The 110,769-nt window shown below is 70.4% G+C and carries 117 protein-coding genes, 4 tRNA genes, 1 pseudogene and 1 riboswitch (2 of these 123 only partly in view); of the genes and pseudogenes, 57 read left to right on the top strand and 65 right to left on the bottom strand.

Translation table 11 applies throughout. The features are described from left to right. On the top strand, positions 1-591 hold the 3' portion of the coding sequence (locus ACIBF8_RS15370; RefSeq protein WP_396783479.1) for a hemolysin III family protein. 87 nt of this gene lie to the left of the window's left edge; 591 of the gene's 678 nt are visible here — the last part of the coding sequence; its start codon lies beyond the left edge, outside the window; the stop codon is at positions 589-591. Positions 592-709: 118 nt separating this feature from the next. Here ACIBF8_RS15370 and ACIBF8_RS15365 read toward each other — a convergent pair whose 3' ends face one another. Then, entirely contained in the window at positions 710-997 is a 288-nt protein-coding gene (locus ACIBF8_RS15365; RefSeq protein ID WP_396783478.1) for a DUF6458 family protein, read from the bottom strand. A 112-nt stretch (positions 998-1,109) separates the two neighbouring features. Here ACIBF8_RS15365 and ACIBF8_RS15360 point away from each other — a divergent pair, with 112 nt between their 5' ends. Beyond that, the gene (locus ACIBF8_RS15360; RefSeq protein ID WP_396783476.1) at positions 1,110-1,649 is read left to right on the top strand and encodes a SixA phosphatase family protein; all 540 of its coding nucleotides are present in this window, start codon (positions 1,110-1,112) and stop codon (positions 1,647-1,649) included. Between the two features lie 56 nt (positions 1,650-1,705). On the opposite strand, the gene ACIBF8_RS15355 is transcribed toward ACIBF8_RS15360, so the two are convergent. From ACIBF8_RS15355 to ACIBF8_RS15340, 4 genes are all read right to left on the bottom strand, one after another. Further along, on the bottom strand, positions 1,706-1,975 hold the full coding sequence (locus tag ACIBF8_RS15355; protein WP_030332052.1) for a DUF6458 family protein: 270 nt from the start codon (positions 1,973-1,975) through the stop codon (positions 1,706-1,708). 190 nt (positions 1,976-2,165) lie between these two features. After that, positions 2,166-4,022, bottom strand: a complete 1,857-nt coding sequence (locus tag ACIBF8_RS15350; RefSeq protein WP_396783474.1) for an acyl-CoA dehydrogenase — start codon at positions 4,020-4,022, stop codon at positions 2,166-2,168. 128 nt (positions 4,023-4,150) lie between these two features. Beyond that, positions 4,151-5,275 carry a PP2C family protein-serine/threonine phosphatase gene (locus ACIBF8_RS15345; protein WP_396783766.1) on the bottom strand — a complete coding sequence of 375 codons (1,125 nt, stop codon included), beginning with the start codon at positions 5,273-5,275 and terminating at the stop codon, positions 4,151-4,153. Between the two features lie 104 nt (positions 5,276-5,379). Further along, positions 5,380-6,012, bottom strand: a complete 633-nt coding sequence (locus tag ACIBF8_RS15340; RefSeq protein ID WP_396783473.1) for a septal ring lytic transglycosylase RlpA family protein — start codon at positions 6,010-6,012, stop codon at positions 5,380-5,382. Positions 6,013-6,199: 187 nt separating this feature from the next. Between ACIBF8_RS15340 and ACIBF8_RS15335 the strand changes: the two genes are divergently transcribed. Beyond that, the gene (locus ACIBF8_RS15335; protein WP_396783471.1) at positions 6,200-6,751 is read left to right on the top strand and encodes a phosphoribosyltransferase family protein; all 552 of its coding nucleotides are present in this window, start codon (positions 6,200-6,202) and stop codon (positions 6,749-6,751) included. 147 nt (positions 6,752-6,898) lie between these two features. Continuing rightward, a complete protein-coding gene (locus ACIBF8_RS15330) occupies positions 6,899-7,330 on the top strand; it encodes an ASCH domain-containing protein (protein WP_396783470.1) in 432 nt (143 codons plus the stop codon). Between the two features lie 94 nt (positions 7,331-7,424). Here the strand turns inward: ACIBF8_RS15330 and ACIBF8_RS15325 are convergent, their stop codons facing one another. Continuing rightward, positions 7,425-8,306, bottom strand: a complete 882-nt coding sequence (locus tag ACIBF8_RS15325; protein WP_396783468.1) for an LLM class flavin-dependent oxidoreductase — start codon at positions 8,304-8,306, stop codon at positions 7,425-7,427. Here ACIBF8_RS15325 and ACIBF8_RS15320 point away from each other — a divergent pair. The 4 genes from ACIBF8_RS15320 (at position 8,305) to ACIBF8_RS15305 (ending at position 10,410) form a co-directional block, all read left to right on the top strand. After that, positions 8,305-8,466: a hypothetical protein gene (locus ACIBF8_RS15320; RefSeq protein ID WP_396783466.1), complete on the top strand. Its 162-nt coding sequence runs from the start codon at positions 8,305-8,307 to the stop codon at positions 8,464-8,466. The genes ACIBF8_RS15325 and ACIBF8_RS15320 overlap by 2 nt on opposite strands. A 56-nt stretch (positions 8,467-8,522) precedes the next feature. Further along, positions 8,523-8,951 (top strand): hypothetical protein, encoded by a 429-nt coding sequence (locus ACIBF8_RS15315; RefSeq protein ID WP_396783465.1) that lies wholly within the window; start codon positions 8,523-8,525, stop codon positions 8,949-8,951. A gap of 76 nt (positions 8,952-9,027) precedes the next feature. Then, a complete protein-coding gene (locus ACIBF8_RS15310) occupies positions 9,028-9,732 on the top strand; it encodes a dihydrofolate reductase family protein (protein WP_396783464.1) in 705 nt (234 codons plus the stop codon). Positions 9,733-9,765: 33 nt separating this feature from the next. Further along, positions 9,766-10,410 (top strand): dihydrofolate reductase family protein, encoded by a 645-nt coding sequence (locus ACIBF8_RS15305; RefSeq protein WP_396783463.1) that lies wholly within the window; start codon positions 9,766-9,768, stop codon positions 10,408-10,410. 29 nt (positions 10,411-10,439) lie between these two features. Here the strand turns inward: ACIBF8_RS15305 and ACIBF8_RS15300 are convergent, their stop codons facing one another. After that, positions 10,440-10,805: a VOC family protein gene (locus ACIBF8_RS15300; protein WP_396783461.1), complete on the bottom strand. Its 366-nt coding sequence runs from the start codon at positions 10,803-10,805 to the stop codon at positions 10,440-10,442. A gap of 163 nt (positions 10,806-10,968) precedes the next feature. Here ACIBF8_RS15300 and ACIBF8_RS15295 point away from each other — a divergent pair, with 163 nt between their 5' ends. From ACIBF8_RS15295 to ACIBF8_RS15275, 5 genes and pseudogenes are all read left to right on the top strand, one after another. Beyond that, a complete protein-coding gene (locus tag ACIBF8_RS15295) occupies positions 10,969-11,724 on the top strand; it encodes a hypothetical protein (RefSeq protein WP_396783459.1) in 756 nt (251 codons plus the stop codon). Beyond that, positions 11,721-12,074, top strand: coding sequence for a transcriptional regulator (locus tag ACIBF8_RS15290; RefSeq protein ID WP_396783457.1), 354 nt, complete (start codon positions 11,721-11,723; stop codon positions 12,072-12,074). Before ACIBF8_RS15295 ends, ACIBF8_RS15290 begins: the two co-directional genes overlap by 4 nt. A 36-nt stretch (positions 12,075-12,110) precedes the next feature. After that, on the top strand, positions 12,111-12,269 hold the full coding sequence (locus ACIBF8_RS15285) for a nitroreductase/quinone reductase family protein (protein ID WP_396783765.1): 159 nt from the start codon (positions 12,111-12,113) through the stop codon (positions 12,267-12,269). A gap of 36 nt (positions 12,270-12,305) precedes the next feature. Further along, entirely contained in the window at positions 12,306-13,355 is a 1,050-nt protein-coding gene (locus tag ACIBF8_RS15280; protein WP_396783455.1) for an LD-carboxypeptidase, read from the top strand. Positions 13,356-13,391: 36 nt separating this feature from the next. Then, positions 13,392-13,613: pseudogene (locus ACIBF8_RS15275) on the top strand (DUF6924 domain-containing protein); the annotation flags it as partial. Positions 13,614-13,714: 101 nt separating this feature from the next. Here the strand turns inward: ACIBF8_RS15275 and ACIBF8_RS15270 are convergent. After that, positions 13,715-13,788 (bottom strand) — tRNA-Gly (locus ACIBF8_RS15270). 262 nt (positions 13,789-14,050) lie between these two features. Then, positions 14,051-14,608: a pyridoxamine 5'-phosphate oxidase family protein gene (locus ACIBF8_RS15265; RefSeq protein WP_396783454.1), complete on the bottom strand. Its 558-nt coding sequence runs from the start codon at positions 14,606-14,608 to the stop codon at positions 14,051-14,053. Positions 14,609-14,707: 99 nt separating this feature from the next. Here ACIBF8_RS15265 and dcd point away from each other — a divergent pair, with 99 nt between their 5' ends. Continuing rightward, complete coding sequence (gene dcd / locus ACIBF8_RS15260) at positions 14,708-15,286, top strand: dCTP deaminase (RefSeq protein ID WP_396783452.1); 579 nt, start codon at positions 14,708-14,710, stop codon at positions 15,284-15,286. A gap of 66 nt (positions 15,287-15,352) precedes the next feature. On the opposite strand, the gene ACIBF8_RS15255 is transcribed toward dcd, so the two are convergent. Further along, positions 15,353-16,393: an NlpC/P60 family protein gene (locus ACIBF8_RS15255; protein WP_396783450.1), complete on the bottom strand. Its 1,041-nt coding sequence runs from the start codon at positions 16,391-16,393 to the stop codon at positions 15,353-15,355. A gap of 13 nt (positions 16,394-16,406) precedes the next feature. After that, positions 16,407-16,543, bottom strand: a riboswitch (cyclic di-AMP (ydaO/yuaA leader). A 235-nt stretch (positions 16,544-16,778) separates the two neighbouring features. Here ACIBF8_RS15255 and ACIBF8_RS15250 point away from each other — a divergent pair. Further along, on the top strand, positions 16,779-18,761 hold the full coding sequence (locus tag ACIBF8_RS15250) for an N-acetylmuramoyl-L-alanine amidase (RefSeq protein WP_396783448.1): 1,983 nt from the start codon (positions 16,779-16,781) through the stop codon (positions 18,759-18,761). A 58-nt stretch (positions 18,762-18,819) separates the two neighbouring features. Here the strand turns inward: ACIBF8_RS15250 and ACIBF8_RS15245 are convergent, their stop codons facing one another. From ACIBF8_RS15245 to ACIBF8_RS15225, 5 genes are all read right to left on the bottom strand, one after another. Continuing rightward, a complete protein-coding gene (locus tag ACIBF8_RS15245) occupies positions 18,820-19,833 on the bottom strand; it encodes an NlpC/P60 family protein (RefSeq protein ID WP_396783446.1) in 1,014 nt (337 codons plus the stop codon). Positions 19,834-20,000: 167 nt separating this feature from the next. Further along, positions 20,001-20,972, bottom strand: coding sequence for a hemolysin family protein (locus ACIBF8_RS15240; RefSeq protein ID WP_396783444.1), 972 nt, complete (start codon positions 20,970-20,972; stop codon positions 20,001-20,003). Next, positions 20,965-22,290 (bottom strand): hemolysin family protein, encoded by a 1,326-nt coding sequence (locus ACIBF8_RS15235; protein WP_396783442.1) that lies wholly within the window; start codon positions 22,288-22,290, stop codon positions 20,965-20,967. Before ACIBF8_RS15235 ends, ACIBF8_RS15240 begins: the two co-directional genes overlap by 8 nt. Before the next feature lie 105 nt (positions 22,291-22,395). After that, the gene (locus ACIBF8_RS15230) at positions 22,396-24,594 is read right to left on the bottom strand and encodes a (Fe-S)-binding protein (RefSeq protein ID WP_396783763.1); all 2,199 of its coding nucleotides are present in this window, start codon (positions 24,592-24,594) and stop codon (positions 22,396-22,398) included. Positions 24,595-24,798: 204 nt separating this feature from the next. Beyond that, on the bottom strand, positions 24,799-25,062 hold the full coding sequence (locus tag ACIBF8_RS15225) for a cell division protein CrgA (protein ID WP_396783440.1): 264 nt from the start codon (positions 25,060-25,062) through the stop codon (positions 24,799-24,801). A gap of 221 nt (positions 25,063-25,283) precedes the next feature. On the opposite strand from ACIBF8_RS15225, the gene ACIBF8_RS15220 reads away from it, so the two are divergent. From ACIBF8_RS15220 to ACIBF8_RS15205, 4 genes are read left to right on the top strand one after another with little or no spacing between them, the layout of a single operon-like run. Further along, positions 25,284-26,084, top strand: coding sequence for a DUF881 domain-containing protein (locus tag ACIBF8_RS15220; RefSeq protein WP_396783438.1), 801 nt, complete (start codon positions 25,284-25,286; stop codon positions 26,082-26,084). Then, complete coding sequence (locus ACIBF8_RS15215; protein WP_396783436.1) at positions 26,081-27,778, top strand: class E sortase; 1,698 nt, start codon at positions 26,081-26,083, stop codon at positions 27,776-27,778. The genes ACIBF8_RS15220 and ACIBF8_RS15215 overlap by 4 nt, the downstream gene beginning before the upstream one ends. A gap of 4 nt (positions 27,779-27,782) precedes the next feature. Then, the gene (locus ACIBF8_RS15210; RefSeq protein ID WP_363608600.1) at positions 27,783-28,061 is read left to right on the top strand and encodes a hypothetical protein; all 279 of its coding nucleotides are present in this window, start codon (positions 27,783-27,785) and stop codon (positions 28,059-28,061) included. A 2-nt stretch (positions 28,062-28,063) separates the two neighbouring features. Continuing rightward, positions 28,064-28,714 carry an aminodeoxychorismate/anthranilate synthase component II gene (locus ACIBF8_RS15205; RefSeq protein WP_396783434.1) on the top strand — a complete coding sequence of 217 codons (651 nt, stop codon included), beginning with the start codon at positions 28,064-28,066 and terminating at the stop codon, positions 28,712-28,714. A 46-nt stretch (positions 28,715-28,760) separates the two neighbouring features. Here the strand turns inward: ACIBF8_RS15205 and ACIBF8_RS15200 are convergent, their stop codons facing one another. Genes ACIBF8_RS15200 through ACIBF8_RS15165 form a run of 8 tightly spaced genes read right to left on the bottom strand, consistent with a single transcriptional unit; the run spans position 28,761 to position 38,476 of the window. Continuing rightward, on the bottom strand, positions 28,761-29,456 hold the full coding sequence (locus tag ACIBF8_RS15200; protein WP_396783432.1) for a vancomycin high temperature exclusion protein: 696 nt from the start codon (positions 29,454-29,456) through the stop codon (positions 28,761-28,763). 19 nt (positions 29,457-29,475) lie between these two features. After that, positions 29,476-31,290: a Stk1 family PASTA domain-containing Ser/Thr kinase gene (pknB, locus tag ACIBF8_RS15195; RefSeq protein ID WP_396783431.1), complete on the bottom strand. Its 1,815-nt coding sequence runs from the start codon at positions 31,288-31,290 to the stop codon at positions 29,476-29,478. Continuing rightward, a complete protein-coding gene (locus tag ACIBF8_RS15190; protein WP_396783429.1) occupies positions 31,287-32,696 on the bottom strand; it encodes a protein kinase in 1,410 nt (469 codons plus the stop codon). The genes pknB and ACIBF8_RS15190 overlap by 4 nt, the downstream gene beginning before the upstream one ends. 1 nt (position 32,697) lies before the next feature. Beyond that, positions 32,698-34,203, bottom strand: a complete 1,506-nt coding sequence (locus ACIBF8_RS15185) for a peptidoglycan D,D-transpeptidase FtsI family protein (RefSeq protein WP_396783428.1) — start codon at positions 34,201-34,203, stop codon at positions 32,698-32,700. Then, positions 34,200-35,693 carry an FtsW/RodA/SpoVE family cell cycle protein gene (locus tag ACIBF8_RS15180; protein WP_396783426.1) on the bottom strand — a complete coding sequence of 498 codons (1,494 nt, stop codon included), beginning with the start codon at positions 35,691-35,693 and terminating at the stop codon, positions 34,200-34,202. Before ACIBF8_RS15180 ends, ACIBF8_RS15185 begins: the two co-directional genes overlap by 4 nt. Positions 35,694-35,723: 30 nt before the next feature. After that, entirely contained in the window at positions 35,724-37,199 is a 1,476-nt protein-coding gene (locus tag ACIBF8_RS15175; protein ID WP_396783424.1) for a protein phosphatase 2C domain-containing protein, read from the bottom strand. Beyond that, positions 37,196-37,681: an FHA domain-containing protein gene (locus ACIBF8_RS15170; RefSeq protein ID WP_088986981.1), complete on the bottom strand. Its 486-nt coding sequence runs from the start codon at positions 37,679-37,681 to the stop codon at positions 37,196-37,198. The genes ACIBF8_RS15175 and ACIBF8_RS15170 overlap by 4 nt, the downstream gene beginning before the upstream one ends. 6 nt (positions 37,682-37,687) lie before the next feature. After that, positions 37,688-38,476, bottom strand: coding sequence for a DUF3662 and FHA domain-containing protein (locus tag ACIBF8_RS15165; protein WP_269681726.1), 789 nt, complete (start codon positions 38,474-38,476; stop codon positions 37,688-37,690). A 207-nt stretch (positions 38,477-38,683) separates the two neighbouring features. Between ACIBF8_RS15165 and ACIBF8_RS15160 the strand changes: the two genes are divergently transcribed. The 3 genes from ACIBF8_RS15160 to ACIBF8_RS15150 all read left to right on the top strand — a co-directional run bounded on the left by ACIBF8_RS15160 (position 38,684) and on the right by ACIBF8_RS15150 (position 40,752). Further along, positions 38,684-38,769, top strand: a tRNA-Leu gene (locus ACIBF8_RS15160). A 64-nt stretch (positions 38,770-38,833) separates the two neighbouring features. After that, a complete protein-coding gene (locus ACIBF8_RS15155; RefSeq protein WP_396783421.1) occupies positions 38,834-39,949 on the top strand; it encodes an NAD-dependent epimerase/dehydratase family protein in 1,116 nt (371 codons plus the stop codon). A 2-nt stretch (positions 39,950-39,951) separates the two neighbouring features. Further along, entirely contained in the window at positions 39,952-40,752 is an 801-nt protein-coding gene (locus ACIBF8_RS15150) for a WecB/TagA/CpsF family glycosyltransferase (protein WP_396783762.1), read from the top strand. Between the two features lie 69 nt (positions 40,753-40,821). On the opposite strand, the gene ACIBF8_RS15145 is transcribed toward ACIBF8_RS15150, so the two are convergent. Beyond that, complete coding sequence (locus tag ACIBF8_RS15145; RefSeq protein ID WP_396783420.1) at positions 40,822-42,690, bottom strand: S8 family peptidase; 1,869 nt, start codon at positions 42,688-42,690, stop codon at positions 40,822-40,824. Between the two features lie 216 nt (positions 42,691-42,906). Between ACIBF8_RS15145 and ACIBF8_RS15140 the strand changes: the two genes are divergently transcribed. Next, positions 42,907-43,509, top strand: coding sequence for a hypothetical protein (locus ACIBF8_RS15140; protein WP_396783418.1), 603 nt, complete (start codon positions 42,907-42,909; stop codon positions 43,507-43,509). Here ACIBF8_RS15140 and ACIBF8_RS15135 read toward each other — a convergent pair. The 3 genes from ACIBF8_RS15135 to ACIBF8_RS15125 all read right to left on the bottom strand — a co-directional run bounded on the left by ACIBF8_RS15135 (position 43,474) and on the right by ACIBF8_RS15125 (position 45,158). Next, positions 43,474-43,875, bottom strand: a complete 402-nt coding sequence (locus tag ACIBF8_RS15135; RefSeq protein ID WP_396783416.1) for a hypothetical protein — start codon at positions 43,873-43,875, stop codon at positions 43,474-43,476. The two genes, ACIBF8_RS15140 and ACIBF8_RS15135, sit on opposite strands and share 36 nt — an antisense overlap. A gap of 210 nt (positions 43,876-44,085) precedes the next feature. Continuing rightward, complete coding sequence (locus ACIBF8_RS15130) at positions 44,086-44,307, bottom strand: DUF397 domain-containing protein (protein WP_088986986.1); 222 nt, start codon at positions 44,305-44,307, stop codon at positions 44,086-44,088. Then, complete coding sequence (locus ACIBF8_RS15125) at positions 44,277-45,158, bottom strand: helix-turn-helix transcriptional regulator (RefSeq protein WP_030487606.1); 882 nt, start codon at positions 45,156-45,158, stop codon at positions 44,277-44,279. The genes ACIBF8_RS15130 and ACIBF8_RS15125 overlap by 31 nt, the downstream gene beginning before the upstream one ends. A 626-nt stretch (positions 45,159-45,784) precedes the next feature. Between ACIBF8_RS15125 and ACIBF8_RS15120 the strand changes: the two genes are divergently transcribed. Further along, positions 45,785-46,069: a hypothetical protein gene (locus ACIBF8_RS15120; RefSeq protein ID WP_124775688.1), complete on the top strand. Its 285-nt coding sequence runs from the start codon at positions 45,785-45,787 to the stop codon at positions 46,067-46,069. Between the two features lie 98 nt (positions 46,070-46,167). Next, positions 46,168-46,629: a hypothetical protein gene (locus tag ACIBF8_RS15115; protein WP_396783414.1), complete on the top strand. Its 462-nt coding sequence runs from the start codon at positions 46,168-46,170 to the stop codon at positions 46,627-46,629. 7 nt (positions 46,630-46,636) lie between these two features. Here the strand turns inward: ACIBF8_RS15115 and ACIBF8_RS15110 are convergent, their stop codons facing one another. Both ACIBF8_RS15110 and ACIBF8_RS15105 read right to left on the bottom strand, forming a co-directional pair. Continuing rightward, positions 46,637-47,320 carry a PASTA domain-containing protein gene (locus tag ACIBF8_RS15110; protein ID WP_396783412.1) on the bottom strand — a complete coding sequence of 228 codons (684 nt, stop codon included), beginning with the start codon at positions 47,318-47,320 and terminating at the stop codon, positions 46,637-46,639. 157 nt (positions 47,321-47,477) lie between these two features. Next, complete coding sequence (locus tag ACIBF8_RS15105; RefSeq protein WP_396783410.1) at positions 47,478-48,164, bottom strand: PASTA domain-containing protein; 687 nt, start codon at positions 48,162-48,164, stop codon at positions 47,478-47,480. A 109-nt stretch (positions 48,165-48,273) separates the two neighbouring features. Here ACIBF8_RS15105 and ACIBF8_RS15100 point away from each other — a divergent pair, with 109 nt between their 5' ends. Beyond that, positions 48,274-49,674 (top strand): hypothetical protein, encoded by a 1,401-nt coding sequence (locus ACIBF8_RS15100; protein ID WP_396783408.1) that lies wholly within the window; start codon positions 48,274-48,276, stop codon positions 49,672-49,674. 134 nt (positions 49,675-49,808) lie between these two features. On the opposite strand, the gene ACIBF8_RS15095 is transcribed toward ACIBF8_RS15100, so the two are convergent. Continuing rightward, positions 49,809-51,287, bottom strand: a complete 1,479-nt coding sequence (locus ACIBF8_RS15095; RefSeq protein WP_396783406.1) for a glutamate--cysteine ligase — start codon at positions 51,285-51,287, stop codon at positions 49,809-49,811. Between the two features lie 312 nt (positions 51,288-51,599). Further along, entirely contained in the window at positions 51,600-52,181 is a 582-nt protein-coding gene (locus tag ACIBF8_RS15090; RefSeq protein WP_396783404.1) for a YceI family protein, read from the bottom strand. A 100-nt stretch (positions 52,182-52,281) separates the two neighbouring features. Between ACIBF8_RS15090 and ACIBF8_RS15085 the strand changes: the two genes are divergently transcribed. After that, positions 52,282-52,800: a MarR family winged helix-turn-helix transcriptional regulator gene (locus ACIBF8_RS15085; RefSeq protein ID WP_396783402.1), complete on the top strand. Its 519-nt coding sequence runs from the start codon at positions 52,282-52,284 to the stop codon at positions 52,798-52,800. Positions 52,801-53,039: 239 nt separating this feature from the next. Here ACIBF8_RS15085 and ACIBF8_RS15080 read toward each other — a convergent pair whose 3' ends face one another. The 6 genes from ACIBF8_RS15080 to ACIBF8_RS15055 all read right to left on the bottom strand — a co-directional run bounded on the left by ACIBF8_RS15080 (position 53,040) and on the right by ACIBF8_RS15055 (position 61,769). Beyond that, entirely contained in the window at positions 53,040-55,670 is a 2,631-nt protein-coding gene (locus tag ACIBF8_RS15080) for an ATP-binding protein (RefSeq protein WP_396783400.1), read from the bottom strand. A 133-nt stretch (positions 55,671-55,803) separates the two neighbouring features. Beyond that, the gene (locus ACIBF8_RS15075) at positions 55,804-56,952 is read right to left on the bottom strand and encodes an acyl-CoA dehydrogenase family protein (protein WP_396783399.1); all 1,149 of its coding nucleotides are present in this window, start codon (positions 56,950-56,952) and stop codon (positions 55,804-55,806) included. Positions 56,953-57,032: 80 nt separating this feature from the next. Then, complete coding sequence (locus ACIBF8_RS15070; RefSeq protein WP_396783397.1) at positions 57,033-58,565, bottom strand: acyl-CoA carboxylase subunit beta; 1,533 nt, start codon at positions 58,563-58,565, stop codon at positions 57,033-57,035. 105 nt (positions 58,566-58,670) lie between these two features. Continuing rightward, on the bottom strand, positions 58,671-59,591 hold the full coding sequence (locus ACIBF8_RS15065) for a hydroxymethylglutaryl-CoA lyase (protein WP_396783396.1): 921 nt from the start codon (positions 59,589-59,591) through the stop codon (positions 58,671-58,673). A gap of 139 nt (positions 59,592-59,730) precedes the next feature. Next, positions 59,731-61,098 carry an acetyl/propionyl/methylcrotonyl-CoA carboxylase subunit alpha gene (locus ACIBF8_RS15060; RefSeq protein ID WP_396783395.1) on the bottom strand — a complete coding sequence of 456 codons (1,368 nt, stop codon included), beginning with the start codon at positions 61,096-61,098 and terminating at the stop codon, positions 59,731-59,733. A 71-nt stretch (positions 61,099-61,169) separates the two neighbouring features. Next, the gene (locus ACIBF8_RS15055) at positions 61,170-61,769 is read right to left on the bottom strand and encodes a TetR/AcrR family transcriptional regulator (RefSeq protein ID WP_030331931.1); all 600 of its coding nucleotides are present in this window, start codon (positions 61,767-61,769) and stop codon (positions 61,170-61,172) included. 106 nt (positions 61,770-61,875) lie between these two features. Here ACIBF8_RS15055 and ACIBF8_RS15050 point away from each other — a divergent pair, with 106 nt between their 5' ends. Beyond that, the gene (locus ACIBF8_RS15050) at positions 61,876-63,099 is read left to right on the top strand and encodes an MFS transporter (protein ID WP_396783393.1); all 1,224 of its coding nucleotides are present in this window, start codon (positions 61,876-61,878) and stop codon (positions 63,097-63,099) included. On the opposite strand, the gene ACIBF8_RS15045 is transcribed toward ACIBF8_RS15050, so the two are convergent. Then, complete coding sequence (locus ACIBF8_RS15045; RefSeq protein ID WP_396783391.1) at positions 63,096-64,253, bottom strand: FAD-dependent oxidoreductase; 1,158 nt, start codon at positions 64,251-64,253, stop codon at positions 63,096-63,098. The genes ACIBF8_RS15050 and ACIBF8_RS15045 overlap by 4 nt on opposite strands. A 106-nt stretch (positions 64,254-64,359) precedes the next feature. Between ACIBF8_RS15045 and ACIBF8_RS15040 the strand changes: the two genes are divergently transcribed. The 3 genes from ACIBF8_RS15040 (at position 64,360) to ACIBF8_RS15030 (ending at position 66,750) form a co-directional block, all read left to right on the top strand. After that, positions 64,360-64,941, top strand: a complete 582-nt coding sequence (locus ACIBF8_RS15040) for a TetR family transcriptional regulator (protein ID WP_396783389.1) — start codon at positions 64,360-64,362, stop codon at positions 64,939-64,941. Between the two features lie 70 nt (positions 64,942-65,011). After that, positions 65,012-65,560 (top strand): SigE family RNA polymerase sigma factor, encoded by a 549-nt coding sequence (locus ACIBF8_RS15035; RefSeq protein WP_396783387.1) that lies wholly within the window; start codon positions 65,012-65,014, stop codon positions 65,558-65,560. Next, positions 65,557-66,750, top strand: coding sequence for a hypothetical protein (locus ACIBF8_RS15030; RefSeq protein ID WP_396783386.1), 1,194 nt, complete (start codon positions 65,557-65,559; stop codon positions 66,748-66,750). The genes ACIBF8_RS15035 and ACIBF8_RS15030 overlap by 4 nt, the downstream gene beginning before the upstream one ends. A 134-nt stretch (positions 66,751-66,884) precedes the next feature. Here ACIBF8_RS15030 and ACIBF8_RS15025 read toward each other — a convergent pair whose 3' ends face one another. The 4 genes from ACIBF8_RS15025 to ACIBF8_RS15010 form a co-directional block, all read right to left on the bottom strand. After that, positions 66,885-67,787, bottom strand: a complete 903-nt coding sequence (locus ACIBF8_RS15025) for a sulfurtransferase (protein ID WP_396783385.1) — start codon at positions 67,785-67,787, stop codon at positions 66,885-66,887. Positions 67,788-67,883: 96 nt separating this feature from the next. Continuing rightward, positions 67,884-68,030: a hypothetical protein gene (locus tag ACIBF8_RS15020; protein WP_396783384.1), complete on the bottom strand. Its 147-nt coding sequence runs from the start codon at positions 68,028-68,030 to the stop codon at positions 67,884-67,886. Between the two features lie 52 nt (positions 68,031-68,082). Next, positions 68,083-68,529 (bottom strand): hypothetical protein, encoded by a 447-nt coding sequence (locus tag ACIBF8_RS15015; RefSeq protein WP_396783382.1) that lies wholly within the window; start codon positions 68,527-68,529, stop codon positions 68,083-68,085. A 2-nt stretch (positions 68,530-68,531) separates the two neighbouring features. Further along, positions 68,532-69,299: an SGNH/GDSL hydrolase family protein gene (locus ACIBF8_RS15010; RefSeq protein WP_396783380.1), complete on the bottom strand. Its 768-nt coding sequence runs from the start codon at positions 69,297-69,299 to the stop codon at positions 68,532-68,534. A 158-nt stretch (positions 69,300-69,457) separates the two neighbouring features. Here ACIBF8_RS15010 and ACIBF8_RS15005 point away from each other — a divergent pair, with 158 nt between their 5' ends. The 4 genes from ACIBF8_RS15005 to ACIBF8_RS14990 are packed head-to-tail and all read left to right on the top strand — an operon-like array spanning position 69,458 to position 72,831. Further along, positions 69,458-71,227 carry a proline--tRNA ligase gene (locus ACIBF8_RS15005; RefSeq protein ID WP_396783379.1) on the top strand — a complete coding sequence of 590 codons (1,770 nt, stop codon included), beginning with the start codon at positions 69,458-69,460 and terminating at the stop codon, positions 71,225-71,227. A 57-nt stretch (positions 71,228-71,284) separates the two neighbouring features. Then, positions 71,285-71,710, top strand: a complete 426-nt coding sequence (locus tag ACIBF8_RS15000; RefSeq protein ID WP_396783377.1) for a CBS domain-containing protein — start codon at positions 71,285-71,287, stop codon at positions 71,708-71,710. 36 nt (positions 71,711-71,746) lie between these two features. After that, positions 71,747-72,175, top strand: a complete 429-nt coding sequence (locus tag ACIBF8_RS14995) for a SufE family protein (protein ID WP_396783376.1) — start codon at positions 71,747-71,749, stop codon at positions 72,173-72,175. A gap of 20 nt (positions 72,176-72,195) precedes the next feature. Further along, positions 72,196-72,831, top strand: coding sequence for a DsbA family protein (locus tag ACIBF8_RS14990; protein ID WP_396783375.1), 636 nt, complete (start codon positions 72,196-72,198; stop codon positions 72,829-72,831). 70 nt (positions 72,832-72,901) lie between these two features. On the opposite strand, the gene ACIBF8_RS14985 is transcribed toward ACIBF8_RS14990, so the two are convergent. The 6 genes from ACIBF8_RS14985 to ACIBF8_RS14960 all read right to left on the bottom strand — a co-directional run bounded on the left by ACIBF8_RS14985 (position 72,902) and on the right by ACIBF8_RS14960 (position 76,450). Next, positions 72,902-73,450 carry a YbaK/EbsC family protein gene (locus tag ACIBF8_RS14985; protein WP_396783761.1) on the bottom strand — a complete coding sequence of 183 codons (549 nt, stop codon included), beginning with the start codon at positions 73,448-73,450 and terminating at the stop codon, positions 72,902-72,904. Between the two features lie 95 nt (positions 73,451-73,545). Then, on the bottom strand, positions 73,546-73,740 hold the full coding sequence (locus ACIBF8_RS14980) for a hypothetical protein (protein ID WP_030331904.1): 195 nt from the start codon (positions 73,738-73,740) through the stop codon (positions 73,546-73,548). 37 nt (positions 73,741-73,777) lie between these two features. Then, positions 73,778-74,008 carry a hypothetical protein gene (locus ACIBF8_RS14975; protein WP_396783374.1) on the bottom strand — a complete coding sequence of 77 codons (231 nt, stop codon included), beginning with the start codon at positions 74,006-74,008 and terminating at the stop codon, positions 73,778-73,780. 28 nt (positions 74,009-74,036) lie between these two features. Continuing rightward, a complete protein-coding gene (locus ACIBF8_RS14970) occupies positions 74,037-74,690 on the bottom strand; it encodes a GAP family protein (protein ID WP_396783372.1) in 654 nt (217 codons plus the stop codon). Between the two features lie 51 nt (positions 74,691-74,741). Next, entirely contained in the window at positions 74,742-76,130 is a 1,389-nt protein-coding gene (locus ACIBF8_RS14965; RefSeq protein ID WP_396783371.1) for an MFS transporter, read from the bottom strand. A 59-nt stretch (positions 76,131-76,189) separates the two neighbouring features. Beyond that, the gene (locus ACIBF8_RS14960; protein ID WP_396783370.1) at positions 76,190-76,450 is read right to left on the bottom strand and encodes a hypothetical protein; all 261 of its coding nucleotides are present in this window, start codon (positions 76,448-76,450) and stop codon (positions 76,190-76,192) included. A 219-nt stretch (positions 76,451-76,669) separates the two neighbouring features. Here ACIBF8_RS14960 and ACIBF8_RS14955 point away from each other — a divergent pair, with 219 nt between their 5' ends. Further along, positions 76,670-81,151: an HAD-IC family P-type ATPase gene (locus ACIBF8_RS14955; protein WP_396783368.1), complete on the top strand. Its 4,482-nt coding sequence runs from the start codon at positions 76,670-76,672 to the stop codon at positions 81,149-81,151. Positions 81,152-81,220: 69 nt separating this feature from the next. On the opposite strand, the gene ACIBF8_RS14950 is transcribed toward ACIBF8_RS14955, so the two are convergent. Next, a complete protein-coding gene (locus tag ACIBF8_RS14950) occupies positions 81,221-81,523 on the bottom strand; it encodes a hypothetical protein (RefSeq protein WP_396783367.1) in 303 nt (100 codons plus the stop codon). A gap of 136 nt (positions 81,524-81,659) precedes the next feature. On the opposite strand from ACIBF8_RS14950, the gene ACIBF8_RS14945 reads away from it, so the two are divergent. Further along, positions 81,660-82,460: an MBL fold metallo-hydrolase gene (locus ACIBF8_RS14945; protein ID WP_396783366.1), complete on the top strand. Its 801-nt coding sequence runs from the start codon at positions 81,660-81,662 to the stop codon at positions 82,458-82,460. A gap of 61 nt (positions 82,461-82,521) precedes the next feature. Here ACIBF8_RS14945 and ACIBF8_RS14940 read toward each other — a convergent pair whose 3' ends face one another. Beyond that, positions 82,522-82,941: a CBS domain-containing protein gene (locus ACIBF8_RS14940; RefSeq protein WP_396783365.1), complete on the bottom strand. Its 420-nt coding sequence runs from the start codon at positions 82,939-82,941 to the stop codon at positions 82,522-82,524. Between the two features lie 123 nt (positions 82,942-83,064). Then, on the bottom strand, positions 83,065-83,391 hold the full coding sequence (locus ACIBF8_RS14935; RefSeq protein WP_396783363.1) for a hypothetical protein: 327 nt from the start codon (positions 83,389-83,391) through the stop codon (positions 83,065-83,067). A gap of 199 nt (positions 83,392-83,590) precedes the next feature. On the opposite strand from ACIBF8_RS14935, the gene ACIBF8_RS14930 reads away from it, so the two are divergent. Beyond that, positions 83,591-84,049 carry a hypothetical protein gene (locus ACIBF8_RS14930; RefSeq protein ID WP_396783361.1) on the top strand — a complete coding sequence of 153 codons (459 nt, stop codon included), beginning with the start codon at positions 83,591-83,593 and terminating at the stop codon, positions 84,047-84,049. Positions 84,050-84,124: 75 nt separating this feature from the next. After that, entirely contained in the window at positions 84,125-84,496 is a 372-nt protein-coding gene (locus ACIBF8_RS14925; protein ID WP_396783360.1) for a tyrosine-type recombinase/integrase, read from the top strand. 405 nt (positions 84,497-84,901) lie between these two features. Here the strand turns inward: ACIBF8_RS14925 and ACIBF8_RS14920 are convergent, their stop codons facing one another. After that, entirely contained in the window at positions 84,902-85,423 is a 522-nt protein-coding gene (locus tag ACIBF8_RS14920) for a hypothetical protein (RefSeq protein WP_396783358.1), read from the bottom strand. A gap of 1,466 nt (positions 85,424-86,889) precedes the next feature. On the opposite strand from ACIBF8_RS14920, the gene ACIBF8_RS14915 reads away from it, so the two are divergent. Together ACIBF8_RS14915 and ACIBF8_RS14910 are read left to right on the top strand one after the other, a co-directional pair. Then, positions 86,890-87,150: a hypothetical protein gene (locus ACIBF8_RS14915; protein WP_396783357.1), complete on the top strand. Its 261-nt coding sequence runs from the start codon at positions 86,890-86,892 to the stop codon at positions 87,148-87,150. A 95-nt stretch (positions 87,151-87,245) separates the two neighbouring features. Then, positions 87,246-87,803 (top strand): HD domain-containing protein, encoded by a 558-nt coding sequence (locus tag ACIBF8_RS14910; RefSeq protein ID WP_396783356.1) that lies wholly within the window; start codon positions 87,246-87,248, stop codon positions 87,801-87,803. Here the strand turns inward: ACIBF8_RS14910 and ACIBF8_RS14905 are convergent. Next, a complete protein-coding gene (locus ACIBF8_RS14905) occupies positions 87,791-88,261 on the bottom strand; it encodes an NUDIX hydrolase (protein WP_396783354.1) in 471 nt (156 codons plus the stop codon). The genes ACIBF8_RS14910 and ACIBF8_RS14905 overlap by 13 nt on opposite strands. Positions 88,262-88,265: 4 nt before the next feature. Beyond that, the gene (locus tag ACIBF8_RS14900) at positions 88,266-89,024 is read right to left on the bottom strand and encodes an XRE family transcriptional regulator (protein ID WP_396783352.1); all 759 of its coding nucleotides are present in this window, start codon (positions 89,022-89,024) and stop codon (positions 88,266-88,268) included. Between the two features lie 158 nt (positions 89,025-89,182). On the opposite strand from ACIBF8_RS14900, the gene ACIBF8_RS14895 reads away from it, so the two are divergent. The 15 genes from ACIBF8_RS14895 (at position 89,183) to ACIBF8_RS14825 (ending at position 98,374) form a co-directional block, all read left to right on the top strand. Then, positions 89,183-89,500, top strand: a complete 318-nt coding sequence (locus ACIBF8_RS14895; RefSeq protein ID WP_396783351.1) for a hypothetical protein — start codon at positions 89,183-89,185, stop codon at positions 89,498-89,500. Positions 89,501-89,738: 238 nt separating this feature from the next. Continuing rightward, entirely contained in the window at positions 89,739-89,951 is a 213-nt protein-coding gene (locus tag ACIBF8_RS14890) for a hypothetical protein (RefSeq protein WP_112726528.1), read from the top strand. A 97-nt stretch (positions 89,952-90,048) separates the two neighbouring features. Further along, positions 90,049-90,987, top strand: coding sequence for a hypothetical protein (locus ACIBF8_RS14885; protein ID WP_396783350.1), 939 nt, complete (start codon positions 90,049-90,051; stop codon positions 90,985-90,987). A gap of 84 nt (positions 90,988-91,071) precedes the next feature. Beyond that, a complete protein-coding gene (locus ACIBF8_RS14880; RefSeq protein WP_396783349.1) occupies positions 91,072-91,944 on the top strand; it encodes an FtsK/SpoIIIE domain-containing protein in 873 nt (290 codons plus the stop codon). Next, entirely contained in the window at positions 91,941-92,150 is a 210-nt protein-coding gene (locus ACIBF8_RS14875) for a hypothetical protein (RefSeq protein WP_396783348.1), read from the top strand. The genes ACIBF8_RS14880 and ACIBF8_RS14875 overlap by 4 nt, the downstream gene beginning before the upstream one ends. Before the next feature lie 86 nt (positions 92,151-92,236). After that, positions 92,237-92,635: a hypothetical protein gene (locus tag ACIBF8_RS14870; RefSeq protein ID WP_396783347.1), complete on the top strand. Its 399-nt coding sequence runs from the start codon at positions 92,237-92,239 to the stop codon at positions 92,633-92,635. Further along, entirely contained in the window at positions 92,632-92,931 is a 300-nt protein-coding gene (locus ACIBF8_RS14865; RefSeq protein ID WP_396783346.1) for a hypothetical protein, read from the top strand. The genes ACIBF8_RS14870 and ACIBF8_RS14865 overlap by 4 nt, the downstream gene beginning before the upstream one ends. Next, entirely contained in the window at positions 92,928-93,338 is a 411-nt protein-coding gene (locus ACIBF8_RS14860; protein ID WP_396783344.1) for an RRQRL motif-containing zinc-binding protein, read from the top strand. Before ACIBF8_RS14865 ends, ACIBF8_RS14860 begins: the two co-directional genes overlap by 4 nt. Beyond that, positions 93,335-93,751, top strand: a complete 417-nt coding sequence (locus ACIBF8_RS14855; protein WP_396783342.1) for a hypothetical protein — start codon at positions 93,335-93,337, stop codon at positions 93,749-93,751. Before ACIBF8_RS14860 ends, ACIBF8_RS14855 begins: the two co-directional genes overlap by 4 nt. Continuing rightward, on the top strand, positions 93,751-94,047 hold the full coding sequence (locus ACIBF8_RS14850) for a hypothetical protein (RefSeq protein ID WP_396783340.1): 297 nt from the start codon (positions 93,751-93,753) through the stop codon (positions 94,045-94,047). Before ACIBF8_RS14855 ends, ACIBF8_RS14850 begins: the two co-directional genes overlap by 1 nt. Then, positions 94,034-94,888 (top strand): DUF2637 domain-containing protein, encoded by an 855-nt coding sequence (locus ACIBF8_RS14845; RefSeq protein ID WP_396783338.1) that lies wholly within the window; start codon positions 94,034-94,036, stop codon positions 94,886-94,888. The genes ACIBF8_RS14850 and ACIBF8_RS14845 overlap by 14 nt, the downstream gene beginning before the upstream one ends. Next, a complete protein-coding gene (locus ACIBF8_RS14840) occupies positions 94,885-95,148 on the top strand; it encodes a hypothetical protein (protein ID WP_396783337.1) in 264 nt (87 codons plus the stop codon). The genes ACIBF8_RS14845 and ACIBF8_RS14840 overlap by 4 nt, the downstream gene beginning before the upstream one ends. Beyond that, a complete protein-coding gene (locus ACIBF8_RS14835) occupies positions 95,148-96,944 on the top strand; it encodes a replication initiator (protein ID WP_396783336.1) in 1,797 nt (598 codons plus the stop codon). Before ACIBF8_RS14840 ends, ACIBF8_RS14835 begins: the two co-directional genes overlap by 1 nt. Before the next feature lie 58 nt (positions 96,945-97,002). Beyond that, entirely contained in the window at positions 97,003-97,164 is a 162-nt protein-coding gene (locus ACIBF8_RS14830) for a helix-turn-helix domain-containing protein (RefSeq protein WP_396783760.1), read from the top strand. A gap of 1 nt (position 97,165) precedes the next feature. After that, entirely contained in the window at positions 97,166-98,374 is a 1,209-nt protein-coding gene (locus ACIBF8_RS14825; protein ID WP_396783335.1) for a tyrosine-type recombinase/integrase, read from the top strand. Positions 98,375-98,465: 91 nt separating this feature from the next. On the opposite strand, the gene ACIBF8_RS14820 is transcribed toward ACIBF8_RS14825, so the two are convergent. From ACIBF8_RS14820 to gyrB, 6 genes are all read right to left on the bottom strand, one after another. Next, a tRNA-Ala gene (locus ACIBF8_RS14820) sits at positions 98,466-98,541 on the bottom strand. Between the two features lie 43 nt (positions 98,542-98,584). Continuing rightward, positions 98,585-98,713 carry a DLW-39 family protein gene (locus tag ACIBF8_RS14815; protein WP_209444550.1) on the bottom strand — a complete coding sequence of 43 codons (129 nt, stop codon included), beginning with the start codon at positions 98,711-98,713 and terminating at the stop codon, positions 98,585-98,587. A 43-nt stretch (positions 98,714-98,756) separates the two neighbouring features. After that, a tRNA-Ile gene (locus ACIBF8_RS14810) sits at positions 98,757-98,830 on the bottom strand. Between the two features lie 150 nt (positions 98,831-98,980). Then, positions 98,981-99,889, bottom strand: coding sequence for a DUF3566 domain-containing protein (locus ACIBF8_RS14805; RefSeq protein ID WP_396783334.1), 909 nt, complete (start codon positions 99,887-99,889; stop codon positions 98,981-98,983). A 4-nt stretch (positions 99,890-99,893) separates the two neighbouring features. Then, positions 99,894-102,416 (bottom strand): DNA gyrase subunit A, encoded by a 2,523-nt coding sequence (gene gyrA / locus ACIBF8_RS14800; protein ID WP_396783333.1) that lies wholly within the window; start codon positions 102,414-102,416, stop codon positions 99,894-99,896. A 130-nt stretch (positions 102,417-102,546) separates the two neighbouring features. Beyond that, positions 102,547-104,493 (bottom strand): DNA topoisomerase (ATP-hydrolyzing) subunit B, encoded by a 1,947-nt coding sequence (gene gyrB, locus ACIBF8_RS14795; protein ID WP_396783332.1) that lies wholly within the window; start codon positions 104,491-104,493, stop codon positions 102,547-102,549. 520 nt (positions 104,494-105,013) lie between these two features. On the opposite strand from gyrB, the gene ACIBF8_RS14790 reads away from it, so the two are divergent. Beyond that, the gene (locus ACIBF8_RS14790) at positions 105,014-105,568 is read left to right on the top strand and encodes a hypothetical protein (protein ID WP_269681771.1); all 555 of its coding nucleotides are present in this window, start codon (positions 105,014-105,016) and stop codon (positions 105,566-105,568) included. Positions 105,569-105,634: 66 nt separating this feature from the next. Here ACIBF8_RS14790 and ACIBF8_RS14785 read toward each other — a convergent pair whose 3' ends face one another. The 5 genes from ACIBF8_RS14785 to dnaA form a co-directional block, all read right to left on the bottom strand. Continuing rightward, complete coding sequence (locus tag ACIBF8_RS14785; RefSeq protein WP_396783331.1) at positions 105,635-106,246, bottom strand: DUF721 domain-containing protein; 612 nt, start codon at positions 106,244-106,246, stop codon at positions 105,635-105,637. Then, positions 106,236-107,369, bottom strand: a complete 1,134-nt coding sequence (recF, locus tag ACIBF8_RS14780; protein ID WP_396783329.1) for a DNA replication/repair protein RecF — start codon at positions 107,367-107,369, stop codon at positions 106,236-106,238. The genes ACIBF8_RS14785 and recF overlap by 11 nt, the downstream gene beginning before the upstream one ends. 16 nt (positions 107,370-107,385) lie before the next feature. Continuing rightward, positions 107,386-108,258, bottom strand: coding sequence for a phosphogluconate dehydrogenase (NAD(+)-dependent, decarboxylating) (gene gnd / locus ACIBF8_RS14775; protein WP_396783328.1), 873 nt, complete (start codon positions 108,256-108,258; stop codon positions 107,386-107,388). 40 nt (positions 108,259-108,298) lie between these two features. Next, positions 108,299-109,432: a DNA polymerase III subunit beta gene (gene dnaN, locus ACIBF8_RS14770; protein ID WP_396783327.1), complete on the bottom strand. Its 1,134-nt coding sequence runs from the start codon at positions 109,430-109,432 to the stop codon at positions 108,299-108,301. 775 nt (positions 109,433-110,207) lie between these two features. Then, on the bottom strand, positions 110,208-110,769 hold the 3' portion of the coding sequence (gene dnaA, locus ACIBF8_RS14765) for a chromosomal replication initiator protein DnaA (protein WP_396783325.1). Its footprint extends 1,385 nt past the window's final position; the window shows 562 of its 1,947 coding nt (coding positions 1,386-1,947); the start codon falls outside the window, past its right edge — the gene reads right to left on this strand; its stop codon occupies positions 110,208-110,210.

Raw genomic sequence — 110,769 nt, 5'->3', positions numbered from 1 at the left:
GTCGCCCTGGTCTGCGGCATCGTGCTCTGCTCGATCGCCGCGACCCGACCGGGGTGGGCGCCCCTGGTCAGCTGTCTCATCTACAGCCTGACGGTCTGCGGGCTCTTCGGCACGAGCGCCCTGTACCACCGTCGAGTGTGGTCAGAGCGCGGCTACCAGGTGATGCGCCGGATGGACCATTCGATGATCTTCGTGTTCATCGCCGGCACGTACACACCGCTCTGCGCGATGCTGCTCGCGCCCCGGCCGGCCACCGTGATGCTGGCCGTGGTCTGGGGCGGCGCGCTGGCCGGCGTGGCGGTCAAGGTGGTCTGGCCGCACGCCCCGCGCTGGGTGTCCGCGCCGCTCTACCTGGCGCTGGGCTGGGTGGCGGTGGCCATGCTGCCGGAGATCCTGCACGGCGGCGGCGTCGCGGCGCTGGTGCTGCTGATCACCGGTGGCGCGATCTACAGCATCGGAGCGGTCTTCTACGCGTTGCGCCGGCCCAATCCGTGGCCGACCGTCTTCGGCCACCACGAGTTCTTCCATGCCTGCACGCTGGTCGCGGCGCTCTGCCACCACATCGCGATCTACTTCGCGCTGTTCGCCTGATCCTTCGTGGACGGGTGCACCGGCCGCGAGCCGATGCAGGCGGGCCGGGGGCCCAGAGGGCCGATACGCGAGCCGGGGCCCCGCCACGCTGCGGGACCCCGGAGTGTGCGAGCGAGGATCAGACCGGCCGGCCCGGCCGACGCACCTCGCGGTACTCCCGCATGACCTGGTCGTCCTGGACCGGCACGACCCGGTCGGCCACCACGCGCTCCTCGCGTACCGGGGCGGCGACCACCGCACGGCGGCGGCTGCTCCAGAAGTAGAGGGTGGCGAGCAGGCCGGCGACGCCGGCGAGCATCAGCACCCAGCCGACCACGGCCAGGTCCAGCCAGCCCAGGTCGGCCTCCACTGCGAACGCGAAGATCGCACCTAGCGCGATCAAGAAGATGCTGCCACCAATGCCCATGTCTCGCTCCTCGGCTCTAACCTGGCGTACGTCGCGCCGCGGCCGTCGGTAGGGGTGCGGCATCCATCGACTTACCCAGGCACGGAGATCCCCAATCGGGCAAGCTGGGGGCATGACGGACGCCCACCTCGAGACCCGGACACTGGTGTTGCTGCGGCATGCGAAGGCGGAACAGGGCAGCGACGCGGCGGACGACGCCGAGCGTCCGCTCAGCGCACGCGGGAACGCCGACGCGGCCGCGGCGGGCGCCTGGTTGGCGCACCACGGGTTGCTGCCCGACGTGGTGATCTGCTCGACGGCCCGCCGCACTCGGCAGACCTGGCATCAGGTGGCGATGGGGATGACCGGTTCGCCGCCGGAGGGCGGCCCGACCGGGCCTCGCCCAACCGTCCGTTATGAGCCGGGCGCGTACGACGCGCACCCCGAGGAGTTGCTGTCGTTGGTCCGCACGGTGGACTCGACAGCCCGCGTGGCGCTGCTTATTGCCCACAATCCGGGCATATCACTGCTCTCCGCACTCCTTGATCCGGGCGGGTTCACCGATGAGGGATTGCGCACCGCCGAGCTGGCGGTGCACCAGTCTCCGCTCGGCTGGGCCGAGCTGAGTCGGGCGGAAGCGCCGCTCACGACCCGGCACACCGCACGAGACTGAGCCACCCATCGACGATCGACGGGTGGCTCAGGGGTACGCGCCCAGGTCGCGCAGGATCAGGACGGCGGCGCGGTTGGTGGCGGAGGATCTGGCGGCGGCGGCATCATCGCCGTCGGATGAGACAGCCGGTTCTCCTCCACGATGAGGGTCCGCGCCCGCTTGCGCCGGTCCTGCCAGAACCAGAGCGTGGTCAGCAGTACGGCGAGCCCGGCCAGGATGAACACCCAGCCGACCGCCCGTACGTCGATCCACCAGACGTTGGCTCTCAGCGCGAAGGTCAGAATCGCGCCGATCGCGATGAGAAAAATGCCGCTTCCTACACCCATGTGCGCTGCACTCCCCCGTGCGGTGGCTCTGGGCGTTCCCTTTCGAGGTCACACGACGGTTACCCGCCACGCCACCGGCATACCCGGCCGGGCTCGGCCAATACGTGCCGCCACCGGTGCGAGACGCCGACGGCCGACGAGGCAGACACGCCCCGCCGGCCGTCGGCGCTGGGTGGTGCGACCCAGGGGCCTAGAAGGCCTCCTCCGGGAGGTCCATGATGTCGAGGTCGGCGCCCTCGATGATCCGTCGGTCGGCACCGATGCGGGGCAGCACCTCACGGGCGAAGAAACGGGCAGCGGCCACCTTGCCGGTGTAGAACGCCTTGTCGCTGGCGGAGACCTCACCGGCCAGCGCCTTCAGCGCCACGTCGGCCTGCCGCTGGAGCAACCAGCCGACCACCAGGTCGCCGACCGCCAGCAGGAACCGCCGGCTGCTCAGCCCGACCTTGTAGAGCGCCCGGGTGTCGCCGCCCTGCGCCTCGCCCAGCCACCCGGTCAGCACGCCGAGGATGTTCTGGATCTCGGCCAGCGCCTTGCCGAGCGCCTGCCGCTCCTCCTTGAGCTGACCGTTGCCCGCCTCGGAGGAGATGAACTCCTGGATCTCGCCGGAGACCGCCAGCAGCGCCTTGCCGTTGTCCCGAACGATCTTGCGGAAGATCAGGTCCAGGCTCTGGATGGCGGTGGTGCCCTCGTACAGGGTGTCGATCTTGGCGTCCCGGACGTACTGCTCCAGCGGGTAGTCCTGGAGGAACCCGGAGCCGCCGAAGGTCTGCAGGGCCTCGTGCCCGAGCAGCTCGTACGCCCGCTCCGAACCGACGCCCTTGACCAGCGGCAGCAGCAGGTCGTTGACCCGCTTGGCCAGCTTGGTGGCCTTCTCGTCACCGGCGGCCTCGGCGAGCGCGACCTTGTCCTGCCAGGTGGCGGTGTAGAGGACCAGGGCGCGAAGACCCTCGGCGTACGACTTCTGCAGCAGCAGCGAGCGGCGCACGTCCGGGTGGTGGGTGATGGTGACCCGGGGGGCGGTCTTGTCCGCCTGCTGGATCAGGTCGGCGCCCTGCACCCGGTTCTTCGCGTACTCCAGGGCGTTGAGGTAGCCGGTGGACAGGGTGGCGATGGCCTTGGTGCCGACCATCATCCGGGCGTACTCAATGATCATGAACATCTGCCGGATGCCGTCGTGCCGGTCGCCCAGCAGCCAGCCCTTGGCCGGTACGCCGTGCTCGCCGAAGGTCACCTCGCAGGTGTTGGAGACCTTCAGGCCCATCTTGTGCTCGACGTTGGTGGCGTAGACGCCGTTGCGCTCGCCCAGCTCACCAGTGGTCTCGTCGAAGTGGAACTTCGGCACCACGAAGAGCGAGAGGCCCTTGGTGCCGGGGCCACCGACACCCTCCACGCCGACCGGACGGGCCAGCACGTAGTGCACGATGTTGTCGCTCAGGTCGTGCTCACCGGAGGTGATGAAGCGCTTCACGCCCTCGATGTGCCAGCTGCCGTCGGGCTGCTGGATCGCCCGGGTACGGCCCGCGCCCACGTCCGAGCCGGCATCCGGCTCGGTGAGCACCATGGTGGAGCCCCACTGCTTGTCGATGAAGAGCTTGGCCCACCGCTTCTGCCGCTCGTTGCCCTCGACGTGCAGCACGTGCGCGAAGGACGGGCCGGAGGCGTACATCCAGACCGGGGCGTTCGAGCCGAGCACCAGCTCGGCGAGCGCCCACCAGAGGGCGCGCGGGGCATTGGTGCCACCCAGCGCCGGCGGCAGGTCCAGGCGCCAGAACTCGGAGTCCATGAATGCCTGGTAGGACTTCTTGAACGACTCCGGCAGCGGCGCGGTGTGCGTGGCCGGGTCGAAGACCGGCGGGTTGCGGTCACTGTCCGTGTAGCTGGCGGCCAGATCCTCGCGGGCGAGGCGGTCGACCTCAGCGAGGAAGCTGCGGGCGGTGTCGGTGTCGAGATCCGAGTACGGCTCCTGGCCGAACGCCCGGTCCGCCCCGAAGACCTCGAACAGGTTGAACTCGAGATCCCGGAGGTTGCTCTTGTAGTGGGTCATGCTCGCTGGCCCCGCTTCCGGACAGGTGTTACCGATCAGTAACCCCGACTGTATTACTCGCGGGTAGGCAGCGACAAGCGGATCACCCAAGTGACGGCGATTACACACTCCGGCCGCACCGGGTCGGATCAGCTCTCGGCGGCGCCGACCTCCCAGCTCGGGACGGCCACCGCCGCGCCGGTACGAGCGCCGACGTACTCCATGAGGACCAACGCGATGTCGTCGTCGAGCCGACCATGGACCCACTCGACCAGGGCGGTCTCCAGCGAGGCCAGCCCGTCGGCGACCGTGCCGTGGCCGAGCAGTCGCCAGGCCCGGTCGGCGGTGGGGAAGAATTCGCCGTCCCGCCGCGCCTCGCCGAGGCCGTCGGTGAACAACAGCAGCCGGTCCCCGGGCTCCAGGCGTTCCACCCGGGGACGGACCACCGGCATGAACCCGAGCGGAGGGGCCGGCGCCGGCGGCTCCAGCGGGATCACCGCACCCCGGCGCAACAGCAGCGGTGAGGGATGGCCGCAGTTGACGATCGTGAGGGTGCCGCCACGCTCCTCGACCAGGGCGGCGGTGACGAAGTCCTCATCGCCGACGTTGCGGGCCACCGCACGATCCAGGTCGGCGACGACGGCCCGCAGGTCGGCCCGCTCGTACGCCACGTGCCGGTAGGAGCCGAGGACGATGCTGGCCAGCCGGACCGCGTCCAGGCCCTTGCCGCGCACATCGCCGATGATCATGCGTACGCCGTAGGGCGTGTCGATCGCCTCGTACAGGTCTCCGCCGATCTCGGCGGTGGCGGTGGACGAGATGTAGCGCCCGGCGACCGAGAGCGTGCCGACCTGCGGCCCGAGCGGACGCAGCACCGCCTGCTGGGCCACCGAGGCGAGCTTGGTCAGCTCCACGATCCGCTCGGCCTGCCGCTGCCGGACCCATGCCACGGCCACGGCCAACCCGGTGGCGACCGCGACCGCGACAACGTTGACCGAGGTGACCAACGACATCTTCGGCGCGACCACCGCAAAGCCGACGCCGATCAGGGTCGCCGCGACGCCCACGCCCAGGACCACCAGCCAGGACGCCAGGGCTGCGGCGAGCACCGGCGCGGCCGCCAGGAGCGCGACGTAGTGCGCCTTACGGCCGTCCGCCGCCTCCACCGCCGACACGATCGCGAGCAGAACGAGGGCCGCGCCGAGGCCGGCGCGGGATCCGGGGCTCAGCGGGCGACGGCCCGACTGGAGGAGTCGCGTAGGTACGAGGGACAGTTTGCCTGATCGACGTGAACCGGTGAATGAACCTGACCCGTCGTCCGAGAAGGTTCTGTCCGGGCGGCCCACTCGGTCGGCCGAATCGGCGTCGCCCGTCCCGATCAGCCGAGGACCTCGTAGCGGACGGTGAGCGCACCCACGTCGACCGAGGCGATGGTGGCGAAGGCGGCCCGGGAGAGGTCCAGGCAGCGACCCTCGATGAACGGGCCACGGTCGTTGATCCGCACCGTCACCGACTTGCCGTTGGCCGGGTTGGTCACCCGGACCTTGGTGTTGAACGGCAGCGTCTTGTGCGCGGCGGTCAGCGCGTCGGGGTTGAACGACTCACCGTTGGCGGTGAGCTGCCCGTCGGAGTAGAACGAGGCGCCGCACGAGCCGCTGTCCAGCACCTTGGCCGCGGCCGTGGTCTTCTTGACGGTCGGCTTCGGCTTCGGCGACGCGGTGCGGGCCTTGGCCCGGGAGGCGGCCTGCTGGGACCGGGTCGCCGACGGGCTGGCGGTCGCGCTCGGCGAGGCGCCGGCACTCGGCGAGACGGCCGGGGAGCTGGGGGTGAGGCTGCTCGCGGCGGTGGTCGGGGCGAGGTCGAGGGCCAGCTGCCCCGACTGGTCGGAGCTGGAGGTCAGTTGCACGGCACCGAACGTGCCCCCGACCGCGAGGGCGACGCCGACCGCCGCGGTGGCCACGATGCCCGCCGGGGAGGAGAAGATGCGGGTACGGGAGTGCTTGCCTGCCACCGGCCCGGTCCTTTCGTCGTCTGAACAAACCGGGTCGGACCGTAACGAGAGAAGTACTTCCGAAGTCAACGTGATCATGGCGGTATGCCCGTATTTGCACAGGTACGTGTAGCCGATCATCCGACCCGGGGTGGGCCGGCCGGCCCGGGTGCCGCCGCGCCGACCGCACGTGCCGCAGGATGAGCGGATGCCCGCTGAGCTGACCGATCGCCTGGCCACCCTGTTCCGCTGGATCGACCCCGGGCCGGGCACCAGTCACCTGGTCAGCGACATCTCCGGTTGGTGGCGGGACCCGGCGGTGTTGGCCGAACTGGGACCGGCCCTGGTGGCGCCGTACCGGGCCGCCCGGCCGACGGTGGTGCTGGCCCCCGCCGTCACCGGCCTGCTGCTCGGGCCGTTGGCCGCCACCGCCCTCGGAGTCGGCTTCGTGGCGGCCCACAAAGCCGGCGACGGGCGACTACCGGCCGGGCCGCTCACCTGGGCGCAGAGCCCGCCGGACTACCGGGGCCGACGGGTCGACCTCGCCGTACGGGACCGGCACCTCGGCCCCGACGACCGGGTGCTGGTGGTGGACGACTGGGTGCGCACCGGCGCGCAGCTCCGCGCCCTCTACGACATCTGCGCCGCACGTGGCGCCGACGTGCTGGGCACCGCCGTGGTGGCCGTGGACTGCCCGCCCGACGTCGCGGCCGACCTACGGATCACCGGCCTGATCGACGCCGCGGATCTGCCCGCTTGACCCGAAGCGAGGTGCGCCCGGTGCGGAGCCCGGCCGAGGCGCAGCGCGCGCTCCGCACGCTGGTGTACGCCCCGGCCGACGGCATCGCGAGCGGGGCGACGCGTATTGCGACAGCGTCCCGGGCCGTGCTGGCCTAGCCTCGGCAGGATGTGGCCTCGGATCGGTGAACTGCGCGCCCTCGCCCTCGGCACCCCCGGCGAGTTGCGGGCAACCCTCAACACCCTGGTGCTGGCCGGTGTGAAGACCGCGACGGCCGGCCGGCTCGCCGAGTACGCGGAAGAGGGCGAGGAGTTGGAGCACGTCGGCGAACGACTGGCGCTGGTCGACGACGACAACGCACTGGCCGGCGTCGTGGAGATCACCGGAGTCGAGGTGGTCCGCTTCGGCGACGTGCCCTGGGACTTCGCCCACGCCGAGGGCGAGGGTGACCGCTCGATCGAGGAGTGGCGGGCCGGGCACTCGGCCTACTGGGCGCGGCTCGGCACGCCGGTCGACGGCGACACCCCGATCGTCTGCCTCCGCTTCCGGCTGGTCTCCGGCGGCGAGGGCGGGGTGGCCAGCGGCGACCTGGGCCCCTGACCCGGCGGCACCCAGCCGGGCCGGACACGGGTGGACGCGGCGGCCTCAGCCGCGGGCGGGCGCGGCGGCTCGGCCGCGGGCGGGCGCGGCGGCCTCAGCCGCGTAGCTGGGGCAGCAATCGCGTCGCCACGTCCACCAGGATGGCCTCGTCACCGGCGTACCAACTGCTGGCCCGCGGCCAGTGCGTCACCACGTCGGTGAAGCCCAACTCGGCGGCCCGGCCCACCTGATCGGCGAAGAACTGTGCGCTGCTGAGCGAGAAGACCGGCGCCGCGTCCAGCGAGAGGTAACGGTCCAGGCTGGCCGGATCGCGGCCCGCCTCGTCCAGGGTCCGGTCCATCCGCGCCGACAGCGCCGACACGCTGGCCCACCAACCCGCCAGGTCGTTGTCGTCACCGGTGCCGGTGGTCACCCACCCCTGCCCGAAACGCGCCACCAGCCGCATCGACCGTGGTCCGTTGGCAGCCACCACGAACGGCACCCGAGGCTGCTGCACGCAGCCGGGGTTGTTGCGGGCGTCCACCGCCGCGAACCAGTCGCCGCGCCAGGTGGTGCCGTCCTCCCGCAGGATCAGGTCCAACAGCTCGGTGAACTCGGCGAACCGGTCGACCCGCTGCCGCGGTGGCAGCGTTTCACCACCCAACACCGCCGAGTCGAAGCCGATGCCGCCCGCGCCCAGGCCGAGCAGCAACCGCCCGGCGGAGACGTCGTCCACCGTGGTTATCTGCCGGGCGAACGCGGCCGGGTGCCGGAAGTTCGGCGACGCTACCAGCGTGCCCAGCCGAATCCGCGAGGTCACCGTGGCGGCGGCGGTCAACGTGGCCATCGAGTCGAACCACGGGCCGTCGACCAGGTCACGCCAACCCAGGTGGTCGTACGTCCAGGCGTGGTCGAAGCCCCACTCGTCGACCTGCCGCCAGCGACGCTGCGCCTCCGCCCACCGCTGGTCCGGCAGGATCACGATGCCAATCCGCATGATCGCCACCCTAGCCGCGGCGAACCAGTGGGCGACCGAGCACGGTCTCTCCTACCTGTCGGCGGGCATCCACCACCGCAACGCCGACGCGGTGCGCTTCTACCGCCGCCACGGCTACGCGCCATCCGGCACCTCGTGGGCGAGGCGTCCGACCGGTTAGGGCCAGCGTCCGGAAGTCCTAGATCCACCGCCGCTGCCAGCCCGTACCCTCCGGGGATGCCCACCGAAGCGGTTGCTGCCCGCGAAGCCCGGGATCGCCGGACGCGCCGGATCCGCATGGTCCGCACGGTGGTGTTGCTGGTCGGGGTGGTTGTTCCGTCCCTCGTCCTGCGCGAGCTGATCGAGTCCCGGTTCGGCCGCGGGCCGATGGCCGACCTGAGCGCGGTCGCGGTGCCGATGGCGGCGACCGCGTGGCTCGCGCCGTACGCCTCCTACCGGCGGCGCGACGCCCTGCTCTGGCTGGTCGGACCGGGCATCTACGTCTTCGCCGTGATCGCCTGGCGGGTGGCCCTCGCGCCCTACCGGGACTGGAGACCGCGCCCGGAGGAAACGCCCCGGATGCGGTGGTCATGCGACCCGGACCACGCGGGAACCTGGTACCTGACCAAGCCAAAAGGTGACGCACGTCACCCTCCCGTCCAGTAGGGAGACGGCGTTCGGCTCCGACCCCTCCGGGAGCGACACCAAGTCGGGGTGCCGCCCGAGGAGAGGACCGGGCGCGATGACGAAGGTGACCGCACAGCTGTCGGTGTCGATGGACGGCTTCTACGCCGGCCCACGCTTCGACGGGGACGGCAACTGGATGGACTCGGCGGAGAGCGCCGGATTCTTCCGGATCACCCGTTGGGCGACCGAGGCGGCGGCCTGGCGCGAACGGCAGGGCTTCGCCGGCGGGGAGCAGGACACCAACTCCGAGGTGATCGCCGAATCGTTCGGCGCGGCGGGCGCGTACGTGATGGGGCGCCGGATGGCCGACGGAGGTGAGGTGCCCTGGGGCGAGGAACCGCCGTTCCGCGCACCGGTCTTCGTCGTCACCCACCGCCCCCGTCAGCGGCTGCTGCGGGGAGGCGGCACCAGCTTCACCTACGTCACCGATGGCGTGGCCAGCGCCGTCGAGCAGGCGCGTGCCGCGGCCGGTGACAAGGACGTCGCCGTGGCCGGGGGCGGCAGCCTGGTGCGGCAGGTGTTCAAGGCCGGCCTGCTCGACGAGTTGGAGCTGCACGTCGTACCGGTCGTGCTCGGCACCGGCCTGCGGCTGTTCGACGCGGACCTCGACCTGGGCGACCGGGAGGCGGTCGAGCTGACGCCGACCCGCGTCCTCGCCACCCCACAGGTCACCCACATCCGGTACGCGGTGCGCGGCCGCGCCCCACTCGTGCTCGACGACCGGGGCAGCGGGGGCGGCCCGACGGTGACCGCGAACTGAATTAACGGCCCATCGACGTAAAGAGGAGACACCATGCCGCAACTGTTTCGGGTGCAGTGCTTTAACGTTTCACGCGACGGGTTCGGCACCGGAGAGGGGCAGAGCCTGGAACGGCCCTTCGGCCACGCCGACCCCACCCCGATGTTCTCCTGGCGTGCCGCCACCGCCAGCTTCGTGTATCGCACCGAGCCGGGTGGCACGCGCGGCCTGGACGACTACCTGACCCGCGACGCCGAGTGCAACATCGGCGCGGAGATCATGGGTCGCAACAAGTTCGGCCCCCAGCGTGGCCCCTGGGAGAACCACGACTGGCAGGGCTGGTGGGGGGACAATCCGCCGTTCCACACGCCGGTCTTCGTGCTCACCCACCACGAGCGCCCGTCGTTCACCCTGGCCGACACCACGTTCCACTTCCTCAACGCCAGCCCGGCCGAGGCGCTGGCCCGAGCGAAGGAGGCAGCCGCCGGTCGGGACGTACGCCTCGGTGGTGGGGTGGCGACCATCCGCGAGTTCCTCGAGGCCGACCTGGTGGACACGATGCACATCGCCGTCGCACCCGTCGACCTGCATCGAGGCGAGCGTCTGTGGGACAGCCACACCGAACTGCTCGACCGCTTCCACCTCGAGTCGGTGCCCAGCCCCAGCGGAGTCACCCATCTCCTGTTCTGGAGAAGATGACCCGGCGTCCTCCTCCCCGGCGCGGATGTCTACAGCCGAGCCAGCACCAGCAACCGGTTGCCGTCGGGGTCGGTGACCCGCGCCGAGCGCTCACCCCACGGCTGGTCGACCGGCTCCTCGGTGACCGTCGCTCCGCCCGTGCGCAACGCACCCACGGCGGCGTCGCAGTCGTCGGCGTAGACGCACAACTCCCAGCGGTGCGAGTCGGCCAGGTCGCCAGCCTCCGGGTTGGCGGCCAGGCCGAGCTCGCTGGTGCCCAAGCGGAGGGCGACGAACTCCGGGGCACCCTCGTCCGGAAACCGATAGGTCAGCTCGAAGCCGACCACGTCCCGGTAGAACGCGATCAGTCGTGGCAGGTCAGGTGTCATCACGATCGGAAAGGCCTCGGTGAACACGGATCACCTCCAATCCGGACATTAGCTGGTGTCGGAGCTCAACAGGAGCTACCACTGTCGATCCCGCGCGGCGTCGCCGCCCCACCGAACCTCTTGCGCAGATTGATTTGCAATGCAAACCTATTGGTAGTGCAGCAGCAATCGAGACGGCCTGGAGGGCATCGTGTCGGAATCACCGAGCGCCGCGCCGAACAGCGGAAACACACCCGGAGAGCTGCTGGCGTCGGTGACCGCCCTCCAGCGGCGTACCAGAGCCACCCGAAACGCCTACTGGTTGCCGCTCCTGCTGTTCGGTCTCCTGATGGCGGTGGCCGCGCCCCTGTACGTCGAGTCGGTCGAACCGCCCGCCCTGCGCGCCACGCCGGACAACCCCGCACTGACCGGCCTCGGTGGGGACTTCCTCGAACGCTCGGCGACCCTCGGCTGGTACTGGCTGGCGGCACTCATCGGCGGCTACCTGCTCAGCCTCTGGTGGTATCGGTGGCATGGTGTGCGGGTGGGCGTCCAGACTCCGGCTCGGCCGTACGTCGTCGCCGGCATCGTGGGCACCCTTGCCGGGCTCGTGCTGCCGATCGTGCTGCGGTATCTGTTGCTCAACACGGCGACAGTGATCTCGACCGGGACCAGTTGGGTGACCACCCCGCTGTTGGGCGTATCCAATCGCGGCATGTTCCCGCATCTGGTCATCGCGGTGGGACTACTGGTGCTGGCTCGACTGGAACGCAGCCGTGGCCTGACGATCGTGGCCGTGGCCTACGCCGCAGCGGTCGTCCTCGTCAACGTCTACTTCCAGACCGCGCACTTCGAGCCGGGGGACCTGAACCGCTACAGCTTCCTGCTGGCGGCGCTGCTGCCCGCACCGGTCCTGCTCGTCGGCGGCGGCATCGCGCTCGTCAACACGATCAAGAGGTCGGCGTGAGCAGTAATGCGGAAGCCAGCAGCACCGGCAACGGCGGGCACCCGACGAACGGCCTCAGCGAAACCGTCCACCAACGCAACCGGCTCGGCATCCTCACCATCGCGGCCGAGGCCGAACGGGTGGAGGTCGCCTACCTGCGCGAAGCGCTCGAACTCACCGCCGGAAACCTCTCCCGACACCTTGCCGTGCTGGAGGAGGCCGACCTGATCCAGATCGAGCGGGGCTACCACGGCCGCAGGCCCAAGACCTGGATCAGGATCACCGAGCAGGGGCAGGCCGCACTGGCTGCCGAGATCAGCGCGCTTCGGGAACTCCTCCGACGCCACCAGGAGTTCCGGTCCTCGACCTGACGGTCAGCGTGCGATCCGGGCAGCACCTGCGCCGGCCTGGCCTCAACCATTCCCGGGGCGGGTGACCCCGCCACCGCCGAGGAGCGCCCACACCTGTGGCGCGTGATGGTTTCGGCCAGGTCGGGGTACGCGGCCTACCAACAACGGACCACGCGGGAGATACCCGTGATTCTCCTGGAACCTGACTCGAAATGAGATGCGTACGGCGGGGCAGCCCGATTGGATCTCGGCATGGAGCATGAACTTGTTCGTCCTCGGAAGGCCCGCCCCGGGGACAAGATCGCGGTCCTCTCGCCGTCCTTCGCCGCGGCCGGCGCCTTTCCCGGGATTCACGAACAGGCCATGCGACGGCTCGCCGACCTGACCGGCCTTGTTCCGGTCGAATACCCCACCACCCGCGAGGTGGGTGCGACCGCGGCAGCGCGTGCGGCCGACATCAACGCCGCCTTCGCGGATCCCCGGGTGCGCGGCATTCTCGCCGTCGTCGGAGGCGAGGACCAGATCACGGTCATCCCGCACCTGGACGCCGACCTCGCCCGAGCCGACCCGAAGCCGTTCCTCGGCACCAGTGACAACACCAACCTGCACCACTGGCTCTGGGGCCTCGGCATCGCCAGCTTCTACGGCGGCTCGTCCCAGGTGCACCTCGGCCCCGGGCCCGCCGTCGATGACATCCACGCCCGGTCGCTGCGAGCGGCGTTGCTCACCGGGGAACGACTGGAGATTACCGATCCGGGCGAGTCCGAGGACATCGGGATCGACTGGGCCGACCCGCAGGCGCTGACGTCCTTCGGGGATCGCGAACCGACGGAGCCGTGGAGCTGGTACGGGCCGCGTCGCGCCGTTACCGGCCGCAGTTGGGGTGGCTGCCTGGAGGTCATCCAGTGGATCCTGACGGCGGGACGCTTCCCGTTCCCTCCAGAGGTTCTGCGCGGCGGGGTGCTGATCATCGAGACGTCGGAGGAGCTCCTTCCCGCGCGCGAGGTCGGATGGATCGTTCGGTCACTGGGTGAACGCGGGTTCCTCAGCGCCGTCGACGCGGTTCTGGTCGCCCGTCCGCCGGTCTCCGACTTCACCCGTCGACCCGATGCGGCGGATCGGGCCCGGCTACGGGAGCAGCAACGCGACACGGTCGTCGACATGGTGGCCCGCTACAACCCCGAGGCAGTCGTCTGCGTCGGCGTCCCGTTCGGCCACACCAGACCGCAGTGGATCCTTCCCCACGGCGGCCCGGTCACCGTCGATGGCGTGCACCGTCGAATCTTCGCCGACTACCAGTAGGGGGCTGAGGCAAACGCTCCCAGAAGCGATGCGAACTGGCTCCCCTACCTGTTCGTCGCCGACGCGACCACGATGACCGACGTTGAACGCCCGCTACTCGCCGTCGACCTGAACCGCCAGCCCGGTCGCACCTTCCGGGTGCCGCCCCGCTGGTACGCGGACATCTCGAACAACCTCACCATCGCCAACATGGATTTCGCGGAGTTCGCCGATGCCGCCGACGAGTCCGGAACGTACCGCGGGCTCGAGGGCGATTGACGACCGTCGCGAGGCACCACTGATGGCACGCCACCTGATGGTTGCCCTCGGAACACCGAAGGCCCTGACCGGGACTCACGTCCTGGCCAGGGCCTTTCGTTTGGAGCGGGTGACGGGAATCGAACCCGCACTGTCAGCTTGGGAAGCTGATGTTCTGCCATTGAACTACACCCGCAAGCGGCACCACTGTACCCGAGCCGTCGAGCCCGTGCACCCAGGTACCCCCGCCGGCAGCGGCTGTTGCGTACCGCCCCGCCCGGGTTGATCCACTCGACTTCCTGGACGTCGGGGCATCCGGAGCGTCGGGATACCGCGGTTTTACCGAAACCGAGTTGATCATGCGCGGTGGGCGGGGCGCGGGGCCGGGCGCGGCCGGGCGTACACCCGGTGCCGGCTCCGTCAGGACGGAGCCGGCACCGATGACCTTCGGGCCGTGGTCAGGCGGCCGTGCACTGGACGTCGCGGCTGCGGCGGGTCGGGCGGGTCTGCGGTACGGCGAGTGGCGTGGCCGCCGCCGTCGGGGCGTGCGGGTCGAGCCAGACCCGAACGGCCGGCCGGCCCGGCGCGAGGCCCGGAATGCCTGCGGTGTGCTGCTCGCGGCGGGTGAGCATCGCCACGTCGATGGTGAACTCGAACAGCCGCCAGTCGACCTGCGGCTCGGCACGGGCGGTCTGCGCCAGTTGCGCCACCCGCACCGGGTCGGTCACCGGACGGGCGCGCCCCGCCACGTACGCCTCGTCGTCGCTCTCCTCCGGCGGGAACGAGTGCAGGGCGTAACGGCCGTCACGTTCGAGGTCGCGGCGCTTGGGAGAGTCGATGATGAAGCAGAACAGCCCCTCATCGGTGATGACCGGAGAGACCGGATGGACGCGGGGCCCGCCGTCGGCACGGACCGTGGCCAGGTAGCCGAAGCCCGGCCCGTACTGCTGGAGGAGAACGCGGATCCCGTCGGCGAGTCGGGGCTCGTCGGCGGCGAATTCGGACCAGGAAGCCATGCGGGCATTCTATCGAACAAATGTACGAGCAGCGACCTCGACGCGCTGGTCACCGGCACCGAATCCAGTCACTTTCGGCCACGCGGCTATGGTGGTCCGATGCTGCTCTCCGACCGCGACCTGGTCTCCGAGATCAAGGCCGGCACGCTGGGCCTGGAGCCGTTCGAGCCCACCCTGGTCCAACCGTCCAGCATCGACGTCCGACTCGACCGGCTGTTCCGGGTCTTCAACAACCACCTCTACACCCACATCGATCCCGCCAGGCAGCAGGACGACCTGACCTCGGCGGTCGAGGTGCCCGACGGCGAGCCGTTCGTGCTGCACCCGGGCGAGTTCGTGCTCGCCTCGACGCTGGAGGTCATCTCGCTGGGTGACCAGCTCGCCGGCCGACTGGAGGGCAAGAGCTCCCTGGGCCGGCTCGGGCTGCTCACGCACTCCACCGCCGGATTCATCGACCCGGGTTTCTCCGGTCACGTGACGCTGGAGCTCTCGAACGTGGCGAACCTGCCGATCACCCTGTGGCCGGGGATGAAGATCGGGCAGCTCTGCATCTTCCGGCTGTCCTCGCCGGCCGAGCACCCGTACGGCTCGGCGGTCTACGGCTCGCGCTACCAGGGGCAGCGGGGGCCGACTCCGAGCCGCGCCTGGCAGCACTGGCGCACCTGGCCCACCCGATAAGGCGCGACGCGGAGAACGACGAGGGCCCGCCGCGACGGATCGCGACGGGCCCTTTCGTCACCCAGGTCAGCCGGGGCGGCCGTAGCTGTGGATCGGGCCGTCGTCGACTTTCTTCATCTTGACCGGTTGACCGGCCTGCGAGGCGTGCACCACCCAGCCACCGCCGACGTACATGCCGACGTGGTGGATGTCGCTGTAGTAGAAGACCAGGTCGCCGGGGCGCAGGTCACCCCTACTGACGTTCTTGGTGACCCGGCTTTGCGCGGCGGCGTTGTGCGGCAGCGACACGCCGGCCTTCGCCCAGGCGGCCAGCATCAGCCCGGAGCAGTCGTACGAGTTCGGGCCCTCGGCACCCCAGACGTAGGGCTTGCCGATCTGCGCGCAGGCGAACTTGACCGCGGTGCCCGCCGCGCCGCCGGGGTAGCTACCCGGGCAGGGCGCCGGGCGCAGCGGGCCGCCGCCGCCGTTGCCGTACACCTTGAGGCGCAGCTTCTGCAGGCGGTCGATCTCTTCGTTGATCTGCTTCTTCTTCGCCGCCAACTGAGCCTCGGTGCGGGCCAGCTGGGCCACCATCTCGTCCAGTGGCGCCTTCTGCGCGGCCAACTGGTCGCGCAGGTCGGCCACCTGGCGTACGTCCTTCTGCTGGTTGTGCGCAAACCGGTCGAGCATTTCGAGCTGGCCGACCACCTCGCTGGGCGACCGGCTGCCCAGCACCGCGTTGACGGTCGAGACGTTCTCACCCTTGTAGGCGCGGACGGCGAGGGCGCTGACCTTGTCCATCGCGGCGTCGACCTGGCGCTCCAGCGGAGTGATCCGGGCGGCCAGCGCGTCGGCTTGCTTGCGCTTCGCGGCGAGGTCGGTGCGGGTGGCGTTGTGCCGTTCGATGATCGGTTCGAGCTTGTTCCAGTCGGCGTCGATCTGGCGCTCGATCTCGGCGACGGACGGGTCGGCGTGGGCCGCCGTGGCGCTGCCGGTCAGGACGACGGCGACGCCGGCCAGCGCGGCGAGAACGGTGGTGAAGCGGGACCAGCGTGGGCGCGGCACGATCGACGCCGGGCCGGCTGATGCCGACCGCTCGGACGACGGCCGCGGGGCATGGAGTGCCACCGGGGTTCCGTACTCCTTCTTCCTGACCGCCTACCGGGTTAGCTGACGGGTTCGGGCGGGAAGTCGGCGCCCTACCGCAAGTGACTGCGGATTCACCCCGAGGGACCTGGGTCCCCGGTTCGCTCGGAAACGACTCGGCGGTGTCGGTCCGTTACCGCCCGGGCTGGGCGGAGCTGCTGTCGGGCCGACGAATGACCAGAGTAGAGACGCTTGTTACCGATCCGCAACCCGTGCGGCCGTGACACTCCGTACCGATCGGATGAGGTCACCGACCGTGTGTGAAGAATACTTTCTAGATACTTCGATAGATAGAAAGGTATTGACGTGGGTTCCCGGGCGGCGCGATGGTGACCTGACCTCTGCCCGCGAGAATCTAGGGGGTTCGATGCACCCTCCCACCCTGTCGACCGGCTGGCGTGCCCTGCTCGCCGCCACCGTGGTCGCCGCCACGACCACGGTGCCACTCTCCGTCGGCCCGGCCGCCGCCGCGCCCACCACCGACCGCCAACAGCAATACGCCGCCGCGGCCACCGAGTACGGGATACCGCCCGTCGTGCTGCTCGGCGTCTCCTATCTGGAGTCCCGCTGGGACAGCAACGCCGGCACACCCAGCACCAGCGGCGGCTACGGCCCGATGCACCTGACCGACGCCCGGCACGTGGCCGCCCTACCTGGGCGCGGCCACCACGACGCCGGCGCCGAGGACCCCCGTGGCGACGATTCGCGCCCCGCCCGGGTGCCCGCGCCCCGGCCGGTCGAGACCCCCGCGCCGTCCACCGCCGCGTTGCAGACCGTAGACGCCGCCGCCGCGCTGACCGGCGCGGCACCCGAGGCACTGCGCGCCGACGTGGGCGTCAACATCCGGGGTGGTGCCGCGCTGCTGAGCGCGTACCAGCGGGAATTGGGGGCGCCGCTCGGCGCCGACACCGACCCGGCGGCCTGGTACGGCGCGGTGGCCCGCTACTCCGGCGCGGACAGCGCCGACGCCGCCGCGGCCTTCGCCGACGAGGTCTTCACCACCATCGGTGCGGGCGCGTCCCGGGTGACCGACGACGGCCAGCGGATCACCCTGCCGGCCCGTGCGGTACGGCCCGAGCGTTCCTGGCTGGACCGGCTGGGCCTGCGCCGGCTGGCCCGCCCGGACGGGGTGGAGTGCCCCCGCACCATCTCCTGCGAATGGATCCCGGCGCCCTACGAGGCGTTCGGCGACGGGGACTACGGCAACCACGACCTCTCCGACCGGCCCGCCCGGCAGAAGATCGAGTACATCGTCATCCACGACACCGAGGCGAGCTGGGCGACCACCCTGCAACTCGTCCAGGATCCGACCTACGTGAGCTGGCACTACTCGCTGCGCTCGGTCGACGGGCACATCGCCCAGCACGTGCGGACCAAGGACGTCGGCTGGCACGCCGGCAACTGGTACGTCAACGCCAAGTCGATCGGTCTGGAACACGAGGGCTTCGCGGCGCAGGGCACCTGGTACACCGAGGCGATGTACCGGACCTCGGCGAAGCTGGTCCGGCACCTGGCGCTGCGGCTGGGCATCCCGCTGGACCGCCAGCACATCATCGGCCACGACAACGTGCCCGGCACCGTCGCCTCGACCGTGCCAGGAATGCACTGGGATCCGGGCCCGTACTGGGACTGGACGCACTACTTCGACCTGCTGCACGCACCCCGGCTGGACACCGGCACCCCGGCCACCGGGCTGGTCCGGATCGACCCGGACTACACCACCAACCAGCCGGCGTTCACCGGCTGCGTCACCGCGGGCCTGCCGTGCGCGCCGCGTGGCTCCTCGGCGGTGGTGCTGCGCAGCGCACCGTCCGCAGACGCGCCGCTGGTCAACGACGTCGCGCTCCGCCCGGACGGCACCCCGAACACGATGGCCGTGTCGGACCACGGGGCCCGGGCGTCTGCCGGGCAGACGTACGCGCTCGCCGGGCGGCAGGGCGACTGGACGGCGATCTGGTACCTCGGGCAGCGGGCCTGGTTCTACAACCCGGCGTCCGCGCCGACCGCCAGTTGGACCGTCGGCGTCGTGGCCACGCCGAAGCCCGGACGGGCCACCATCCCGGTGTACGGACGGGCGTACCCGGAGCAGTCGGCGTACCCGGCCGGGGTGCCCTACCAGACGATCTCGCCGCTGCAGTACACGCTGGCCGCCGGTCAGCGATACGCCGTCGGCGCGGTGCTGGCCGGCGAGTACTACCGGGCCAGCACGTTCGACGGCTCCTCACCCGGTGACTGGACGGTGATTCGCGGCGAGAACCGCTACGCGCAGATCCAGTTCGGTCACCGGATCATGTACGTCGATCTCGCCGACGTGCAGCTGCTGCCGTCCCCGGTGGGCGCGCCCCGCTGACAAACCACGACGGCCCCCGGTCGGGTTGACCGGGGGCCGTCGTATGGCGCTAGGCGGATCAGCCGGGTCTACGGAACCCGGCGACCGGCATGGTGTTGATGCTGGACACCTGCACCGGCTTGCCGGCACGTGGCGCGTGCACCATCTGGTTGTTACCCAGATACAGCCCGACATGACTCAGGCCGGAGAAGAAGAAGACCAGGTCACCGGGACGGGCGTCAGCCCGCGAGACGGCCTTGCCCTCGTTCCACTGATCACCCGTGTGGTGGGTGAGGTAGATCCCGGCCGACTTGTAGGCGTACTGGGTCAACCCCGAGCAGTCGAACGAGTTCGGGCCGGTGGCACCCCAGACGTACGGATCGCCGACCTGCTGGCAGGCGGTCTTGATCGCCTTCTGGGCGGCCACGGCGAGCACACCGTTAATGGTCGGGCAGCCGACGGTCTTGACCGTGGTCTTCGGCATCGACGCCTCGAGCTGCTTGATCTCGGCGTCGATCTGCTTCTTCTTGGCCGCCAGCTCGTTCTGCTGCTTGGTCTGGGTGACGATCAGCGCGTCCAGTTTCTGCTTCTCGCCGTCGTACTTGGCCCGCACGGCCAGCACGCCCTCGACCTCCTTGCGCTCCTGGGCGGCAAGCCGGTCGAGGATGGTGAGCTGCTCGGTGAGCGTGTCCGGCTTGGCGCTGACCAGCAGCGCGCCGATGTCGTGCGACGGGCCCGAGATGTAGTAGCGGGAGGCGAGGTCGCCGACCCGGTTGAGCGCCAGCTCACTCTGCAACGCCAGCGGCTCGATCTTCTTCTGCAGGTCCGCCGACTTCTGCCGGTTGACCTTCAGCTGCGCCCGGACCTTGTTGTACTGCTCGATGGTGGGCTCCAACTGCTCCCACTTCTTGTCGATCTGCGCCTCGATCTCGTCGACCGTGGGCTCGGCATGTGCCGGCGCGGCCAACAGACCGGCACCGACCGCCGCGGCGGCGACCAGGACCAGCAACCGGTGGGCGGCGCGGCGCAGGCTACTCGGCCGAGCAGAAGCATTCAGGTCGTGACGATGAGGGGGCATGGTTGCCACCGGCACCGACTCCTTTGCAACCGACCGCCGGGCGCCTCGCGTGAGGGAAGGGCCGAGGCAGACGACCCACAGCGGTCGGTGCCCCACATTAGGGAAGCTCGGGGCGGTAATCAAGGCGGGCGCGGTAACCATCACTGTCGTGCGACCGCTTGCACACCAAGGGTATTGACCCATCAACCAACGATTGCGGTCAATACATCATCGAGTGTGACCACACCGAGGGGCCGCCGGCCGTCGCTGACCAGCACCATGTGCCGCCGCTCGCGGCGCATGGCCAGCAGCAGGTCGGCCAGCGTACGCTCCGGCGGCACCACCGCCAGCGGCCGGTAGACGTCGGCCGGCACCGGGGACCGCCGGCCCTGTCCCGCGTACCCGAGCACGTCCTTGACGTGCACAAAGCCGAGCACCCGACGGGTCGACCGCTGCACCACCGGGAACCGGGATCGGCCGGTCCGGGTCGCCAGCACCTCCAGTGACGCCGGTGACACGTCCTCGGCCACCGTCACCACCGTCGACCACGGTTGCAGCGCGTCCGCCGCGGTCCGCGCGTGCTGCTCCGCGTCGAGCAGTCCCTCGGTGCGCGCCTGGGAGACCAACCCGGCCAACTCCTCGGCCGTGAACACCGTCTTCACCGCCTCGGACGCCTCGATTCGCCAGAACGCGAGCACTCGCCGGGCCGCCCATTTCATCGCGAGCAGCAGCGGTTTGGTGGCCACACAGAACGCCAGCATCGCCGGACCGAGCCAGAGCGCGGAGACCTCCGGACCGGCCAGCGTGATGTTCTTCGGCACCATCTCGCCGACGACCGTGTGCAGGAAGACCACCACGCCCAGGGCCAGCACGAACGCCACCGGGTGCACCGCCCGCTCGGGCAGACCGGCCGCGTGGAACGGCGGCTCCAGCAGGTGGGCCAGCGCGGGCTCGGCGATCGCGCCCAGACCCAACGAGCAGACCGTGATCCCCAGCTGCGCGCCAGCGATCATCAACGGAATCTGGTTCATCGCCGACAACGCCCAACGGGCCCGTTTCGAACCGGCGGCCAGTGGCTCGATCACCGTCCGACGGGACGCGATGAGCGCGAACTCGCTGCCCACGAAGAACCCGTTGCCGAGCAGCAGCAGCACGGTCACCAGCAGCTCAATCATCGTCGTCCGGATCCGCCGGGCGTAACACCCGGACCTGCTCGATCCGGTGCCGCTCGACCTCGACCACGGTGAACTCCCAGCCGCCCGTCTCGACCGTCTCACCGGCGAGCGGGATGTGCCCGAGTCGGGCCATCAGAAACCCGGCCAACGTCTCGTACGGCCCCTCGGGCAGCCGGAAGCCGGTTTGCTCGGCCAACTCGTCGGAGCGGAGCACCCCGTCGACCAGCACGGTGCGCTCACCGCCCGGCACGGTCAGCTCGGCAACACCGGGATCGTCCACGCTCGCCGGGTCGAACTCGTCGGCGATCTCGCCGACCAACTCCTCGACCAGGTCCTCGACCGTCACCACGCCGTCCGTGCCGCCGTACTCGTCGACCACGATGGCCAGGTCGGCCCCGGCCGCCTTGAGTGCGGCCAGCACGCCGTCCAGGTTCAGGCTCTCCGGCACGTACACCGGCTCGCGGGCCACCGAGCCGACCATGGTCGACGCCCGGTCGGCCAGCGGCACGCCCAACGCGTCGGGCACACCGGCCACCCCGGTCACCAGGTCCAGGGTCTCCTCGTACACCGGGAAGCGGGTGCGCCCGGTCCGCCGCGACTCCTCCAGCAACTCGGCCACGGTGGCCGTGACGCGCAGCGCGACCACGTCCACCCGCGGGGTCATCGCCTCCGCGGCCCGCTTGTCACCGAAGCGGATGGTGCGACGCAGCAGCATCGCGGTGTCCGTGGGCAGCGCTCCGGCACGCGCCGAGATGCCCGCCAACAGGCCCAGCTCCTCCGGCGAGCGAGCGCTGGCCAACTCCTCCTGTGGCTCCACGCCGAGCGCCCGGACCAGCCGATTCGCCGAGCCGTTCAACCCCCGAATCACCCACCCGAACGTCCGGGAGAAGGTGTGCATCGGGCCGGCCGTGGCCAGCGCCGCCGGCATCGGCCGAGCCAGCGCGGCGTTCTTCGGCACCAGCTCACCGAAAAGCATGGAAATCAGCGTGGCCAGGGCCAACGCGAGGAACGGGGTGATCCGCTCGGTGCTCTCTCCGACCAACGGGCGCAACAGCGGAGCGAAGAGCCGGGCCAGGGCCGGCTCGGCCAGGTAGCCGGTGAGCAGCGCGGTGATGGTGATGCCGAGCTGCGCCCCGGAGAGCTGGAAGGAGAGTTCGCGCAACGCCGCGCGTACCGTCAGAGCGGCCTGGTCGCCGGCGGCGGCCCGCCGGTCGATCTCCGCGCGGTCGACCGTGACCAGGGCGAACTCGGCCGCGACGAAGAACGCGTTGCCCGCGGTCAGCGCTACGAAGCCGACCAGGGGCAACAGCGTCGTCAAGAGTAGGCCGTCGATGTCGCCTCACCTCGGCGAGATTCTTGCACGACGGCGGTGGCCCACAGGGGGGCCGCCGCCGTCGGTGAACAGATCCCAGGGGTACGCGCCTCAGCCGCCGATCGGCGCGGTCTCCTTGCCGCCCTGCGGCTGCTCCGGCTTGACCGAACGGAGCAGCACGCTCGCCACGTCGATCACCTCGACCTCTTCGCCGGCACCCTTGCCGTTCACGCCGTCGTTGAGCATGGTCGAGCAGAACGGGCAGCCGACCGCGACCGTCTTCGCCCCGGTGGCCATGGCCTCCTCGACCCGGTCCACGTTGATCCGCTTGCCGATCTTCTCTTCCATCCACATCCGGGCGCCGCCGGCACCGCAGCAGAAGGAGCGCTCGCTGTTGCGCGGCATCTCGGTGAGGTCGCCCGCGATGGCGTCACCGAGCACCTCACGGGGCGCCGCGAAGATCCGGTTGTGCCGACCCAGGTAGCAGGGGTCGTGGTAGGTGACTCCGCCGTCGACCGGCTGCACCGGCGTGAGCTTGCCGGTGGCGACCAGGTGCGCGAGCAGCTGGGTGTGGTGGACCACCTCGAACTCGCCGCCGAGCTGGCCGTACTCGTTGCCCAGGGTGTTGAAGCAGTGCGGGCAGGTCGCGACGATCTTGCGCTTGGCCTTGTCCCGGCCCTCGAACGCCTCGTTCAGCGTCTCCACGTTCTGCTGGGCGAGCATCTGGAAGACGAACTCGTTGCCGATCCGCCGCGCCGGGTCGCCGGAACAGGTCTCGCCCTCGCCCAGGATCGCGAACTTCACGCCCGCCTCGTTGAGCAGCGTGGCCACCGCGCGGGTGGTCTTCTTGGCCCGGTCCTCGAACGCGCCGGCGCACCCGACCCAGAACAGGTACTCGAAGTCGTCGACCTCGCCGACCCGGGGCACCTCGAAGTCGAGACCCTTGGTCCAGTCCTCGCGGGTGTTCTGCGGGGCGCCCCACGGGTTGCCCTTGTTCTCCAGGTTGCGCAGCATCACGCCGGCCTCGGAGGGGAAGCTGGACTCGATCAGCACCTGGTAGCGACGCATGTCGACGATGTGGTCGACGTGCTCGATGTCCACCGGGCACTGCTCGACGCAGGCGCCGCAGGTGGTGCAGGACCAGAGCACGTCCGGGTCGATGACGCCGCCCTCCTCGGCGGTGCCGATCAACGGCTTGTCGGCCTCGGCGAGGGCGAGCACGTCCAGGTGGGCGAGCTGCGCCTGGGTGGCCTTCTCCTCGCCGGTCAGGTCCTTGCCGCCGCCGGCCAGCAGGTACGGCGCCTTGGCGTACGCGTGGTCGCGCAGGCTCAGCACGAGCAGCTTGGGCGACAGGGGCTTGCCGGTGTTCCAGGCCGGGCACTGCGACTGGCAGCGACCGCACTCGGTGCAGGTGCTGAAGTCGAGCAGGCCCTTCCAGCTGAACTGCTCGACGTGGGCGACGCCGAACTGGTCCTTCTCCGGGTCCGCCTCCTCGAAGTCGAGGGGCTTGCCCTGGCTGGTCATCGGGCGCAACGCGCCGAGACCGGAGCCGGCGGGCTTGGCCGGCTCCCGCTTGAAGAAGATGTTGGGGAACGCCAGGAAGCGGTGCCACGCGACACCCATGGTGACGTTCAGGGAGATGACGATCAGCCACGTCATCGAAATGATGATCTTGATGGCAGCGGCGACGCTGACGCCGTCCGCCCAGTCGGGCAGCACGGCACCGACCGCGTGGCTGACCGGCGTCGCCCAGAACGGGAACTCGAAGTGGTCGGTGGCGACCTTGAAGCCCCGGATCACGAACCCGAAGATCAGGACCAGCAGCACGATCCACTCGACGAAGTAGCCCTGCCACATGGTCGAGCCGGTGAATCGGGACCGCCCACCCGGGCGGGTCGGCCGGTTGCGGAGCCGGATCGCCATCAGCACCAGGATGCCGACCAGACCCAGCACCCCGATGATCTCGGTGACCAGACCGAAGATCGTCCAGTGCCCGATGATCGGCAGACCCCCGTCGGTGGTGACCACCTCGAAGTACGCCTCGAGCACCAGCAGCGACAGCACGATGAAGCCGACCATCACGAACCAGTGCGCGGCGCCCACCACGCCCCACTTGAACATCCGGGTGTGGCCGGCCGTCTCCACCAGCATGGTCCGGGCGCGGGTGACCTTGTCGGTGAACCGCTCCGGCGCGGGCTGCCCGAGCCGGATGACTGCCACCATCTTCAGGACCGCACGCACCGCAAGCCACACCGCCACGGCGGTGATGGCGGCCGCGAGGATCGTGGTGACGATCTGGACGCTGCCCATCGAGTTGGCCTCCCCGGTCTGCTGCCTGATGACCTCGCTCTGCTCGGTCATGCATGCAGCCTACGCGAAGGTTACCCAGCAGTAACGTGAGTCATCTCGCAGTAGGCCGCGCTGCCTGCGGACACGATAGGGGGCCCCACCCGATCCTGCCGGGCAGGGGCTCGACGGGGTGTGACGTGCGACCGCCCAAGCGGTCGGTCGGGATCAGCGCCAGCGGGAGAGCAACGCCAGCGAGGCGACCATCGCTCCGAAGCCGACGGCGAGGTTCCAGTAACCCCACGCCATGACCGGGTACTCCTGCTCGGACAGGTAGTAGAGCACCAGCCAGCCGATCCCGGCGACGATCAGGGCGACCGCAGTGACCGGCAACCACACCGGGCTAGGCTTGCGCGACGACGACGCCGTCGTCGGACGGACGTCCGTCGGCGGGGTGTACACCTTCTTCTTACGGACCTGAGACTTGGGCACGGCGCTCTCCAGAGGGGTTACGACCTCGTCCGGCCTGACAACCGGGCGCGGGGGCGACGGTCCATGGCCAATAATGTTCGACAGCTAGCGTAGTCCCGATTGCCCGTCCGGACCACGAATGGGGTCAGCCCGGTGCACGGAGTGACCGAAAGAGGCGGGACTGTTCGCTTCACCGGCCCAGCCGGCACGGACTGATCCCCGACACGCGGAAGGAACGCTCGGTGGAGTACACATCCGGCGCAACCTCCTGGCAGAAGGTCCTCCGACGGGCCGCCGCCGGGCTGCTGCCCCGGCGACCGCGCCAACGCCGTCCGGGCTGGTCGATCGGGGTGCCCCTGATCGCCGCAGCGGCCGGGTTGCTCTTCACCACCACCGCGACCACCGCGGGCGGGACCGCACTCCGTGAGGACCGGCGCCCCCAGCTCAACCAGCTCATCGAGGACCGACGCGAACAGGTGGCAGCCAGCGAACGTCGCGCCGCCACCCTGCGCGGCGAGGTGGAGCAACGGACCGACACACTGGCCGGCTCGGACGCCCCGATCAAGGAGCAGCAGAACCGCGCCCAGGGCAGCCTCCAGGCCGCCGGGTTCACCGCCCTCACCGGGCCCGGGGTCACTGTCGAGCTGAACGACGCGCCACAGCTGGACCAGACCCAGGCGGACGCCAGCAACGACGACCTCGTGGTGCATCAGGGGGACGTGCAGGCGGTGGTCAACGCGCTCTGGGCCGGCGGAGCCGAAGCCATGTCAATCATGAACGTCCGCGTGCTCACCACCAGCGCGGTACGCTGCGTCGGTAACACCCTGCTACTCCATGGCCGGGTGTACTCCCCACCGTTCAAGATCGTAGCAATCGGCGACCCCGCTGCCCTCCAGCAGGCCCTCGCCAGCTCTGAGGGAGTCCGGTTGTTCAAGGACGCGGTCGACGACTACCAGCTCGGCTACAAGGAGACGGCCTCCACGGTGCGAGTTCCCGCATTCGAGGATTCCACCGCCCTGCGCTCGGCTACGGTGCCCAAATGAGCGGGCCGGACAATCGTCGCGACGGGCGACACCGGGACCAGGCCGACGAGCCGACCGCCTTCCTGCCCAAGTTCGACCGACCCGAGTCGGCGGCACCCGACCGGCCGACGCCGGCCGGCAACTGGCCAGCACCGGTGCTGCCCACCCGGGGTGGCGCGGCCCGCCCGTCGCCTCCTGAGCCGCCGCGCTCCGTCGAGTCGCCGCGTACCGAGCAACCGATGCGGCCGAGCGCCGACCGGCCCGAGCCGACCAACACCCCGGGTCGCCCGGGTGTCGAAGCCCCGCCGCCCTGGCCGGGCGCCGCAGCTCCCGCGTCGGGCCCGCGCGGAGGTGCCGGGGTCCCCCCCGCGTCCACCCCCGGTCGACCGACCGCCACCAACTCGGGCCCGGTTCGGCCCGCCGCGCCCGGCAACGCCCCGACCCGGCCGGCTACGCCCGGCGGGATGCCCATGCCGACCCGGCCGACGTCGTCCAGCACTCCGAACCAGCCTTCCCCGTCCGGCCTCTCGACCCCGCCGGTGGCCGACTCGCCGACCGCCTACATTCCGCACGTCACCGCCCGGCCCGCGCGCCCCACCGGTTCCCCGGCCACCCCGGTCTCACCGGCCGCCCCCGACCGCACCGCGGCGGTCGGGTCGGGGGGCTTCGGGTCGACCGGGCCGAGCCGGGTTCCGCCGACCGGGCCGAGCGGGGTTCCGCCGGCCGGGCCGAGCGGGGTTCCGCCGACCGGGCCGAGCCGGGTTCCGCCGACCGCGGGAGGGGAGCGCGGTGCGGATCCGGCCGCCACCGCGCTGATTCCGGCCGTGCCCGCCACACCCGCGACCAGGCCGCCGACCATGGACTCGACCGCGCTGATGGGTGCCGTCCCCCGCACCGCGGTCCCCGACGAGCCGACCGGCGACAACCCCGCCGAGCCTCCGCAACCTCGACGCGGGGAGCGGGTGGTCCAACTCCGGCCGCACCAGACCGGTGAGGGTTACAAGAGCGTCTACTCCGAGCTCACCCGTCCGTCGTTCGCCTCGCGACTGCGCACCGGCGTCCGCATCACCGGTGAAATCCTGATCACCTTCGGCCTGGTGGTCCTGCTCTTCGCCGGCTACGAGGTCTGGGGCAAGTCGGCCATCGTCGACGCCCACCAGAACGACCTCAACAACGAACTGGCTCAGGCGTGGGGCCCAACCGACGACCCGACGGTCGCCCCGTCGGCAGCGGCGCCGAGCGCCAAACCATCTCCACCGGTACGTGGGAAGCCGCTCGCCGGTCTCTACATCCCCAAGCTCGACAAGAACTGGGTTGTGGTCGAGGGCGTCACCCAGGAGGACATCCGCTACGCCCCGGGCCACTACCCGACCAGTGCCCTCCCCGGCCAGGTGGGCAACTTCTCCGTCGCCGGCCACCGCAACCGGGCCACCTTCTGGCGGCTGGACGAGCTCGACGAAGGCGACCCGATCGTGGTCGAGAGCAAGACCGACTGGTACGTCTACCGGGTGTCGCAGTCGCGGATCGTCCGGCCGACCCAGGTCGAAGTGGTGGCGCCGGTGCCCGGCGAGCCGGACAAGAAGCCGACCAAGCGGATGCTCACCCTCACCACCTGTAACCCGAAGTTCGACAACTACCAACGGCTGATCATCCACGCCGAACTGGACCGCACCCAACCCAAGTCCGCGGGCCGCCCGGCGGAGCTGGGAGGCTGACCCGATGTACGCGTTCATCTGGCGCAAGTTGCCGTTCGGCCTGGTCGGAAAGCTGACCGGTTCGGTGCTGCTCGTGGCCGCCACGGTGGCCCTGCTGTGGTATGTCGCCTTCCCCTGGGCGGAACCCCTGCTGCCCTTCGACGACGTGCAGGTCGAGTCGGGCGTACCCGGCGAGACGGGTGGTGGCGACCCGGTGACCGTGGAGACCCCGGCCGGCGACGAGCACGAGTTGCCGTACGACACCGACCAGAACAACCCCGCGCCTCCCTCCCCGAGCAGGTGACCATGCGCGTCCTGGTGATCGACAACTACGACTCCTTCGTCTTCAACCTGGTGCAATATCTGGGCCAGCTCGGCGTGGACTGCGAGGTCCGCCGCAACGACGAGATCGACGTCGCCGAGGTGGGCGGGGTGGGCGCGGACGGCGTCCTGTTGTCGCCCGGGCCGGGCAGCCCCGACCGGGCCGGCATCTGCCTGGACGTCATCCGGGAGTACGCGGGCAAGCTACCGATCTTCGGTGTCTGCCTCGGCCACCAGGCGATCGGCGAGGCGTTCGGGGCGACCGTGACGCGCGCCCCCGAGCTGCTGCACGGAAAGACCTCCGAGGTACGACACCACTCGGTCGGTGTCCTCGCCGGCCTGCCCGATCCGTTCACCGCCACCCGCTACCACTCCCTCGCCGTGCTGCCCGAGACGCTGCCCGACGAGCTGGAGGTCACCGGCTGGACCGGCTCCGGCGTGGTGATGGCGATGCGGCACCGGACGCTGCCCATCGAGGGTGTCCAGTTCCACCCGGAGTCGGTGCTCACCGAGGGCGGCCACCTGATGCTGGCCAACTGGCTGGCCAGTTGCGGTCACCCCGAGGCGCTGGAGCGCGCGCCGGCGCTGGCCGCCGAGGTCGACGCCCGTCGTCGCGCGGCCTTCGCCACCACCTGAGCGCCGGACGGACGGGGGCTCAGGTTCGGAGCCGTTGCCAGGCGGGTCAGCCCCGCAGCGCCTGCTGGATCGCGGGGTCCGCGGGTGAGCGCACTGCTGGTGGCCGGTCGCGGACCGCGTCCCAGGCCGCCTTGCCACTGGCGAAGTAGTCCCGAACCGACTTCTCGGCGAGCAGAGCGGCACCACAACCGTCGCAGCGGGCGGCCACCCCGTCGACGTCGAGGCCGAGATGCCGGCACAGCGTCACCGCCCGGGACAGGTGGTAGGACTGGGTGACGATCAGGGCCCGCTCGACGCCGTACACCTCGCGCGCTCTGGCGCAACTGTCGTAGGTGTCCAGGCCGAACGGGTCGGCCACCACCCGACGCCTGTCGACACCGCGCTCGGCGAGGTACGTCGTCATCACCGTGGGCTCGTCGCCGGACGCGCCCCCGCCGTCGCCCGACACCAGGACGACAGTGGCCCGCCCGTTGGCCACCAGGTCGGCGGCGGTGTCCAGGCGGCCGGCGAGACGGTCACCCGGCCGCTGTCGATCGGCTGCCACCTCGGTGCCGAGCACGATCACCACATCGGCGGTCGGCGCGTCGGCGGCGGCGTACACGTGGCCGCGGGCGGCGAGCGTGGTCCACAGCCACGGGGAGCTGGCGAGCACCAGCAGGACAAGGCCCGCGACGGCCAGCCATCGGAGGCGGCGAGGCCACCGCCGTACCGCCCCGGCCGGGGGTGATTCAGCCTCGGTCATGCCGATGCCCGCGGGTGGCCTAGTCCTGGGGCCGGCTCGGCGGGGGCGGGAACGGCAGACCGATGCCGCCTCCGGTGCCGGGAGTTGTCGGCGTGGTCGTCGGCGTGACCGTCGGCGTCACTGTGGGCGTCGGGTCGGTCTCCGGCTCGGGTTGACTCACCTTAATGGTCACCCTCGTGCCGGTGGGCTTCTTCTCCTTGCCGTTCGGACTCTGGTTGGTGACCTTCCCCGCCTCGGCGGCCGGCACCTCCGGCCCCTCGTCCGGGACGACGGTGAAGCCGGCGTTGCGGAGGACCCGGGTGGCCTCCTCCTGGCTCAACCCGACCACGTCCGGCACCTCACGCACCTTGCCGTTCGAGACGGTGAGCGTCACCTTCGTGCCCTCCGGCACGCTCTCGCCCTCCGGCGGGTCGACCTTGAGAACCTCGTCCTGGCTCGCCTCGTCGTCCACCGTCTTGATGTCGTACTTGAGCTTCGCCTCGGTGAGCCGGGCGATGGCGCTCTCCCGCTTGCTGCCCTTCAGCCCGGCCGGAACGCGTACCTCGGGAACGCCGCCACAAACCTGAATGGTGACCGTGCCGTTCTGCTCCAGCCGGCTCGCCGGTGCCGGATCCTGGTTGACGACGTTGCCCTTCGTGCAGTCGCTTGCCAGCACCGGCTCACCCACCTTCGGTGAAAGCCCGGCCTGCTGGATCTCGGCGATCGCCGCGTCACGGGTCTTGCCGGTGAGAGTGGGCACCGACTTCAGGTCCTTGCCCTGCTGGCTCCAGAGCAGGGCGGCGACCAGCGCGATCACCGCCAGCACGCCGACCGCGCTGAACATCGCGATCAGCCAGGAGGACGCCTTGCGCTGACGCGGGTCGCCGACCCGAGCGGGAATCTGCCCGGTCTGCGGCCCACGGCCGGGAGCCGGATAGCCGCCCCCACCGCCGGCCGGGGCCATCGCCACCGTCTCCGCCTCGCGCAGCACCGGAGTGGCCAGCACGGGCCGGCCGGCGGCGGCACGGAGCAGGTCGGCCCGCATCTCGCCGGCGCTCTGGTAGCGGTTGAGCGGGTTCTTCGACAGCGCCTTGAGCACGATCGCGTCGACGGCCGGGGTGACGTCCGGGTTGATGTCGCTCGGCGTCGGCGGCGTCTCCCGTACGTGCTGGTACGCGACGCTGACCGGGCTGTCCCCGACGAACGGCGGGTGCCCGCAGACCAGCTCGAAGAGCACGCAGCCGGCCGCGTACACGTCGGAGCGCGCGTCGACAGCCTCGCCGCGCGCCTGCTCCGGGGAGAGATACTGTGCCGTGCCGATCACCGCGCTGGTCTGCGTCATGGTGGTCGCACCGCTGGCCAATGCGCGGGCGATGCCGAAGTCCATCACCTTGACCTGGCCGGTCTGGGTGAGCATCACGTTGCCGGGCTTGATGTCCCGGTGGATGATGCCGTGCCGGTGGCTGAACTCCAGTGCGGCACACATGTCGGCGCAGATCTCCAGCGCCCGGCGCGGTTGCAGTCGCCCCTCGGCGCCGAGGACCTCCTTCAAGGTCCGCCCGTTGACGAACTCCATGACGATGAACGGCAGCGTCTCGCCGGTCGGCGCGGTCTCCTCGCCGGTGTCATAGACCGCCACGATCGCCGGGTGGTTGAGCGAGGCGGCGTTCTGCGCCTCCCGACGGAACCGCATCTGGAACGTCGCGTCGCGGGCAAGGTCGGTGCGGAGCATTTTGATCGCGACGTCCCGACCGAGTCGGAGATCGCGACCACGGTGCACCTCGGCCATGCCGCCATAGCCGAGCAGCTCGCCGACCTGGTACCTGCCACCGAGCAGGCGGGCCTGCGCTGTCATCGCGTCTGTCGTCCTTCGCTCGTCGTCGTCCCGCCGTCGCCCGGCTGGAGTCGTACCTCCCGACGGTACGACGTCCGGGTCGGATCGTCGCGTCCGTCGAGTCGTAGCACGCCGGACGTCACGGTGCGCGGCGCCGGACCGGCGGATCCACCGGCCTGCGACTGCTTCCGTAGGTTGTAGGAAATCACGCCGGAGCAGAGCAGGACCAGCACGGCCAGCAGGATGGCGAGAAGCACCATCCCGGGCCGGGACCGCTGGGGCTCGGGTGCCGGCACCACCGGGCCGGCCTGCCGGGCGTACGCCGGTGGGTGGTCCTGCCGGGGCGGCCCGGCCGGCACCGCCGCGGCTCCGCGCGGGTAGCCGTTCGGTGCACCCTGCGGCCGAGCGGGCTGGACGGCCGGCGCGACGGCGGTGGGGCGTGGCTGTTGGGCGGGCGCGATCGCGGTCGGCCTCGGCCCGGCCGCCGGCGGGCGGGCGGCCGGCGGACGCAACTGGCGCGCCTGCGGCACCTGGGCCCGGCCCGGCGCGGCGGGTGAGGCGGGCGCCGCGGAGACCGGCCCGGAGTTGCCAGCGGCCCGAGCCTGCTGGGAGAGCGTGGCCTTGAGCTGACGGGCGACCCCGGCGAGTGCGGCGGCGCTCGGCCAGCGGGCGGCCGGGTCCTTGGCCAACGCCCGCTCCACCAGGGCGCGCACCTGCGGAGGGATGTCGGCCGGCAGCGGCCGGGGCGTCTCCCGGACGTGCCGCATCGCGATGTCGAGGGGGTTGTCGCCCTCGAACGGCCGCCGACCGGCCAGGCACTGGTAGGCGACCACGCCGAGGGCGTACACGTCGGACGCCGGGGTGGCCACGCCGCCGGTGGCCTGCTCCGGCGAGATGTACGAGGCGGTGCCGAGCACCGAGCCGGCGGCGGTGAGCTGGCCGACCAGGTCGGAGCGGGCGATGCCGAAGTCGGTCAGCACCAGCGTGCCGTTCGGCCGGACCAGCAGGTTGCCCGGCTTCACGTCGCGGTGCACGATGCCCTTCTCGTGCGCGGCGTGCAGCGCGTCGGCGGCCTGCGCAACGAGTGCCATCGTCCGGGCCGGAGTGAGCCGGCCGACCCGGCTCAACGTGGACGACAGGGCGTCGCCCTCGACGTACTCCATGACCAGGAAGGCGATCTGCTGGTCGTTGCCGAAGTCGTAGACGTCCACCACTCCGGGGTGGTTGATGGTGGCCATGGTGCGGGCCTCGCCGCGGAACCGCTCGCCGAAGTCCGGGTCGTCGAGCAGGGCGGGGAGCAGGCTCTTCACCGCGACCGTCCGGCCGAGCACCTGGTCGGTGCCGCGCCAGACATCACCCATGCCGCCGCTGGCGATCCGCTCGTCGAGACGGTAGCGGTTGCCGAGCTGCACGCCGGGGCTGAGCATGTCAGCGACCCCCTGGGTCGGCGATGGCGGCCCGCATGATCTGGCCGGCGATCCGAGCGGCCTCGGCGCTACCGCCGGGGCCGGCCTGCTCCAGCATCACGCAGACCGCGGAGACCGGGTTGCCGTTCTTGTCCAGGGCGAAGCCGATGAACCAGCCGTGGTCGGGCCGGTCCGGAGCGGACTGGGCGGTGCCGGTCTTGCCGCCGACCGTGTAGCCGCTGATCGCGGCATTCTTGCCGGTGCCGTTCCGAACCACGCTGACCATCATCTCGCGCAGGTCGGCGGCGACCTGCGGCTCGACGGGCTGCCGCAGCTCCCGCGCCTTAGCGGTGTAGTAGCTGGTGGTCCGGTCCGGAGCGAGCAGCTGCCGGACCAGGTACGGCCGCATCTGGCTGCCGTTGTTGGCGATCGAGCCGGCGATCATGGCGCCTTCGAGTGGCGTCATCCGGACGTTGTTCTGGCCGATCGAGGACTGGGCCAGTGCGGCCGGGTCGGTGCTGCCGTCCGGGTTCTGCATGGTCCCGGTCCGACTGGCCGCCGTGGGCAGGCCGCCCTCGCCGAGCTGGCCGACGGTCAGGTCGTCCTGCTCGAACCCGAACTGACGGGCCTTCTCCTTGAGAGTCTCGGCGCCGAGCCGTACGCCGAGCTGGGCGAAGCCGGTGTTGCACGACTCGGTGACCGCCTCCAGCAGGGTGACCTGCCGCTCCGGGCAGATCGACGCTGCGGCGTTGCGGATCGGGGTGCCCGAGGTGGGCGCGGTGTAGCTGGGACCGGCCGGGATCTGGGTGGTCTTGGTGACGCCGTTCTCCAGCGCCGCCGCGGCCACCACGATCTTGAAGGTGGAGCCCGGCGGCAGCGTCTCGGAGAGCGCGCGATTCTTCAGCGGACCGTCCGGATCCTGTTCCAGCTTGTTGTACGCCGCGGCGGCCTCGTTGCTGTTGTGGCTGGCCAAGGGGTTCGGGTCGAAGCTGGGCATGGAGACCAGCGCCTGGATCGCGCCGGTCCGCGGGTCGATGGCGATCGCCGCGCCCCGCTTCGCCCCCACCTGGTTGTTGCGCAACTGGTCGTACGCCGTGTCCTGCGCCCGCTTCGAGAGCGTGAGCAGCACGTTGCCGCCACCGGTGTCGTCGCCGGTGAACATGTCCTTCAACCGGTCGCCGATCAGCTGGTCGCTGGTGCCGGCCAGGAAGTCGTTCTCCACCTTCTCGATGCCCTGGTCCGCCAGGTTGACCGGCTTGTAGCCGAGCACGTGGGCGTACTTGGCGCCACCCGGGTAGGTGCGCCGGAACTTCAGGTTGCCGGTGGTCTCCTTGCTGGTGGCCAGGGCCGTGCCGCCGGCCTCGATGTTGCCGCGCTTGCGGTTGTACTCGGCGACCTGGACCCGACCGTTGTAGTCGCTGGTGCGGTATTCGTCCGCCTTGTACGCCTGGATCCAGTTGAGGTTGGCGAAGAGCAGACCGAACAGGACCATGACAACGACGCCAACGCGGCGCAGGGGTGCGTTCACGGCTTGATCACCTCCGTGGGAGCACCGTGCAGCTGCTCGGGCGGGCCACCGCTGGGACGGACGGCCTTGCCGCCGCCTCCTCCGGTCACCGGTCGGCGGGCGCCGTCGGAGACCCGCAGCAGCACCGCGATGAGCAGCCAGTTGGCCATCAGCGACGACCCACCGGCGGACAGGAACGGGGTGGTCTGACCGGTCAGCGGGATGAGCTTGCTGATCCCGCCGACGATCACGAAGACCTGGAGGCCGAGGGTGAACGCCAGACCACCGGCGAGCAGCTTGCCGAACGAGTCCCGGACCGCGAGCGCGGCACGCAGCCCGCGCTCCACGATCAGCAGGTAGACGACCAGCAGCGCGGAGAGGCCGAAGAGGCCGATCTCCTCGCCGATGCCGGCGAAGATGAAGTCGTTCTGCACCTCGGGCAGGATTTCCGGCTGACCGCCGCCCGGCCCGGCACCGAAGAGCCCACCCGTGCCCAGGGCGAGCAGGCCCTGCACGAGTTGGTAGCCCTTGTTGGTCGGGTCGGCGAACGGGTCGAGCCAGATCTCCGCCCGCAGGTAGAAGTTGGCGAACGGCCCACCGACCGTCGAGCCGAGGAAGTAGGCGAGGTACGCGCCGCCGAAGAAGAGGACCAGGCCGATCAGCAGCCAGCTGACCCGTTCGGTGGCGATGTAGAGGGTCACCACGAACATGCCGAAGTAGAGCAGCGAAGTGCCCAGGTCCTTCTCGAACACCAGCACCAGGACGCTGATCAGCCAGACGCCGACCACCGGCCCGAGGTCACGCCCGCGCGGGAAGTCGATGCCGAGGAAGCGCCGGCTGGCCAGCGACAGCACCTCGCGCTTGCGCACCAGGTAGTAGGCGAAGAAGACCAGCAGCGCCAGCTTGGCGAACTCACCCGGCTGGATCGAGAAACTGCCGACCCGGACCCACAGCTTCGCGCCGTTGATCTCGGAGATGCTCGACGGCAGCACCGCCGGGATCATCACCAGCACGATGCCGGCCAACCCCAGGGTGTACGCGTAACGGGAGATCGACCGATGGTCGCGCATGAGGACGAGCAGGCCGGCGGCGAGGATCACCGCACCGAGCGTCCAGGCCAACTGGCGCCCGCCCTGCCCGGCGAAGACGGCCAGGCTCTCCCGCTCGGCCACCGGGGCGTCACCCAGGTCGATCCGGCGCAGGAAGCCCACCCCGAGCCCGTTGAGCAGGGCCACCGCCGGCAGCAGCGCCGGGTCGGCGAACGGGGCGAGGAACCGGATGACCAGGTGCAGCCCGAGGAAGACGGCGCCAAGCGCGGCGGCCGGCATCCAGAAATCCGGGGTGACCGTATCCAGCAGGTTCGCCTCGACGGTCGCCCCGTACGCGGCTACCAACACCATCGCGAGCAGTAACAGGGACAGCTCGGCGTTGCGGCGCGACCGCGCCAGGCGTACGCCGGATTGCTCGCCCGCAGTGGCGGGCGAGGGTGCCGGTGTGGCCGCTACGGTCACGGGTGGGGTCCTCAGGATCTCAGCCGACGCTCACTCAGGAGACCGGCAACCGGCCGGGTCGAGCGCCGGCGTGGCCGAGTCTGAGGGCGTGACGTCGGGTGTGGTGGTCGCGCCGGCCCCACCGAGAGCGGTGGTGGCACCGACGGTCGGGCTCGCGCTGACGACCCCGTTGGGGGTCGGCGACGCGTTGACGCTCGGGCTGCCGTTCGGGGTCGGTGTCGAACCGATCGGCGTCGGCGTGGGCGTGGGCGTGTTGCCCCCGGCGGCGGTCGGGTCCAGCGGGCAGAGCGGCTTCAGGTTGGGGTTGCTCGGCGTGTCGCTGGTCAGCTCGGCGAGCTGACGCTCGGCGTCCGGCTCACTCTTGGCCCGGATGCCGACCTTGACGGTGTCCTGTGCGGCGACCGTGAGATCGTCCAGGCGGGTGCCGCTGCGGCGATGCACGCTGGACAGGTCCATCCCGGCGATCTGACCCTGGACACCCCGGAAGACGGCCACCTGGCCCTCTTCGGTGGCACCCACGTAGTACTGCCGCTGGGTGTACGTCCAGCCGCCGAACGCAGCACCGCCGACGATCACCAGTAGGGCCAGCGCCATGGCGGCGGTGCGGACCGGGCGTCGCTTCGGCCGGTCGGCGTCGTCGTCGGAGGCCGCCGGCTCCTCGGGCGCGGCCGGCCGCGGCGCGGAGAGCGCCGAGGCTCGGGCGGCCGGGGTCGAGTTGTCGGCGGAGGTCGCCATGCCCCGGTCCCGGGCGGCGGCGCCACCCACGATCGGGGTCGCCTCGACGATGTCCTGATCCGTCGCGTCGGCGATGATCACCGTGATGTTGTCCGGCCCACCGCCGCGCAGCGCGAGCTGCACCAGCCGCTCGACGCACTGCTGCGGGTCGGTGTACTCCCGCAGGGTCTCGCCGATGGTCTCGGCGCTGACCACACCCGAGAGGCCGTCGCTGCAGATCAGGTACCGGTCGCCGGGCATGACCTGGCGTACCGAGTACTCCGGGTCGATGTCCCGACCGTCGAGGGCGCGGGTGAGCAGCGACCGCTGCGGGTGGCTACTCGCCTCCTCGGCGCTGATCCGGCCCTCGTCGACGAGCATCTGGACGTACGTGTCGTCCTTGGTGATCTGCGCGAACTCGCCGTTGCGCAGCAGATAGGCCCGTGAGTCGCCAATGTGGACCATGCCCAGCTTGCTGCCGGTGAACAGGGTCGCCGTCAGCGTGGTGCCCATCCCCTCCAACTGCGGGTTGGCGTCCACCGTGTCGCGGAGTTGTTGGTTGGCGGTGCCCACGGCCGAACGCAACGCATCGACGAGAGCGTCCCCCGGGACGTCCTCGTCGAGCGGCGCCATGGCACCGATGACGATGTTGCTGGCGACGTCACCGGCGGCCATACCGCCCATGCCGTCGGCAACGGCGAGTAACCGCGGCCCGGCGTAGACGGAGTCTTGATTGCCGTCTCGGATCAGACCGCGGTCGCTGTGGGCCGCATAGCGCAGGGTCAGAGTCATGGCCGTAATTCGAGGGAAGTGCGGCCGATCCGGATCGGCACGCCGAGGGGGACGGGGGTTGGTCCGGTGACCTTAGCGCGATCGAGGTACGTGCCGTTAGTCGAGCCGAGGTCCTCGACGTACCACTGCCCGTCACGCGGCACGAGCCGGGCGTGTCGCGCGGAGGCGTAGTCGTCGGTGATGACCAGGGTGGAGTCCTCAGCCCGACCAATGGTGATCTGCGCTTCACCGAGAGTGATCCTGGTGCCGGCCAGCTGACCGGCTGTCACCACCAGCTGGTGCGCCGCTCTGCCCCGCTTCACCTTCGCTGGCTTGGCCGCCTGCCCCGTTGAGGCGCCCACCGCGCGTGGCGCGGCCACCAGACGACCGGACCGGGCGCCCGCGAAGAGGTCCCGACGGATCACGCCGACCACCGTGAACACGAAAATCCACAGCAGGATCAGGAACCCGAACCGGGCAACGGTGATGACCAGTTCCGGCAAGGCGGGTCAGCCGTCCACGCGGAAGGTCAGCGTCGTCGTGCCGAGCTGGACCATGTCACCGGGGTTGAGCGCGACGGCGGAAACCCGCTGCCCGTTCACCATGGTGCCGTTGGTCGAACCCAGATCCGTCAGCACGACCTGGCCCCCGTCGAAATCCAGCCGGGCGTGTCGCCGGGAGATGCCGACGTCGGGCAGGCGCAGGTTGGCCTGATCGCCGCGACCGATCACCGTCGACCCCATCTGGAGGGGGTAGGTGCGACCGTCGCCGGAGACCAGCCGCACGTTGCGACCGCCACCGTGCCCCGGCGGCGGGCCGTAGCCGCCGCCCTGGTCGTACGTCGGGTAGGCGGGCGGACCGGCGTCGTAGCCGGGCGCCGACACCGGGGCGACCTCGCCGCCGGTGTAGACCTCGGCCGTGACCCGGAACATGCCCGTGTCCAGGCCCTCGCCTCGCTCGATCTCGACGATCACGTCGCCGTAGACCGTCCACGCCTGCTCGCCGATGAACTCCGCCTGCGACTGGGCCAGCTCCTGGGCCAGCGCGGCGGCGTACGGCGCCAGACGACTGTGGTCGAACGGCGAGAGATCGATCACGTAGCGGTTGGGCACCAACGTGCGCCCACCGGCCAGGATCGCCTTGTGCGCCTCGGCCTCCCGCTGCATGGCGTTGAGGATCTCCACGGGGTGGACCACCCCTTTGAAGACCTTGGCGAAGGCCCCTTCGACCAGGCCTTCCAGACGCTTCTCGAAGCGTTGCAGCACGCTCACCGGCTCCTCCTCGGGTCCCGAGGACATGATGGTATCCGGCCGGCGCGCGCGCAGCTCACACGCCGCTCGGCCGGCTGCTCCCGGCCCGTTCGGAAGGGCCGGGAGTGTCGTGCTAATCTTTCGTCCGCCACGAACGGTAATCGCTCGTGGCGAGCGCCAGGGACAGCGTAGTATTCCCGAGGCCCGTTGGAGACAGCGGGACCGGAGCGGCTACAGTGTTTCGGGTCGTGCCACGGGGATGTGGCGGAATGGCAGACGCGCACGGTTCAGGTCCGTGTGCCCGAAAGGGCGTGGGGGTTCAACTCCCCCCATCCCCACCACCGACGAGGGCTCCGCTTGATGCGGGGCCCTTCCGTCATATCGGGACGTGCCGGGCGTCACGCTATGCTGCGATGGATTCTGCCTCCGATGGACCAGGAGTGGCGTGTGAGTGTCGCGTTGGTGACAGGGTCGGGTGGTCTGATCGGCTCCGAGGCGGTCCGGCATTTCGCCGGCCTCGGTCTGGATGTCGTCGGCATCGACAACGACATGCGCCGGTACTTCTTCGGCGAGGACGGCTCCACTTCCTGGAGTCTGGAACGGCTCAGCCGTGACCTGGGTAACGCCTACACCCACTTCGCGGTGGACATCCGGGACCGCGACGGCCTGGAGCAGGTGTTCAAGAAGTACGGCTCAGACATCGCAGTGGTGATCCACAGCGCGGCGCAGCCGAGCCACGACTGGGCGGCCAAGGAGCCGTACACGGACTTCGACGTGAACGCCGGCGGCACGCTCAACATGCTGGAGAACACCCGCCGACACGCGATCGACGCCCCGTTCATCCACTGCTCGACCAACAAGGTCTACGGCGACCGGCCCAACGGCCTGCCGCTCATCGAGTTGGAGACCCGGTACGAGCTGCCCGAGGACCACCGCTGGTACGAGGGCATCACCGAAGAGATGTCGATCGACCACTCGCTGCACTCGGTCTTCGGCGCCTCCAAGGTCGCTGCGGACGTGATGGTCCAGGAGTACGGGCGCTACTTCGACATGAAGACCGCCTGCTTCCGGGGCGGCACGCTGACCGGCCCGGCGCACTCCGCGGCCGAGTTGCACGGCTTCCTGGCCTATCTGATGCGCTGCGTCATGGAGGGCCGGACATACAACCTGTTCGGTTACAAGGGCAAGATGGTCCGCGACGCGATCCACTCGCGCGACGTGCTGACCGCGTTCGAGGCGTTCTTCCGGGCTCCGCGGTCCGCGGAGGTCTACAACCTCGGCGGCGGCCGGCACTCCAACACCTCGCACATCGAGGCGTTCCGGATCGCCGAGGAGATCACCGGCCGCGAGGCGCGGGTCAACTACGTCGAGCAGAACCGCACCGGCGACCACCAGTGGTACGTCAGCAGCATGGCCCGGTTCGAGGCGCAGTATCCGGACTGGAAGATCACCTACGACGTGCCGATGATCCTGCGGGAGATCTACGAGGCCAACGTGGACAAGTGGGTGGCCCAGCCGTGACCATGCGGACCAAACGCAACGTGCTCGGCGTCCTGGTCGACGCCACCGACTACGCCACGGCGACCGACGCGGTGGTGACCGCGGCGCACGAGCGGCGACCCCTCGCGCTGACCGCGTTGGCCGTGCACGGGGTGATGACCGGAGTGCTGGACCCGGCGCACAACGCGCGGCTCAACTCCTTCGACGTGGTCACGCCGGACGGGCAGCCGGTGCGGTGGGCGCTCAACATGCTGCACCACACCGGGCTGGCCGACCGGGTGTACGGGCCGACGTTGACCCTGCACGTGCTGTCGCGCTTCGCCGACGAGGGACTGCCGGTCTACCTGTACGGCTCGACCGAGGAGACCCTCGGCCGGCTGATCCCGGCCCTGGAGCGGATGTTCCCCGCGCTAAAGATCGCCGGGGTGGAGCCGTCCAAGTTCCGGGCCGTCCAGCCCGGTGAGGATGCCGAGATCGCCGACCGGATCCGGTCCAGTGGCGCCCGGCTGGTCCTGGTCGGGCTCGGCTGCCCGCGCCAGGAGGTCTTCGCGTACGCCATGCGGCCGCTGCTCGACATGCCGCTGATGGCGGTCGGCGCGGCCTTCGACTACCACGCCGGGCTGCTGCGCCAGCCCCCGCCGTGGATGCAGCGCGCCGGCCTGGAGTGGTTCTGGCGTCTCGGCCTGGAGCCGAAGCGGCTCTGGCGCCGCTACGTCATCCTCAACCCGGCCTACCTGACCCGGCTCGCCGCGCAGAAGATCGGCCTGTGGAAGGCCCGCCCGCCGGCACCGGCCACCGAGCGGCCGGCCACCTTCTCGGTCTGAGCCCGATCCGTACGACACGAGGCCCCACCCGGGCGTGTCCGGCATGGGGCCTCGGTCGTGGGAGACCGGTCAGAGGGTCAGGGTCCAGGTGTTGATGTAGCCGGTGTCGGCCGAGTAGACGTCCCGCACCTGGAGCCGCCAGGTGCCGTTCGCCGCCTCACTGGAAAGGTTGGCCGTGTAGGTGGTGTTCACGTTGTCGGCGCTGTCCGAGCTGCTGCTGTTCTTCAGCCGGTACGCGCTGCCGTCCGGGGCGAGCAGGTCGATGACCAGGTCGCCGCGGTAGGTGTGCACGATGTTCACCGCGACGGTGGAGGCCGACGAGGCGTTACGGCCACAGCCCGCGATGGTGATCGAGCTGGTCACCGCCGTGCCGGCGTCCGGGATCGGCACGTCGGTGCCGTTGGTGCCGGAGCAGCCGCCACCCGATCCGGTCACGGTCAACGTGTAGGTGGCCGTGCGGGTGCCCGCCGCACCACTGCCGGTGATCGTGACGGGGTAGCTGCCGGCGGGGGTGCTCGCCGAGGTCGCGATGGTGAGCGTGGACGAGCCACCCGAGGTGACCGTCGACGGGCTGAACGACGCGGTCGCGCCGGACGGCAGGCCGCTGGCGGAGAGGCTGACCGACTGGGCGGAGCCAGCGGTGGTGGCCGTGCCGACGGTGGCCGTCACCGAGCCGCCCGGCGCGGTGGAGCCGGAGGTCGGGGACACCGAGACGGAGAAGTCGTTGGCCGGCGGGGTGCCGTTCACGACGTACAGCAGCTGGTTCGGGGTGCCGGTGCCGACGTTGCTCACCACGTTGGGGGTGGAGTTGTTGACCAGGTAGTCCCGCACCTGCTGCGGCGTCCAGGAGGGGTTCGCCGAGAGCACCAGCGCCGCCGCGCCGGCAACGTGCGGTGACGCCATCGAGGTGCCGCTGATGGTGTTCGTCGCGCTGCTGCTGGTGTACCAGGCCGAGGTGATGTTGACACCCGGGGCAAGAATGTCGACGCACGTGCCGAAGTTGGAGAAGCTCGCCGCAGCGTCGTTGTTCTGCGTCGCACCCACGGTAATCGCGGAGGCGACCCGCGCCGGCGAGTAGTTGCAGGCGTTCTGCCGGACGCCGAGGGCGTTGCCGTTGCCGGCGGCTACCGCGTAGGTGATGCCGGAGTTGATCGAGTTGGTGACTGCCGTGTCGATCGAGCTGTTGGCGCCACCACCGAGGCTCATGTTCGCCACCGCCGGCCTGACCGCGTTCGCGGTCACCCAGTCGATGCCGGCCACCACCTGGGCATTGGTGCCGCTGCCCTGGCAGTTGAGCACCCGGACGCCGACGATCTGGACGCCCTTGGCCACACCGTACGCCGAGCCGCCGACCGTGCCCGCAACGTGCGTGCCGTGGCCGTTGCAGTCGTCGGCGGAGCCGCCGTCCACCGCGTCGAATCCCGAGACGGCCCGCCCACCGAAGTCGTTGTGCCCGTACAGCACGCCGGTGTCGATGACGTAGGCGCGGATGTTGGACGCCGTGTTCGGGTAGGTGTAGGAGCTGTTCAGGGGCAGGTTCCGCTGGTCGATCCGGTCCAGGCCCCAGGACGGGGGGTTGGTCTGGGTGCCGGCGATCGAGACGGTGTGGTTCTGCTCGACGTACGCCACCGCCGGGTCGGCCGCGATCCGGGCCGCCGCGCTGGCGTTCACCTTGACCTCGAAGCCGCGCAGCGCCGCGCCGTAGGTGCGGGCCACCGTGCCGCCGTGGCGGCCGGAGAGCCGCTTCGCGGTGTCGCCGACCCGGTCCCGGGCCACAGCGCTGTCCTTGAGTACGACGATGTAGCTGTCCGGCACGGCGGTGGCTCCGCCGGCGGCCCGAACCACACCGACGGGTTCGGCGGCCAGGGCTGGGGTGCCGACGGCCAGCACGGTCACCGCGGCCACCCCGACCAGTACGGACCTTCGTGGAAGACCCATCTCCTACCTCCCTCTGACCGGCGGCGGAACGAGACCACCGGCCCCAACATCGATCGACACTTGCCGATCTAGCTGAGGGTAGATCAGCCGTCGGGCAGTTGAACATGTCGAAACAGCCATACCTTCGAGTGATGACCCCCTACGGGCCTGGCGTCCGGGGCGAACGGGGGACGGGCCCGGATTCGCCTCGCCGGGATTCGGGAAAGACTCTCGAACATGGAGAGTCAGCTCACCATCCTGCTTCCGATCGCCGCCGTCTGGCTGGCCGCCGGCGTCGTCGCCGACGGGCTGCCCCGGCTGCACAACACCCGCGTGCTGCGTCGGCGTACCGGATGGTTGCTGGTGCTGGCCCTCACCGGCGTGGCGCTCACCGCGGCCGTGCTCGGCGCTGGGCTGCTCAGTGCCGGCACCGCGCCGGTCGACCAGGCCGCCGCCGGGCTCACCGTGGCCGCCGGCCCGGCGCTCGTGGCGACGCTCTGCTCGGTACGGCGGATTCGCCGGCTACGAGCCGGGGCGGGCGCGTTCACCAGCGCCCCCGCCACACCGGCTCCGCACGGGTTACGCGCCGCTGCGGCCCACCCGCTCGTCGGGCTCCCCTTGCAGGTGACCGCCCTGGCCATGGCGCCGGCGTTGATCGCGGCAGCCGGCACCGACCTCGGAGCCGACCCTGGTGTCACCGGGCCGGCCATCACCGTGGGCGCACTCGCGGTGGTCGTCATCGGCGTGCGGCACGCGCTCCGGCACAACCGCTTCGCCGAGCAGGCCCAGCCCGCCTCCGCAGGGTCAGCGCGGACGGCTGCTGGCGCTCTGCACGTATAGCAACTCAAGGATCGACCTGGTCGCCTCGAACCAGCGATCCAGCCAGTCCTGCGACGGCACCGTGCCCTTCGGTGGCAACTCCATCAGCAGGCCACGCAGCAACGGATGATCAGCCAGGGACTCCGCCCGCTCCATCGGCCAACCCGTCGGCGGGAACGACGGCTCGATCAGCGGGTTCGGGTCCAGTGAGGGCAGCGAGAGCGGAGGCTCCGTCGCCTCGGATGCGCCCTCCCGACCACCCAACTCCTGATCGGTCGAGACCACCTCGGTCAGAACCGTGTCCCGACGAGCGCCGCGGTACTTGCCACCGAACCGCTCCGGCTTTGCCGGACCGGTGGTGAGGTTGTCTGAACCGATCGTCGTCATCCGTCTCGCCTACTCGCTCGGTTGCGGGTCGGTGCGGCGGGGTCGTCGACCGGCGCCATACCGACCGGTTCAACGAGACGGAGGCGCTGTGGCGACGGGATTCCCGACGGAACCTCGCCGACCGCCGTCGCGACGACCGGGCGCCGCACTACGGGGACACGGCAAAGTCCCCGTCCGGCGAACCGGACGGGGACTTCACTGACCAGTCGGTCAGACGGCGCCGAACACACCACCCCGGGTGCCGGCGACGAAGGCGTGCCAGTCACCCGGCGCGAAGACCAGGGCTGGGCCCGCCTTGTCCTTCGAGTCCCGCACTCCGACCGCCCCCGTCACGTACGCCACCTCCACGCAGTTGTCACAGTTCGGCCCGCTCTTCGAGCTCTTGAACCATGCTGCCTGCGTCAGGTCCACGGGGAACCCCTTGGTCGCCATTTCCACAACGGCTCCTCTGCCAGTTTTGCGATGTGTGCGACGGACTCCTCCGGACGTATGGCCGCAGCGCGGATGTGATCGAAGATGAAGCTGTACTTCTGTAGTTCGTCGCTCTTCTCGAGGAAAAGCCCACCCGTGGCGTTCTCCGCGTACACAACATCCGGATCACCGGGCTCAGGGAAGCTGAGGATCGTGAACGTGCCGTCCATGCCGGCGTGCGCACCCACCTCGAAGGGCAGGATCTGCAGCGTCACGTTCGGCAACTCGGCCACCTCGACCAACCGCTTGAGCTGGCCGCGCATCACCTCGTCCCCGCCCACCGGCCGACTTACCACCGCCTCATCGAGCACCACCCACAGATCGACCGGATCGTCCTGGGTCAATAACGACTGACGGCCCAGACGGACACGCACCCTTTGGTGCACCTGATCGGCGGTGAAGTCCGGCCGAGCGGCACGGATCATCGCCCCGGCGTACTCCTCGGTCTCCAGAAGACCCGGCACGACCTGCTGTTCGTACGCCCGGATCGAACTCGCCGCCGCCTCCAGCCCGACGTACGCGCCGACGAGCACCGTGCTGTACGGATGCCACCAGCCCTTTTGGCGGGCCTCCCGGGCGATCTGCACGAGCTCGTCGCTCTCGGCGCCGACCACGCCGTAGATGCGCAGCATGTCCCGCACGTCGCGAGGGGTGGCCGTGGTGTGCCCGGTCTCGATCCGGGAGACCTTCGACGCCGAGCACTCCAACTGTTCGGCGACCACCTCGATGGTGATGCCGGCGGACTCCCGCTGGCGGCGCAGTTCGGCCCCGAGCCGTCGCCGTCTGATGGTGGGACTGCGCCGCTCACTCATCGCGCAACCCGTGTGTCACTGGTCCCCGCCGCTGGCTGCTCGACCCCACTCGGGCTACCTCCGGTAACGCGCCACTGGGTGAAACCCGCCGGGGGCGCGACCGTCGACCGGCGAGCGTTCGCGACGAAGGGGTGGTGCCGGTCCTCGGCCGGCCGCGACGGGCGAAACCGTCCCTCAGTGTGCCGCCCGGACGCGGATGGCTTCAATAGCCCTTTCGCGCGACACGCTCACGTATCGGCAAAAGTCGACGTGCAACTTGCATGAAGCACGTCCCTGATGCACTCTGTCCGTATGGCACGGATCACTCAGCGTCTCTGTTCGGTCCCTCGGAGTGGCGACCCCACCGATCCGGGGACGCCGGGCACGGCGCGAGCCCGGCCGACGACGACGAGACCTGCTCCGGGGTGAAGACCCCGCCGCTGCAAGCCGGCAAGCTGCGGCGGCGGGCGCGGTTCCCGGAAGCAACCGGGTGGTGGTCGGGTGGCGGCACGCCACCAGCGGAGTACGGCCCGACCACCGCCAAACTGCACCACCGGTTCACGAGGCACGACCCCGTCGCCGGCCGAGACGTCCCCCGTTCAGGCACCGCCGGCGCAGCCGCCGGCCAATCCTCCCCAGGAGCCCATGTGCTTCCCCGCACCGGTGACGTACTGCACGTGACTCGCGCGGCGAGTGTCCAGTTCCTCAGGCCGATCAAGTTCCGGGTGATCCGGGTGCTCGACTGGCCGACCTACGACGGCTGGCTCTGGCTCGACGGTTATGAGTTGAATGCCGCGGGCGACGCGGTCACCCGACGGTCGATCTTCGTCCAGCGGGAAGGGCTGCAGCAGCTGCAGGCCGCCCCCGAACCCCGTCCGCACACGGTGCGGGCCCGCCGGCCGGTCGCGCGAACCCCGGTCCGGGTGGGCTGACCGACCCGATCCGCCGCCGGTGGGCGTGCCGTCGCCATAGAATTGGTACGCCCACCCCGGCACCGTTCCACCCGCTCGTCCAGGACCCTGACCCTGGGATGGTCATGGTCAATCAGCCCGCCCTGCGGCGGCACCACCGCTCCCGTATCGCCTATGCCTTTGGACTCCTCGCCCTCCTCGGGGCGATGGCGACACTCCTGGTCCTCCTCCGTGACCCGGCGATGTCGTCCACCCGGCTGACCGCGCCGGTGCCCGCACCGGAGATCACCGTGCTCGACTCCGACCCGCCGACGGGCGACGACCAGTCCGGCTACGAGGAACCCGGCTGGATCGGTGCCGACGCCCCGGGCGACCACGCCGGCGTTGCCGACCCGACCGGGCCGGCGTCCGGTCTGGGTGCCGGCGGCCAGTCCAACGGCCGTCAGGACCTCACCGAAGCAGCTCCCGCCGGGCACAACGCCATGGACATCCGGCGTTCCCTGTTCTGGTCCGGCATCTTCGGCCTCACCATCTCCCTGGCCGGCCTCGGACTCGTCGGCACCCGCCGCAGGATGTGGTGACCAGCGGTCACGACGTGCGCGTCACCGTGGGGCTCGGCGTGGTCGGACTCGCCCCGGTCGAGGGTTCGGCCTGGGAGATGACCAACACCACCTCGTCGTCGGTCGACACCGGCGTGCCCGCCGCCGGCTCGGTGCCCACCACGATCCCGGGCGGCAACTCGGACGGGCGGTACACCACCCGGTAGGCCAGGCCGAGCCGATCCAACAGCCCTTCGGCGGTGGCCTGCGGCAGGCCGGCGAGCGGTGGCACCGGCACCTCGGCCGGTGCGCTCGTGGTCGGCGGGCTGCTCGGCGTCTCGCTGCTGGGTACCGCCGAGGTGGGGGCTGCGCTGGTCGGCGGGGCGCTGGGGGCACTGGTCGGCGGTAGGGACGGCGTGGACCCCGGGTCGTCCCGGTCGTCATCCTGCTGGGCGAGCACCAACCAGAGCGCGCCCCCGAGCAGACCGGCGAGCAGCAGCGCGAGTACGCCCCAGAGGATCGGCAACCACCATCGTCGACCACCCTGATCCTCGACGTACCACTCCCCGTCATCCGGCCGGGGCGACCGCACCTCGGCCCGCCCGGACCACGGCGGCGGTATCGGCGCCGTCCGGTCGGCCGGCGTGCCCGGCTGCTCAGCGGCGGGAGGCAGGGAGCGGGTCTGGTCGTCGTCGTGCTCGCCGGCGGGAGGCTCCTGGCGGTCGTCGCTCATCGCACGTCCTTTCCCGAACCGGACGGGCGTCATGGCCCTCGACCGCCAACCTAGCCGCCCAGACCGCCATCGGTGGGGATCAGCGTGCCGAGCCGCGCCGGCAGCGGGCACGTCCCAGCGGCGGGTATGCGTCGGGAGGCGACTCGCCGACCGGGGATCAGGGGGTCGGTTTGGTGGTCGGCTGGTCGACGGAGGCCGCACCACACCAGATGCTGACCTGGTCGTTCCACCGGGCCGGGCCGTCCTCGGTCGGCTCCTGCCGGTTGACCTTCCCGGTGCGTCCGCTGACGTAGCGCGGGTAGAGGCCCTCGTCGACCAACTCGTCGGCGGCGTCGGCGCAGCTCTTGCCGACCACGTCCGGCACCTCGGCGGCCGGCGCTGGCCCGGCGACCTGTAGCTGCACAGTCGTCCCCCGGGCCACCTCGGTACCCACGTCCGGTGCGGTGCTCTCGACGGTACGACCGACGCCGCCACCGAAGACCAACCGCCACCCCAACCGCTGCTTGCGCAGCATCTCCCGGGCCTGCTCGAAGTCGGTGCCGATCACCGGGGGCACGGTCAGGCCGGTCCCCTTGGTCGAGGTGGCGGAGGTCTGGACGGCCGACGGTGTCGGTCGTCCGCTGGTCGGTCGGGCTGCGCTGGTCCGGCTGGTCGGCGCGCCGGTCGTGGTCGCGACGGCCAGCGGGTCACCAGGGGGCGAGTCGTCCTCGCCGGCCAGCAGCCAGCCACCGGTCGCACCGACCGCGGCGAGCAGCACCGCCGCCAACCCCCCGCCGAGCACGACGCTGGCGCGGCCAGCACCGCCACCGGCGGCACTCTGCTGGCCCGTGTTCGTGTCCGTCATAACGCCCACCGCCTCATCACCGGCGACCGTACCGCCCGCCGCCCAATCCGCCGCACCGGCGGGTCGTTGCGACTCGCCGCGCCGACGACGGGACGTTACGCTGCCCGGCATGGCCAGACAGGGCTGGGGAGTGTCGATCGCGACGGCGATCGGGGTCGCTGCCGGCGCGGGTGCCGCACAACTGGGCTTCGGTTACGGGCTCGGCGTCATCACCTGGACGCCCACCGATGCCGGGGCGACCGACACGGCCTGGGCGGACGGCCTCGCCTGGGCCACCTGGCTCGCGGCCAGCTCGACCGTCCTCGGCGCGGTCTGCGCGCAGCGGCTCCACCAACGGAACGCCCCGGCGAAGGCCGAGCCGACGAAGGCGGCGGACTCCCCGGAGCCCGCGACGGCACCGGAGAGCAAGGCCCCGGTTGACGGGCGTCCACCGACCGCCGGCACCGATCGGCCGGAGGTGGCGAGCCCACCGCCGCCGACAGCCGAGCCGCCGGCACCCGACGGCCTACTGCGGCGGGTCGCCCTGGCGCTCGGTGCCGGGGTCGGCGGGCTGGTCACGGTGCTGCTGATCGCCGTACCCGCGCGGGTCGCGACCGGCGCCGACACCGGCGCGCCGCAACGGACGGCCGCCATCCAGGCGGTGCTGGGCATTCTGATCGGCGTCCTCGTCGCGATCTGGGCGCTTCGCTCCCGAGCCGCCGCGGTCAACGTGACCGCGACGGCCGCCTGGCTCTGGCTGCTCGCGGTGGTCTCGGTGATCGACGGGGTACGCGTCGGACGAGGGCTGACCGGCGCGCAGCTCGGCACGTGGCAGTTCGACCCGGACCATCCCCGGTACTGGATCGGGGACCAGCTCTACTGGCCCGGTGCGCTGCTGGCACTGGTGCCCGCGCTGCTGATCGGCGTGGTGGCCGCCCGGCGGTCCGCCCGCTCGGGCGGGCACCGGGTGGGTGCGGCGGCCTCCGGCGCGGCGGGCCCGGTGCTGGTCGCGCTCGCCTACCTGACCACCCTGCCGCAGTGGTCGACGCTCGGCCCCGCGCAGCTCTCCACCCAGTTGATCGCCCCGTACGCGGTGATCGCCGGCATCGGTGGCTCGGTGCTGGCCGCCCTCCTCGGCGAGCGAGCCGAGCGGAACCACGTTGCCGGACAGAGCCGCACGGCCGAGCAAATTGCGGTTGCTCGGGACACCCCGGTCGACCCGACGCCGGTCGACCCGACGCCGGTCGACCCGACGCCGGTCGCCGAGGCCGATCCCGTCCCGCCGGTCTCCCGCTCGACGGCCGGAACCACAGCACGGCGCAGAAGGGCCTACACCTCACCGCCGGCACCCGGAACCGGCGCACCGGCCGCCGAGACGACCGCCGCACCGCAGGTACCGGCGCCCCGCACGAACCCCGACCTCCCGGTCCCGACCCGTCCCCCCGAGTCGGCACCAACAGAAAACCCGACCCAGCCCACCCGCCCCACCCGCGCCGCCCGCCGCGCCCCCGACCCCACCCCCACCGACTAATCCCGGCCGGTCGGGCCGGACCCCCCCCACCCCGTTGATCATGAAGTTATTGCCATCGCGACCAGGGTGTCGTGGCAATAACTTCATGATCAACGGGAGCTCGCCGGGGGGTGGGGTGGGGTGGGGTTGGGGCATTAGGGGACTGGCCAGGTGTGGACGGGTTCGTTGGTGTGTTGGAGTTCGGTGTAGCGCTGGACCATGTGGTGCAGCGCGGCCGTCCGGTCCATGCCGTGGTGTCGCTCCGCCGCCCAGACCGCCTCGGTCTGCCAGGCGGCACCGTTGCGGCCGGTACGGCAGCGCTGCTCGATGATGCCGAGCAGCCGGTCCCGCTGCGCCGAGGCGACACCGAACCCGTCCAGACCGGCAGCCGCGGTGGGCAGCAACTGGTCCAGGACCAGCTTGGTGACCGGCACGTCGCCGAGCCCGGGCCAGTGCAGTACGGCGTCGAGGCCACGTCGGGCGGCGGCGTGGAAATTCTCCTCGGCCGAGCTGAAGGTGAGTTGACTCCAGATCGGACGGTCGGCTTCGGCCAGGCCGCGTACCAGCCCGAAGTAGAAGGCCGCGTTGGCCAGCATGTCCACCACGGTCGGACCGGCCGGCAGCACCCGGTTCTCCACCCGCAGATGCGGGCGGCCGTTCATGATGTCGTAGACCGGGCGGTTCCACCGGTAGACCGTGCCGTTGTGCAGCCGCAGCTCCCCGAGCTTTGGCACACCGCCGGCGTGCAGCACCTCCACCGGGTCCTCGTCCTCGCAGATCGGCAGCAGCGGCGGGAAGTACCGGACGTTCTCCTCGAACAGGTCGAAGATTGAGGTGATCCACCGTTCGCCGAACCACACCCGCGGCCGTACGCCCTGGGCCTTGAGTTCGTCCGGGCGAGTGTCGGTGGCCTGCTGGAACAGGGCGATCCGCGTTTCGGCCCACAGTTGGCGGCCGTACAGGAAGGGGCTGTTCGCCCCGGTCGCCACCTGCACGCCGGCGATGGCCTGGGACGCGTTCCAGTAGTCGGCGAAGCTGTCCGGGGCGACCTGAAGGTGGAACTGGAGGCTCGTGCAGGCGGCCTCGGGGGCGATCGAGTCGGTATGCGTCCGCAACTGCTCGACGCCGCGGATGTCCAGCTCGATGTCCTCGCCCCGGGCGCCGACGATCTGGTCGTTGAGCACCCGGTAACGCTCGTTTGTGGAGAGGTTGTCCTCGACCAGGTGCCCCTCGGTGAGGGTGGGCAGGATGCCGACCAGGACGATCTTCGCGTCGGACCTGGCTGCGCGCTCGTCGGCTCGGGAGAGGCTGCCGCGCAGGTCGTGCTCGTAGTCGGCGAAGCCGGTGCCCTCGATCAGTCGGGGTTCGGCGTTGAGTTCCAGGTTGAACTGGCCCAACTCGGTCTGGAAGAGGGGGTCCGCGATGTCGGCGAGGATCTCCTCGTTGCGCATCGCCGGCTCGGCCGCCGAGTCGACCAGGTTGAGCTCGATTTCCAAGCCGGTCATCGGCCGGTCGGCGTCGAACCCGAAGTCGTCAAGCATCAGGGCGAAGACGTCCAGGCACCGCCGCACCTTCTGCCGATAGCGGACGCGATCATCCCGGGTGAAGGCGCCCTCTGAGACGTCCCTGCCCATGTGTCCTCCCGACGGCCGGCGCGGTCGGGATTTTGCCGTCCCGGAAAGCGCATTGTGAAGCATCCACGGTAAGAGCGCCCACCTGACCGGGGCCAGAGGCCGACGTCGGTGATCCGACATCGACCGGAGCGGGCGCGCTCGTGGCGCCATCTGTACCCCGTGGCCGGCCGACTGGACCCGGTGGCGGTGCGAACAACTCGTGACAATTACCACGGGCGGAGACGACGCAGGGCCCGCGCCGACATACGGCGCGGGCCCTGCGTTCAGGATCACCGGGAGGATCCCCCCTGGCCCTCCGGCGATCACCGGGGATCAGGCCTGACGGACGGCCTCACCCTCGATCTCGATCTTGATCTTGCGGCTGACCAGCACGCCCCCGGTCTCCAGGGCGACGTTCCAGGTCAGGCCGAACTCCTCACGGTCGATCTCCGTGCTCGCGGAGAAGCCGAAAATGTCCTGACCGAACGGGCTGCGGCCGACACCCTCGAACTCCACCTCCAGCTCGACCGGCCGGGTGACATCCTTGATGGTCAGCTCACCGGCGAGCACGAACTCGTTGCCGCGACGGGACTTGACCCCGGTGCTGCGAAACTCCAGCGTCGGGAACTTCTCGGCGTCCAGGAACTCGGGGCTGCGCAGGTGCGCGTCCCGGTCGGCCTGGGTGGTGTCGACGCTGGCGGCCTGAATGGTGGCGACGACCGACGACTGCAGCGGGTCCTCGGCAACGGTGATGGTGGCGGTCGCCTCGTTGAACTCACCGCGAACCTTGCTCACCATCATGTGCCGGGCAACGAAGCCGACCCGCTTGTGCGCCACGTCGAGCGCGTAGGTGCCGGCCGTCGGAATGGTGAGGCCGTCCCAGTCGCGGGTAACCGTGTCGATGCTGCTGGTCATGCTGCTGCCCTCCAGGGGGATTGTTTAATAGCCCAACGACTGCCGCAACAACTATAACTTCAGCAACATTCCCCGTGTCAAGCACTGGTATGATGAACGGGTGACCAACGTCTTCGACGATCCCCGGATCACCGCCGTCGGCCTGCTCTTCGAGGCACACGCCGGGCTGTCCGCCCGGTTCACCGCTCAACTCGAGGAGCACGGCCTCTCTGCGGTCGAGTTCGAGGTCATCACGCGACTGGCCCGCTCGCCGGGCAACCAACTACGCATGACCGACCTCGCCGCGCAGACTTCCCTGTCGACCAGCGGCGTGACGCGCGTGGTGGACCGGATGGAGCGTGACGGGCTGCTCACCCGCCGGGCCTGTCCGAACGATCGACGCAGCTCGTACGCGGTGGTCACCGCCGCCGGCATGCAACGGCTGAACGAGACGCTACCCGGGCACCTGCAGATGATTGAGCAGTGGTTCACCGGGCAACTCGACCCCGAGGCACTGGCCGCCCTCCTCGACGGATTGCGCCGGGTTCGCGACGCTGCGCATCCGTGCGCCACCGCCGGCAGCGACGACGTCAGCCCGGAGCAGATCGCCGCTACCGACAGCGGCACCGGGCGAGCCTGAGGCGTACGCATCACCGACCGGCGGCACCGGCAGAAAGACCGGCAGAACTGACCCCGCCAAGCTGGAGGATTCGGTCCAAGCCGACTTTCCGCCAGCGCCGCGGTGGCAGGCTTCGTGCACCGGGGATCACCGGGGGGTGACGGCGCGGGCGATCAGCGAGGGGTAGCACCAAGGGGGCTCTTCGCCCGCGCCACTCTCCCGTCGTGCTGGTCCTCGGCCCACGCCGGGCACCGTCGCGGCTAGTGAACCGCCGGCCCGCCCCGAGCCGCGGTCAGCGCATAGAGCAGTCCCGACTCCTGCGGCAACAGCCGGATGCCGCTCTCCGCACAGACCCGGTCCAGCCGATCGAGCACCGCCGGATCCGCAGTGCTCGCGGCCAGTCCCACCAGCGCCTCCACCACGTCTCGGCGATCCTGGCTGGCATCAGCGGCGGCGGCGAACCACTCGGCAGCCAACTCCCGGTCACCCCGGTGCAGCGCCAGATTTCCCTCGATCAACGCACAGAGCCCAGCCTCCGGCCCACCCCAGGCCAGCGCCGCGTCGTCCGAGCGCGGTCGCGGCACGGTCGGCCGCGTCGTCACGGCCTCCATGCGCCCGGCGCGCAACTCGGTCAACACCTCGGTCGCCTCCGTTACCCGCCCGTCCTGGGCGAGCGCCAACCCGACGGTCCCGAGCACCCGCCGACGGCGCCCGGGATCGCCTAGCTCGGACAGCGCCGCGATCGCCCTGCGACCACGATCGATGGCGTCCGCGTACCAGCCCTCCAGGCGGGCGACCTCGGCCCGATTGGCCCAGCCCAACACCCGTAGTCGCTGCTCGCCACTCTCGGCGGCGAGTCGGTCCACGGCAGCGAGCCGGCGGCGGGCCGCAGCCAGGTCCCCCGCTCGGATCTCGTGCCAGGCGAGGCTGTTCTGGGCCACCGCCAGATCCCGCGTCCGACCGTTGCGGGCGGCCAGTCGCAGTAGCGCCTCTGCCTGCTCGCGGGCTTCGTCCTGCCGCCCAACGGAGATCAACAAAGTGCCGAGCACGTTGCGCGCCTCCAACTCCCCGGTGACATCGCCGGCCTGCTGGAAGGTGTCCAACGCCGCACGTGCCGTCGACAACTCCTCGACGCCCGCGCCGTGTTCGGCCGCGAGCCGGGCGACCCCGAGTGCGGCCCAGCCACGCAGGAGGGGATCGGCGTCGGCCGTCCGCGGGTCCGCCAGCAGCCGCCGCAGCCACTGCCGCCCGACGACGTCGCGCCCGCGGAACCGCCACCAGCGGGTCAGGCAGGCCGCCAGCCGCAGCGCGGTCAACGGGTCATCAGTGGCCGCATGGGACAGCGACGAGCTGATGTCACTGCTCATCTCGTCCAGCCGGTGCACCGCGTCCGGCACCCGTGGGCCGACCAGGTCGGTCGCGATCCGTGCCACCAGGCGCGCGATGACCTCCGCGTGTCGACGCCGGATGCCGGTCAGCTCACCCCCACCGGCCGCCTGCTCGACCGCGAAGTCACGGACCGCGTCCAGCAGCCGGAACCGGAACGACCCGGTTCCCCGTACGCTCAGCAGCCCCAGCTCGACGAAGCGATCCAACAGCGGGACCGGGTCGATCGCCACCGTGCCGTCCCGGTCGGCCTCGTCGGCCAGCATCTCCTCGGCCAACTCCACCGACCAGCGGTTACCGAAGACGGCCAGCTGGCGCAGCGCGGCCCGCTCGTCCGGTGCCAACAGTCGGTAGCTGAACGCCACCGCGTCCCGCAGGGTGACCGCGACCGCCGCACCGGTGTCGGGTTCGCTCGCCCGGCGGGTCAGCGCCTCCGGTGTGTCCCAACCCGGGTGGGCCGACGGGTCGGCGGGAGTGGCGAGGTCGAGCACCCGGTCGCCGTACCGATCGAGCAGTTCGGTGAGGTCGAGGAGTCGACCCCGGGCGGCCATCAGCTCGATGGCCAACGGCAGCCCACCCAACCGCCGAACCAACGCGGCCAGCGCCGGCAGTTCAGCGGGGGTGGGCGGCTCCCGGCGGACCTGAGCGAGGCGGGCAGTGAACAGCGCGACCGCCGGCCATGATTCGAGTCCGGAGTGCTCGGCGTCCAGTGGTGGCACGTCGAGTGGCGCCACTGGCCAGACCCGCTCAGCGGGCAACCCGACCGGATGCCGCCCGGTGACCAGCACCCGCAGCGAGGGCAGGGCGCCGATCAGCCGATGCAGGGTCGCCGCCACCGGGCCCGGGGCGCGCTCCACCGCGTCCATCACCAGCAGCGCCGGTCGTCCGGCGAGCAGGGCCACGAGCTCGGAGAGCCGTGCCGCGCCGAGCACGGACATCGAGGCGGCGAGCACGTCCGGACCGTCGGAGCCCTCGCCGACCAGCACCCCGGCCACGCCGGCCGGATGGGCGGCGGCCACCAGGTGCGCCACCGACGTCGCCAGCGCGGTCTTGCCCACGCCGGCCAACCCGACGAGGCTCACCAGCTGGGGCCCTCGCTCGGCCGTGAGCATTCCGGCCAACTCGGTGAGGTCGCGCTCCCGGCCGATCAGCGCGACCGGAGGCGGGAGCGCGACCGGTGCGGCGGTCGACGTGCTGCTGCCGCTGACCGCCAACGGGGTCGAGGTGGCGTCCGGCGCGGTCGGTTCGGCGCCGCGGGCCGCGGACAGGAACGCGGCCCGGCCGGTGCCGCTCAGCTCCAACGCCGCAGCCAGCAACTCGACGGTGGTGCGCTGTGGCCGGATGGCCCGGCCACGCTCCAGGTCACGCACCGTCCGCACACCCACCCCGGCCCGGGACGCCAACTCGGCCTGGGTCAGGCCGGCGGCGCGTCGATGCCCACGGAGCAGCTCCGGCAAGGTGGTACGAACAGCCGGGCTCCGCGACCGGTGATGATCCGGAGTCATGGGCACGAAGAGTACGGATCGACTCCGACCGTCGGCAGTCGAACGTCGGGCTACTGACGCCGGCTCGCCAATATCCGACAGCCGTACGGACAGCGCGTCCGGGACGGCTGGTTGACCGGGTCGGCGGGACCGCTCAGAGACCCAGATCCCGGGCGATGATCATCCGCTGCACCTCGCTGGTGCCCTCGCCGATCTCCAGGATCTTGGAGTCCCGCCAGAACCGGGCCACCGGGTACTCGTTCATGAAGCCGTACCCGCCGTGGATCTGGGTCGCCTCCCGGGCGTTGTCCACCGCGATCGTGCTGGCGTGCAGTTTGGCGATGGCGGCCTGTCGCTTGAACGGCTCACCGGCCAGCATCCGCGCGGCGGCGTCGTAGTAGGCCAAGCGAGCGGTGTGCGCCTTCAGCTCCATGTCTGCGATCTTGAACTGGATGGCCTGGTTGGCGCCGATCGGCTGACCGAAGGCGTACCGCTCCTTCGCGTACTTGATCGACTCGTCGACACAGCCCTGGGCGAGGCCGACGGCCAGCGCGGCGATGGCGATCCGGCCCTCGTCGAGGATCCGCAGGAACTGGGCGAACCCCCGGCCGCGCGCACCGAGGAGGTTGGCCGCCGGCACCCGGCAGTCGTCGAACGTCAACTCGTGGGTGTCCGAAGCGGTCCACCCCACCTTGGAGTAGCCGGGCGCCACGGTGAAGCCGGGCGTGCCGGTCGGCACGATGATCGTCGACAGCTCCTTGGAGCCGTCCGGGTTCGTGCCGGTCACCGCGGTGACCGTGACCATGGCGGTGATGTCGGTGCCCGAGTTGGTGATGAACGCCTTCGACCCGTTGATCACCCACTCGTCGCCGTCCAGCACCGCCCGCGTCTGGGTGCCGGCCGCGTCGGAGCCGGTGCCCGGCTCGGTGAGACCGAAGCCGGCCAGCGCCTCGCCGCTGAGCAGCCGGGGCAGCCAGGTCGCTTTCTGCTCCTCGGTGCCGAAGCGGTAGATCGGCATCGCGCCGAGCGAGACCGCCGCCTCCAGCGTGATGGCCACGCTGGAGTCGACCCGGGCCAACTCCTCCAGGGCCAGGCAGAGCGCGAAGTAGTCGCCACCCATCCCGCCGTGCTCCTCGCCGAAGGGCAGGCCGAACAGGCCCATCTTGCCCATCTGCCGGATCACCTCGTACGGGAACGTGTGGTGCTCGTAGTGCTCGGCGATGACCGGGGCGACCACCTCGCGGGCGAATTCCCGCACGCTCTCGCGCAGCGCCGCTTGTTCGTCGGTGAGCCGGAAGTCCATCTCATCCTCCTGTAAGGACGGTCCGCCCTGGTGCTCGTGACGCCGGGGGGCGGGTCGCTGTGCGGGGCCCGAGTCGGGGATCAGACCGGGGTGACGCCGTGCCGACGGCGGGAGAAGTGCCGATCCTTCGTACGTGCCGCCGCGAATCGACGGACCAGCTCGGTGCGCAGGTCGTGCGGCTCGACGATGGCGTCCACCACCAGCTCACTGGCGAGCCGGACGACGTCGATGTCCTGCTCGTACTCGGCTCGCTTGGCGGCGACGAAGGCGGCCCGTTCGTCCTCGTCCGGAATGGCGGCGATCTTGTTGGCGTAGACCGCGTTCACGGCGGCCTCGGCGCCCATCACGGCGATCTTCGCGGTCGGCAGCGCGATCGTGGCGTCAGGCTCGAACCCGGGGCCAGCCATCGCGTAGAGGCCGGCGCCGTACGCCTTGCGGACCACCACGCAGATCTTCGGCACGGTCGCCTCGGAGATGGCGGTGATCATCTTGGCGCCGTGCCGGATGATGCCCTGCTTCTCCACCGCGCTGCCGACCATGAAGCCGGGCACGTCGCTGAGGAACAACAACGGCACGTTGAACGCGTCGCACAGCTGCACGAACCGGGTGGCCTTGTCGGCCGAGTCGACGAAGAGCACGCCGCCCTTGAACATCGAGTTGTTGCCGACCACGCCGACGACCTGACCGTCGAGACGGCCGAAGCCGATGGTGAGCTCCTTGGCCCAGAGCGCCTGGATCTCGAAGAACGAACCCTCGTCGAGCAGGCCCTTGACGTACCGCCGCATGTCGAACGCCTGCCGCTCGCTGGCCGGCACCAGCGCGGCCAGGTCGGCCTTCGCGGGCGCGGCGACCGCCGGCGCGGACGGCGGAGCCTGCGTCCAGTTCGCCGGCAGGTACGACAGGTAGGTCTTCACGACGTCGAGCGCGTCGGCCTCGGTCTTGCAGAGGAAGTGCCCGACCCCGGATTCGGCGGTGTGCACCTTGGCCCCGCCCATCGCCTCCAGGGTGGTCTTCTCGCCGGTGACCATCTCGACCATCCGGTCGGAGCCGAGATACATGCTCGCGTTGCCGTCGACCAGGGCCACCACGTCGCAGAACGCCGGGATGTACGCCCCACCGGCGGCGCTCGGGCCGAACAACGCGCAGACCTGCGGGATCGAGCCGGAGGCGCGGACCTGGTTCCAGAAGATCTTGCCGGCGCCACGCCGGCCGGGGAAGAGATCCACCTGGTCGGTGATCCGGGCACCCGCCGAGTCGACCAGGTAGACCATCGGCACACCGGCACCGTACGCCCGCTCGATGATCCTGATGATCTTCTCGACGGTGCGGGCGCCCCAGCTGCCGGCCTTGACGGTGGAGTCGTTGGCCATCAGACAGACCTGTCGGCCGTCGATGGTGGCGGTGCCGGTGACCACGCCGTCGGCGGGCAACCCCTCGGCGAGCGCGTTGGCGTAGAGGCCGTCCTCGACGAACGAGCCCTCGTCGACCAGGAGCGCGACCCGCTCGCGGGCGAAGAGCTTGCCCTTGGCCGCGTTGGCCGCGTGGTACTTGTCCGCGCCGCCGGACCGGGCCCGCTTGCGCAGCTGCTCCAGTGCCTCACCGTCGAGCGTCACGCCGACTCCTCCGCCATCCTGACCTGAACGATCGTTAGGCTAGCGCATCGGCACGACTGTCGGCGACCTACGAGCGAAGCAGACCGTGGCCCCTTCGTCGCGTCCTCAGCTCGGCAGCGGCGTCAGCCGGGTACGCGGGCCCGCCCGCAACACACCCGACGGCAGCTTCTTGCCGAGCAACTCCTCGGCCAACTCGGCAGCCTCGATGAGAGCCGCCAGGTCGATGCCGGTGTCGATGCCCATGTCGTGCAGCATGTGCACGGCCTCCTCGGTGGCCAGGTTGCCGCTCGCCCCCGGTGCGTACGGGCAGCCGCCCAGGCCACCGACGCTGGCGTCGAACTCGGTCACCCCCAACTCCAGGGCGGTCAACAGGTTGGCCAACGCCGTACCCCGGGTGTTGTGGAAATGCAGCAGGACCGGCACGTGCGCGTTGCGGTCGCGTACCGCGGTCAGCAACTCCCGGACCCGCCGTGGGGTGCCCATGCCGGTGGTGTCGCCGAACGCGACCCGGTCGGCACCGTCGCGGACGACCCGGTCCACGATGCCGGCCACCCGCTGCGGGTCGATGTCCCCCTCGTAGGGGCAGCCGAAGCTGGTCGCCACGATCACTTCGACCCGCGCCGAGGCGCCGTGCAGCAGGTCGATCAGCTCGGCGATGTCGTCCAGCGACTCGTCGGTGGATCGGTTGACGTTGCGCCGGTTGTGCGTGTCGCTGGCCGAGACCACCACCTCGATCTCGGTGAACCCGGCGGCGAGGGCCCGCTGGGCACCCCGGGTGTTCGGCACCAACGCGGAGTACCGCACCCCGTCGGCCCGCACCGCCCGCTGCCACACCTCGTCGGCGTCGGCCATCTGCGGGATCGCCTTGGGGTGCACGAACGACACCGCCTCGATCCGGCGTACACCGGTGCCGGAGAGGGCGTCGAGCAGCCGCACCTTGGCGTCGGTCGGGATCGGGTCCTCGTTCTGCAACCCGTCCCGCGGCCCAACCTCACGGATGGAGACGAAACTCGGCAGGTCCGCCATAAGGGGTCACCTCACTGTGACGAAAGCAGTGCTAGGGGGTCCTCCCAGCATGCCACCCCCGCTGTTGATCAAGGGGTTTGCGTCATCCGCAGCCGGAATCCTGACGCAAACCTCTTGATCACCAAGGGCAGGGGTGAGGTCAGCGCATGCGGGAGACGATGCCGGTGTCGTACGCGCCGGAGCGGAACTCCTCGTTCTCCAGCAGCTCGGCGAAGAACGGCAGGTTGTTCTTCGGGCCCTCGATCTGGAAGGCGGCCACCGCCTCCTTCGCCCGCTCCAGCACCTCGGCGCGGGTGTCGCCACTGATGATCAGCTTGGCCAGCAGGCTGTCGTAGAACGGCGTGACCGTGTTGCCCTCGGTGTAGCCGGAGTCCACCCGGACCCCCTCGCCGGTCGGCTCCACCCACGTCCTGATCACACCGGGTCCGGGCAGGAAGCGCTTCGGGTCCTCCGCGTTGATCCGCATCTCGATGGCGTGCCCGCTCGGCGTCAACGCGTCCGGGTCGAACGTCGGCGCCAGCCCGGACGCCACCCGCAACTGCTCCTCGACCAGGTCGATCCCGTAGACGTACTCGGTCACCGGGTGCTCCACCTGCAACCGGGTGTTCATCTCCAGGAAGAAGAAGTCTTCGGAGCCGGGACTGTCGCCCTCGGAGTCCCGCTGACGCGGGACCAGCAGGCACTCCACCGTGCCCGCGTTGCGGTAACCCACAGCCTCGCCGGCGCGCACCGCCGCGGCCAGGAAACGCTGCCGCAGCTCTGGCGAGACCGCCGGCGACGGAGACTCCTCGACCAGTTTCTGGTTGCGCCGCTGCACCGAGCACTCCCGCTCGCCGAGTGCCACCACCCGGCCGTCGGCCAGGCCGAGGATCTGCACCTCGACGTGCCGCACCCGGGGGAAGTACCGCTCGATCAACACCGAACCGTCGCCGAACATCCGCTCGGCGAACGCGCGTACCTTGTCGTACTCGGTGCGCAGCGCGGCCTCGTCGACGGCCACGCCCATGCCCATGCCCCCACCGCCGGCGGCGGCCTTGACCATCACCGGATAGCCGATCTCGGTGGCGGCCGTCACCGCCGCGTCCAGGTCGGCGGCCGGGTCGGTGGTGCCGGGCGCGACCGGAACACCGGCCGCCGCCATCAGGTTCCGGGCGTTGATCTTGTCGCCCATCGCGGTGATCGCGTCCGCGTCGGGTCCGACCCAGATCAGGCCGCTCGCCTCGACGGTACGGGCGAACTCGGCGTTCTCCGACAGGAAGCCGTACCCGGGGTGGATGGCCTGCGCGCCGGTGGACTTGGCGGCGGCGAGGATCGCCTCGGTGTTGCGGTAGCTCAACGCCGGGTTCGGTGGGCCGATGAGGACGGCCTCGTCCGCTTCGGCGACGAACGGCAGGTCGGCGTCGGCCTCCGAGTGCACCGCGATCGTGCGGATCCCGAGCCGCCTGGCGGTACGGATGATCCGGCGGGCGATCTCGCCCCGATTGGCGACCAGCAGTGACTCGATCATGTTTCCTCCCGGCGTCCGGATGGTGGGACGATGTCAGGGAATCATGACCGGCACGCTTCTGACGAGTCGGCTCAGGCGAGCAGCGCCGCCAGGGTCGCGCCGCGCAGCAGCTCGGCCCGACGTCGCCGGTCGACCTCACCTCCGAGGAACGGGGTCGAGTTCATCAGGCCGAACGCGGCATGCGCGAGCACCCGTGCCTCACCGTCGGGCATGCCCGGGTGCAGCGCGGTCAGTACGGTCACCCATTCCTCGACGTAGAGCCGTTGCAGGCGACGGATCCGCCGTCGCGGCTCCTCGGGCAGGCGATCCAGCTCGTGCAGGTGCAATGCGATCACCGCAGGGTTGGCCAGCGCGAACTCGACGTGGAAGTCGATCAGTGACTCCAGCACGCCACGCGGGTCGTCCGAGCGCCCGGCGGCGCGTTCCCGCCCGCCGGCCAGCAACCCCTCACTCACCGGGATCAACGCGGCGGCCAGCATCGCCTCCTTGCCGGCAAAGTGGTGGTAGAGCGCTGGGCCGGTGACCCCGGCCGCCGCGCCGATGTCGTCCATCGACACGCCGTGGTAGCCGCGCGCCGCGAACAGACCTACCGCGATCTCCAGGATCTCGTCCTTGCGGGACCTGCGCCGGCCCGCACCCGCCGCACCCCGTGCCTGCTGCTCCACCGTCACCGGGCAAGCGTAGACCGCGAGCTGCCTGCGCTGGAGCGGTGGCTAACGTCGTTCCGCACAGTGGCGGCTTGACCCTCGAGCCGGTTGAACCGGCACGGTCACCGGCATGACCGCCACCCCTCTCGGCCGGGACTTCCGGCTGCTCTGGTCCGCTGCCGTCTCGTCGCGGTTCGGAGACGCGCTGCGTACGCCGGCACTGGTCCTGCTGGCCGCGACCGTGACCCGCGATCCCCGGATCATCGCGGCGGTCACCGTAGTGGGTCAGTTACCGCCGTTGCTCCTCGGACTGCTCGGCGGCGTGTACGCCGACCGCTGGGACCGTCGCCGGACGATGGCGCTGGTCGACGGGGTACGTGCCGCCGTGGTCGCGGCCCTGGCCGTGGTCGTCGCGCTCGACCGGATCAGCGTTCTGGTGCTGCTGGTGGCGGCCTTCCTGCTCGCCGCGTTGGGCACTCTCTTCGACTCCGCATCGTTCGCGCTGCTTCCCGCGCTGGTGCCACCGGACGCGCTGCCCCGGGCGAACGGTCGACTCCAGGCGGGTTCCGCGGTGGCCGGCGGTTTCCTCGGGGCACCCGCCGCGGGTGTCCTCTTCGCCGCCGCCCCGGCCCTCCCGTTCGCGATCGACGCCGTCACCTTCGCCACGGCCGCCCTGCTCGTGCTGGCCCTCTCCCCGGCACCCCGCACGAGCGTGGAAAGCCGGCGCGGCTCGGTGTGGAGCGAGATCGTCGAGGGACTGCGCTGGCTGCGGGCGCACCGGACCCTGTGGCGGATCACTCTGCTCACCGCCGCGAGCAACCTGGCGATCAGCGGAATCCTGGCGGTGCTGGTGCTCTACGCGCTGGACGTACTGCGGGTGCCGCCGGCCGGGTACGGGTTGTTCGCGGCCGCCGCGATCGTCGGGGGCGTGGTGGGGGCTCTCGGGGCGGGGCGGCTCGCCGCCTGGCTCGGCACGGTGCCGGCGCTGCGCGCGGTACTGGCCGTGCAGACCGTGGCGCTGACCGGCTTCGCGTTGGCCCGGCACCCGGTGCCGGGCGGGTTCGCGTTGGCCGTCTTCGCCGCCGGCACGGTGGTGTGGAACAGCCTGTGGGCGTCGTACGGGCAGCGGCAGGTGCCGAGCGAGTTGCTGGGCCGGGTCGGCGCGGCCCAGCGGATGGTCGGCCTGGTCACCGCACCGCTCGGGGCGGTGCTCGCCGGGCTGGCCGCCGCGGCGTGGGGCACGGTGCCCGTGGCGGGTGCGGCGGCGGGGACGTTCGCGCTGGTCACCTTCGCCGCGTGGCGGACGCTGCGGCCGGTCGCGCCCGGTGCGCCGAGCCACAGCGGTGCGGGCTAACCGGGCGTTCGCTCACGGTGGGACAGCCCGGACAGGCGCAGCGCGATCCGCCGACGGGCCGGTGGGACGGCACCAAGCAGCCGGAGCAGCACGTCGCGGGCCGGCCGCCGGGCCGGGGAGACGCCCGCCAACCTGGTCAGTCCGGCGGCGAAACTCAGCACGTCCTCGGCCATCGGCCGCTGCCGGGCGGTGTAGTCGTCGAGCAGCGTCTCCGGGCCGCCGTCGAGCACGTCCGCCACGGCGGTGCCAACCGCGACCGCGTCGCAGATGCCGAGGTTCATGCCCTGCCCACCGGCCGGGCTGTGCACGTGCCCGGCGTCGCCGGCCAACAGCACCGGCCCGGCTCGGAACGTGTCGGCGAGCCGGTGGTGCACCCGGAACCGGGAGCCCCAGAGCACCTCAGTCACCCGATCGGGTCGTCGCGCCGGGCCGCGCTCGTCGAGCAGTGCCTGCAGGTAGGCGGCGTCCGGTTCGGCCGGGGCGGTCTCCACGGCGGCGACCAATCGCACCACCCCGCCGGGGAGCGGTGCCCAGACCAGCGGCCCGGAGCGGGCCAGGAAGAGCGCCGCCTCGTCGCGGGGCAGCTCGCTGCGCACCCGTACGTCGGCGAGGACGAAGGACTCCTCGTCGCTGCCGCCGGTGAAGCCGATGCCGGCCAACTCGCGGACCGTGCTGTGCAGGCCGTCCGCGCCGACCACGAACCGGGCGCGCAGTGTCTCGCCGTCGACCTGCGCGAGCATGCCGTCACCGGCGCGGCTGAGCCCGGTGAGCCGGCACGGCCGTCGCACCTGAACGCCGAGGTCGGCCAACTTCGCGGCAAGCACAGCCTCGGTGACCGCCTGGGAGACCAACAGCGCGTAGGGGAAGCGGGACGGCAACTCGTGAAACGGCACCGACAGCAGCACCCGGTCCCGGTCGCGCACGGTGAAGCGCGGCGTCCGCACCGCCTGGGCGATCAGCGGCGCCGCAGCGCCGATCCGGTCCAGCACCTCCAGGGTGTACGCGTGCACGACGGCGGCGCGGGAGGTCGTCGGCGGCGCGGCCAACCGGTCCAGCACGGTCACCGCGACCCCGCGGCGGGCCAACGTCAACGCGGCGGCGAGACCGGTGGGGCCGGCACCCACCACCAGGACGTCGGTGCTCGTGGGCAGCATGTCCACCTCCAGACGACCGTTGCCAACATCTGTTGGCAAACACTTGTTGGCAACGTTAGGTGGAGGCTGATTGCGTGTCAACAAGCGTTGGCATACGGTCGTTGACATGACTGAAACCGACCGCCCGGCCGGAAGCCGCCGTTCGGACGCCACCAGAGCGGCGATCCTGCGCGCGGCCCGGGAACGGTTCGCGGCGGACGGCTACGAGCGCGCCACGATCCGGGCGATCGCCGCCGACGCCCAGATCGACCCGTCGATGGTCATGCGCTACTACGGCAGCAAGGAAGGGCTCTTCGCGGCGGCGGCCGAGTTCGACCTACGCCTGCCCGACCTGACCTCGGTGCCGCCAGCGCGTCTCGGTGAGGTGCTGGTCCGGCACTTCCTCTCCCGCTGGGAGGGCGACGAGACCCTGGTGGCGCTGCTGCGGGCCGCCAGCACCAATCCCGGCGCGGCCGAGCGGATGCGCGGCATCTTCGCCGACCAGCTCACGGCGGCCGTGGCCACGTTCGGCGCCGACCCGGCGATGACCTCCCGACGAGCCGGCCTGGTGGCCAGTCAGATCCTCGGCCTCGCCTTCACCCGATACATCGTTCGCCTGCCGCCCATGGTGGACACCACGCCGGAGGAACTGGTCTCCTGGATCGCGCCGACCCTGCAGCGCTATCTGACCGGAACACCACCGAGCTGACCCAACCTTTTGCCACCTCCCGTGCGTCTGCCAGGTGACGCGCACGCCACGACGGCCGGTAGGGGGGCGGATGGCGCCGACGAGGGACGACGGACGCGACGGCTACCTCGCCTTCGTGGAGAACCACCAACACCGGCTGCTCCGCGCCGCCTACCTGATCTGCGGCAACCGGCACCAGGCCGAAGACCTTCTCCAGGACGCGCTGCTCAAGCTGGCGCTGCGGTGGAACTCGGTCCGGAACGGCGACCCCTCCGCGTACGTGCGGGCCATCCTCTACCGCGACTCGGTGTCGTGGTGGCGTCGCCGGCGGCGGGAGTGGCTCAGCGCCGCGCCGCCGGAGCAGGTGGCCCACGACCGGGACGGCGCGCTACGACTGACGCTGCACGACGCGCTCGGCCTGCTGCCACCACGACAGCGGGCCGTGCTGGTGTTGCGCTACTACGAGGACCTGACCGAGGTCGCCACCGCCGAGGCGCTCGGGGTGACCGTCGGCACCGTGAAGAGCCAGTGCCACGCGGCGCTGCGCCGACTCCGCGAGGTCGCCCCGGACCTCGCCCACGACACTCGGCCGAGCCCGGGCTCGGCCGACCTGGCCAGCGGCCTGGAGGTGAACCCGTGAACGAGCAGGACCTGCGCCGACTGCTGACCGTCAGCGTCGAGGACGTGCTGCCCAGCCAGCCGGCCACCGCCGGATGGGAGCGGGCTCGACGAACCCGGCGGACCCGGCGGACCGTCGGAGTGCTCGCCCTGGCCGTGGCACTGGTCGGCGGTGGCACGGTGGCGGCCCTCCGACCGCCCGCCGACCCGCCGCCGGTCCCGCCGGTCGGTCCCACGGTGACCCCGACCGTCGATCCCACCCACGCGGGTCCGGTGCAGCGACCCCCCACCGAGCTGACCTTCCCGCCCGATCCGTTGGCCCGGCTCGGGGAGCCGGACACCGTGCCGCTCTCCGAGCGACCGGTCCAGCGGGCCCTGGCGCTGTTCCAGCCGCTGGACGAGGAGGCAAACGAGGACGGCCCGATCCGGGTGCTCGGCAACGACGGCGTGGTACGCAGTCTCGACGTGGTGACACCGGCGCCGACCCGGGACGCGGGCGGCAACGAGGCGGCCGCGCTGAAGCCGGGGGTGCTGTCGCCGGACGGCCGGTCGGCCGCGTTCGCGCAGACCAAAGAGCTGATCATGGTCGACCTCACCACCGCGGCCGTCCGCCGGATACCCCTCGACGGCTACCTGGAACAGGTGGTGTGGGCGCACGACCGGGTGCTGGTCGGGGGCGACGACCGGACGTACGCGGTGGACCGGGTCACCGGGGCGGTCAGCACGATCGACGTGTCGACCTGGGAGTTGATCGCTCCCGACCCGGCCGCCGGCCGCGAGGCCCCGCTGCTCGACATGTACGGCGAGCGGGCCAGCCTGAAGCTGCGCAGTCGGACCGCCCGGGAAGGCGAACTCCGCTCCGAACAGCCGGTCAACGCCTCGGCGCTGCCGTCGCCGTACCAGGTCAACGAGTTCTACGGCCGAGGCTGGCTGCACGGCGAGCGGCTGGCCCGGGCGGCCTGGATCACCAGCAGCGAGATCGACGGCGCCGAGGGGGCGGCCGTGCTGGACGCGCGGACCGGCGCCGTGCTCCACCTGCTCGACCTGGGCAGGGATCGCGCCAAGGGCTGCTGCGAGGTGCTGGGCTGGGACAACAGGGGCGCGGTGCTACTCCGACTGGAGCCGGCCGCCCTGGCCCGCTGGCACCCGGAGACCGGCGAGATCACCGGCATCGTTCGTGACCTGCGCGGCGTGATCGCACTCGCGGGTTGACCACCGCGCGAGCGGCGTCGTCTCGAACGCGATCGACTCGGGTTCCATTGATATCGCGGTGTCCCCGCGAGGGGGACAGCCCGACATCAGGAAACCCGAGTCGATCGCACCACGAGCGACCGGTGGCCTGGCGCTCAGGCGGCGAGGCCGCCGGGCTGGTCGCCCTTGACCACGGGTGCCCGGACCAGGTTGCCCCACTCGGTCCACGAGCCGTCGTAGTTGCGCACCTGCGGGTAGCCCAGCAGGTGACGCAGCACGAACCAGGTGTGGCTGGACCGCTCGCCGATCCGGCAGTACGCGATCACGTCGTCGTCGGGGCTCAGCCCGAGCTGGTCGGCGTAGATCGCCTTCAACTCGTCGGCGGACCTGAACGTGCCGTCCTCGTTCGCGGCGGACTTCCACGGCTTGCTGACCGCGCCCGGGATGTGCCCGCCGCGCAGTGCACCCTCCTGCGGGTAGTCCGGCATGTGCAGCATCTCGCCGGTGTACTCACCCGGCGACCGGACGTCGACCAGTGGCCGGCCGGCGGCGACGTGCGCCATGACCTGCTCACGGAAGGCCCGCAGCGGCGCGTCGTCACGCAGTGGCACCGGATAGTCGGCGCGCGGTCGAGCCGGCTTGTCGCGGGTCACCTCGCGCCCCTCGGCGATCCACTTCTGCCGGCCACCATCGAGCAGTCGCACGTCGGCGTGGCCGAAGAGCGAGAAGACCCAGAGGGCGTACGCGGCCCACCAGTTGAAGTTGTCGCCGTAGAAGACGACCGTGTCGCCCCGGCCGATGCCCTTCGCGGCGCACAGTTCGGCGAAGCTCTTGGCGTCCAGGTAGTCCCGGGTCACCTGGTCGTTCAGCTCCAGGTGCCAGTCGACCTTGACGGCACCGGGGATGTGACCGGATTCGTAGAGCAGCACGTCCTCGTCGGACTCGACGACGACGAGGCCCTCGTCGCCCAGATGCTCGGCCAGCCACTCGGTGGTGACCAGCCGCTGCGGGTCCGCGTACGACTGGAGGCGGGGATCGGGATCACTCGGCACAGACATGATCCCCAAGGTACGCCGGATCGCCGCCCGCGACCGCTGTAACGGGACCGGCCCACCACCCGCACGGGATGGTGGGCCGGTCGACGCGCTGGGCCGTTACGGCGCGGGGGTGTCGTTCACCACGAAGGTGTACGCCCGTTCCGGGGACACCGTCCCGTCCACGAGGACGGTACGGGCGGTCAGGGTGTGCGTACCAGCCTGCTCCGGGGTCCGGCAGCGGATGCTATCGGGGCGGGCGGACATCGGGCGGCCCCGATTCGATCGGCACGCTCCGAAGTGGAGGGGTATGCCCCGGTCAGGCGCGGCGGTGGACGATCCGACCGGCGACCACGGTCACCAGACAGGTGCCGTCGACGCCGTGCACCGCGAGGTCGGCCCGCCCGCCCGGACGTAGCGTCGGCGCCACGGCGGTGGCCAGCACCAGCAGGTCGCTCCGCTCGGCAGCGGCCCGCAGCGCCGGGTCGGCCAGGTGTTCCGCCAGCACCGCCGTCACCCCGGTGCGCAGCAGCGCGTGCACCCGCTCGCGCGGGGTCGGCGCGGGCGGCAGCGGACGGTCGTGCAGCAGACCCGGCCCCAACGTGCCGGGCCAGCGGCGAACCCGTGCGCCCGGGTACGCCGAACTCAACTCGACCAGCGGGCCGACGGCATCGAGGCGGTCACCAGTGACCAGCACGGCGTGCGCCGGGACCGGCTCGCCGTCTCCGTCGCGGCGCAGCAGTGCCGCGGTGTGCAGGGTGAGCACGCTCAGTCGACGAGCGGTCCGAGTTGCGGACGCTTCGCCGTCACCGTGTCGCCGGACGACCGACCGGTCAACCGTCGCTTCACCCAGGGGGCGAGGTGCTGACCGGCCCAACGCAGGTCGGCGGCTCGAGCGGCCAGCCACGGCGACGGCGCCGGATGCGGCGGGACCATCAACCACTCCTCGTCGCAACCGACCCCGAGGGCGTTCAACACCTGCCCGGCGACCCGCCGGTGCCCGGCCGGGGAGAGGTGCAACCGGTCGGTGCTCCAGAGCATCGGGTTGAGGAACGTTTCGTCGGCGTACAGGTCGACCATGATCGCGCCGTGCCGCGCGGCGGTCTCACCGACCGCCTGGTTGAGCAGCTGCACCCGGGGAGCGACGAGTCGCTGACCGGGCAGTCGGGCCATCACGTCCGCGAATCGGAACAGGAGCACGTCCGCGCCGCCCGAGCGCAGTTGCCGGACCACCTCGTCGAAGCGGGCGACCAGCGTGTCCGGGTCGAAGGTGCGGCGCAGCACGTCGTTGCCACCGGCCGCGAAGCTGATCAGATCCGGCTTCATCGCCACTGCGGAGGGCACCTGCTCGGCTACCACGCTGGGAAAGAGCCGGCCCCGGATGGCCAGGTTGGCGTACCGGAATTCAGGCCCCGCCTCGGCGGCGAGCCGGGTCGCCACCAGGTCGGCCCAGCCCCGGTAGGTGCCGTCCGGGTAGGCGTCGTCCATGCCCTCGGTGAAGCTGTCCCCGACCGCGACAAAACTGCGCCAGCGCACCCGCGCCTCCTTACGCCATTCGTTGCCTGCGGCGACCAGTCTGTCACCGGGGGCCTGGCCGGTACCGCCCCGAACAGCGGACGTGGCGGAGGTCATGAGGCCAGCCCTGCGACGAATAGGCTCGCCCGGCCGGTCGGCGCAGCTCTACGCTTCGCCCCATGCTGCTACGCATGTCGACCCTGTTGCTGCGGACCCTGCGCGAGGATCCGGCCGACGCGGAGGTGCCGAGCCACCGGCTGCTGCTGCGCGCCGGCTACCTCCGTCGTGCCGCGCCGGGCGGCTACACGTGGCTGCCGCTGGGCAAGCTGGTGCTGGATCGGATCACCGAGGTGGTGCGCGCCGAACTGCTCGCGATCGGCGACCAGGAGGTGCACTTCCCGGCGCTGCTGCCGGCCGATCCCTACCGCACGAGTGGTCGGTGGGACGAGTACGGCGACGACATCTTCACCCTCACCGACCGGCGCGGTGCCGAGCACCTGTTGGCGCCCACCCACGAGGAGATGGCGGCGCTGCTGGTCAAGGACCTGTTCACCTCGTACCGGGACTTCCCGGTGACGCTGTTCCAGGTGCAGACCAAGTTCCGCGACGAGGCACGGCCACGTGCCGGGCTGCTGCGCGGCCGGGAGTTCCTGATGAAGGACGCGTACTCCTTCGACCTGGACGAGGCGGGTCTGCGGGACGCGTACGCCCGGCACCGCGCCGCGTACCAGCGAATCTTCGACCGGCTGGGCCTGGACCACACGGTGGTGCACGCCATGTCCGGTGCGATGGGCGGCTCCGCGTCGGAGGAGTTCCTGGCCGCGACACCGGTCGGTGAGGACACCTTCGTGGGCTGCACCGCCTGCGACTACGCGGCGAACACCGAGGCCGTGGTCACCCGGGCGCCCGCTGCCGGCGACCCCGACGCTCAGCGCGCCGCCGAGGTGCACGACACCCCGGAGACCCCGACGATCGCCAGCCTGGTGGAGCTGGCCAATGCCCGCCGGCTGGGTGGCCGGGACACCTGGACGGCCGCCGACACGCTGAAGAACGTCGTGCTGACCGTCCGCCAACCGGGTGCCGAGCGGGCCGAACCCCTGGTGATCGGGCTGCCCGGTGACCGGGAGGTCGACCTGAAGCGGGTCGCCGCCGCGCTGGAGCCGGCCCAGGTGGCCGTCTTCGACGAGTGGGCCGATCAGCCGGAGCTGGTACGCGGTTACCTCGGCCCCCAGGTGCTCGACAAACTGGGCATCCGTTACCTGGTCGATCCTCGGGTGGTGACCGGGTCAGCCTGGCTGACCGGGGCGAACGAGCCGGGCCGGCACGCGACCGACGTGGTCTGCGGACGGGACTTCACCCCCGACGGCACGATCGAGGCGGCCGAGGTGCGCGCCGGTGATCCCTGCCCCGACTGCTCGGCGGGTGAGCTGACCATCCGGCGGGGCATCGAGATCGGGCACATCTTCCAGCTCGGTCGCCGGTACACCGACGCGTTCGCGGTCGACGTGCTCGGCCCGGCCGGTAAGCCGGTGCGGCCCACCATGGGCTGCTACGGCATCGGGATCTCCCGAGCGGTCGCGGCCATCGCCGAGCAGCACCACGACGATCGGGGGCTGGCCTGGCCGGCGGCGATCGCGCCGTGTGACGTACACCTGGTGGTTGCGGGCAAGGGCCCGCAGCTCGACGCGGCGCTGGACCTCGGCGGGCGTCTCGTCGCCGCCGGCCTGCGGGTGCTGGTCGACGACCGCACGCACGTCTCGGCCGGGGTCAAGTTCACCGACGCCGAGCTGATCGGCATCCCCCGGGCCGTGGTGGTCGGCCGCCGACTCAGCGACGGGTACGTCGAGCTGCGCGAGCGGGCCGGCGATGGGCGGACCGAGGTGACGCTGGACGGTCTGGTCGATCGACTCGTCCACGAGGTACGCCAGGAACGTGCGAACCTGGTGTAGCTGTGACGTCCCGGGGTAGTGCAGTCGGATCGGGTGGATACGTCTTCGGAGGCTCTCATGACCGGTTACCGGGTCAGTGACGTGATGACCAAGCAGGTCGTGTACCTGCCGGCGGAGACCACCCTAGACGAGGCGGCCAGGGTGATGAAGGAGGCGGACATCGGTGATGTGGTGGTCACCGACGGCGCCAGCCTCGCTGGCATGCTCACCGACCGGGACATCGTGGTGCGGGCCGTGGCGGAGAACAGCTCACCGGCGGCCACCACCATCGGCTCGATCGTCACCCGCGAGGTCGTCATGATCGAGCAACACTGCACGGCGAGTGAGGCGGCGTCGCTCATGCGGGACCGGGGCATCCGACGCGTGCTGGTCTGTGACAGCGACCGCAAGCTGGTGGGGATCGTGTCGCTCGGCGACCTGGCCATGCAGCTCGATCCGACCAGCGCGCTCAGTGAGATCAGCGAGCAGTCGCCCACGGTGTGACCGAAGCCCCCCGCACGACGGCGGTAGCCTCGACGCATGGCTGACATGCCGGCCCGACTGGCCGAGATCGTCGACGAGTTCGCCGCCGCGCCGCGCGACCTGGTGCTGGAGATGCTCCTGGAGTACGCCGACGTCATCCCGGCGCTGCCGGAGGGTGCCGCGGAGCGCGAGGGCATGGAGCAGGTGCCCGAGTGCCAGACGGCGTTCTTCCTGCGCGCCCGGGTGACCCCGGAGGGCACCGTGGAGACGCTCTTCGACTGCCCGCCGGAGGCACCCACCACCCGGGCGTTCGCCGGGATCCTCGCCGAAGGGCTGGCGGGCGCGAGCGCCGAGGAGGTGCTGGCCGTGCCGGACGACCTCTACCAGCGGATGGGGTTGGCCCAGGCGATCAGCCCTCTTCGGGTACGCGGCGGCACCGCGATCCTGGGCCGGCTCAAGCGTCAGATCCGGGAACAACTCGACTGACCGCGAGGTTGCCACCGATCATGGAGATCGAGATCTACGCGGACGTCATCTGCCCGTGGTGCTACATCGGCAAGCGCCGCCTGGATGAGGCCCTCGCCAGCTACGAGGGCGAGGTTACGGTCCGCTACCGGCCATTCCAGCTCGACCCGTCGCCGGTGCCGGAGCCCCGCCCGCTGGTCGAGGCGCTGGGCGCGAAGTTCGGTGGTGCCGAGCGCGCCCGCCAGATGGTCGCCCACGTGACGCAGGTCGCGGCCGGCGACGGGCTGCGGCTGGACTACGACCGCGCGGTGATCGCCAACACCTTCGACGCCCACCGGCTGGTCTCCTGGGCCACCGACCAGGGCCGAGCGGCCGACATGGTGGAGGCGCTCTACCAGGCGCACTTCAACCACGGCGTCGATGTCGGGTCGCGGGAGGCGCTGGCGCGCCTGGCCGGGGAGATCGGCCTGGACGCGGACGAGGCGCGTCGGTTCCTCGACTCCGACGAGCGCGTCGCCGACGTCGCCGCCGACCTGGCCGCCGCTCGGGACCTGGGCATCACCAGCGTGCCGACCTTCGTTCTGGCCGGGAAGTACGCGGTCTCCGGCGCGCAGGAGACACAGACGTTGCTCGCCGCGCTCGCCGAGGTCGAGCAGCGCGAGGCCGCCGCGCGCTGAATCGCCAACCGCGGCACCCCATCGATGATCACGATGTTTCACGTGCAACGACATCGATGTCGGTGCCTGGTCAGGCCGGCTTGGCCAGCCCTTCCACCACCTGCGCGCCGGGCAGCGCGCCCAACGCCGGCCCCGGCAGCGCGATCTTGCTGTGCCGTACGCCGGAGCCGACGATCACGTGCGGGGTGGCGATGACCCGCGCGTCCACCAGGATCGGCCACTGCGCCGGCAGCCCGATCGGGGTGATGCCGCCATACTCCATGCCGGTCAACTCGACCGCGTCGGCCATCGGGGCGAAGCTCGCCTTGCGGACGTCCAACGCCCGGCGGGCAACCCCGTTCACGTCGGCCCGAGTGGTGGCCAGCACGATGCAGGCGGCGTAGCGGACCACGCCCTCGCGCTTGCCCGCCACCACGACACAGTTGGCCGACGCGTCCAGGCCCACCTCGTACGCCGCGCAGAACGCCGCGGTGTCGGCGAGATCGGCGTCGATCGGCGCGACCAGCACGTCGTTGACGTCCACCGGCGCGTCGGCCGGCCACTGCGCGATGGCCTCCGCGACCGGCGGGGCGAGCAGATCCAGGCGGGTGCGGGCCGGTTCGGTCTTCAGCGTTCCCATCACGGGTGCGATCCTCGCATCCGCGACGCCGAACCGCCCGGCGGCTCCCCGGCCACCCGACGACGCCACCGGCCCGGGCCGGATCGATCCGGTGCTCAACTGCCGGCGAGGAAAGCGTTGTCGCGCATGAAGGAGCGGTCGCGGGCGGCGGCCAACTCCTCTTCGCGCTGGGCCTTGGCCCGTTGCAGCTCCAGGTCCTCGAACGCGTGCCGGACACCCAGCCGGATCACGCCGTAGAGGAAGACGAAGCCGAAGACGTAGAGGATCACCGTAGTGACGACAGCGAACATGGCGTCACGGTAAGGCGAACGTGAACGGTTGTTGCTCTCATTTCCGGCCGGTTCCCCCGTACGTGTCGGCCAGATGGTCGGCCCAGGTGCGGACGCCCCGGGGCAGCGCCTCGGTGACCAGACCACCCGCCCGCAGCTCGCGACCGAGCCGGCCGGGTATCCGCACCGGCAGCAGCGGGCGGCGCGAGCCTCGGGCCGACCGCCACGCCCGGGCGGCCTCGTCGAAGCGGAGCACCTGCGGGCCACCGAACTCCTCGATGCCGCCCAACGGCCTCCCGTGACGGGCGTCCGGCGGCTCATCCCGAGCGAATCAGATCCAACAGGGTCAACAGTGCGAAAAAGGCGATCACGATCTCGTTGATGATCCAGGCGTGCCCCTCGGCCCACTCCCGCATCCGGGTCAGCACCCGCGCCGCCTTGCTCCCGAGCAGCAGCAACGCCAACAGGGGCAGCGCGAGCAGGAGCACGGTGAGCAGCACGAACGGCACCAGGTGCCACCACGGCAGGTCGTGTCGGGCCACACTCGCCCCGACGGTGGCCATGATCAGATCGTCGGTGGGTGTCACCACGAAGAGCAGCGCACCCAGCCGCAGCGCCTCCCGCGGACCGGCGTGCTCGATGCTCCCCAACCAGCGCGGCGGTCCCGAGCGGTTCCGCCGTACCCAGATCAACACCGCCAGGATCACCAGCAGGGCGAGCACCACCAGGTCGATGGCCGGACCACGATCGACCTTTCCGGCGACCGCGCTGGCGTCGGCGGCCAGTCCGCCCACCAACCGGGTCAACAACCAGGCCACCGTCGCCCCGGCGGTGACCACCAGCCCCGCGCCTGCCAGAAAGCCCAGCGATGCCGCCCGGGGCCGATCCGAGGAGGCGAGGAAGACCGCCACCACCAACTGCGTCCCGGCCACCATGACCACGGCGAGCGGCAGAATGGTCAGGAAGTTCATCGCCCGCCATCCTCCCGGCACAACCAGGTGGGACGCGGCCGAATCCACGGATCACCCACCCGGTCGGACACTCCCGCCCACCACGACCCGACCGGCCAACAACGCCCCCAGCAGCGCCAGCCCGGCGGCCACCACGAGGGTCGTGGTGTAACTGGCCGGGCCCGGCGCGCTCCCCGCCGCCAGCACGGCCCCGGTCAACGCCAGCACGGTCGCCGCGAAGAGGGAGTCGCTCAATTGCAACGACGAACTGTTGCGGCCCTGCTCACCCGGCGCGGACAACTCCAGGGTGAGCACCGACAACGACGGATAGAGCAGCCCCATGCCGAGACCGGCGAGGGCCCAACCGACCACCGCGACGGTCACCGGCAGTTCGGGCCGGACGGCCAGCGCCACCGTGACGGTGCCGACCGTGATGCAGCTCAGCCCGGCGCGCGGCAGGCTGGCCCGCGACGCCGGCACCGGGATCCGCCCCTGCAACCAGGAGCCCGCCGACCACGCCAACGCACCGACCGTGAGGACCAGCCCGGCCGCGGTCGGCGAGAGGCCACGCTCCCGGGAGAGCATCAACGGGATGACCACCTCGGCGCCGACGAAGGCCGCCGACGCCAGACCTCGCAGCCCGACGACGGTGGGCAACCCTCGCGCCGCCCGGAGGAATCCGACCGGCAGCAGACGCGGGGCACAGACCAGCAGGCCGACCACGGCCAGCGCGACCAGCACCAGGGCCGTCGCGCCGCGCTGCTGGCCCCCGATGTGCAGCAGCGCGGCGCTCACCGCCGCCCCGCACGCCCAACCGATCCGCGCCGCCGCACCGACCGGCGGGCTGGTCGCCACGGTTCGGGCCAGCGAACGCAGGCCGGGATGGATCAGCAGCACCGCCGGCACCGCCACCGCCGGCACCGCCAGGAAGACCCACCGCCAACCCAGGTACTGCACGATCAGGCCGGCAATCGCCGGCCCGACCAACGACGGTACGACCCACGCCGCCGCGAACGCCGCGAAGATCCGCCGGTGCAGTTCCTGCGGGTAGGCGTGCCCGACGATCACGTAGAGCGCCACCGAGAGCAGCCCGGAACCGAAACCCTGCACCACCCGCCCGACGACCAGCACGCTCATCACCGGGGCGGTCCCGGCGATCAGCAACCCGACCACGAACCAGGCGACGCCGTGCCACATCGGCCCACGAGGACCCCGGGCATCGCACCAGATGCCGGAGACCACCATGGCCAGCACCCCGGTTGCGAACGGGCCTCCGAACGCGATTCCGTACAGCGCCAACCCGTCCAGGCTGCGGGCGACGGTCGGCATCGCCGTACCGACCGCCAACGCCTCGAACGCGAGGAGTGAGATCAACGCGACGCTGCCCACCGTCATCGCGCGCAGCCGGGGTGCGAAAAGTCCGGGTGCGGTGGGTGGAGCGGTGACGGCTGTGCTCGGCATGGGCCGAGCATGCGACCTCAACCCTGATTCATGTCAAACGTCCGGTGACCCGGCTCTCGTCAGGCGTTCTCCAACGCCTCCCCGACACCGCGCACCAGACCGGAAAAATGTTGATCTGCCAGTAGGTGGCCGGCGGTGATCACCACAGCGATCGGCCACTCGATGACCTGCAGCGCGGCGAGCACCCCGAGCCCGGCGTAGTAGGCGACCTTGTCCGGGGGCGGCACCGCCACCTCACCCAACATCGGCAACTCGACCCGTCGGCTGTACATCTGGACGTTCTCCCGCGAACCGTTGAGATGTCGCGTCAGCATGCTCATGCCGGCCTCCCCATGTCCGGTGATGGTCGTCGGATTCCACGGCCCACCCCGTCCATGCGCCAGCGGCGGCGGAAAATTCCGCCACTCGGGGGGGCATAACGGATGGCAGGTCGGGAAGCCAGGCCGCCGGACGTGAGCGCGGTGGGAGGACAAAATGGTCAAGGCCAGGACCAGCGGCAACAGGGAGCCGGGCCGGCGTCCGTCCAGCCGCACGCCTCGATGACGGCGGCGGGTCGCGCTGCCGGCCGCATCCTGCCGTCCTTCGGCGTGCCGCAGTTCGTCGGCGAGGCGTCCCGGACGGTCAGCTCGGCCGCGACCCGGCTGGCCCGGACTGCCGGGCTGACCCGACGGCGGGTCTGGTCCCGGCCGGGCCGGCACCACATCGAGGTGCACGGTGTCTGCCAGGAGGGCGGGAACCGGCTGGCCCGACAGGTGGAGGGCGCGCTGGAGCGGATGCCCGGGGTCGCCTGGGCCCGGGTCAACGCACCCTCCGGCCGGGTGGTGATCGCCATCCAGGCCCCCGAGCCGACGCTGCGCGACCTGATCGCCACGATCGACCGGGTCGAGCGGACCTGCGACCACGAACCCGACCCGGAGATCCCGCCACCGCACCCACCGGAGGAAGGGCCGCGAACCCCGCGCACCCTCGGTGCGCTCGCCTCGGACGCGCTGGGCCTGACCATCTCGGCGGCCACCCGGGTCCTGCCGTTCGCGCCGCTGCCCGGCGAGGTCGCCGGCCTGCTCTCCGCAGTGGATCTCCAACCCAAGCTGCACGAGTTCATCGGCAAACGACTGCGCTCCGATCCGCGCGCCGACATCCTGTTTCCGCTGGCCGAGGCGGTCGTGCAGGGCTTGACCGGGCGCTGGACGGGGATCGTCCTGGATGGTGCGCAGCGGGTGGTGCAGTGGGGTGAGGCACGGGCCCAACTCTCCGCCTGGGAGCGGGCCGAACCGCGACTGACCGGCGACCCGGAACGCGCCAGCGCGCGATGGCCGGTGATCGAGCGTCCCCAGCCGAAGCCGGACGGCCCGGTCGAGCGATACATCAATCGCATGCTCGCCGCCGGCGCGGCCGCCGGCGCGGCAGCGATGCCGTTCGCCGGTCCGAAGCGAGCCGCCGCGCTGGGCCTGTCCGCGCTACCCAAGGCGCCCGGCAGCGGACGGGAGGGGTACGCGGCCCAGCTCGGCCGGATGCTGGCCCGGCGCGGGGTCATCGCGATGGACGGGAGCGTGCTGCGGGAACTGGACCGGATCGACACCCTCGTGCTCGACGCGGCGGTGCTCGGCTCGGACCGGGGCGTCCTGGCCGACCTGGCACCGGCACCCGACGCGGACGTCGACCAGGTGGCCGAGCGGGCCTTCGCATTGTTCGACCCGGACGACCCGGCCGGCACCCGCACGGCGGACGGCTGGCGGCTCGGCCCGCTGGACCGGATGCCCGCGAACGAACCCGACGACATCCCGGACGCCGCCCGGCTGCGCTCCGCCGGCGGCCAGCTCCTCGGTCTCGCCCACGGCGACCGGCTCGCCGCGCTGTTGCGGGTCGAGCCGGAACCCGCGCCCGGCGTCGACGGCCTGCCGGCCGCCGCCCGACATGCCGGCCTGCGGCTGGTCGTCGCGGGCGGTGACGAGCAGCGGTACGGCTTCGCCGACGCGATGCTGCCCGGCGGGGACCAGTTGACCGAGTCGGTACGCGCGTTGCAGCGCGACGGCGCGGTGGTGATGCTGGTTTCCGCGGACCGTCAGGCGCTCGGCGCGTCCGACTGCGGTCTCGGGTTCGCCGCGCCGGAGGAGCTACCGCCGTGGGGCGCGCACCTGTTGGTCGGTGCGGACCTGCGGGTCGTGGCACTGGTGATCGAGGCGACCGGGGTGGCCCGGCGGACGGCCCAGCAGAACATCCGGCTGGCGATGGCCGGCACCGGCCTCGGGGCGCTGGGCGCGTTCACCGCCCCACCGACCCAGCTGCCGCATCGGGCGCTCGTCGCGGTCAACGGCGCGGCCGGTTTGGCCTTCGCGAACGGGGTCTGGCAGGCCCGCCGGTTGCACGACCAGTCGGACACCCCGGCACCGGTGGCAACCGCCTGGCACCTGATGCCCGTCGGCACCGTCCTCGACCATCTGCGCTCCACTCCGGACGGGCTGACCAGTGCCGAAGCGCAGCGCCGGCAGCACGGCTCCGGCGGTGACGGCGGCGCCGCACCGGGAAGTGGTGGCTTGCTGCGTGCCTTCGTGGACGAGCTGTCCAACCCGCTCACCCCGGTGCTGGCCGCCGGGGCGGTGCTCTCCGCGTCGTTCGGCTCGCTGGTCGACGCCGCGCTGGTGGGTAGCGTGGTCGGTGGGTCAGCGCTGATCGGGGCGGTGCACGAACGCAACACGGAGCGGTCGCTGGCGGAGCTGCTGTCGCGGTCCGCGGTGACCGCACGGGTCCGCCGGGACGGCGCCGAGCAGGTGCTCGCCGCCGAAGACCTGGTCCTCGGGGACGTCATCGCCCTCGAACCGGGCGACTCGGTGCCCGCCGACTGTCGGGTGCTCGAATCGGTGAGCCTGGAGGCCGACGAATCGTCGCTGACCGGCGAGTCGCTGCCGGTGGCCAAGTCCAACCGGCCGGTGGTGGCCGCCGCCATCGCCGACCGACACTCGATGCTCTACGAGGGCACCACTGTCGCCGCCGGGCACGGCACCGCCGTGGTGGTGGCGACCGGCAACGACACCGAGGCCGGGCGCAGCCTGGCGTTGGTGCGGCAGGCACCCCCAACGAGCGGCGTGGAGGCTCGGCTCGGCTCGCTGACCAGCGCGGCCATCCCGTTGGCGGCCGGTTCGGCGGTGGCGGTGGCCGGCGCGGGCCTGCTTCGGGGCGTACCCCTGGCCGAAACGGCGGCGACCGCCGCGAACCTCGCCGTGGCGTCGGTGCCGGAGGGGCTGCCGTTCCTGGTCAGCGCTGCGCAGCTGGCCGCCGCCCGGCGGCTGGCCGAGCACGGCGCGTTGGTCCGCAACCCGCGCACCATCGAGGCGCTGGGCCGGGTGGACGTGCTCTGCTTCGACAAGACCGGCACCCTCACCGAGGGTCAGTTGCTGCTGGCCGGGGTCGGCGACAGCGCCGGCGACCGGTACGCCCCGGCGGACCGTCTGGACGACCGGCTCCGGATGACGCTGGCCGCGGCGCTGCGGGCCACCCCCGCCGCGAAGAACCCGGAGGAGTTGGCGTTGCAGACCGACCGGGCGGTCCGGCGGGGTGCCGGGGTGGCCGGGGTGGTGGAGCAGACCGGTGCCGCCGGTTGGCGGGCTGCCGGCGGGCTGCCGTTCGAGCCGTCGCGCGGCTACCACGCGGGCGTCGGGCAGACCGACGGTCACCTGTTGTTGAGCGTCAAGGGTGCGCCGGAGACGGTGCTGCCACGCTGTTCGTCCCGGCGCACCGACGGTCACCAGGAGCCGCTGGACGACGCCGGTCGTGCGGAGCTGGAGCGGATGCTCGCCGACCGGGCCGGCGCGGGAAATCGGATCCTGGCCGTCGCGGAGTGCCCGGTGGACGACCCGGAGGTGACCGACTCCGACGTTCGAGGGCTGACCTTCGTGGGTTTCCTGGCCCTCGCGGACGGTGTCCGGGAGAGCGCAGCCCCGGCGGTACGCAGGATCCGGCAGGCCGGCGTGCACACCATCATGATCACCGGCGACCATCCGGCCACCGCCGAGGCGATCGCCGCAACCATCAGCGAGCACGACGAACAGCGGGTGGTCACCGCCGGTGAACTCGACAAACTGGACGACGACGCGCTCGCCGAGCGGTTGGCCAACACCGACGTGGTGGCCCGCTGCACCCCGGCCCACAAGGTGCGCATCATCCAGGCGTTGCAGAAGTACGGGCGGACGGTGGCGATGACCGGCGACGGCGCCAACGACGCCCCGGCGATCCGGCTGGCCGATGTCGGCATCGCCCTCGGCCAACGGGGCACCCCGGCCGCCCGCGCCGCAGCCGACCTGGTGGTCACCGACGACCGGTTGGAAACCATCATCGCGACCCTGATCGAAGGGCGGGCGATGTGGTCGTCGGTACGGCACGCGCTCAGCATCCTGGTCGGCGGCAACCTCGGCGAGATCGCGTTCAGTGTGCTCACCGCCGCGGCGACCGGCCGCTCCGCGCTCACCGGACGACAACTGTTGCTGGTCAACCTGCTCACCGACCTGGCACCGGCACTGGCCATCGCGGTCCGGCCACCCGCGTCGGACCGCACCGACGCGCTGCTCCGGGAGGGCCCGGACACGGCGCTCGGCGAGAGCCTCACCAGGGAGATCGGGCTGCGGGCGGCAGCCACCACGCTGGGCGCGACCGCGGGCTGGACGTTGGCCCGCTACACCGGACGCCGCCAGCGCGCCGGAACGGTCGCCCTGGTCTCCCTGGTCGGCACCCAACTCGGGCAGACCATCCTGGCCGGCGGCACCAGCCCGACGGTGCTGGCGTCCACGGCGGCGTCGCTGGGGGTGCTCGTCGTGGTGGTGCAGACGCCGGGGGTGAGCCAGTTCTTCGGCTGCACCCCGCTCGGGCCGGTCGGCTGGACCATCGGCGCCGGTTCCGCGCTCGGCGCGACCTTCGCCAACGGCGCGCTCACCAAGCTGGTGGAGCGTTTCCCGGAGGCCCGCCCCGATCGCACCGATTCCGCCGCCGATTCGGCGCGGCCTACGGCAGAGGGTGGATCCGAGGGCTGACTGGCGGCGGCGTGGCGTTCGGCCGGCCGCCGCTGCGGCGCGCTCGCCGTGCCCCGCCCGGCTGCGCCACTAGCGCACGGGAAAGGCGTCCCGCACTGGACCCGACTCGGCCCAACAGTGGCCGCCCCGAAACTCCACGCCCGGAATGTCGTCGACGAGCAGGCCGATGTCCGCGACGCTGGCCAGCGAGGTGGTCAGATCGGCCCGCAACTCCTCGGCCGCCGTGTCCAGGTCGTCCTCCTCGGTGGACCAGTCGATGTCGGCGGCGCGCAGATCGGCGACCGCATGAGCGGTCACCGCAGCGGGATCGGTGACCACCACGTCGACGCGGCAGTAGAGGTGCAGGATGACCGGTGTCCACTGTTCGTCCATTGATGGATCATGGCGAGCTCGCTGCCACGTGGAAAGACATTTCCTCGCTTCCCGGAGACGGCCGATGCGTCGAAGTGTGGCGTAGGCGCATGTCGACGACCCGCCGGGGTACCGCATCCGAAAGGAGGTGGGCTGCGTGGCAGAGCAACCGCAGGTGACGTTCGTCGGGACCGCGACGACACTGCTACGGATCGGCGGTTTCACCCTGCTGACCGACCCGAATTTCCTGCACCGGGGCCAGCGGGCGTACCTGGGCAAGGGGTTGTGGTCGCGCCGGCGCACGGACCCGGCACTGCGGATCGCCCAGCTTCCGGAGTTGGACGCAGTGGTCCTCTCCCATCTGCACGGCGACCACTTCGACCGGGTGGCCCGTCGGAAACTCGACCGCGAGCTGCCCATCGTCACCACCCCTGCGGCCGAACGCAAGCTGCGTCGCTGGGGCTTCCGGGCCGCCGAGGGCCTGCCGACCTGGTCGTCTCGGGACCTGCACCGCGACGGTACGACGCTGCGCCTGACCTCGATGCCCGGCCAGCACGGCCCGGGCGCGCTGGACCTGCTGATGCCCGACGTGATGGGCACGATGATCGACGTGGAGCGGGCCGGCCGGCGGGAGTTCCGGCTCTACGTCACCGGTGACACGCTCAACCGGCCGCTGCTCACCGCCATCCCGGAGCGCTACCCGGACATCGACGCGATGCTGATCCACCTCGGCGGCACGAAGATCGCCGGAATCCTGCTCACCATGGACGCCCGCCAGGGTGGCGACCTGGTGGAGTTGGTTCGCCCGCGGCTGACCGTACCGATCCACTACGACGACTACCCGGTCTTCCGCTCCCCGCTGGCGCACTTCGTCGACGAGGCTCGCCGCCGGGGCTGGGTGCAGCAGGTACGCACCATCGCCCGCGGTGAGACCATTCCGCTCACCCCGCCCGGCTGACCAACACGAATCGCCGCCTTCCGGCGGACCGGACGGCGGCGATCGATCGGGGTTTCGACGGTCAGCTGCGCTCGGAGATGGCCTCGATGAGGTCGCCCACGGGGCGCTCCGGCAGGGAGCGGGCCACATCGGCAACGGCAACGATGCCGATCAGTTCGTGCCCGTCGATCACCGGCAGCCGACGCACCTGGTGCTGACCCATGGTCCGCAGGATCTCGGCCGCGTCGTCATCCGCGCCGATCGTCACCGCCTCGCCCTGAGCCAGTTCACCGGCCGTCACATTGGCCGGATCACGACCTTCGGCCAGCACCTTCACCACGATGTCGCGGTCGGTCAGCATGCCCTTGAGCCGGTTGTCGTCGCCGCAGATCGGCAGCGACCCGACTCCCAGCTCGGCCATCCGCTTCGCAGCCGACCTCAGGTCGTCCTGCTCGCGTACACAGCTCACGTCGCTCGTCATGATCTCGCGTGCGGTCGGCATTGGTGTGACACCTCACTTCCGGGGGGTTGTTGCTGTTTCTCCTACCCCGGCCGGCGCCGGCCATGCGAATCACCCACGAGTCACGTCACCAGGGGCCGGTCTTGGATCTCGTGGGGAGAGTCGTCACCGCATTGGCGCCGGAAGCGGGATTTCCCCGCTGATCGCCTTCTCGGCCAATTCGACGCGCTCCGAATGGAGGGTGCCCTCGCGCAGCAGGTGGCCGGGCACGTTGATGCAGCGCTGACCTGACCTGGCGTTGCAGACCGGGCAGTGGAGGAAGAAGCCGCTGGCTGGAACCAGCTCGACCCCTTGGGCCAGAGCGGATTTGCCGATCTTGACGATCGACTCGTATAGATCGTCGTCCTGGTGCCGGGTAGCGGCAGCGGCCACCTCCCGCATCCCTTCCCAGAACTGTTCGACCGCATTCGGTTCGTCGATGTTGATCCGCATGAGCGCGGATGCCCGGCCGGGAAGTGGCTAAACCAGCTGATCCGCTCGTCGCCCGCGTCCGTCCCTCCCGGACGGGATCGACCGCCGCAACTGTCAGTGGATGGGCTGCCGCCCTCCGCCGACAGCCGTCGACCGGCTTGGCTGCACAAATGGCTGTACGGTGGCGCTGCCGCCGGAGCGACTGCAGCATCATTAACGGATGAGCGTGCCCAAGATGCAGGTGCGAGCACGGGTGCGGCACGAGCCTGACCGCTCATACGCCGTACTGGTCGAGGGTCCGGACGGCGAGGTGGAGGTAGGCCGCACGGGTAAGACAGCGGATCTCTGGGCACTAGCCCAGGCCGGTGCAGCTCGTCTGTTCGGTGAAAGCCTTGGGGCGGACAACCTCACCCTGCACGTCCCGCAACCGCCCTACGGCCAGGACGGGCAGTGGGTTCGTATCATCGCGGTGGCGAACCAGGATGACCCCTCAGAGAGCGCCGACATCGGCGTCCTGGCGCAGGCGCACTGGTTCGGCCACGAAGGCGCCTGGTTTGTGACAGTCACCGGTACGGGTACCAGCATCGTTCCGAGCGAGCGCCTGGACTTCGAACCGGTTGTCACGGATGAAGAAGTGGCGGCGTTCCACACCTACATCACTGCTACGGCCGCAAGCTGAGGCCGTGCCGCCCGGCCGCCGCGCCATCCCCGAAGCCTGAGCGCTCCCGCCGGAGGCAGCCTGGGAACCCCGCCGGTGGGTGCGGACCGCCGCGCCGGCCGATGCCGGCCGCCAGCAGGCCGAGCGCGAGCGGTCACGGTCCGCCGCGCTCGCGCGGCGCTTGACTGGCTGCACCTGCACGACTTGCGGCACGCGTTCGCCACGTTCCTGCTTGACCAGGGCGAGGAGCTGCGGACGGTGATGGAGCTGCTGGGGCACTCTACGATCCGGATGACGGCCGACACCTACGGCCACGTTCTGCCGGCGCGGGCTCGTCAGGCTGCCTCGGCCATGACCGGATTTTCGGCCAAGAGGGGACGGCGTGACCGGCTTGGCTGTACTCGGGACCGAGATCAACCAGGGAAAGTGCTGGTGGAGCCCAGGGGACTCGAACCCCTAAACCGCTAGGTGGTGGCAGATCCACAGAAACTGGACGCAGCGGCCCCCTGGCCTGGATCGCGTTCCTCGGTGCCTCTCGACGTTTCGCATGCGTTGTCGCTGTCGGCTGTGCCGGATCTGTGCCCGATGATCTCCGGATACCACCCAGCGCACCGACGGTGGTCTGTACCCCGGACGCCTGCCTTGCAAAGGCGGATCGATGCAGTTAACGCACGACGATCAGAGTCGGTGAGTAGCGTTCGCGTCGGGGGTCTTGCTGTCCAGTGCCAGCGGCTATCGCTTGTTGTCGCGCATCTCGCTGACTTCTCGCCGACGGGGCCTGTGAGGCGGACAATTCGGCATTAGCCGGGGGACCGTACTCCTGCTTAGGGAACAGGTCGCAACGGCAATGGTATCGGGGGCGCGTAAGGACATTCAGGATCCGGTCATCTGGTATCTGCGGAGCGCAGCTTCGGCGAGCTGGATGAGGTACTTATCGCCGCCCGGTTCGTTGCCCTCCTCCTGGACCACCACCAGAGTGGTTCCGATCCGGACGAGTACGCTGTCGCATTCCAACGTGCCAGAACCGGACGTCGCGCTGCAGCTGACGTGAATACTGTCATCGCCCAGCCGCGGCCCTGGCGCCACTGCAAAGCGGTGCCTGTCGCCGACGCCAGGGCCAGATGATACGACGACGGTAGGGCAACGGCCGATGAAGGTTCGCAGGTCGGTCATTGCTCGTCGTGCGCCGTCATCGGCGTAGGTCCTGAGGACTTCGGTTCCCACCCAGAGCCAATCGGGATCCGCGTCATAGCTGAGGGTGGCTGCGGCCATCGCTGACGGAGTCCCGGTGAGCCGCCTGGCCGACAGTAGCGGGATCACGCTGTCCGAACAGGACACGTTGAAACCTGAGCGCTGATCTCCAGCATCCGACGGCATTACTGTCGCGATCTCCACAGTGAATCCAGGCGGCACTGACTCCGTGGACACCAAGCGTGCGGACAGCGTCGCGGAGTAGCCGGATCCGCCTGTCGCCGGTACTGCTTGGGGAGTCGGCTTCGTGGCTGTGGCCGAACTGGTCGCCTGGGCCTTGGAGGGGATCGTTTCGCCCGCTGATCGATCCGCTGTATGAGCCGTTGGAGAACCACACGCGGTCACCATGCAGACGGCCACTATCGCGACTAACCTACGCAACCCCATCCGGAGCACCGGCAGACCACCTTTCGCGCGAGCCGCGTCAGGCTACCAGCACGCGTGACACTGTCAGCTTGGGATTCGCCTTGATAAACATTCCGGGTAGCTGCGCTGCCGGCGGACAGCACAGAGCGTTCCAGCTCGACCCGTGGAAGTGCCAGTGCTGGCCGATGTTGACCGTTGCATCGGGCACAAATCGGGCGTGCCTATCGTCCCGGTTTCTCGCGGTCAGAGGGTCTGCGGCGGCTCCTCGCGCTTCCGACGACTGCTCCGGTGCCAGCAATCAGGAGGAATAGGCCAAGAGCCAACCCGAGGTAGAGCAGACGGTCGGACGCGGCAACCTCCTTGTCGTACTGCTGCGCCATCTCTGGGGTGGGGTCCTGGTAAGGGATCGTTGCTCCCATGCAGCAAGCGAACAGCGGAAGCAAGATTCCCCCGCCGATCATGAGCCAGCCAACCACCCCAACAACCCTCAGCCGTCGCATCATTCAATGATCAATGAAGAGGCCCGAGACCTCTATCAGCCCCTCGTGCCGTCTCAAGGAACGATCATGGGTCGTCGACCTGACCCGGCACACCCGTGGATGGCCGCACCCGTCGTCACCCAGATTGTCATTCGCGCAGAGCCGACCCCAGCTACCGCGCCACCCGCCATCCCGTCTGCCATCGACCCGCCCTCCTGGGGAGCGGGCCGCCGCCCGGCCCGCCATGTCAAGCGGACCTTGACGCTACGTTCGGACGCTGGCGGGTCGGGCGGCGGTCTGCTCGGCTTGCCCGGGTCGATGGCAGACGGGATGGCTCACCGCAAGCACCCCCGAACCGTGACCCGCCGACGGCGCCCCGGCCATCCTGGAGCCGGAGCGCCCCCGCCGGAGGCGCTGTAGCCGTAACCCCGCAACCGCCGCCAGCTCGCCGACGCGGCCGGCGTGCGCTCCCTCACGCCGCGCGGGCTCGTGGCCGCGCGGCCCGGCCGGCTGCCGGCCCACACCTCACCGGTCAACGGTCTGTCGTTCTGCGGCGGCCCCTTGGGCTTCCGCTCTTCGCGCCAGCCGCCGGGCATCAGGCGTGACGGCCGCAGAGCGACAGCGGCAGCGGCCGGCGCGCGCCCTGGCGGCGGCGCGTGCGGCCCGTCTAGGGCCGCCTTGAAGACGTACAGAAACTTTGCACAACATCACCGGCGGCCGGCCGGCGGCCGGCCGGTTCGTACGTGCGTTCGATAGGCTCTCGCCGTGGACGTGCAGGGCCGCTGGTGGAACGGCGTGTGGGGCCGATTGGGACGGCGCGACATCTGGTTGATGTCGGACGGGGATCGTTGGATCGCGCGGGGCCGCCTCGGAGGTGACGAGGGCCAGGAGGTGAGGCACCAGTTCGACAACGAGGACCGGGCACGGGACGTCGTCAAGCGCATGATGGCGTTGTCTGCCGGCACGTGGAGGAGCTTGCTCGATCCGCTGCGCCGTGAGTCGCAGCGACGCCAGGTTGGCGACTGAGGCTTGACCCTGTCGGTGTCCGGCAGTCAGCCGGCACCTGCCGAGGCAGCGATGGGCTGATGCCGGGGACGTCTCGGGACGCGTAGCCTGAATGCGTGGACGACCTCCTAGTGCAGGCCGCCGAGCTGGCAGAGCGTCACCTAGCTGGTGGACTGCCGCGTAGGTGGAAGCATGTGCAGGCTGTTGCTTTGAAGGCTGACCGCATCGCTCATGTTCTCGACGACACTGATGCTCAGGCGTTAGTGGCTTCGGCCTGGCTACACGACCTGGGCTACGCCCCTGGCATTGCGGACACAGGTCTACACGCTCTCGATGGTGCTCGTTGGTTACTGGCCAACGGTTGGCCTCGCAGGATCGCTGCCTTGGTCGCCCATCACTCCTGCGCTCAGTTTGAGGCCGACGAGCGAGGGCTCGGCAGTGTCCTTGCTGAGGAGTTCGACCAGGAACGGTCGCTAACCGCGGATGCCCTCTGGTTCGCTGACATGACCACCGGTCCCGATGGCCAAGACCTGGATGTGCTGGATCGGTTGGCCGAGATTCACCAGCGTTACGAGCCAGACAGCATCGTGGTCCGCTTCTGGGCTCGGGCAACGCCGACGCTGCTTGAGGCTGTCAAGCGGACCGAAGCAACGCTCGCTGCTCAGCCAATGTAGGGCTTGGCTCGGCGCTCATACCCGTGATCGATCCGGAGCCGCATCGACTGGTGGATCGGCAGGCTGTCTAGCTCGTCCTGGGACACCCATTGCACCTCGGTTGACTCCTCGCTGGTACGCAGCTCGCCGCTGACGTAACGAGCCCGGAAGCAAATGGAGAACTGCTGCCGGACCTCTCCATCGCTGTACTCCACCACATGCCTCGGGTCCGTGTACGTTCCCACAATGTCGACGACCTCAACGTCGACGCCGGCCTCTTCCCGAGTCTCACGCGCGGCTGTTTCGGCGATGGACTCACCGAAGTCCTGGGCACCGCCCGGTAGCGCCCACAGGCCGTTGTCGGTGCGCCGGATGAGCAGGACACGCCCGTGACCGTCTTGAACGAAGACCGTCACAGCTACCACGATGCTGTTGGCCTTGGGTGCGTCCGGGTCGTTGTAGTGCTCGATCCTCGCCATGCCTCTAGGCTGCCACGGTCGGCCCCCAAATCGGGTGTCCACTCGACCACACGCGGTCAAAGCTGTCTGCGTAGGTGTCGAACAGCTCCCCTGCCGAAAGCCGCCGAAGGTGCAACACCGGAGCGTGGGCCGCTGGGAATCCGTAGGCGTGCGTGTTGACGAGTAGCTCGTTGTCGAACCGGTAAATCGAGTTGTAGAGCGTGGTGCCGTGAAAGCGGGCGAAGATGCCTTCAACGCCGCAGAGCTGGTTGTAGAACGCCAGGACGTTGTGCACCTTGCCGGCCATCGCGTCCCCGATCCCCTCCTCCGCTCCTCGCGCCGCCACCGCTTGCGACTTCGGGTCGCCTAGGAGAAGCCGTACCCGGACTCCTGCCTGCGCCTTCGTGGTCAAGTCCCTGATGATGCTTGGAACCTGCTCTGGGAGGAACAGCCCGGCATAGACCAGGATCCCGATCTCCTCCGTGGCCTGATCGATCAGTCGGCCCCAGATGTCCAACGGGATGGCCGCGCGACGTGGGTAGACGTGAACGAGTTCAGATTCTGCGATGCGCGTTGCTCGTTCCGGCGAAACGACCTTCGGCCACAGGTACGCCTCACGCTCCTGCACGAGGGCGGCGATGGCATGTCGATGGCGTGGGTAAGGCGCGCGGTCGAGCGTCACCCATCGCTCCGCTGTCTTCGGGTTGACGTCAATGCGCTCTGCGAGCTCGTATGTGGACAGTCCGACCTTGAGCATCGCCTCGCGTAACCGCTCATTCGCCATCGCGCACTCCCTTGGACGTGGGGGACGACTTGAGCTTAGCGGGGACGTCCCAAGACGTACAGCGTGAGTGGTGATGCCGTGACGCCCAGTGTGGCGACAGTGGACTCATCACCGAGCAGTCGTCCACCGGGGACGCGCTCAGACACAGGAGGTCTGTTGTGAAGCTGTACGTGGACACCACGAGCAAGCAGGTGACGGCGTCGAAGGACCCGGAGCCGAAGAACGACCAGAACGGCAATCAGAAGTCCGAGAAGAACACGGGCCGGCTCATGTGGTCTACCCAGGTCTTCGTGCTCGACGAGAACGGTGGGGAGGTCATCACCATCACCACGGCGGGAGAGAAGCCGGGCGTGAAGGTGGGCGACTTCTTGGCTGTCGAGCAGTTGGAGGCCATTCCGTGGGCGACCAACGGGCGTAACGGCGTCGCGTTCCGGGCGGTCTCGCTGAAGCCGAAGACTGGTTCTCCGACCAAGTAGGTCCATCGCACGACGTGCTGTGTGTGCTCCTGGTGTCTCCAGCGACTGACGTTCGCTGATCTGCTCAATCCCTGCGGTCCGGGAGTGTTTCTGGCTCCTACATTCCCGGCCCGGCAACCCATTGGGTTGCCAACCATGAAAGGCGCGGGGCCGGTACTGGCTTCAAGCCTGCCGGCCTCGTTGCCGGTTCCTTCCCCATCCTTCCGGCCGCTTGGCCGGCTCCACGAGGAGGAACATCATGTTCCGCTACATGATCTCGTTCAGCTACGAAGCCCCGACCGGTATTGGTTTCGCGGGTATCGAAGTGCCGTTCAAGCGGCAACTCCGTTCCATGGCTGATGTCACCCGTGTCATGAACGACCTGCGTAGCCAGGGCTACGTCAACGCCGTCATTCTCGGCTTCTCCCTGTTCGCCGACACCGCCGCCCCGACGGGCGGCAAGAACGGCTGAGCTACTCACGAAAAAGCGTGGGGTCGGTACTGGCTCCTACACCTGCCGACCCCACGCCCCCAACCCATCCAGCCCAATCACCTTGGGAGGACGTGTCATGTCCAAGTCTAGCCCTCGCCGCTTCGGTGGCAGGTCAACCGGAACGGTGACGGTCATCGAGGCCAAGGTTCACCGTTCCTCCGCGCGTAACGCCCGAATGGCGTTCATCCTCACGGCGGTCATCGTCGGCCTTCTGTCGGCCGTGGTGGCCGCTTCCTACATTCACCCGATCCTCGCCGTGTTCGTCGGCGCACTGATCGGTGTCCCGACCGGCGGCCTCGTTTGGGTGCTCGTTCGGATCTGGCCGGTAATCCGGCTGCTGTGGTGGTGGACCCCGGAAACCATCCTCAGCGTCCTGGTGCTCAGCGCGTGGGTGCAGCTCGCCAACCACACCCCGACCCTGGTGACCCTGCTCGTGGTCGCCCTGGTCGTCGGCGTCCCCGCCGCCATCCGCCCGGTTCGCCGCCAGGTCATCGCCTGGGGTTGGTGCCTCGTGGTGAGGCATCGGCTGCGCGTGTGCTTCGCGCAGTTCATCATCGCCAACCAGTCCGGATCGCTGCCGCTGATCCTCTGGGCCAAGCCCACCCCGGTTGGCGAGCGGGTCTGGGTCTACCTGCGCCCCGGCCTGTCTGAGAAGGACTTGGAAGGCCGTCTCGACAAGATCGCGGTGACCTGCCACGCCTCGACCGTGCTGATTGAGCGCGCTTCGGAGAACAACGCCGCGTACCTGCGGTTCGACATCAAGCGCCGTGAGGTGCTGACCGCTCACGTTGGTTCCCCGCTGGTCGACGTAATCGACCCGGCCGCCCCCGTCTCGGCGTCGCCGCTGACGGTTCCCACAGCCCTGGACCTGCCGGACGTGCACATGCCGACGGTCACCCTTCCGACCCAGGGCAAGCCGGCGAAGAAGCCGGCTGCATCGACGGCCAACGGCAGCAAGCCCGCGGCTTCGTCTGCGTCGTCCGTCGAGGACGACGACACCTCCGACTGGATCTGACCCCAACCCAACCCGGGACGCGAGGAGCCATGGCGGCTCGTTCGTGTGGCTCCTCGCGCCCACAAACGCCCAGGAGGGCACCTCATGACCACCACGATTCCCACCACTGCTGAGGCGGTTCCGGTGGGTCCTGGCCTGTCGATGTTCGACCCGATCTTCATCGGAATCGACGAGTTCGGCCAACCCGTCTACCTGGACGTCATCTATCGCAACCTGCTCACCGCAGGCGAACCCGGCGGCGGTAAGTCCGGGCTCATCAACAACATCTGCGGCCACGCCGCCCTGTGCGACAACACCCGCCTCGTGCTCTTCGACGCCAAACTCGTCGAACTCGGCCCCTGGCGCGACCTCGCCGACGCCTTCATCGGCCCCGACATCGACCAGGGCATCGACGTCCTACGCCGCCTCCTGGTCGTCGCCACCAACCGCTACGCCTGGCTCCTGGCCAACCGGCGCCGCAAGCTCGCCGACGGCGACGGCATGTCCGTCATCGTCACCATCATCGACGAACTCGCCATGTTCTCCACCGTCCTCGGCACCAAGGCACAGCAGGAGGAGTTCTCCACCCTCCTGCGCGGCCTCGTCTCCCTCGGCCGGGCCTGCGGCATGCCCGTCGTCGCCGCGACTCAACGCCCGTCGTGGGACATCATCCCCGCCAGCCTGCGGGACCTGTTCGGCTACCGGGCCGCGTTCCGGTGCACCTCGCTGAACAGCTCCAACATCATCCTCGGTCAGGGCTGGGCCGAGCAGGGCTACACCGCCTCCGACATCTCCCCCACCAACCAGGGCGCGGCCTACCTCCTGGCCGAAGGCGGCGTTCCCCGCCGCATCAAGGCCGCCTACCTCACCGACACCGACATCTACAACATCGCCGACTACGCCGCCTGGACCCGCCGCCCCACCAGCGGCACCAGCACCCCGACGGTCAACCCCACCGAGTGGGAGATGGCGGCATGACCACCCGCGAACGCGCCTATGTCCGCGCAAACAACCAGCGGGCCGCCCAGTTCACCGAGCTGTGGATCACCGGCAGTCCCGAGGACATCGCCGCGCTAGTCCAGGCCGTCGCCCGCAGCGGGCGACTCGTCTACCTCTCCGCACCCACCCGCGCCCCGGGTGACGACAACCGGCACCGCCGCTACCTGCGACTACGCGCCCGCTAATCGGCCGACAGGACCGGACGACGCCTGGCAGCAAATGCCGGTCCTGCCGACCTCCCACCAAGCCCTTTCGAAAGGACGTGGCTGCCATGAAGGCTACCCACAACCCACCCACCGCAGCAGAGGTCACACCGGCCGACCTGCTGCGGATGGCCGCCCTCTACCTCCAGCGGCACGGCTGGACCCAGGGCGACTACTACACCGTCGTCTTCGACGCCCTCACCCCCCGAGCCTGCGTCTCGGGTGCTATCGGCATGGCCACCTACGGCACCGTCACCTGCATCCCCTTCACCGCCAACCGGACCGAGCGCCGCGACTACCACGCCGCTTCGCGGGCACTGGCGGAGTTCCTCTGCCTCAAGACCTCCACCGAGCTGTTCGAGTGGAACGACCGCCCCGGGCGCACCGCAGCCGAGGTCATCCACGCCCTCAATGCCGCCGCTGACCGGTGGGACTCCCTCCACACCCAGGAGGGCGGGAACCGATGAGCACCGTCAAGAAGCTCTTGACGCCACGTGTGCCTCGTCAGAAGCGCCGCAACGTGGTGGAGAACGACGAGTTCGCCGCGTTCGGCCGCCGGATCATCCGCGCTCACGGTCGCCGCGTCGCCACCGGCGATGTCGAAGCACTACGCGACCTCGTCTCCCTGTCGTCGGTCATCGACGACGCGATCGGTGAGGCCGTGATCGGCCTTCGCGCGTTCGGCTACTCCTGGTCGGAGATCGGTTCCCGACTCGGAATCTCGAAGCAGGCCGCCCAGCAGCGCTGGGGAGACAAGCCATGACCGACCTGCGCAGCGCCGACCTCGACAACCTGGCCGATCGCACCGGCATCCGGGTCGAGTTCTACGACCCGCTCGGCACCCGCTACGGGTTCCCCACCTTCCCCTACCACTGCGCACTCGACGGCCTGGCCACCGTGCGACAGCTCCGCGCCGCCGGCCTTCGCCCCAACGGCCAAAACCCCATTGCGCAGATCTATTGGCGGCACCGCAACAACCGGCGAGTCGCCTACCTCTACCGCCTCGACCTGGCCGCGCCGAAGCGCACTGCCACGCCTGCTCAGCGGGAGGCCATCGCCAAGGCACTCCGTGCCCGTCGCACCTGCCGGATCTGCGCCCAGGTCAAGCCCTACTACATCCCCCGCCGCTATGGCGAATGCCTCGACTGCCACGAAGGAGCGCTGTCGTGACCCATCCCTTGCAAACCGGCGCGGTCATCATCGTCCTCTCCCCACTGAACGGATCGACGATCTATCACCTGCTGCCCAAAAAACCGGAGTGGCAGCCCACGCTCACCGACGAGTACGTCACCTTCACCGATCCCCTCGTCGACATCACCGCCGCCATCTTCATCTCCCTGAAAACCGGCACCGGGTGCCTCGCGGCTGACCCCGACCGTTGCCCCCTCTGCTACGGCGACGGCGTCATCAGAGTCCGCCTGGACTTGACCGACACCACCACTTACAGAACTGGCCTGCTCTGGGCGCTCCTCGACAACGGTCCGCAGGTCGACGAGTTCCGTGACGCGGATCGGCCATGCCCGGCCTGTCACCTCGCCGCCTTCCACCTCGCCTCCACCGAAGACCCAAAGGAGAGCGACTAATGGGCTTCCACCTCTCTGACCCCTGCCTGTGGTGCATCGAGGGCAGCTCGCCCGCCGGCATCCACGACATCCTCGGCCCGGTCTACAAGCCCTGCCCCGTCTGCCTCGGTCCCTGCGCCCTCTGCGAGGGCGACGGACTGTTCCCGGCCGACTTCGCCTGCCTGCCCTGCTTCCGCGAGCAGCTCGCCGCCCTCGGCCTGGTCCCCATCATGTGCGCCCACTGCTCCGGCGTGGTCGACCTCATCCCCCTCGACGCCATCCCGGCCCCGGAGGTGACTCCTCATGTCGAGCACTGACCCGACTGCGGTCACCGAGCAGTTCGCCGCCGAGTACGCCCGCAACGCCGTACCCACGATGCTCAAGGCGATCAGCTCCATCAAGCGGTACAACCGCTTCGTTCTCCTCGGTGCGCTGCTGACCAGCTACCTGCACCAAGCCCACTACCTGTGGACCCAGAACGCCGGCTACTTCGCCTACCTCGTCCCGCTGATCTTCGACGCCGCGATGGTGTCGATGCTGACCGTCGTCCGCACTTCCGGCATCGCCAAAGACGCCAAACGCGGAGCCATGGTCGTCTTCGCCTGCGCCGCGATGCTGTCGGCCACCATCAACTTCGCCTCCCCAGGCAGCCTCGGCCTGCGCCTGGTCTTCGCCCTGGTCGTCGTCCTCGTTATCGGCGTCGAACTCGTCGCCGGACGTATCCGACCCGACTTCGCCGCCATCCAAGCCGAAGCCGCCGCCCTCCTCGCCGCCGTCAATGACCTCACCGAACCGACACCGGCCACCGAGCCGACCACCCCGGCCGTCGACACCACCCCGGCTCCTACGCCGGCTGTCGACACCCTGCCGGCATCTGCTCCGGTCGTCGACATCCCGCTGGCACCTGCGCCGGCCGCCATCACGGCACCCGCCTTCACCCCAATCCCGGCCACCCGGCCCGAGGTTCCGGCGCATCTGATGCCCACCGCCCGGTTCGTCATCGGACGCCACGAACAGAGCACCGGCCGACCCATCACCACCGATGAACTCGCCGGCCTGCTCTCGGTCACCCCGGACATCGCCCGGGAACTGCTGCACACCATCACCGGCCACACCCCGGCCGTCAACGGCACCCCCGTCACAGGTGGTGCCCGATGACCATCCACGTCGTCGACATCGACTACACCTTCCACACCTGCCCGGCCTTCGCCGAGCCACACATCTACGACACCCGACGGACCGTCATCGACGTCATCCCCGGTGGTCCCTGCCGGACCCCGGTCACGATCCGCTGCGGCGACACGACCGCCACTGTTCCGTGCCACCGGCACGAACCGGCCGACCGCCAGTGCGGCGCCTGCCGGCTGATCGTCACTCAACACACCATCACCAACCGGCACCTCACCGAGGCTGCCTGATGGTCTCGACGCTGGACCTCACACCCCGCGCTTCGGCCCGGGGTGTGGGCTCGAACGCCGACACCATCCCCTTCGTCGGCTACACCGCCGCCGGCTCCGCCTTCCTGCGCTCCCAGCAACCCGACTACTTCGGCTGGCTCGAACACGTCCGCGCCGCCGCCGCCTGCACCCGCCCGATTCGCCTCGCGGGGCAGCTCCTCACCGTCGAGCCCGCCACCGGCCGACTCCTCGACGCCCGACACACCGACGCCATGCCCGACGCCGCGATCTACAAGGCGTGCGGCAACCGCCGCGCCACCGTCTGCCCTACCTGCGCTGGCGTCTACCAACGCGACGCCTATCAACTCCTGCGCGCCGGCCTCGTCGGCGGCAAAGGCGTCCCCGAAACCGTCTCCCGACACCCGGCCGCGTTCGCCACCTTCACCGCACCGTCCTTCGGCCCCGTGCACGTCCGCGCGGTCAAGCGGCACACCTGTACCAACCGCAAACGCTGCGACTGCCGCCCCGACCCCTGCCACGCCCGCCGTAGCACCGCCCCCACTGCCGGCCTCTGCGCCCACGGTCGTCCGGCCGTGTGCTGGGCGCGCCACGAACCCGGGGACCATGTGCTCGGTCAGCCGCTGTGCCTGGACTGCTACGACCACGACCACCAGGTCGTCTGGAACGTGTTCGCAGGCGAACTGTGGCGGCGGACCAAGCAAGCCGCGGAACGCCACCTTGCCCAACTCGCCCGCCGACGCGGCATCCCTCCGGCCCGAATGGTCACGCCCTCCGGCAAGGTCCGCACGCTCGCCCCGGTCCGGCTGTCCCACGGCAAAGCTGCCGAGTTTCAAGCACGCGGCGCAGTCCACTTCCACGCTCTGGTGCGCCTCGACGGCGTCGACCCCTCCGACCCCACCGCCGTCATCCCACCACCGGCTGGCTTCACTGCCGCCGACCTCGACGACGCGATCCGCCACGCCGTCACCCAGGTCAGCTACACCACCCCCACCCATCCCGACCGGCCCGAGGGCTGGCCGATCGTGTGGGGTGACCCGTCCAAGGGCCTCGACATCCGGCCCATCAGCCTGACCGGCGGCGGTGAGGTCACCGACGGCATGGTCGCGGGCTACCTTGCCAAGTACGCCACCAAGAGCACCGAGGTAACCGGGCACCGCTCAGTCAGGCTCGACGCCGACACCATCGGCGACTACGCCGACCCCGACGGCGACCACACCGCCCGCCTCATCGACGCCTGCTGGCGACTCGGCCGACCCACCGGCACACCCATCCCGCTCTCGCAGCGGCCCCGGGACCACCGGCCCACACCCGGCTTCGTGAAGCGCTGGGAGTGCCCCGGCTGCGGCACCCACACCCGCTACGCCGCGTGCCCCGTCTGCGTCGCCGAACGTCAAGCCAGCCTTGACGCCGAACCCACGAAACCAGCCACGGGCAACCCTTACGCCCGGCTGCGCCGCTGGGCGCACATGCTCGGCTTCGGCGGCCACTTCCTCACCAAAGCCCGCCGCTACTCCGTGACCTTCCAACTCCTGCGCGACACCCGCGTCACCTACCGACGCAACGACGACCAGGACCAGGACGTCACCGACCCCATCAGGGCCGTCGACCATCTCGACGACACCACCCTGATTGTCGGCACCCTCACGTTCGCCGGCGTCGGCTGGCACACCACCGGAGACGCCCTGCTCGCCAACACCGCCGCCGCCATGGCCCGCGCCCGACACGCCGCCGGTCGCGAAGAACTCGCCCACGAACTCGGCACCACCCCCGCCGGCACCGTGCCGGTCGCCGCCTGACCAGACAGGAGAAGCAGTGAGCGTGGAAGGAACAAAGGCCCCCCGGTCGAACGACCCGCTGTGGACGGTGGAAGACGTGTCCACCTACTTGGGCGTACCGGTGGCGACTCTCTACCAGTGGCGCTACCGCCGGATCGGGCCTCGTGCCTCCCGGGTCGGCCGTCACCTCCGTTACGACCCCGCCGACGTGCGGGACTGGCTCGACCGAAAGGCGGCCTGACATGGCTGTCGATGACCTGTGGTACCTGAAGGCAGTGGGGCCGGATCGAAAGCGCCTGCCCTCGAAGCGGCACGGTCGCGGCAAACGCTGGCGGGTTCGCTACTCGGACGCCTCCGGCGAAACCCGTGAGCGGCTGTTCGACCGACAGACCGACGCCAAGGACTTCGACGCCAACGCCAGAACCGGCAACGTCGACGCCGTAAAGGTGGACCGCGCTCAGCGGTCGGTGACCTTCCAGAACTACGCCGAACGCTGGCGGCTGTCGCGTGAGATCGGTTGGGCAATGGAAACCCGGAAACGGGTTGAGTCGAACTTGCGTTGTCACCTGTTCCCGGCCTTCGGGTCGGTGACTCCTCGCTCGATCACGCTGACCACCGTCTTGGAGTGGCTGACCTCGCAGCTCGCCAACGACGTCCCCAAATCGTCACTGCGTCTGTACTTCGAGCTGCTTGACGCCATCCTCGCGGCTGCTGTCGTCGACAAGGTGATCCCTGACAACCCGTGCGACGGCGTGAAGCTCGTGAAGGTGCTCCGTGGCCTGTCCCGTGTGCCGAAGTGGGTGCCGACAGAACATGAGGTGTTGGCGCTCCTCGATGCGGTACCCGCCCGGTATCGGGCTGCGATCTGGCTCGGTGCCGGCCAAGGTTGCCGCTTCGGCGAGATGCTGGGAATGGAGCACGGTAAGAGCATCGACGTGAACGCCCAGGAGCTGCACGTCACTCAACAGCTCCGGTACTCCCCGCAGGGCTACGGCGGCTTCTACCTCTGCCTGCCCAAAGCCGGTTCGTCGGGAACCCTGGACCTGGACCAGGCGGTGCGGGAAGCCCTCGACGCTCATGTCCGCGATTTCCCACCGGTCGAGGTCGAAATGGTTGACATCACCTCGGGTGACCCGGTCCGCCGCTCGGTGCCGCTGCTGTTCACCACCACCCGAGGGAATCCGTTCACGGACCGGACCTGGTCGAACGAGTGGGTCAAGTGGCGGGACAAGGCGGGATGGCCCAAGAAGCACGGAGGGTTTCACGCGCTGCGGCATTTCTTCGCTACAACGCTGATCACCAATCACGCCGAGCCACAGGACGTGCAACGGCTGCTCCGCCACCAGACGCTACGGATCACCTTGGAGACCTACGTTCACTGGTGGCCTCGGCGAGAGCGGCGGCGCGGTGTCATCGGTGATGTCCTGCGGGCTGCGGCGCACCGCCGGTAGATGCCAACCGAGGGAAGATCATTCCTGATCTGTGCCGGATCTGTGCCCGATGATCTCGAACCTAGCTCCGGTGCAGCTCACAGGCTGTGTGTGGTGGAGCCCAGGGGACTCGAACCCCTAACCCCTGCCTTGCAAAGGCAGTGCTCTGCCAGTTGAGCTAGGGCCCCGTGGGTGGCCGTGGCGGCGATTCGATCGCCGCCGGCCCGAACGTCAGCGCAGGTCGGGCGCGGTGGTCGCCTCGTGCCACAGGGCACGCTCGTCGTTCGACGCCTTGATCTTGTTGAACACGACGGCGGCCACGCCGACGACGCCAGCCAGAATCAGCAGCTTCTTGAACATGGGGCGACCCCTCAAGCTCGACTACCGTCGGACGAACATGCGGTGGGGCTAGATGGAATCGAACCATCGACCTCAGAGTTATCAGCTCTGCGCTCTAACCGACTGAGCTATAGCCCCGCGTTGCGACGAGCAAGATTAACCCATCCGCTCGGCGGGACCCAAATCGGGGTCCGCACCTGCGAGCCGGGCCGTCGACGCCGGCAAAACCTACCTGAGTACGGGACGCCGGAGCCACCGCATTCCACGGTGCTCCGGCGTCCCGGTCGCTCAGTCCCGCTCGGCGAGGGTCAGCTCGATGCCGCCGACCAGGTCCGCGCAGACGTTGTAGACGAACGCTCCCAGCGTGGCCAGCGCGGTGAACAGCACCACGTTGACCAGGCCGATCAGCGCCGAGCTGAGGATCACGCCCTTGGCGGTGATCTGGAAGCCGCTGGTGCTCTGGCCACCGCCGGCATTGACCAGGTCACTCAGGCTCTCGTTGACGCTCTGGAACACACCCATCGCGTCCAGCGCCAGGTAGAGCACCGAGGTGGCGACCACCAGGACGATGAAGAGCACCACGGAGACCGCGAACGCGAACTTCATCACGGACCACGGGTCGATCCGCTTCAGGTTCAGGCGGGCCCGGCGCGGCCCGCGGGACGCGGCCGAGCTGACCGACGTACGTGCCGCACGCACCGCGTCACCGACGCGGGCGGCACCGACGGCGGACGCGTTGCCGATCCCCGGTGGCAGGCCACCGCCGCTGGCCGGGCGGCCCGGCGCGGTGCCGGTACGCCCCGCCTCCGGCTGGGTCATGCCCGGTGTGATCCGCGGCTGGGTGCCGGTGGACCCGGTGGACGCCGCCTGGCCGGGTCGGACACCGATCGGCTGGGTGGTCGCCGGACGGGCCGACGGCGCCGCCGTCGGAGCCGACGCTGCGGCGGTGGCCGATGTCGGCGCCTCGGGACTGGCCGCCTCGGTCTGGTCGCCCGACCCGCCGTCCTCGCCGGGCTGCTCCGGCGGGGGTGTCATACCTGGAGCCCGTGTGAACTTCGGGGCAGGCGCATCGGCGGGGACCGTCGCCCGGCCCACGGCCGCGCGGCCGGTCGCTGGTGTGCCGCCCTTGGCGGCCTCCTCGTCGACCGGGTTGGCCGAGGTCCCCGTGTTCCCCGACTTCGCCTGTGTCTCCGTCATTCAACTAGTCCTGTTCGTCAGGCTCGTCGGCATTGCGAGCAATCGCCACGATAGTCACGCCGTCCGGGAGGTCCATCAGCTTGACCCCCATTGTGTTCCGGTCACGCGTACGGCGTACAGGCTTCACCGGAGTCCGAATGACACCACCGTTGCTGGTGATCGCGAACAGCTCGTCGTCCGGATCGATCACCACCGCGCCAACCAGACCACCGCGCCGTTCGGTGATCTTTGCAGTCAACACGCCCTTACCTCCCCGGCCCTGCACCGGGTATTCCTCGATCGGGGTGCGCTTCGCGTATCCCCCGTTCGTGGCCACCAGAACGTCCAAACCTTCCCGGACGACCTCCATGGCCAGCAGGACGTCGTCGTCCGTGAAGCGCATGCCGATCACGCCCGAGGTGGCCCGGCCCATCGGCCGCAACGCCTCGTCCGAGGCATTGAACCGGATCGCCTGTGCCTTCTTGGAGACCAGCAGCAGGTCGTTCTCCGGCGCAACCAGCGCAGCACCGACCAGCTCATCCTCATCGCGCAGGTTGATCGCGATGATGCCGCCGGAACGGTTGGAGTCGAACTCCTCGAGCCGCGTCTTCTTCACCAGGCCGTTCTTCGTGGCCAGTACCAGATAGGGGGCTACCTGGTAGTTCGGGATCTCAATGATCTGCGCTATCTGCTCGTCGGGTAGGAAGGCGAGCAGGTTGGCCACGTGTTGGCCCTTGGCTACCCTACTGGCCTCCGGCAACTCGTACGCCTTGGCCCGGTAGACGCGGCCCTTGTTCGTGAAGAACAGGATCCAGTCGTGGGTCGAGCAGACGAAGAAGTGGCTGACGATGTCGTCCTGCCGCAGCGTGGCGCCGCTGACGCCCTTCCCGCCGCGCCGCTGCGAGCGGTACAGATCGACCTTGGTCCGCTTGGCGTACCCGGTCCGGGTGATCGTGACGACCACGTCCTCGCGGGCGATGAGGTCCTCCATCGAGACCTCGCCGTCGAACGGGATGATCTGCGTCCGGCGGTCGTCGCCCCACTTGGCGACGATCTCGCCCAGCTCCTCGGAGACGATCTTCCGCTGCCGCTCGGGCTTGGCGAGGATGTCCTTGAGGTCGGCGATCTCCAGCTCGAGCTTGGCCAGGTCGTCCACGATCCGCTGCCGCTCCAACGCGGCGAGCCGGCGCAGCTGCATGTCCAGGATCGCGGTCGCCTGGATCTCGTCGATCTCCAGCAGCCGGATCAGGCCCTGCCGGGCGTCGTCCACCGTCGGCGACCGCCGGATCAGCGCGATCACCTCGTCCAAGGCGTCCAGCGCCTTGCCCAGACCGCGCAGGATGTGCGCCCGCTCCTCGGCCTTACGCAGCCGGAACGCGGTCCGCCGGCGAATCACGTCGATCTGGTGCTCGACGTAGTAGCGGATGAACTGGGCCAGGTTGAGCGTGCGCGGCACCCCGTCGACGAGCGCCAGCATGTTGGCGCCGAAGGTCTCCTGGAGCTGGGTGTGCTTGTAGAGGTTGTTCAGCACGACCTTCGCGACCGCGTCGCGCTTGAGCACCAGCACGATCCGCATACCGGTGCGCCCGGAGGACTCGTCGCGGATGTCGGCGATCCCGGCGAGCTTGCCCTCCTTGATCAGCTCGGCGATCCGCTCGGCGAGATTGTCCGGGTTGACCTGGTAGGGCAGCTCGCTGACGACCAGGCAGGGGCGACCCCGCTTGTCCTCCTCGACCTCCACCACGGCGCGCATCCGGATCGAGCCACGACCCGTGCGGTACGCGTCCTGGATGGCGGTGGTGCCGACGATCAGGCCGTGGGTCGGGAAGTCCGGACCCTTGACGATGCCGATCAGGGCTTCGAGGGTGGTCTCCTCGTCCTCATCCGGGTGCTCCAGGCACCACTGCACCGCCGCGCCGATCTCCCGCAGGTTGTGCGGCGGAATCTTGGTGGCCATGCCGACCGCGATGCCCTCGGAGCCGTTCACCAGCAGGTTGGGGATCCGCGACGGCAGGATCGTGGGCTCCTTGGCCCGGCCGTCGTAGTTGTCCTGCAGGTCGACGGTGTCCTCGTCGATGTCCCGCAGCATCTCCATGGCGAGGGGGTCGAGCTTGCACTCGGTGTATCGCATGGCCGCGGCCGGGTCGTTACCCGGCGAGCCGAAGTTGCCGTTGCCGTCGACCAGCGGGTAGCGCAGCGACCAGGGCTGCGCCATCCGGACCAGCGCGTCGTAGATCGCCGAGTCGCCGTGCGGGTGGAACTGACCCATCACGTCGCCGACGACCCGGGAGCACTTCACGTAGCCGCGGTCCGGACGGTAGCCGGAGTCGAACATGGCGTAGAGAATCTTGCGGTGGACCGGCTTGAGGCCGTCCCGGACGTCCGGCAGCGCGCGACCGACGATGACGCTCATCGCGTAGTCGAGGTAGGAGCGCTGCATCTCCACCTCGAGCCCGACCGGTTCGATCCGGTCGTGCGCGACCACCGCGGCGATGGCCTCGGCGGGGACCTCAGGCTCGTTCGGTGTGGACTCGGGAGAATCGGTCACTGTATACCCTTATCAGACTCAGAGTCGTTTTCGTGCTGTGGATAACGGCTGTGGATACCGGCCAAGCTGTGGATAACTCTGTGGACCGGTGGCTCGGCCCGGCAGCGCCGAGCCGAGCCACCGCAGCCCGTCAGATGTCCAGGAACCGCACGTCCTTGGCGTTGCGCTGGATGAACGACCGGCGCGCCTCGACGTCCTCACCCATCAGCACACTGAACAACTCGTCGGCAGTCGCCGCGTCGTCGAGAGTGACCTGACGCAGGGTACGCGTCGCCGGGTTCATGGTGGTTTCCCACAGCTCGGGATAGTTCATCTCGCCGAGGCCCTTGAACCGCTGGATGTCGTCCGGCTTGGCGTTCGGCTTCTTCTGCTGGCGCAGCGCGATCAGCCCGTCCCGCTCCCGGTCGGAGTACGCGTACTGCGCGTCGTCGCCCTTCTTGTTCCACTTGATCTTGTAGAGCGGCGGAGCGGCCAGGTAGACGTGCCCCAGCTCGACGAGTGGACGCATGAAGCGGAACAGCAGGGTGAGCAGCAGCGTCTGGATGTGCTGGCCGTCGACGTCCGCGTCGGCCATCAGCACCACCTTGTGGTAACGCAGCTTCTCCATGTCGAAGTCGTCGTGGATGCCGGTGCCCAGCGCGGTGATCAGCGCCTGGACCTCGTTGTTCTTGAGGACCCGGTCGATCCGGGCCTTCTCCACGTTGAGGATCTTGCCGCGGATCGGCAGGATCGCCTGCGTCCGTGGGTCACGGCCCTGCTTGGCCGAGCCGCCGGCCGAGTCACCCTCGACGATGAACACCTCGGACTCGCGCGGGTCGGTCGACTGGCAGTCGGCCAGCTTGCCCGGCATCGAGCCGGACTCCAGCAGCGACTTGCGCCGGGCCAGCTTGCGCGCCTGCTGCGCGGCGATCCGGGCCCGCGCGGCCTGCGACGCCTTCGTGATGATCATCTTGGCCTCGGCCGGGTTACGGTCGAACCAGTCGACCAGCCACTCGTTGCAGACCCGCTGTACGAAGCTCTTCACCGGGGTGTTGCCCAGCTTGGTCTTGGTCTGACCCTCGAACTGCGGGTTGGCCAACTTCACCGAGATGATCGCCGCGAGGCCCTCACGAATGTCCTCGCCGGAGAGCTTCTCGTCGCCCTTGAGCAGCTTCTTGTCGGTGCCGTACCGGTTGACCACGCTGGTCAGCGCGGACCGGAAGCCCTCCTCGTGGGTGCCGCCCTCGTGCGTGTTGATCGTGTTGGCGAAGGTGTAGACCGACTCGCCGTACGACTCGTTCCACTGCATGGCGATCTCGACCGACATGCCCTCCTCCTCGGCGCCGAACTCGACCACGGTCTTGTGGATCGGGTTCTTCGAGGCGTTGAGGTGCCGGACGAAGTCGGCGATGCCGCCCTCGTAGTAGAAGGTGACTTCGCGCTGCCGGCCGTCCTCCTCCTCGGCCACCCGCTCGTCGAGCAGGTGGATGCGCAGGGCGCGGTTGAGGAAGGCCATCTCCTGCAGACGCCGGTAGATGGTCTGGAAGTCGAAGTCGACGGTCTCGAAGACGTCGGGGTCGGGCCAGAAGGAGACCGCCGAGCCGCTGCGGTCGGTGGTCTCGCCCTTGTCCAGCGGGCCGGGCTTGGAGTTGTTGTACTGCTGCCGCCAGACGAAGCCGGACTTGTGGATCTCGACGGCCATCCGGGTGGAGAGCGCGTTCACCACGGACACGCCGACGCCGTGCAGACCGCCGGAGACCGCGTACGCCTTGCCGTCGAACTTGCCGCCGGCGTGCAGCACGGTCAGCGCGACCTCGACACCCGGCTTCTTGAGCTTCGGGTGGAGGTCGACCGGGAAACCACGGCCGTTGTCGGTGACCCGGACGCCGCCGTCGGCGAGCAGCACCACGTCGATGGTGTCGCAGTATCCGGCCAGCGCCTCGTCCACCGCGTTGTCGACGACCTCCCAGACGAGGTGGTGCAGACCGCGCTCGCCGGTGGACCCGATGTACATACCGGGCCGCTTGCGAACGGCCTCCAGCCCCTCGAGAACGGTGATCGACTCTGCGCCGTACTCCTGCTTGTCCTGCGCTGCCACCCTCGGCCACTTTCTCGCGTCAGCCGCGCCGGTAGGGCGCGTCGGGCGCGGGTTCGGCGGACAGGACGCGACGTCGGCGCGCGGACCGGTGCCGGAGACCTCCGGACAGCGGGTCGAACGCGCCGGTCGCCGCGGTTGCCCGCGGATCGCGATCGGCTCGACCCGACGTGGAGAATGAATCGGGGCCACCGGCCCCGTCGCACTCCCGCACCGGGTCTTCGTCTCGCTGTCAATCCTACTGTGCGCGGAGGACAGAACCACCACTCGGCACCCTCAGAGAGGCGGCTGAGAAGTCCGTAGCCGGCAGAACCCCGTCGCCCGCGACTCCCCCCACACGCCAGGCTCCCATCGCACGCGCCGCCCCGGAACGGGTTGACCCGCGCTCGGGCGGGTCGGGGGTCGCGGCCGGAGCGTCCGTGCCGTACGTTTGCGGCGCCCCGGAACCAGCCTTGATCTTTACCGGCTGGAACCGGGACGATCGACCCGATCGACCCGACACGTGCTCTTTAAGAGGTGACAGATGGGGCTGGACAACGTCGCGGTGCACTGGCCGCGGACCGGCCGCTTCTACGATCCGGTCGCGCCGGCCGAGTTCGTCGACTTCGGCGAGATCGTCGACCTGCCACGAATCTCCGCGCCGACCGCGGCGCTGGCCGAGCTCATCGCCAAGACCGGCACCATCCGGGCGACCGCGTACACCGAGCTGGTGGATCTGCTCCTCGGCCTCGAAGGTGTGTTGTACGCCACAGACGCCGCCGCCGAGGACGAGGACCCGGTGATCGATCCGGACGGCTGCTCCTGGATCGCGAGCGGCATCGAGCGGTTCGTGGCCGGGCACCGCGCGTACGGCGAGGCGGTCACCTTCGAGTCGGTGAGCACCGTGCTGCGCTCGTTGCTCGGCGACGGCAGGCTGGCCGAGCAGCAGCTGCGGTGGTTGGAGAGCCGGCTCGACGCGCTGCGCGACGAGCGCGGCGACCCGCCGCAGTGGAACTTCACCTGCGCCGAACTGGGCGTGCTGGCGGCGTTCTACCGGCGCTGCGCCGAGCGCGGGTTCGCCGTCTACGCCGACGCCTGAGCCGCCGCGTCGGCCTTCGAGGCGGCCGGTCGGTTGGCGGCCCGACCGGCGCCAGTGAGCGAGCGATCAGCCGTAGGTGTCGCGAGGGCCCCGGCCGCGCACCCGGCGCGGCCCCTTGCCCCACGAGGGCGCGGCCGGGCCGTGGATGTGCAGCTTGCGCACCACGTTGTGGCCGACCTCGCTGGCGATCTGCTTCAGCAGCGAACCGGCGAGCAGCCGCAGCTGGGTGGCCCAGGCGGTCGAGCGGGCCTCCACGGTCAGCTCGCCGTTCTCCAGCTTCACCGGGCGGCTGTTCTGCGCCACCTCCGCGCCGACGACCCGCTCCCAGGCACCGAACACGGTGGCCTCGGCCGCCGGCTGCTGCCAGCCACGGGCCTTGACCAGCCGGTTCAGCACGGCACTGAGTGGCTGCGGATCGCGCGGGTCCGGTCCCGGGCCGGAGTAGCCACGCAACCGCCGCCCCGAGCCGCCGGCAGCGTCCGCGCCGCCCGGGGCACGCCGGGCACGGGCCGCCGCCTGCCGCCGGGACAGCGCCGCGTCGAGCACCGCCCGGGCCAGCTCCGGGCCGCTGGCGGCCGCCGCCGGCTCACCGCCCGTCGACTCCGACGCCGCCTTCGGGGTACGCGCCGACGGGGCGTCGCCGGTCGCGGGCCTCTTGCCGCGTGGCTCATCCGACACGGCGTACCGTCCCTTCGCCGACCTGATAGCGGGTGCCGCGCAGGGCGGCCGGCACGTCGTCGTCCACCGCGCAGGTGACCAGCAGCTGACTCGCCCCACCGACCAGCTCCGCCAGCCGCTCCCGGCGGCCGGTGTCCAACTCCGCGAAGACGTCGTCGAGCACCAGCACCGGTTCGATCCCGTCGGCGCGCAACAGGTCGTACCCGGCCAGCCGCAGCGCCAGCGCGAACGACCACGACTCGCCGTGGCTGGCGTACCCCTTGGCGGGCAGTGGGCCGAGGCTGAGGGCCAACTCGTCGCGGTGCGGGCCGACCAGGGTGGTGCCCCGTTCGATCTCGGCCGAGCGGGACGAGGCCAGGGCCGCCGTCAACGCCTCGGCCAACACGGCCCGGTCGGTGGTCGGCTCGGCGAGCTCGATCGACGGTCGATAAGTGATGCTCGCCGCGCCCCGACCGGCGGCCACCGCGTCGTACGCCTTGGCGACGTGCGGGGTGAGCGCGGCCACCAGTTCCAGGCGGCCGGCGAGCAGCTCCGCGCCATGCTGGGCCAGGTGGGTGTCCCAGACGGCGAGGGTGCCGAGGTCGCCACCGCGTGACCCGCCGGTCTTGCGGGCCAGGTACGCGGTGCGCAGCAGGGCGTTGCGCTGCTTGACGACCCGCTCGTAGTCGGCCCGCACGCCCGCGTACCGGGGTTGGCGGTTGACCAGCAGATCGTCCAGGTAGCGGCGCCGCTCGGCCGGGTCGCCGCGGACCAACTCCAGGTCCTCCGGAGCGAAGAGCACGAGCCGTAGCGCCCCGAGCACGTCCCGGGCCCGCCGCGCCGGCGAGCGGCCCAGTCGGGCCCGGTTGGCCTTGCCGGGCACGATCTCCAGCTCGACCAGAAGCTCCCGGCCGTCGTGCACCACCGCGCAGCGGATCACCGCGGACGTGGCGCCCATCCGGACCAGCGGCGCGTCGGTGGCGACCCGGTGCGAGTCCAGGGTCGCCACGTAGCCCAGCGCCTCGACGAGGTTGGTCTTGCCGACGCCGTTGGCCCCGATCAGGACGTTCGCCCCCGGCTGGAGGTCGACGGCCACCCGCTCGTAGGAGCGGAAGTCGACCAGTTCCAGCCGGTGAACGTACACAGGTTGTGGATACCGCTCAGCGCTTGTGGACGGCGTGGCCGCCGAACTGCTGACGCAGCGCGGAGACGGCCTTCATGGCGGGTGAGTCGTCCTGCCGCGACTGGAACCGGGCGAAGAGCGACGCGGTGATGACGTTCAGCGGTACGGCCAGCCGGACCGCCTCGTCGACCGTCCACCGGCCCTCGCCGGTGTCCTCCGTGTAGCCGCTCAGGTCGGCCAGCTCCGGGTCCTCGTCGAGCGCGCGGTCCAGCAGGTCGAGCAGCCAGGAACGGACGACCGTGCCCTCCCGCCAGGACTTGATGACGCCCGGCACGTTGGTCACCAGCTCCGAGGCGGCCATCAGCTCGTAGCCCTCGGCGTAGGCGTGCATCAGGCCGTACTCGATGCCGTTGTGCACCATCTTCGAGTAGTGCCCGGCACCGACCGGACCGGCGTGCACGAAGCCGAACTCGCCCTCCGGCTTGAGCGCGTTGAAGATCGGCATCAGCCGGTCCACGTGCTCCTGGGCGCCGCCGACCATCAGCCCGTAGCCGTTCTGCCGGCCCCAGACACCGCCGGAGACCCCGACGTCCAGGTAGCCGATGCCCCGCTGGTTGAGCCGCTCGGCGCGGGGGGCGTCGTCGCTGAAGCGCGAGTTGCCGCCGTCGATGATGATGTCGCCCTCGCCGAGCACCTCGGCGAGCTCGTCGATGGTGGCATCGGTGACACCGGCGGGCACCATGACCCAGACCGCGCGCGGGGACTCAAGCTTCTCCGCCAGGCCCGCGAGGGTCGTGACGTCGCTGATCTGCGCGTTGTGGTCGAAGCCGACCACCTCGTGCCCGGCCGAACGCAACCGCTCCCGCATGTTGCCGCCCATACGGCCGAGTCCTACTAGGCCGAGCTGCATGTGTTTCTACCTCCGTGGATCTGGGTGTTGCTGGGCGCGATCAGCGCGAGACGCGGATCGGCATGATGAGGTACCGGTACCCCGGAATGACCTCGCCATCCTCGCCGGCGGGTGAGATCACCGCGGGCTTGAAGGCGTCGACGAACGAGAGCACGGCCGTCTGGGCGCCCAGGTTTGCCAGACCGTCGATGAGGTACTGCGGGTTGAAGCCGATGGTCAGCGGGTCACCGGTGAAGGTGGCCTCCATCGCCTCGCTGGCCCGTGCCTCCTCGGAGCCGCCGGCCTCGACCACCAGGCCGTCGGCGCTGAAGCTGAGCAGCACCGGAGTGGTCCGCTCGGCGACCAGCGCGACCCGCTTGACCACCTCGATCAACGTGCTGACCGGCACCCGGGCCGCGGCGTTGTGGGAGGCCGGGAAGAGCGAACGCACCGGCGGGTAGTTCGCGCCGTCGAGCAGGCGGCTGGTGGTGCGTCGGGTGCCCCCGGCGAGACCGACCATGCCCTCGCCGGCCGCGCCCTGGGCGAGGGCGAGGGTGACCTCGCCGCCCAGCGGGCCGAGGGCCTTGGCGGTGTCGTGCAGGGTGCGGGCCGGCACCAGGGCGTTGATGCTCACCTCGGGGTCGTCCGGCCGCCACTGGATCTCGCGCAGCGCCAACCGGTAACGGTCGGTGGCGAGCATCGACAGCGTGTCGCCGGACAGCTCGACGCGGACGCCGGTCATCATCGGCAACGTCTCGTCGCGACCGGCCGCGATGGCCACCTGGGACACCGCGGTGGCGAACGCGGCGGCGTCGACAGTGCCGGCGCTCTGTGGCATCTCGGGCAGCGCGGGGTAGTCCTCCACCGGCATGGTGGGCAGGGTGAACCGGGCGCTGCCGCAGACCAACTCGAGGTGGGCGCCGACCGCGGCGATGTCGACCGGCTTGGCCGGCAGCGCCTTGGTGATCTCGGCGAGCAGGCGGCCGGAGACGAGCGCGGCACCGTCGGCGTCGCCCTGCACCTCAACGGTCACCTGGCTGGAGACCTCGTAGTCGAACCCGGAAACCCGCAGGTTGCCGTCGGTGACACGGAGCATCACCCCGGCGAGCACCGGTACGGATGGCCGGTTGGGCAGGCTCTTCGCGGTCCACGCCACGGCCTCGGCGAGCGCGTCGCGCTCCACTCGGAACTTCATCAATGCCTCCGCGTCGACGTCAGCGACAACTCTCTCATGCCGACCGCTGCCTACCGTCCCGCCCGACCGTGCGGGTACCCATCGCACCTTAGGGCGCGGGGGCATCGGCTGTGCGCCCGACCCCATGGATCGTGTCGGTGCTTACCGGCTGATCCGGTGGCGCTCGGCCCGATCCACAGAAAGCCCAACGGTGATGATTGGTTTTTGTTCTCTTAGAAGAGATAACTCATCGTCTTCATCGCACCTGTGCAAACTGTGGAAAAGCCGGGTCTCCGCAGCTCAGGCAGGTTATCCACCGGTGATTTAGCTGTGGAGAACCGGGGGTACAACCGGCTTGGGTGTCCACAGCCCGCCCGCGGCGGCCGGTTGTCCACCGTTGTCCACCGGTTGTCCACCGGTAATCCACCGACTTTCTCCCCAAGCCTGTGGATCGCGGGGAAGATCACCATTGCCGTCATCCCCAGAACCTTCAACAGCTCGTGCACAGGTTGATCGTGATCGGTGGATAACGTGACCGTCGTCCCCAGGCGTCCACAGCCTCGTACACAGGGTTTCTCCACAGCCTGTGGGTAACCGGCGAAGGACGGATCGTAGTTATCCACCGACGGTGGATAACGAGCTGTGGACAACGAGTGGAAGTCGAGGCGGTCACGGCCTCGATGCTGTGGTCTCCACCATGTCGAGAGTCCAGCTGTCGGACGAAAAAGAACGCCCGGCCGGAGATCCGGCCGGGCGTGTCCCGGGCTGTGCGCCGCCGCGACGGCGGGCGTACCCCTCAGCTGTTCTGCTTGATCCGGTTGGTCAGCTCGGCAATCTGGTTGTACAGCGAGCGGCGCTCCGCCATCTGCTGCCGGATCTTGCGGTCGGCGTGCATCACCGTGGTGTGGTCCCGGCCGCCGAACGCCTGCCCGATCCGGGGCAGCGACAGCTCGGTCAACTCCCGACACAGGTACATGGCCACCTGGCGGGCGTTGACGAGCACCCTGGACCTCGACTGGCCGCGCAGGTCCTCCAGGCTCACCCCGAAGTAGTCGGCGGTCGAGGCCATGATCTGGTCGGCGTTGATCTCCGGGCCGGCGCCGTCGGGCATGAAGTCCCGCAGCACCTCCTCGGCCAGCGACAGCTCGACGGTCGACCGGGTCAGGCTGGCGAACGCGGTCACCCGGATCAGCGCGCCCTCCAGCTCCCGAATCGAGTTCGACACCCGGGAGGCGATGAACTCCAACACGTCCGGCGGGGCGTACATCCGCTCCTGCGCCGCCTTCTTCTGCAGGATCGCGATTCGGGTCTCCAGGTCCGGTGGCTGGATGTCGGCCAGCAGCCCCCACTCGAACCGG

This window comes from Micromonospora sp. NPDC050276 (assembly GCF_044459545.1).
Taxonomy (GTDB): Bacteria; Actinomycetota; Actinomycetes; order Mycobacteriales; family Micromonosporaceae; genus Micromonospora.
Note: the sequence above shows the minus strand (reverse complement) of the source record. Positions and strands in the feature narration are given on the sequence as shown.

Coding starts and splice junctions, on each gene's coding strand:
- ACIBF8_RS15065 (WP_396783396.1), bottom strand. CDS start 59,591: ATGGCGGACCTGCCGAGTTTCGTCTCCATCCGTGAGGTTGGGCCGCGG.
- ACIBF8_RS15035 (WP_396783387.1), top strand. CDS start 65,012: ATGGCGCCGACGAGGGACGACGGACGCGACGGCTACCTCGCCTTCGTG.
- ACIBF8_RS14880 (WP_396783349.1), top strand. CDS start 91,072: ATGACCACCACGATTCCCACCACTGCTGAGGCGGTTCCGGTGGGTCCT.
- ACIBF8_RS15305 (WP_396783463.1), top strand. CDS start 9,766: ATGCCGCAACTGTTTCGGGTGCAGTGCTTTAACGTTTCACGCGACGGG.
- ACIBF8_RS14950 (WP_396783367.1), bottom strand. CDS start 81,523: ATGGACGAACAGTGGACACCGGTCATCCTGCACCTCTACTGCCGCGTC.
- ACIBF8_RS14960 (WP_396783370.1), bottom strand. CDS start 76,450: ATGAGCATGCTGACGCGACATCTCAACGGTTCGCGGGAGAACGTCCAG.
- ACIBF8_RS15205 (WP_396783434.1), top strand. CDS start 28,064: ATGCGCGTCCTGGTGATCGACAACTACGACTCCTTCGTCTTCAACCTG.
- ACIBF8_RS15240 (WP_396783444.1), bottom strand. CDS start 20,972: ATGATTGAGCTGCTGGTGACCGTGCTGCTGCTGCTCGGCAACGGGTTC.
- ACIBF8_RS15210 (WP_363608600.1), top strand. CDS start 27,783: ATGTACGCGTTCATCTGGCGCAAGTTGCCGTTCGGCCTGGTCGGAAAG.
- ACIBF8_RS14905 (WP_396783354.1), bottom strand. CDS start 88,261: ATGGCGAGGATCGAGCACTACAACGACCCGGACGCACCCAAGGCCAAC.
- ACIBF8_RS14825 (WP_396783335.1), top strand. CDS start 97,166: ATGGCTGTCGATGACCTGTGGTACCTGAAGGCAGTGGGGCCGGATCGA.
- ACIBF8_RS14875 (WP_396783348.1), top strand. CDS start 91,941: ATGACCACCCGCGAACGCGCCTATGTCCGCGCAAACAACCAGCGGGCC.
- ACIBF8_RS14870 (WP_396783347.1), top strand. CDS start 92,237: ATGAAGGCTACCCACAACCCACCCACCGCAGCAGAGGTCACACCGGCC.
- ACIBF8_RS14940 (WP_396783365.1), bottom strand. CDS start 82,941: ATGCCGACCGCACGCGAGATCATGACGAGCGACGTGAGCTGTGTACGC.
- ACIBF8_RS14850 (WP_396783340.1), top strand. CDS start 93,751: ATGGGCTTCCACCTCTCTGACCCCTGCCTGTGGTGCATCGAGGGCAGC.
- ACIBF8_RS15135 (WP_396783416.1), bottom strand. CDS start 43,875: ATGACGACGATCGGTTCAGACAACCTCACCACCGGTCCGGCAAAGCCG.
- ACIBF8_RS15060 (WP_396783395.1), bottom strand. CDS start 61,098: ATGATCGAGTCACTGCTGGTCGCCAATCGGGGCGAGATCGCCCGCCGG.
- ACIBF8_RS14930 (WP_396783361.1), top strand. CDS start 83,591: ATGAGCGTGCCCAAGATGCAGGTGCGAGCACGGGTGCGGCACGAGCCT.
- ACIBF8_RS15165 (WP_269681726.1), bottom strand. CDS start 38,476: ATGTCCTCGGGACCCGAGGAGGAGCCGGTGAGCGTGCTGCAACGCTTC.
- ACIBF8_RS15140 (WP_396783418.1), top strand. CDS start 42,907: ATGGAGAGTCAGCTCACCATCCTGCTTCCGATCGCCGCCGTCTGGCTG.
- ACIBF8_RS15175 (WP_396783424.1), bottom strand. CDS start 37,199: ATGACTCTGACCCTGCGCTATGCGGCCCACAGCGACCGCGGTCTGATC.
- ACIBF8_RS15230 (WP_396783763.1), bottom strand. CDS start 24,594: ATGGGCAGCGTCCAGATCGTCACCACGATCCTCGCGGCCGCCATCACC.
- dnaN (WP_396783327.1), bottom strand. CDS start 109,432: ATGAAGTTCCGAGTGGAGCGCGACGCGCTCGCCGAGGCCGTGGCGTGG.
- gnd (WP_396783328.1), bottom strand. CDS start 108,258: ATGCAGCTCGGCCTAGTAGGACTCGGCCGTATGGGCGGCAACATGCGG.
- ACIBF8_RS14900 (WP_396783352.1), bottom strand. CDS start 89,024: ATGGCGAATGAGCGGTTACGCGAGGCGATGCTCAAGGTCGGACTGTCC.
- ACIBF8_RS15040 (WP_396783389.1), top strand. CDS start 64,360: ATGACTGAAACCGACCGCCCGGCCGGAAGCCGCCGTTCGGACGCCACC.
- ACIBF8_RS14805 (WP_396783334.1), bottom strand. CDS start 99,889: ATGACGGAGACACAGGCGAAGTCGGGGAACACGGGGACCTCGGCCAAC.
- ACIBF8_RS14955 (WP_396783368.1), top strand. CDS start 76,670: ATGACGGCGGCGGGTCGCGCTGCCGGCCGCATCCTGCCGTCCTTCGGC.
- ACIBF8_RS15080 (WP_396783400.1), bottom strand. CDS start 55,670: ATGACTCCGGATCATCACCGGTCGCGGAGCCCGGCTGTTCGTACCACC.
- ACIBF8_RS15125 (WP_030487606.1), bottom strand. CDS start 45,158: ATGAGTGAGCGGCGCAGTCCCACCATCAGACGGCGACGGCTCGGGGCC.
- ACIBF8_RS14865 (WP_396783346.1), top strand. CDS start 92,632: ATGAGCACCGTCAAGAAGCTCTTGACGCCACGTGTGCCTCGTCAGAAG.
- ACIBF8_RS15250 (WP_396783448.1), top strand. CDS start 16,779: ATGCACCCTCCCACCCTGTCGACCGGCTGGCGTGCCCTGCTCGCCGCC.
- ACIBF8_RS14985 (WP_396783761.1), bottom strand. CDS start 73,450: ATGGGAACGCTGAAGACCGAACCGGCCCGCACCCGCCTGGATCTGCTC.
- ACIBF8_RS15020 (WP_396783384.1), bottom strand. CDS start 68,030: ATGTCCGCCCGCCCCGATAGCATCCGCTGCCGGACCCCGGAGCAGGCT.
- ACIBF8_RS15025 (WP_396783385.1), bottom strand. CDS start 67,787: ATGTCTGTGCCGAGTGATCCCGATCCCCGCCTCCAGTCGTACGCGGAC.
- ACIBF8_RS15325 (WP_396783468.1), bottom strand. CDS start 8,306: ATGCGGATTGGCATCGTGATCCTGCCGGACCAGCGGTGGGCGGAGGCG.
- ACIBF8_RS14935 (WP_396783363.1), bottom strand. CDS start 83,391: ATGCGGATCAACATCGACGAACCGAATGCGGTCGAACAGTTCTGGGAA.
- ACIBF8_RS15110 (WP_396783412.1), bottom strand. CDS start 47,320: ATGAGCGACGACCGCCAGGAGCCTCCCGCCGGCGAGCACGACGACGAC.
- ACIBF8_RS15115 (WP_396783414.1), top strand. CDS start 46,168: ATGGTCATGGTCAATCAGCCCGCCCTGCGGCGGCACCACCGCTCCCGT.
- ACIBF8_RS15050 (WP_396783393.1), top strand. CDS start 61,876: ATGACCGCCACCCCTCTCGGCCGGGACTTCCGGCTGCTCTGGTCCGCT.
- ACIBF8_RS15315 (WP_396783465.1), top strand. CDS start 8,523: ATGCCCACCGAAGCGGTTGCTGCCCGCGAAGCCCGGGATCGCCGGACG.
- ACIBF8_RS14965 (WP_396783371.1), bottom strand. CDS start 76,130: ATGCCGAGCACAGCCGTCACCGCTCCACCCACCGCACCCGGACTTTTC.
- dcd (WP_396783452.1), top strand. CDS start 14,708: ATGCTGCTCTCCGACCGCGACCTGGTCTCCGAGATCAAGGCCGGCACG.
- ACIBF8_RS14845 (WP_396783338.1), top strand. CDS start 94,034: ATGTCGAGCACTGACCCGACTGCGGTCACCGAGCAGTTCGCCGCCGAG.
- ACIBF8_RS14980 (WP_030331904.1), bottom strand. CDS start 73,740: ATGTTCGCTGTCGTCACTACGGTGATCCTCTACGTCTTCGGCTTCGTC.
- ACIBF8_RS15265 (WP_396783454.1), bottom strand. CDS start 14,608: ATGGCTTCCTGGTCCGAATTCGCCGCCGACGAGCCCCGACTCGCCGAC.
- ACIBF8_RS15000 (WP_396783377.1), top strand. CDS start 71,285: ATGACCGGTTACCGGGTCAGTGACGTGATGACCAAGCAGGTCGTGTAC.
- ACIBF8_RS14815 (WP_209444550.1), bottom strand. CDS start 98,713: ATGTTCAAGAAGCTGCTGATTCTGGCTGGCGTCGTCGGCGTGGCCGCC.
- ACIBF8_RS15360 (WP_396783476.1), top strand. CDS start 1,110: ATGACGGACGCCCACCTCGAGACCCGGACACTGGTGTTGCTGCGGCAT.
- ACIBF8_RS15090 (WP_396783404.1), bottom strand. CDS start 52,181: ATGACCAGCAGCATCGACACGGTTACCCGCGACTGGGACGGCCTCACC.
- pknB (WP_396783431.1), bottom strand. CDS start 31,290: ATGACAGCGCAGGCCCGCCTGCTCGGTGGCAGGTACCAGGTCGGCGAG.
- ACIBF8_RS14840 (WP_396783337.1), top strand. CDS start 94,885: ATGACCATCCACGTCGTCGACATCGACTACACCTTCCACACCTGCCCG.
- ACIBF8_RS15355 (WP_030332052.1), bottom strand. CDS start 1,975: ATGGGTGTAGGAAGCGGCATTTTTCTCATCGCGATCGGCGCGATTCTG.
- ACIBF8_RS15150 (WP_396783762.1), top strand. CDS start 39,952: ATGCGGACCAAACGCAACGTGCTCGGCGTCCTGGTCGACGCCACCGAC.
- ACIBF8_RS15200 (WP_396783432.1), bottom strand. CDS start 29,456: ATGACCGAGGCTGAATCACCCCCGGCCGGGGCGGTACGGCGGTGGCCT.
- ACIBF8_RS15075 (WP_396783399.1), bottom strand. CDS start 56,952: ATGGACTTCCGGCTCACCGACGAACAAGCGGCGCTGCGCGAGAGCGTG.
- ACIBF8_RS15130 (WP_088986986.1), bottom strand. CDS start 44,307: ATGGCGACCAAGGGGTTCCCCGTGGACCTGACGCAGGCAGCATGGTTC.
- ACIBF8_RS14970 (WP_396783372.1), bottom strand. CDS start 74,690: ATGAACTTCCTGACCATTCTGCCGCTCGCCGTGGTCATGGTGGCCGGG.
- ACIBF8_RS14885 (WP_396783350.1), top strand. CDS start 90,049: ATGTCCAAGTCTAGCCCTCGCCGCTTCGGTGGCAGGTCAACCGGAACG.
- ACIBF8_RS14995 (WP_396783376.1), top strand. CDS start 71,747: ATGGCTGACATGCCGGCCCGACTGGCCGAGATCGTCGACGAGTTCGCC.
- ACIBF8_RS15350 (WP_396783474.1), bottom strand. CDS start 4,022: ATGACCCACTACAAGAGCAACCTCCGGGATCTCGAGTTCAACCTGTTC.
- ACIBF8_RS15365 (WP_396783478.1), bottom strand. CDS start 997: ATGGGCATTGGTGGCAGCATCTTCTTGATCGCGCTAGGTGCGATCTTC.
- ACIBF8_RS15310 (WP_396783464.1), top strand. CDS start 9,028: ATGACGAAGGTGACCGCACAGCTGTCGGTGTCGATGGACGGCTTCTAC.
- ACIBF8_RS15145 (WP_396783420.1), bottom strand. CDS start 42,690: ATGGGTCTTCCACGAAGGTCCGTACTGGTCGGGGTGGCCGCGGTGACC.
- ACIBF8_RS15320 (WP_396783466.1), top strand. CDS start 8,305: ATGATCGCCACCCTAGCCGCGGCGAACCAGTGGGCGACCGAGCACGGT.
- ACIBF8_RS14860 (WP_396783344.1), top strand. CDS start 92,928: ATGACCGACCTGCGCAGCGCCGACCTCGACAACCTGGCCGATCGCACC.
- ACIBF8_RS15095 (WP_396783406.1), bottom strand. CDS start 51,287: ATGGGCAGGGACGTCTCAGAGGGCGCCTTCACCCGGGATGATCGCGTC.
- ACIBF8_RS15005 (WP_396783379.1), top strand. CDS start 69,458: ATGCTGCTACGCATGTCGACCCTGTTGCTGCGGACCCTGCGCGAGGAT.
- ACIBF8_RS15100 (WP_396783408.1), top strand. CDS start 48,274: ATGGCCAGACAGGGCTGGGGAGTGTCGATCGCGACGGCGATCGGGGTC.
- ACIBF8_RS15190 (WP_396783429.1), bottom strand. CDS start 32,696: ATGCTCAGCCCCGGCGTGCAGCTCGGCAACCGCTACCGTCTCGACGAG.
- ACIBF8_RS15330 (WP_396783470.1), top strand. CDS start 6,899: ATGTGGCCTCGGATCGGTGAACTGCGCGCCCTCGCCCTCGGCACCCCC.
- ACIBF8_RS14835 (WP_396783336.1), top strand. CDS start 95,148: ATGGTCTCGACGCTGGACCTCACACCCCGCGCTTCGGCCCGGGGTGTG.
- ACIBF8_RS15045 (WP_396783391.1), bottom strand. CDS start 64,253: ATGCTGCCCACGAGCACCGACGTCCTGGTGGTGGGTGCCGGCCCCACC.
- ACIBF8_RS15215 (WP_396783436.1), top strand. CDS start 26,081: ATGAGCGGGCCGGACAATCGTCGCGACGGGCGACACCGGGACCAGGCC.
- ACIBF8_RS14890 (WP_112726528.1), top strand. CDS start 89,739: ATGTTCCGCTACATGATCTCGTTCAGCTACGAAGCCCCGACCGGTATT.
- ACIBF8_RS14990 (WP_396783375.1), top strand. CDS start 72,196: ATGGAGATCGAGATCTACGCGGACGTCATCTGCCCGTGGTGCTACATC.
- ACIBF8_RS15105 (WP_396783410.1), bottom strand. CDS start 48,164: ATGACGGACACGAACACGGGCCAGCAGAGTGCCGCCGGTGGCGGTGCT.
- ACIBF8_RS15280 (WP_396783455.1), top strand. CDS start 12,306: ATGGAGCATGAACTTGTTCGTCCTCGGAAGGCCCGCCCCGGGGACAAG.
- ACIBF8_RS15155 (WP_396783421.1), top strand. CDS start 38,834: ATGCTGCGATGGATTCTGCCTCCGATGGACCAGGAGTGGCGTGTGAGT.
- ACIBF8_RS15335 (WP_396783471.1), top strand. CDS start 6,200: ATGCCCGCTGAGCTGACCGATCGCCTGGCCACCCTGTTCCGCTGGATC.
- ACIBF8_RS14790 (WP_269681771.1), top strand. CDS start 105,014: ATGGGGCTGGACAACGTCGCGGTGCACTGGCCGCGGACCGGCCGCTTC.